We start from the raw sequence: 110,068 nt of genomic DNA, 5'->3' as shown, positions 1-110,068 counted from the left end.
GCTTGCGGCAATGGTTGCATTCTGGGCCACTCGTGCGGCAGCATTCCGAATGTTAACGGAGATGACCTGATGGCCTATGCTTGGCGCTGGCTGCGCTCTTTGCTGTTCGTGGGGCAGATGTATCTGATGATGCTTGTGTTCGGGCTGCTCTATACGGTGCCGGCGCTGTTCTCGCGCGACTGGGCGTTTCGGGCGATCCACGCCTATTGCCGCTGGGTGCGCTGGACGGCGGGCTGGATGGTCGGCCTGCGGTCCGAGGTGCGGGGCGAGGTGCCCGACGACGAGGTGCTGGTGGCGTCAAAGCATCAGTCGTTCTTTGATATCATCATCATCGTTTCGGCCCTGCCGCGGCCCAAGTTCATCATGAAAAAGGAACTGCTGCGCGCGCCGATCCTGGGCTGGTATGCCAAGCGGATCGGTTGTGTTCCGGTCGATCGGGGCAAGCGTGGGCACGCGATCAAGGAAATGGTCAAGGCCGTGCATGCCACCCGGCAGGAACCGGGGCAGCTGATCATCTATCCGCAGGGCACGCGCGTGGCGCCCGGGGTCGAGCGGCCCTACAAGATCGGCACCGGGGTGCTGTATTCGCAGCTGAAAGAGGATTGCGTGCCCGCCGCCACCAATGTGGGGGTGTTCTGGCCGCGCACCGGCATCTATCGCAAGCCGGGCCTGGCGGTGGTCGAGTTCCTGCCGCGCATCGGGTCGGGCCAGCCGGTCGATGCCTTCATGGAAGAGCTGGAACATGTGATCGAAACCGCCTCGGACGCGCTGATGGCCGAGGCGGGGTTCAAGGCGCCCTAGGCGGTGCGGATCTGGTACAGACCCAACCCCGCCAGCAACAGCGTCACGCCGGACACAACGGTGCGCACCATGTTCCAGAACTGCCAGCGCGGCGAATAGTCGGCCCAGATATGCGCCGCGGCCTCGGGTGTATCGGGGATGGTGACCGCCGCAAGGGCCTCGTTCATCGGCACGTTGACCGACATGGTCAGGAACAGCCCGCCCGCCAGATAGATCAGCCCGGCCAGCCCGAAAGCCGCCGCCGCCGCGCGCCGCCCGGCGTTGCGGGCCAGCAGCGCGGTTGCCAGCAACACGAAGGGCGTGCCGAAAAAGGCCGGCGCAAAGACCGCGTTGCGCACCGAGGCGTTCATCGCCTGCATCGCCGAAATGGCGACGCGCGGGTCGGCGGCATCCAGCCCCCACATGGTCGAACAGACCCAGGCGTAGAAGAACCCGAAAATCGCGCCCGAAAACAGCAGCGAGGCAAAGCCCATCAGGGGCAGGGAAAGGGGCATGGTGCAACTCCGTCAAAACAAAAACCGCCCCTGATACGTATCAGGGGCGGTGTTCTGTCGCCATGCCGGCGAATTATGTCAGGCGGCCAGGCCCTTGCTGCCGATCGACAGGAATTTCTGGCGGCGGTCCTTGACCAGCGCCTTGCGATCCATGCCCTTGAGCGCGTCCAGCATCGACTGGATTTCCTTGCCCACGGCCTGGATGGTGGCCTTGCGGTCGCGCTGGGCGCCTCCCAGCGGTTCCTTGATGATCGTGTCGATCACGTTCAGCTTTTTCAGATCCTGCGCGGTCAGGCGCATGGCCTCGGCGGCCTCGCGCATCTTTTCGGCGTCTTTCCACAGGATCGAGGCACAGCCCTCGGGGGTGATGACCGAATAGACCGAATGTTCCAGCATCGCGACGCGGTTGGCGCTGGCAAAGGCCACGGCCCCGCCCGACCCGCCTTCGCCGATGATGACCGACACCAGCGGCACGCCGATTTCCAGGCATTTCTGGGTGCTGCGGGCGATGGCCTCGGACTGGCCGCGTTCCTCGGCGCCCTTTCCGGGATAGGCGCCGGGCGTGTCGACCAGCGTGACCACCGGCAGGTTGAACCGGTCGGCCAGATCCATCAGGCGGACGGCCTTGCGATAGCCCTCGGGGCGGGCCATGCCGAAATTGTGCTCGATCCGGGTGTGGGTGTCATAGCCCTTTTCCTGGCCGATCACGACCACGGGCTGGTCGTTGAACCGCGCCAGGCCGCCCATCACGGCCAGATCCTCGGCAAAGTTGCGGTCGCCGGCCAGCGGGGTGAATTCGGTGAACAGCGCCTCGACATAGTCGCGGCAATGCGGTCGGTCGGGGTGACGCGCCACCTGGCATTTGCGCCAGGGCGTCAGGTTGGCATAGAGATCTTTCAGCAGGGTCTCGGCCTTGCGATCCAGCGCCGAGGCCTCTTGTTTGACATCCATCTCGGAGTTGGTTGCCGCCATGGCGCGCAGCTCTTCGGCCTTGTTTTCGATTTCGGCAAGCGGCTTTTCAAATTCGAGATAATGCATCAGGTTACTCCTGCTCGTGATCGGTGATTATATGACCCGCCGCTTTGGGTTTTGCAACCGATGGCGCGCAGATGCAGCAAAGGTTTGGCCCCTACGAATGAGTTTGGTCGAGATACAGCAAGCGCCCGCATTGCGGGTTGCGGGGGTGGTGCATGCGGGGCCGTTTCACCTGATCGGCAAGGCGTTTGACCGGCTGCACGGCTATCTGGCCGCAGATGCGCCGGGCGACGGTCTGATCGCGGTTTACTGCGCGCGCGATCAATGGGCGCTGGCCGGGGTGGTGCTGCCCGATGGGCGCGCCGCTGCCCGATGGGCTGACAGAGCTGGCGATTCCCGCCGGGCGGGCCGGGGTGATGACCGTGCGCGGCCCCTATGATCAGCTGGAAGGCGCCTGGAAACAGCTGGCGGGTATCTGGCCCGCCACGGCCCAGATGCGGCCACGCGGGGTGATCAGCTATGAGCGATATCACAACACCCCCGACCACAGCCGCCCCGAGGATCTGGTGACGCGCCTGTATCTGCCGGTGGAATGAAAAACGGGGCCGCAAGGGCCCCGTTTGGTGTTGGTTCGTGCCGGTGATCAGCTGTTTGCGATCATTTCCGACTGGCGCACGATGACCTCGGCCTGTTTGATCGAGGCGATGTCGACCAGGCGGCCCTTGTAGACGGTGGCGCCTTCGCCGCGGGCCTTTGCGGCCTCCATGGCTTCCAAGATCTCGCGGGCTTCGGCAACGGCCTCGGCCGAGGGGGTGAAGACCTCGTTGGCCAGGGCCACCTGCTTGGGGTGGATCGCCCATTTGCCGACCATGCCCAGCGTGGCCGAGCGACGCGCCTGGGCGCGATAGCCTTCGTCGTCGCTAAAGTCGCCGAACGGGCCATCGACCGGCAGCACGCCATGGGTGCGGCAGGCGGCGACGATGGCGGCCTGGGCCCAGTGCCACGGGTCCGACCAGTATTTGGCGCCGTCGCGCAGCATGTAATAGTTTTCCTGCGTCCCGCCGATGCCGGTGGTCTGCATCCCCATCGAGGCGGCAAAGTCGGCCGCGCCCAGGCTCATGGCTTGCAGGCGGGGGCTGGAGGCGGCGATTTCCTCGACATGCGCCACACCGGCGGCGGATTCGATGATCACCTCGAACGAGATCGGTTTCTTGCGGCCCTTGGCGCGCTCGATCGCGGTGACCAGCGCGTCAACGGCATAGATGTCGGCCGCGCAACCCACTTTGGGGATCATGATCTGGTCAAGCCGGTCGCCGGCCTGTTCCAGCAGGTCAACCACGTCGCGATACCAATAGGGCGTGTCCAGACCGTTGATCCGCACCGACAGGTACTTGTTGCCCCAATCCACGTCGCCGATGGCCTGAATGATATTCTTGCGGGCCTCGGGCTTGTCGTCGGGGGCGACGCTGTCTTCGAGGTCAAGGTTGATCACGTCGGCGGCGCTGGTGGCCATCTTTTCAAAGATGGCAGGGCGCGAGCCGGGGCCGAACAGTTGGCAACGGTTCGGACGGGCCGGGGCGGCGGGCTGGATGCGAAAGCTCATGGGCGGTCCCTTCGGTAAGGAAGTTACGTTTGTGTTCGGGCTTTCGATAGAATATTGCGTGCGCGCCTTCAAGCCATCTTTTGCAGCCGCAGAATTGCGTACATTTCTGATCCGGGGCGGGGGTGTTGCCTCTGGCTGAGGGCCTGGGGCGCGGATATGGTCGCGGCCGGGGGAACCACCATGGAACTGACGGTCACGACCGAACACTTTCAGCTGGCGCAGGCCTTTACCATCTCGCGCGGGTCCAAGACCCGGGCCGAGGTGCTGACCGTGCATCTGCGCGATGGCGATCACCTTGGCCGGGGCGAATGCGTGCCCTATGCGCGCTATGGCGAAACGCTGGACAGTGTGACGGCGCAGATCCGGGCGCTGTCGATGCCGCTGAACCGGGCGGCGCTGCAATCGGCGCTGCCCGCCGGGGCGGCGCGCAATGCGGTGGATTGCGCCCTGTGGGATCTTGAGGCCAAGCGCGCTGGTGCGCGCGTGTGGGATCTGGCCGGCCTGCCCGCGCCGGTGCCGCAGATCACCGCCTATACCCTGTCGCTGGACTGTGCCGACAATATGCGGGCGGCGGCGGCGGCGAATGCACACAGGCCGGTGCTGAAAATCAAGCTGGGCACGCCCGACGACATGCCACGGCTAGAGGCCGTGCGTGCCGGTGCCCCCGATACGCGCATCATCGTCGATGCCAACGAGGGCTGGGATGCCGGCACCTATGCCGCTCTGGCGCCGCATCTGCTGCGGCTGGGCGTGGTGGCGGTTGAACAGCCGCTGCCCGCAGGCGCCGATGACATGCTGGCCGAGATCGCGCGCCCTGTGCCTGTGGTGGCGGATGAATCCTGTCATGATCGCGCCTCGTTACCCGCGCTGCTGGGCAAGTATGACATGGTGAACATCAAGCTGGACAAGACCGGCGGCCTGACCGAGGCGCTGGCCACGCGCGATCAGGCGCGCGATATGGGGTTTGGCGTCATGGTCGGCTGCATGGTCGGCAGCAGCCTGGCGATGGCGCCCGCGACCCTGATCGCGCAGGGGGCAGACCTGACAGACCTTGACGCGCCGCTGCTTCTGTCCGAAGACCGCGACACACCTTTGTATTATGACGCCGCCGGGGTGCATCCGCCACGCGCGGCGCTTTGGGGCTGACGGGAGATTGACATGAGCCGCATCGTTTACGTGAACGGGGACTACCTGCCTGAGCAAGAGGCCAAGGTTTCGATTTTCGACCGGGGTTTCCTGATGGCGGATGCGGTTTACGAGGTCACCGCCGTGCTGGGCGGCAAGCTGACTGATTTCGACGGCCATGCCGCGCGGCTGGAACGCTCGTTGGGCGAGCTGGGGATGAAAATGCCCATGACCCGCGATGAGCTGTTGGACATTCACCGCGAGCTGGTCTCGCGCAACGACCTGGTCGATGGCGGCATCTATCTGCAAATCACCCGTGGCGCGCCCAATGACCGCGATTTTGCTTTCCCGCCGGCCGACACGCCGCAGACCGTGGTGCTGTTCACCCAGTCCAAGCCCGGCCTGGCCAACAGCCCGGCGGCGAAAAAGGGCATCAAGGTGATCTCTATCGACGATCTGCGCTGGGGCCGCCGCGACATCAAGACGGTGCAGCTGCTGTATCCGTCGATGGGCAAGATGATGGCGCTGGCCGCCGGGGCGGATGACGCCTGGATGGTCGAAGATGGCAAGGTCACCGAGGGCACCAGCAACAACGCCTATATCGTCAAGGACGGCAAGATCATCACCCGCGAGCTGAGCCATGACATTCTGCACGGCATCACCCGTGCCGCTGTGCTGCGCTATGCCAAAGAGGCGCAGATGACCGTCGAAGAGCGCGCCTTTACCGTCGAAGAGGCCCAGGCCGCCGACGAGGCATTCATCACCTCGGCCTCGGCCTTTGTGATGCCGGTGGTGGAAATCGACGGCGCCGCGATCGGCGATGGCACGCCGGGGCGCGTCGCGTCGCGCCTGCGCGAGATCTACCTTGAGGAAAGCATCAAGGCCGCGATCTAAGGCTGTTGGGGAGGGGCCGTTAAGGCGTCGGCCCCCCCGATCCCGCAGTCGCCAGAAGGAAAAATCGACATGCGCGGAACCAGAGAGGCCGACCAGGGAAAAAACTTCTTTGGAAACAACTTCGCCTTACAACGCATTGATCTGGGCGTGTTGCCTCTATCGAGTCAAATTCACGTCCAGATCGCGCTTTTTCACCGAACAGTTTCGATCATTTGTGCCGATTGTCGCCAATGCGCGGGCAATCGCTCACAGAATCGTTAGGGCGCCGTCCACACGGTGATGTGGGGGCTGACCAGGTTGGGGTCGGTGATGCCCTGGATGATCACGATCTCTTGGCCCGCCAGTTTCACCGACAGCGCGTTCTCGCCGGGGATGGCGGTGACCTCGGGGGTAGGCAGTGCCATCGCGCCGAACGTGTCGGGATCAAGCGTCAGCAACAGCTCCTCGCCGGACACATAATCGGTGATGACCACCGGTTCGTCGTCGAACTCATCGACCCAGATATCGAACGTATCCATGCCGTCGTCGCCGGTGACGGTATCGCCGTCATCTACTGACAGGTAATCGGCGCCAAAACCGCCGTTGACGGTGTCAGAAGATTGGGCGCTGCCGGCGGCATCGACCGAAGAGATAAAGTCATCGTCCGAATTGCCGTTCAGCGTGTTGGTGCCGTGGAAATCAAGGATAAGATCAGTGCCGGGCCCGCCGATCACCGTGTCATTGCCGCCCAAGGTCGAGGTTTTCAGATTGACCAGGTCGAGATCCTGAAGCCCTTCGTAATAAGAGCTTTTGCCCGACAGATACGAGATAACGTCGTCGCCGGCGTTGGTGTCAACGCCATCGCCCAGGAACAGCGTGTCGTCGCCCTGACCACCCACGACCTGGTCGTCGCCGTCGTCGCCGCGCATGACGTCGTCGCCGGCCCCGCCATAGCCCCGGTCGTCGCCGAGGCCCAGATCGATAAAATCATCGCCGTTCAGGCCGCGGACAATGTCGTGACCGTCGCCAGCCAGGATGCTGTCGTCGCCCTGAGTGCCGGTCAGGTTGTCGTCGCCGTCGGTGCCGTCGATATCCTTGCCAGAGTCGCTGTCGTCGCCGCCGCCGCCCAGACCACCTACCATCAGGGCTGTGCCCGCTATGCCCAGCAAGAGAATTAGATACACGATTGCAACCCCTTATACATTTCGAAACATCTATGTGTTGTCGCGCATAGATTGTCAATAATTGGGGCGCGCAACCGTTCCAATGCGGAAACAATGCGCCGACCTAAGGCGCTTTGTGGCCGCTTTCGCGAATGACTCAATCTTTGGTAGATTCGACGTTCTCGCGGAACGCCACCTCGAAGGCGGCCTGTTGTTCGGGGGTGGATTCGGTCTGGAACTGCGCTTTCCAGTCGTCATAGGGCATGCCGTAGAACGCCTCGCGGCCCTCGTCCTTGGACATGTCGATGCCGCGTTCGTTGGCGGCCTCTTGATACCAGCGGCTCAGGCAGTTGCGGCAGAATCCGGCCATGTTCATCAGGTCGATGTTTTGCACGTCGGTCCGGTCCTCTTGCAGGTGCTTGCGCAGGCGGCGAAAGGCGGCGGCTTCGAGTTCGATACGGGTCCGGTCGTCCATGGGTGGTCTCCTTTACAGGCCGGTATGGGGCAGCACCTCTGTCAGGATGCGGGCCAGCCGGTCGGCCCAGGCGTTTTGCTGGGCCTCGGTTTTGATCAGGTCATTTCGCAGCTCGATCAACGTGCTGGGGCGGCCCTGGGTTTCGGCGTGGCGGTCGATGCTGTCGCCGGGCAGGTGGCCGCCATAGGGTTCGTTCTCTCCCACGCAAAGATCAGATTCGCAGCGCAGCCGCGAGATCAGCGGGCGCGCCAGCCGTTGATCGGCGGCATGCAGGATGCCCACATGCCAGGGCCGGGGCGGGCGGCCGTTCAGGCGGGGCGTATAGCTGTGGATCGCGACGATGATCACGTCCTTGCGCCGCGCGGCCATGCGCGCGACGGCATCATGATAGGGGCGATAAAAGGCCTGTTTGCGGCGCTCGATCTCGGCCTCGTCGATGCGGGCGTTGCCGGGGATGATCGTGCCGTCATAGAGTTTCATCACCAGCGTCGGGTCATCTTCGCCCCGGTTCGGGTCGATCACCAGGCGCGAGAAATTCGACATCACCACCGGCGCGTTCAACGCCGCGCCCAGGCCCAGAGACACGCCCTTGGCGCCGGGGTCATAGGCGATGTGACGGGCCATGTCTTCGGGGTGAACGCCCAGGCTGCCCCCGGCCACGCATTGCGGCACGGTATTGGCGGCATGATCGCAGGTGATCAGCCAGCGCGCGGGGCGGTCTTCGCCGATGATTTCGAACGGGTGATAAGTCATCACGGTGTCACCTTTCCGGGTCACACCCCGATCTATGCCACCGATGGGCAAAGCGCCAGTTGCTCTTGGCACTGTTAGCGCCTATCAATCAGGAAAAACGGGGCGTAGCCGCATGTTGCGCCACAAAACAGAGAGGTCAGCGGATGAAACCCCACAAGAACGTCAAGATCGTCGCCACCCTGGGGCCCGCGTCCAACGATTACGACATGATCCGCGCCCTGTTTGAGGCCGGCGCCGACGTGTTTCGCCTGAACATGAGCCATGGCTCGCATGACGAGATCCGCGCGCGCCATCAGATCATCCGCCAGATCGAGGCCGACCTGGATCAGCCGATCGCCATTCTGGCCGATCTTCAGGGGCCGAAGCTGCGTTGCGGGGTGTTTTCGGGCGACAGCGAAGAGCTGATCGAGGGGCAGGCGTTCCGCTTTGACCTTGATCCGGCCGATGGTGATGCCAGCCGCGTCTGCCTGCCCCATACCGAGATTTTCGCGGCCCTGCATCCGGGCGCGACGCTGTTGGTCAATGACGGCAAACTGCGCCTGCGGGTCGAGGCCTGCGGCCCCGATTTCGCCGATTGCACCGTGATCAACGGCGGCACGATTTCCAACCGCAAGGGCGTGAACGTGCCCGACGTGGTGCTGCCGCTGGCGGCGCTGTCGGAAAAGGACAAGGCCGATCTGGAGTTTGTCTGCGAGCTGGGCGTCGACTGGGTAGCGCTGTCGTTCGTGCAGCGCGCCGCCGATGTCGAAGAGGCCCGCCACCTGGTCAATGGCCGCGCCGCCGTCTTGTCGAAGATCGAGAAACCCGCCGCCGTGTCGGCCTTTCATGACATCCTGGCGGTGTCGGATGGCATCATGGTGGCGCGCGGCGACCTGGGCGTGGAGCTGCCGGTGCAGAACGTGCCCGCCATTCAGAAACGCCTGGTGCGCAGCTGCCGCGCTGCCGCCAAGCCGGTGATCGTCGCCACGCAGATGCTGGAAAGCATGATCGAAAGCCCGGTGCCCACCCGCGCCGAGGTGTCGGACGTGGCCACCGCGATCTACGAGGGCGCCGATGCGGTGATGCTGTCGGCCGAAAGCGCCGCTGGTGCCTATCCGGTTCAGGCCGTGACCACGATGTGCAATGTGGCGTTGGAAATCGAGGCGGATTCGACCTATCGCGAGGTGATCGAGGCCAGCCGCGGTGCATCCAGCCCCGGTGTCGCGGGCGGTATCGTCGCCGCCGCGCGCGAGATTGCCGAAACCGCTGATATCAAGGCGATCTGCTGTTTCACCCATTCCGGCACCACGGCCCTTTTGACCGCGCGCGAACGCCCGCGCGTGCCGATCATGGCGGTGACGCCCTTTGACCGCATCGCCCGGCGCCTGTGCCTGACCTGGGGCGTGACCTGTGTGGTGTCCGAAGAGGTCGACCGCTTCAAAGAGGCGGTGGTCAACGCGGTGCGCGCGGCGCTGAACGGGGGCTTTGCCACCAAGGACGACCAGATCGTCATCATGGCGGGCGTGCCCTTCAACGTGCCGGGCACCACGAACATCCTGCGTGTCGCCCCCTGTGACGAGCGTCAGATCTATCGCTCGGAACCGGAATAACCTGCAAAAACCGGGCCGAAACCCCTTGTCAGGCGGTTTTTCCGCGCTTATACGGCGCTCTCTATCCGCGTGACCGGCCAAAGTGGCATGCCGAGTCGTGCGTTAACCGTTCATCTACGAGGAGACGGAAATGCCCAAGATGAAGACGAAATCGAGCTGCAAAAAGCGGTTCAAGGTGACGGCCAACGGTCGCATCAAGACGGGTCAGGCCGGCAAACGCCACGGCATGATCAAGCGCACCACCAAATTCATCCGCACTGCACGCGGTACCACCACGCTGTCGGCTCCTGATGAGAAAATCATCAAGTCGATGATGCCGTATTCGCGCTAAGGAGGATTTGAGATGTCCCGAGTTAAAGGCGGTACCGTTACCCACGCTCGTCACAAGAAGGTTCTCAAGGCCGCCAAGGGCTATTACAGCGCCCGCAGCCGCACCTTCAAAACCGCGACCCAGGCCGTCGACAAGGCCAACCAGTACGCGACCCGTGACCGCAAGCAGCGTAAACGCAATTTCCGCGCCCTGTGGATCCAGCGTATCAACGCCGCCGTGCGCGCCCATGACGAAGCGCTGACCTATTCGCGTTTCATCAACGGCCTGTCGCTGGCCGGCATCGAGGTCGACCGCAAGGTTCTGGCCGACCTGGCCGTCAACGAACCCGCCGCTTTCGGCACGATCGTTGAAAAAGCCAAGGCCGCCCTGGCCTGATCAGCGCCCTGATCGAGATTTGAAAGCCGCCCTTTGGGGCGGCTTTTTTGTTGTCAGTTGCGGGCTTTGACAAAGGCCTCGATCTCTTCGCGCTTGGTCAGGGGCGCGAGCGCCGTGCCGGGAAAAAACAGGGTCAGGTTTTTCAGTTTCAGCACCGGCGACAGGTCGACCTCGGGCAGGTCGGGCGCGCGCAGCACGGTCAGGTTGCGCAGCTTGGGCAGGTAGGACAGATCCATCGGCTGTTGCGGCAGCGACAGCTCGCGCAGTTGGGTCATGCCGGCCAGCGCGCTGGTGTCCGAAACCGGGGTCAGCTTGAAATTCAGCTTGGTCAGTTTCGGCAGCCCGGCCAGCGGCGAGATGTCGGTGATGCGGGTTTCGTTCAGCACCAGATCATACAGCGACACGGCATCGGCCAGCGGGGTCAGGTCGCTGACGCTGGTGGCGGTCAGGTCCAGCTCTCGCAGCAGGGGTTTGTGCGCCAGCGCCGCGATATCCGCCACCGGGGCGCGCTTGGCGATCAGCATTTCCAGCGCGGCGGCATCTTCCAGCCCGGCCAGCGAGGTCACGCGCGTGCCATCCATGCGCAGGTGTTTCAGCGTGGTGTTGCCGGCCAGCGGCGACAGGTCGGTCACTGGCGCGTTCGAGATCCACAGGAATTCCAGCTGCGGCATGTTCGCCACCGGCGACAGGTCGGTCACATCGGTGTTGAACAGGATCAGCGTCTTGATCTGGGTCAGCCCCGTCAGCGGCCCGGTATCGGCCAGCGGCATGTCGATCAGTTGCAGCGATTCAAGGTTCACCAGGTTCTTGACCGGCGCATGGTCCAGTGTCTTGATCCCGCCGATCGTCAGCTGGGTCAGCCCGGTCATGCGCGACACCGGCGCCAGGTCGTTGGTCTGGGGGCGGAACAGCGACAGCGAGCGCAGCTTGGGCAGGGTCTCGATCGGTGACAGGTCGGGCACGATCGCATCGCCGATGGTCAGCCGTGCCAGCCCCGGCTGGCTGGCCAGAGGCGCCAGGTCGACCGGTTTGTCAAAGCGCAGGCTGGTCTGGATGTTCAGCGTTTCCAGCGCGGTGAACTGCGGCAGCAGCGACAGGTCATCGACGCCGTCGCCCAGTCGCAGGGTCAGCTCGGTCGCGTCAGGGGCGATGCAGTCTTTGCCGATATCGATACAGTCGGCGGCCGCGATGCCGGCGGCCAGGGTCCAAAGGGTGCAGGCGGTGATGAGATTGCGCAAAACGGGCATGGGGGAACTTTCAAACAGGAATACGCGCCCCGTTTATACGCCTTGCGGGCAACGGATAAAGGCCGTTTCCCCAACGGAGCTTGCATAGGGGGGCCGCATTGAGTAGCACCGCTGCGGACAAGGACTAGGGGCCAGAGCCATGGATGATCTGAAGCAGAAATATCTGGATGCCATCGCGGGCGCTGCGGATGAGGCGGCGCTGGAAACATTGCGCGTGCAGGCCGTCGGCAAAAAGGGCGAGATCAGCCTGAAAATGCGCGAGCTGGGCAAGATGACTCCCGAAGAGCGTCAGGTCATGGGCCCGGCGCTGAACGCGCTGAAAGATCAGATCAACGATGCGCTGGCACTGAAAAAGGCGGCGCTGGGTGACGCGGCGCTGAATGAGCGGCTGAAGACCGAATGGCTGGACATCACCCTGCCGTCGCGCCCCCGCCGTCAGGGCAGCATCCACCCCGTCAGCCAGGTCACCGAAGAGGTCACCGCGATTTTCGCCGACATGGGCTTTGCCGTGGCCGAGGGCCCGCAGGTCGAGGATGACTGGCACAATTTCGACGCGCTCAACATCCCGCCCGAGCACCCCGCCCGGCAAGAGCACGACACGTTCTACATGCACCGCGCCGCAGGCGACAATCGCCCGCCGCATGTGCTGCGCACCCATACCAGCCCCGTGCAGATCCGCGCGATGCAGGATCAGGGCGCGCCCATTCGCGTGATCGCGCCGGGCCGTGTGTATCGCTGTGACTATGACCAGACCCACACGCCGATGTTCCATCAGATCGAGGGCCTGGCGATCGACCGCGACATTTCCATGGCCAACCTGAAATGGGTGCTCGAGGAATTCTTTACCGCGTTTTTCGGCACCAGCGTCAAAACCCGGTTCCGTGCCTCGCATTTCCCGTTCACCGAGCCCTCGGCCGAGGTCGACATCCAGTGCAGTTGGCAGGACGGCACCGTCAAGGTGGGCGAGGGCAACGACTGGCTCGAGGTTCTGGGCAGCGGCATGGTGCATCCGAACGTCCTGCGCTCGGCCGGGGTGGACCCCGACGAATGGCAGGGCTTTGCCTTTGGCATCGGCATCGACCGTCTGGCCATGCTGAAATACGGCATCCCCGACCTGCGCGCGTTTTTCGACAGCGACCTGCGCTGGCTGCGCCACTATGGCTTTGCCGCGCTGGACATGCCGACCCTGCATGGGGGGCTTAGCCGCTGATGCCTGTTCTGTGCGAAACAGAGGATCACGCCCGACCCGAGGGGGGGCGTATCACGCCCGCCCTGGGGGGCGGGTCGGGCGTGATCCGGATCGCAAGCGATCCGGGGAAGGTTGCCGAACCCCAGGTTCCGGTAGCTTTACAGGTGCTAGATGTCTTGGTTTGACACGCCAATTATTTTAGGCTTTTCAGCCGCTCAAGCTTGGGTGTTTGTTGCGCCTTTGCTTGCAGGCTTTGTTGCTGCGATCATAACCCACTGGCTGGGCATAAAGCGTGACAAACGAAACCATCGTATTCAACTTGAATTTGAGGAAAAAGTTGCTGCGCGCCAGGTTCGTCGGGATGTCTTGTTGGGTGCATATCGAAAACTTGACGCTTCTGAGCCGCAGAGACTCAATCACAGAAATGTCTCTTTTGACGAGGCTAAACATTTGTTGCGTCAGCGAGCAGAGGCATTTGCCGATTTGAACTTGTTCGGCAACGAAGAGCTAGCTAGCCAACTCGAAAAATTGTTGGAGCAATCTTCGAATTCATATGACACGAGCATTGTGATGAATTCGCTTCGCGATGCTCTTAGGAAAGAGTTTGGGTTAGAGTTGACTGCGACACGTTATAAATGGCTTGAAATCGACCCCATAAATCCAACCAAGCAGGAGACCGCAAAATGAAATTCACCCTCTCCTGGCTGAAAGACCACCTGGAAACCGAGGCCAGCCTCGACGAGATCCTTTATGCCCTCACCGATCTGGGGCTAGAGGTCGAAGGCGTGGAAAACCCCGGCGAAAAGCTGCGGGATTTCCAGATCGCCAAGGTGATGCATGCCGAACAGCACCCCGATGCCGACAAGCTGCGGGTGTGCAAGGTGCAGACCGCCGAGGGCGAGACCCAGATCGTTTGCGGCGCCCCCAATGCGCGCACCGGCATCACCGTGGTTCTGGCGAAACCGGGCACCTATATTCCCGGCCTCGACATCACCATTTCGGTGGGCAAGATCCGCGGCGTCGAAAGCCATGGCATGATGGCCTCCGAGCGCGAGCTGGAGCTGTCGGACGAACATACCGGTATCATCGAACTGCCCTCGGGCGAGGTTGGTCAAAGCTTTGCCGACTGGCTGGCCGAGAACGACCCCGCCAAGGTTGACCCGGTGATCGAGATCGCCATCACCCCCAACCGCCCCGACGCGCTGGGCGTGCATGGCATCGCCCGCGATCTGGCGGCGCGCGGTCTGGGCACGCTGAAATCGCGCGAGGCCGCGCCGGTGCCGGGCGCCTTCCCGTGCCCGATCGGGGTCACGATTGATGCGGATGTGCAGGAAAAAGCCTGCCCGGTGTTCTTTGGCCGTGTGATCAAGGGCGTGAAGAACGGCCCGTCGCCCGCGTGGTTGCAGGACTGCCTGCGGGCCATCGGGCTGCGTCCGATCTCGGCGCTGGTCGATATTACCAACTTTTTCACCTATGACATGAACCGCCCGCTGCACGTCTTTGACGCCGACAAGGTGTCGGGCGGGCTGCGCGTTCATGCGGCGAAAGGTGGCGAGAAATTCCTGGCGCTGGATGACAAGGAATACGTGCTTGAGGCGGGCATGACCGTGATCTCGTCGAATGGCGTGGTCGAAAGCCTGGCCGGCGTGATGGGCGGGCTGGACACCGGCTGTACCGACGAGACGGTGAACGTGTTCCTCGAAGCCGCCTATTTCGACCCGATCCGCACCGCGATCACCGGCCGCGCGCTGCGCATCAACTCGGACGCGCGTTACCGGTTCGAGCGTGGCATCGACCCGGACTGGACCGCCACCGGTATCGAACACGCGACCCGCATGATCCTGGATATCTGCGGCGGCGAGGCGTCTGATGTGGTGGTTGCAGGCGAGGTGCCCGATTTCAGCCGCGCCTATCGGCTGGACACCGACCGGGTGCAATCGCTGGTGGGGATGGAGATCGCCCCCGAGCAGCAGCGCGCCACGCTGAGCGCGCTGGGCTTTGTGCTGGATGGCGATATGGCCAGCGTGCCGTCCTGGCGCCCCGATGTGCTGGGCGAGGCCGATCTGGTCGAGGAAGTGGCCCGTGTGGCCAGTCTGACCAAGCTGGAAGGCAAGCCCATGGCCCGCGCCACGGCGGGTGTGCCCGGCATGATCCTGACGCCGATGCAAAAGCGCGAACAGATCGCGCGGCGCACCATGGCGGCGCTGGGGTATAATGAATGCGTGACCTATTCGTTCATCGATCAGACCTCGGCGCAGCTGTTTGGCGGCGGGTCGGATGCGACGATGCTGGAAAACCCGATCTCGTCCGAGATGAGCCATATGCGCCCCGATCTGCTGCCCGGTCTGTTGCAGGCCGCGGCGCGCAACCAGGCGCGCGGCTTTGCCGATCTGGCGCTGTTTGAGGTCGGCCCCGCCTTTGCAGGTGGCGAGCCGGGCGAACAGGCGGTTCTGGCCACCGGGCTGCTGGTCGGCCATTCCGGCCCCAAGGACGTGCATGGCGCGCGTCGGGCGGTTGATGTCTTTGACGCCAAGGCCGATGCCGAGGCGGTGCTGTCGGCCATCAACGCGCCCGCCAAGGTGCAGATCCTGCGCGGGGTCGATGACTGGTGGCATCCGGGTCGGTCGGGCAAGATGTGCCTGGGGCCGAAAAAGGTGATGGCCGTCTTTGGCGAGCTGCACCCCAAGGTGCTGGATGCGATGGATGTGAAGGGCCCCGCCGTGGGGTTCACGATCTATCTGGCCGAGCCGCCGCTGCCGCGGAATACCTCGGCCGCGCGTCAGGCCTTTACGCCCAGCACGTTGCAGGCGGTCGAGCGTGACTTTGCCTTTGTCGTCGATGCGGATGTCGAGGCGCTGACGCTGGTGAATGCCGCTGCGGGCGCCGACAAGGCATTGATCGAAGACGTGCGCGTGTTCGATGAATTCATCGGCGGCAGCCTGGGCGAGGGCAAGAAATCGCTGGCGATCACCGTGCGGTTGCAGCCCGTTGATGCGACGCTGACCGAGAAGGATATCGAGGCCGTGGGCGCCAAGATTGTCGAGAAGGTCGGCAAGGCCACGGGCGGCGTTTTGCGCGGCTAAGGCCGGGGGCTGTCTGCCCCCGGACCCCCGAGGATATTTTCACGAAGAAGAAGGCCGGTGCGTTTGTGCCGGCCTTTTCAGTTGCGGGGCGGGATGGCCAGCCCGCGCTGGACGGCGGGGCGCGCGAGGAATCGGTCGAGATAGGCCGGGACATGGTGCAGATCGGCCCAGCCGACCAGATCGCCGGCGTTGTAGTTCTGGACGATCCATTTCACCCAGGGGCCGATGGCGATATCGGCGATCGAATAGTCGTCCATGACCCAGTCGCGGTCGGCGAGGCGGGTGTCGAGCACCTTTAGCAGGCGCGCGGTTTCGGTCAGGTAACGTGCGCGGGCGAGGGGTTCGTTCCAGGTTTTTCCGCCGCCCGTCAGGAAGAACCCGACCTGGCCGAACATCGGGCCGATGCCGCCCATCTGGAACATCAGCCATTGCATCGTCTGATAGCGCCCCTGCGGGCCCGTGGGGATCAGGCGGCCGGTTTTTTCCGCCAGGTAGATCAGGATCGCGCCGCTTTCGAACAGGGCCAGCGGTTCGCCGTCGGGGCCGTTCGGGTCGATGATCGCGGGGATCTTGGCGTTCGGATTGAGTGACATATAGGGCGCCGAGTGCTGCTCGTTTTCCTCAAACCGGATGTGGTGGGCGTCATAGGGCAGGCCCAGCTCCTCGAGCGCGATCGATATCTTGACGCCGTTGGGCGTGGTGCGGCCGTAATACTGGATGGCGCCGGGGGTGCGGGGTGGCCATTGGCGGGTAATCGGGAAATCGTTCAGGGATGTCATGGTGCCGGGTCTGCTACGGGGAAAATTACGTTAGGAAAACCATAGTCTGCGCCGCAGGAAATGATAGAGGCTAGGCCGCAGGCTGACCAATGGCGGCCGCGACGTGGTGTCGCAAATCATAGAGGTGCAGGAATGCTGAAAGAGTTCAAGGATTTCATCGCCCGGGGCAATGTGATGGACATGGCCGTGGGTATCATCGTGGGCGCGGCCTTTACCGCGATCGTCAAGTCGATGGTCGATGACCTGATCAACCCGATTATTGGTTTGATCATTGGCGGGATCGACTTTTCCAACATGTTCGTCGTTCTCAAGGGCGAGGGCGGCTATGCCTCGCTGGCTGAGGCGCGCGAGGCCGGGGCGGCGGTGTTTGCCTATGGCTCGTTCATCATGGCGGGGCTGAATTTCCTGATCATCGCCTTCGTCGTGTTCATGCTGGTGCGCTATGTGAACAAGGTGAAAGAGGCGGCGATCCGCAAGGAAGCTGCTGCCCCCGAGCCCGAGGCGCCCAAGGCCCCGACGCAGGAAGAGCTGCTGGCGGAAATTCGCGATCTGCTGAAGAAGTAAGATCAAGGGCGCGGCGGGAGGAACGCCGCGCCCTTTTTTTCTTAGGCCGCGAGGGCGGTTTCGGCGGGCATGACCTTGATGCCCAGGGCCTCGCCCACGGCGTCATAGGTCAGGTGGCCGGCATGGGTGTTCAGCCCCGCCAGCAGGTGCGGGTCATCGGCGCAGGCCTGGCGCCACCCCTTGTCGGCCAGCGCCAGCATGAAGGGCATGGTGGCGTTGCCCAGGGCGATGGTCGAGGTCCGTGCCACGGCGCCGGGCATGTTGGCCACGCAGTAATGCATGATGCCATCGACCTCATAGATCGGATCCTGGTGGGTGGTTGCACGGGCGGTTTCGACACAGCCGCCCTGGTCGATCGCCACGTCCACGATGGCAGAGCCGGGTTTCATCAGGGCCAAGTGCTCGCGCCGGATCAGTTTGGGCGCGGCGGCGCCGGGGATCAGCACCGCACCGATGATCAGGTCGGCCTCGGGCAGCAGTTCGGCCAGCGCGCCGGCCGAGGAATAGCGGTTGCGGAAGGTGCCGCCGAACACGTCATCGAGATAGCGCAGGCGGGGCAGAGATCTGTCCAGAACGGTGACCTCGGCGCCCATGCCGGCGGCGATACGGGCCGCGTTGGTGCCGACGACGCCGCCGCCTAGCACGACGACCTTGCCCGGGCCGACGCCTGGAACGCCGCCCAGCAGCACGCCGCGCCCGCCATTGGCCTTTTGCAGGGTCCAGGCGCCGACCTGCGGGGCCAGGCGGCCCGCGACCTCGGACATGGGTGCCAGCAGGGGCAGCCCTCCCGCCGGGTCGGTGACGGTTTCATAGGCGATGGCGGTCACGCCGCTTTCCAGCAGGTCGTGGGTCTGATCCGGGTCAGGGGCGAGGTGCAGATAGGTGAACAGCACCTGATCGGCGCGCAGCTTCTTGCGTTCGACGGCCTGGGGTTCCTTGACCTTGACGACCATCTCGGCACGGGCGAACACCTCGTCCGCGGTATCGACGATGGCGGCCCCGGCGGCCACATAGGCGGCATCGTCAAAGCCCGAGCCCAGCCCGGCGCCTTTCTCGATGATCACGTCATGGCCGTGGGCCACGGCCTCGGTCACGGCATAGGGGGTTAGGCCTACGCGAAATTCCTGGGGTTTGATCTCTTTCGGGCATCCGATCAGCATGGGTTCCTCCTGTTCAGCTGATCTGATTGTGCCTGTCGCCGGTTCGAATTGTTTTGATATTTGTTCCGGGTTTGCGCATCATCATGAAGAATTGTTGTGCATGATTGCAAAAAGTTCGGAGATTTTTGCGTGAATGGCGAGCTGGACGATACGGATCTGCGGATTCTCAATGCCTTGCAGCGGGCCGGGCGGATGACCAATGCCGAGCTGTCGGAAAAGGTGCATCTGTCGCCCTCGGCCTGTCACCGGCGGGTGCAGCGGCTGGAGCGCGAGGGGTATATCCGCGACTACGTGGCGCTGTTGAACGCGCGCAAGATGGGCCGGCCGACCACGGTGTTCGTCGAGATCACCCTGTCGGGCCAGTCGGACGAGTTGCTGGACCGGTTTGAACGCGAGGTGGCGATGATTCCGGATGTGCTGGAATGTCACCTGATGGCGGGCAGTTTCGATTACCTGCTCAAGATCGTGGCCCGCGACAGCGAGGATTTCTCGCGCATTCACCGCCGGCACCTGACCCGCCTGCCGGGGGTGGCGCAGATGCATTCGTCTTTTGCTTTGAAAACGGTGTTCAAGACGACCGCGCTGCCGGTTTGACAGACGTGATCCGTCAGGGCGCGGCATTGTGTCGTGCCAACGTGACGTCGTCCCCCTTGCACCGTCGCGCGGTTGTATGATTCTCTGACACAAAAAATATATGTACCCATGCTAAGGCGCGCCCTTGGCATTTGTATTACCGGTCAGAGGAGTAATCCGCCCATGGACCAGCCCGAAGAACACGACAACCTGGAATGGCTCGAAGCCGAGCTTCAGGACACGTTCGACGAGGATATCGAGGTCGATTTCAACGAGCCGATGCTGTCGATGGAGATCCGCAAGATCTACCGTGAACAGCATCCCGACATGCTGGATCGACGGGTCTATTTCCGCAACCTGCTGCGCCTTCAGGGCGAGCTGATCAAGTTGCAGGATTGGGTACAGCATACCGGTGCCAAGGTTCTGATCATCATGGAAGGCCGTGACAGTGCCGGTAAGGGCGGGGTGATCAAACGCATCACCCAGCGGCTGAACCCGCGCGTCGCCCGCGTGGTCGCGCTGCCCGCGCCGTCGCGGCGCGAGCAAAGCCAGTGGTATTTCCAGCGCTACGTGCCGCACCTGCCTGCGGGCGGTGAAATCGTGCTGTTCGACCGGTCGTGGTACAACCGCGCCGGGGTTGAACGGGTGATGGGTTTTGCCACGCCCGACCAGGTGGAACAGTTCTTCGAAGACGTTCCCGAATTTGAACGGATGCTGGTGCGTTCCGGCATCATCTTGATGAAATACTGGTTCTCGATCACCGACGAGGAACAGCAGCTGCGATTCCTCATGCGGGTTCATGACCCGATGAAACAGTGGAAACTGTCGCCCATGGACCTGCAAAGCCGGGTGCGCTGGGAACAGTATACCAAGGCCAAGGAAGAGATGTTCGCCCGCACCAACATCCCCGAGGCGCCGTGGTATATCGTCGAGGGCAACGATAAGAAACGCGAGCGGCTGAACTGTATCGAGCACCTCTTGTCGCGCATTCCCTATCACGAGATCCCGCACGAAAAGGTCGAGTTGCCCGAGCGCGTGTTCAACCCCGATTACGAACGCCGCGTCTTGCCGCCGGAACTTTACGTGCCCAAGGTCTATTAAGGGCGTTCGCCGTCACATCCCGGTTACGCGGCGCTGCTAATCGCACGGCCAGCAAGGAACACCGATGGATGGAGGCCTCCCCATGAAGGATCAGAACACCCAGGATCTTAGCTGGGACGAATTCGACGAGCTGCGCGATCCGCGCCCTGAGACCTGTGATTTCGACCATGTGGTTGACCGCGCCCTGTCGCGTCGCGGCTTTCTGGGCGGTGTGCTGGCCTTTGGTTCTGGCGCGGCGGCGATGGGGGCTGGGCTGATGGGCTCGACCTCGGCGCGGGCGATGGGGCCGGGCGGGCGCTTTGGGTTCAATCCGATTCCGATCGCGACCGATGCCACGATCCACGTGCCCGAGGGCTATGAGTGGGAAGTTCTGGTGCGCTGGGGCGATCCGCTGTTTTCTGATGCTGGCGCGTTCGATCCGGCGACCGGCGGCACCGCTGCCTCGCAGGAACGGGCTTTCGGTGAAAACACCGACGGGATGGAGATGTTCGTGGTCGGTAACCGTCAGGTGATCGCCGTGAACAACGAATATGCCAATCTCAAGATCAACCTGCCCAACAATGACGGCGGCATGCCTGCCAGCGCCGAGGATGTGCTGAAGATCCAGAACACCCAGGGCGTCAGCATCATGGAAGTCACCGAAACCGGTGCCGGTTGGCAGGTGGTGGTCGATTCACCGCTCAACCGCCGCATCACCCACAACACGCCGATGCGCCTGTCTGGTCCGGCGGCGGGGCATGACCTGCTGAAAACCGCCGCCGACGCGACCGGCACCCAGGTTCTGGGCACGCTCAACAACTGTGGCGCGGGCAAAACGCCCTGGGGCACCTACCTGACCTGCGAGGAAAACTTTAACGGCTATTTCGGCTCGACCGATGCGGCGCAGGAACTGCCCGAGGCGTTCAAGCGCTATGGCATCGGGCATGAGGGTCGCTATGCCTATGAACAGCATGACCCGCGGTTCGATCTGTCGCAGAATGTGAACGAGCCCAACCGCCACGGCTATATCGTCGAGATCGACCCGGCCGACCCGGAATCGACCCCGGTGAAACGCACCGCGCTGGGCCGGTTCAAGCATGAGAACGCGGCTTGCGTTTTGGCCTCGGAAGGCCAGGTCGTCGTTTATATGGGCGACGATGAGCGCGGCGAGTTCCTGTATAAGTTCGTCTCGACCGCCCCCTATGCCGAGGGCGGCGATACCTCGGCCCTGCTGGATGAGGGCCAGCTGTATGTCGCCCGGTTCAGCGATGACCAGACCGGCGAATGGATGGCCCTGACCCCCGAGGCCACCGGCATGACCGAGGCCGAGATCGCCATCCTGACCCGCCAGGCCGCCAGCGCGCTGGGCGCCACCACCATGGACCGCCCCGAATGGGTCGCCGTGAACCCCGTCGCGCCCGAGGCCTATTGCGCCCTGACCAACAACAAGAACCGCGGCATCAAGCCCAATGCCGGCGGCGACGACACCTCGGTCAACGGCCCCAACCCGCGCGAGGCCAACAAATACGGCCAGATCGTGCGCTGGCGCCCCGAAGGCGGCGATCATGCGGCCCGCGGTTTCGACTGGGATCTGTACGTGATGGCCGGCAACCCGACCGTGCATGGCGACGCCTATGGCGGCTCGGCCAATGTCACGCCGGGCAACATGTTCAACTCGCCCGACGGGATGATGTTCGACCAAAAGGGCCTGCTGTGGATCCAGACCGACGGCAATGACAGCAACGAGGGCGATTTCGCCGGGCAGGGCAACAACCAGATGCTGGTTGGCGACCCGGTGACGGGCGAGATCGCGCGCTTCCTGACCGGGCCGAACGGGTCCGAGGTCACGGGCATCACCTGGTCCGCCGACCGCCGCACCCTGTTCGTGGGCATCCAGCACCCCGGCGGCACCTTCCCCGACGGCGCGGGCCTGCCGCGTTCGTGCATCGTGGCGGTCAAGCGCAAGGATGACGCCGTTATCGGGTGATCATATGGCTGGCCATTGCGGCCAGCCCATTTCATGCCCCTCAAAACAACAAACCCCCGGCTTTCGCTCGGGGGTCGTCGCACTGGGGCCTGAGCCCCGGTTCGCCTGTCGATCGGATGCTTAGAGCATACCTTCACGCTGGGCTTTTTTGCGTGCCAGCTTACGAGCACGGCGAATCGCTTCGGCCTTCTCGCGCGCTTTTTTCTCAGACGGCTTCTCGAAATGCTGCTTGAGCTTCATTTCACGGAAGACACCCTCACGCTGAAGCTTTTTCTTCAGAGCACGAAGGGCCTGATCGACGTTGTTGTCGCGAACGCTAACCTGCATGTGGTTTTCACCACCTTTCTAGTTTGGAGTTTCGGTCAATTGCAGGAAGTGGCCATATAGCAAAGCGACGCTAGCTTGTCTACAGTCCGGGGAAACCGACAGGAGGGCATCATGACCGATCTGACCGAGGTGCAGAAAACCCTGCTGGATGCGGCCGTGCCGCATGTGGCGTTCGATGGCTGGAGCGCGGCAACGCTAAAGGCCGCGGCCGCCGATACCGGCATCCCCGAGGCACAGGCGCGTGCCGCCTTTCCGCGCGGGGCGGTGGATCTGGCGCTGGCCTATCATCGGCAGGGCGATGCGGTGATGCTGGCCCGGCTGGCCGAGGCCGACCTGTCCGACATGCGCTTTCGCGACCGGATCGCGGCGGCGGTGCGCTATCGGCTTGAGGCGGTCGAGGACCGCGAGCTGGTGCGCCGTGGCACGACGCTGTTCTCCCTGCCGCAAAACGCGGGCGAGGGCGCGCGCGCGATCTGGGGCACGGTCGATGCGATCTGGGACGCGCTGGGCGACAAATCCGAGGATGTGAACTGGTATACCAAACGCGGCACGCTGGCCGGTGTCTATAGTGCGACCGTGCTGTTCTGGCTGGGCGATGACAGCCCCGATCATGCCAACACATGGGCCTTTCTCGACCGGCGCATCGATAACGTGATGCAGTTCGAAAAGCTCAAGGCGAAAACCCGCGACAACCCGCTGTTCAAGCCGCTGGGCGCGATTTTCGGCAAGGTGCGTGCGCCCTCGGCGGCGAAACGCGACGACCTGCCCGGACATTTCTCAAAAGGATAAGACGACCCGATGACATTGCCCGACATGATGCGCGCCGTAGAGATCACCCAGCCCGGCGGCCCCGAAGTATTGCAGCCCACCAGCCGCCCCGTGCCCGTGGCCCGGCCCGGCGAGGTGGTGCTGAAACTGGCCTATGCCGGGGTGAACCGGCCCGATGCGCTGCAACGGGCGGGGTCTTACGCACCGCCGCCCACGGCATCCGACCTGCCGGGGCTGGAAGGCGCGGGCGAGGTTGTCGCGCTGGGCGAGGGCGTTAGCGATCTGGCCATTGGCGATCAGGTCTGCGCGCTTCTGCCCGGTGGCGGCTATGCCGAATACGTGGCGACGCCTGCCGCCCATTGCCTGCCGGTGCCCAAGGGGATGGATCTGAAACAGGCCGCCTGCCTGCCCGAAACCTTTTTCACCGTCTGGTCGAACGTGTTCATGCGCGGCGGATTGCAGGCGGGCGAGCGGTTTTTGGTGCATGGCGGCTCAAGCGGCATCGGCACGACCGCGATCCAGCTGGCCCATGCCTTTGGCGCGCGGGTGTTCACCACGGCGGGGTCGGATGACAAATGCCAGGTCTGCCGCGGCTTGGGGGCCGAGCGCGCGATCAATTACCGCGACGAGGATTTCGTTGAAGTGATGAAAGCCGAGGGCGGCGCGAACCTGATCCTCGACATGGTTGGCGGCAGCTATATCGCCCGCAACATCCGCGCGCTGGCCGATGACGGGCGCATGGTGCATATCGCGTTCCTGTCGGGCCCCAAGGCCGAGATCAATTTCGCCGTCGTCATGGCGCGGCGGCTGACGATCACCGGCTCGACCCTGCGGCCGCAATCGGATCTGGCCAAGGCGCGCATCGCGGATGAGCTGCGCGAAAAGGTCTGGCCGCTGCTCGATGCCGGGCGGATCGCGCCTGTGATGGACAGCGCGTTCGCCCTCGAGGCCGCCGCCGCAGCCCATGCGCGGATGGAGAGCAGTCAGCATATCGGCAAGATCGTTCTGAAAATCTGAGCCACATCATGGCGCCGTTACCTTGGGCCTGCATACTGGCCCAAAGACAGGAGGGTGCCATGAAAGGTCATTTCAGACGGCTTCCGGGTTTTCCCGATACGGTGCTGGCCGTCACCGCCACCGGCAAGATCGATTCAGATGCGTATGAGCAGGAATTGATGCCGATGGTCGAGGAACAGATCGCCAAGACCGGCAAGGTGCGGCTGGTCTATATGCTGGGCGACGGGTTCGAAGGTTTTACCGCAGGCGCGGCCTGGGACGATGCCCGCCTGGGTTTGCTGCATATCCGCGATTTTGAACGCATCGCCATTGTCACCGATGCCGACTGGATCGCGATGGGGGTCAAGCTGTTCGCCCCGCTGATCCCGGCGGATGTGCAGGTTTTTGAAACCGATGACCTGGACGACGTCAAAAGCTGGATCAACGCCTGACGCGACTGCTCAGCGCAGGGTGATGTCGCCGCTGATCTGGTTGGTCTGAATGCCAGCATCATTGTCGGTGGTGGTTGCGTAGCCGCCACCGCCCGTGGCACCTGCGTATTTCCCGCTACCACCGGTCAGTTGCCAAGACCCGGCGGTGCCGCCGCCTTCGGTCAATTGGGTCGATGTCCAGGTCAGGACAGCCATGTCGCCCTGCGTGTCGGTATAGACGCAATGGCCGCCGCCTGTGACATTCGGGACGATGATTTCGACCGACCCGAAACAGGGGCCCGAGGCGCCGTTCAGCGGGTTCGAGGTGTCCTCGGTCGTGACATTGGTGAACTCGCTGTGGATCTGAATGACCATGTGGCCGTCGCCTATACCATGAACCGTCGACATGACCTTGGCCTTGGCCATGCCGGTGTTCGAGTAGGTTTGCTCGGCCTGAGTCGGCAGCGAGAGCGCGCAGAATGCTGCCGCGCCAAGGAATAGTAACTGTTTCATTGAATTGTTCCCCCCAAGGAAAGTCGCGTGTCGCGACGGGGGAACTATAGCACAAGGCGCCGATTCCGGGGAAATTCGCGTCAGTCGACCGGATCCATCAGCGCGCGGGGCAGGGTGCAGTCGCGCACCGTGTCGGCCCCGCAGTCGCGCGGTTGCAGGTCCCGGGTCAGGCAGATGCGCACCTCCTGGATGCGGTTATCGCGGCAGGTGACGGTGATCGCATCGGGCCACAGCTGCGGGTTCTCGGCGATGAACGCCTCTTCGATCACGCGGGCGGGCAGGCGGATCGGGCCTTTGAGGCGGCGGAATACCTCGGGCCGGGTGACGGCGTTATAGGCGGCGCGGGCCTGGTCGTAATAGTCCTGCGCCGGCAGGCCGGAACAGCGACCGTGTTTTTTCCACTGATACCAGGCCAGGCCGGATGTGCCCATGATATCGGCCATGGCGGCGGTCTGGCTGCGCGACGGGTTGCGATGGGTCGAATAGCAGTGGCTGGGCCAGCCCTGTTCATATTGCGGCCAAAGCCCGTGCAGCACCCAGCCGAACCCCGCGCCCGCATCACATTGCGGCGAGTTGCGCGCCTCGCCTTCCAGCGCGCACCAGGTCGGCGACCAGCTGAGCGACAGCAGGTAATAGTCGAAATCGCCCGCCTTGTCCCCCTCGGCCCGGGCCAGCCCGGCCGTCAGCAGCAGCACCAGCACCCAACGCATTTTCTCTTTCCTCTCGTTCCAAGGCCGACTATATACGGGCCAAACCCTCCCCGAAAACGAGGATAAGGTCCAGCCGGACCAGCCGTTTTCCCGGCGCGGGAGAGATATGTTCGAAGGAGTAAGGCCCATGGACAAACCGATCATGGCAAAGGCCACCGCAGTCTGGCTGGTGGATAACACGACCATCAGCTTCAAGCAGATCGCCGATTTCTGCGGCCTGCACGAGCTGGAGGTTCAGGGCATTGCCGATGGCGACGTGGCCGCAGGCGTCAAGGGGTTCGACCCGGTTGCCAACAACCAGCTGACCCAGGAAGAGATCGACAAGGCCGAGGCCGATCCGCTGCACAAGCTGAAGCTGAAGTTCAACGCCGCCGCCGTGGGCGAGGAAAAACGCCGTGGCCCGCGTTACACCCCGCTGTCGAAACGCCAGGACCGCCCCAACTCGATCCTGTGGCTGGTCAAGTTCCACCCCGAGCTGACCGACGGCCAGATCGCCAAGCTGGTGGGCACCACCAAGCCGACGATCCAGTCGATCCGCGAGCGCACCCACTGGAACATTTCCAACATGCAGCCGATCGACCCGGTCGCGCTGGGCCTGTGCAAACAGTCCGAGCTGGACGCCGCCGTGCAAAAGGCCGCCGCCAAGAAGGCCGCCGAAGGCGCCGCCATGACCGACGACGAGCGCCGCAAGCTCTTGTCGACCGAGCAGTCGCTGGAGATGGAAACCGAGCCGCGCATGCCCTCGTCGATCGCCGGGCTGGAGACCTTCTCGCTGTCGGGCAATGACGATGACGAGAAAGAGGCCCCGCTGCCCGACGCTGACAGCTTTTTCAACCTGCCGGGCGGGGATGACGACGAAGACGAATAAGCCCTGCCTCAGGCGCTTGCAGAAAACCCGGCCACTGGCCGGGTTTTTTGTTGTGCAGGGGGTGCGGCCTGCCTGACAATGCCGGGACATCTGACCAAGGGCGCCCGCATGTATGTTCCGGACCATTTCCAAGAGACCGACAAGACCCAGATCGCCGCGATCATGGAACATGCGCCGCTGGCCTGTATCGTGGCGCAGACCGACCAAGGGCTGATCGCCAATCACATCCCCCTGCTGGCCACACCGGATGGCAGTCTGATTGGCCATGTGGCCCTGGCGAATGACATGCACCGCCTGATCACGCCGGACCAAGAGGTGCTGGCGGTCTTTCGCGGCGACGACGCCTATGTTTCACCGAATTTCTATCCGACCAAGGCACAGCACCACCGGCATGTGCCGACATGGAATTACCAGGTGGCGCATGTGTATGGCCGCATCCGCTTTCAGCATGACACACAGGCCAAGCGTGCGGTGGTCGGGTTGCTGACCCGTCTGCACGAGCGGCGCGTGAACGGCGCGGATGCGTGGCGGATGGCCGATGCCCCCGCCGATTACATGGAGCAGATGCTGGGCGGTATCGTGGCCTTCAAGATCGAGGTCGACCGGGTGCTGGCCAAATCGAAACTCAGCCAGAACCGGGAAGCGCAGGATTATGAGGGCGCGATATCCGGCCTGCGCGCGACAGGGGGCGAGGCGCTGGCCGATCAGATGGCGCGGCGGTTGGACAAACCCAAGTGATTTCTGCGCGTTTCGGACTGCGAGGCTAGGCGGTCAGAATTTGCCGTTGTCGTTCTTCCACTCGCTGCGCGGCGCGATGGTTTCGACCGTGTTCCAGTGTTCGACGATCTTGCCCGTGTCGATGCGGAACAGGTTGTAGAAACTGGTGTGCGCGCCATCCTTGTGGCCTTCGGACATGCAGAGCACGAAATTGCCCTCGGCCAGAACCTTGTGCAGCCGTTCGTAGCGGATATGCGGCGTGTCGCCGTTTTGCCGCGCCAGCGCCGCGTGCAGTGGCGCGATGCCATCGGCAAGGTCGGGGTCGTGTTGTATCAGATCGGGGCTGAGGAATTGCTCCAGCCGGTCGAACTGGCGCGCGATCAGGACGTTTTGCACAAAGTCGCGGGCCAGGGCGCGGTTGGCCTCGGTCTGGTCCAGATCACGGATCTGGGTCTGACCGTCCAGCATGCCGCGCCCCGACGGGTTCGGGCCGCGCAGGGGCTGAATGTTGTCCCAATGCTCGACCGCCTGACCGTTTTCGAACCGGAACACCTCGAACGCGGCGCGGAGGCTGGAAAAGTCGTATTCGTTATGGGCAAAGGCATAATCGCCGTCTTCGAACACCCGGATGAATGTCACCTTGGGGTTGGTCTTGGCCAGCCGCGCGAAGAGGGTCGCCAGCCCCTCGCTGCCCTCGTGCGTCTGGGGGTTGTGCTGGATGTATTTGCTTTCGTTGACAACGGCGGCGGCCTTGGCCTCCCCGGTTTCGATCCCCTTGAGCAGGGTTTGGAGAAGCTGGCGTTTCGAAGTCATTCGGGCCGTCCTTGTTGGGGTCAGAACCTCTTGCGCGCCTTCAGCGCCGCGCTGATGGTGCCGTCGTCGAGATAGTCCAGCTCTCCGCCGATCGGCACGCCCTGGGCCAGCGAGGTGATCGACACGCCGCGGTCTTCCAGCTGTTCTGCGATGTAGTGGGCGGTGGTCTGGCCGTCGACGGTGGCGTTCAGCGCCAGGATCACCTCGGTCACGCCCTCGGCGGTGACGCGGTCGATCAGGCGGGGGATGCGTAGGTCTTCGGGGCCGACGGCGTCCAGCGCGCTAAGCGTGCCGCCCAGCACGTGATAGCGGCCCTTGAACACCTGCGCGCGTTCCATCGCCCACAGGTCGGCCACGTCTTCGACCACGCAGATTTCACCGGTGGCGCGGCGGTCGTCGGTGCAGATGTCGCAGATATCCGAGGTGCCGATATTGCCGCAGGTGATGCATTCGCGGGCGGTGGCGGCGACATGGGCCATCGTGTCGGCAAGCGGGGCCATCAACAGCCCGCGCTTTTTGATCATGTGCAGCACCGCGCGGCGTGCCGACCGGGGCCCGAGGCCCGGCAGGCGGGCCATCAGGTCGATCAGCGCCTGAATGTCGCGGGTGCTGTCGTTCATGCCTTAGAACGGCAGTTTCATGTCGGCGGGCAGGCCCATGCTTTCGGTCAGCTTGCGCATCTCATCCTGGCTGCGCTCGGCGGCCTTGGCCTGGGCGTCCTTGATGGCGGCCAGGATCAGGTCCTCGGCCACTTCTTTTTCTGACGGCACAAAGATCGACGGGTCGATTTCCAGGCCGGTCAGCTCGCCCTTGGCGGTGGCGGTGGCCTTGACCAGGCCGGCGCCCGATTCACCCGTGACGATCATGTTGCCCATGTCGTCTTGCAGGGCGACCATCTTTTCCTGCAGTTCCTTGGCGGCTTTCATCATCTTGGCCATGTCGCCAAGACCACCCAGACCTTTCAGCATGTAGACTGTCTCCGGTTATTGGGCCCGCGACGGGCGCGGGGCGGTATACAAAATCATCCCGACACATATCGCAGCCACCACCGCGATAAACAAGGCCGGAGAGCCGATGCAGCCTTCGGCAATCGCGGCATCCCGCGCGCCGCCGGTGACATCCATCACCGTCAGCGACGAGGTCAGCAAGCTCCAGAGCAGGCAGGTGACCAGCGCGGCCCATTGATGGCGAAAGCGGATGGCCAGTGCGCTGGCCGCCAGCAGGATCAGCGCCGCCGGGGTCGAGAACAGCGTGATCGCCTCGGCAAAGGCAGAGACGGGTTCGCCCTCCCAGAATGGGCGCTGCGTGGCACAGGCCTGCGCGAACGCGGGGCCGGGCAGGGTGGCGAACAGCGCGGCGGTCAGTCTTCTTCGAAGGGGTCCCATTCGTCCTCGACTTCGGGCAGGGCCTCGGCCGCGGCGGCCTTGGCCAGAGCCTCGGGGGTGCGGATATCGGTGATACGGGCCTTGGGAAAGGCGGTCAGAACCGCCTGCACCAGCGGGTGTTCGCGCGCCTCGGCCTCTAGCGCCAGTTTCTCGGCGTCGCGCTCCTCGGCGATGGTTTTGCCGCCGCCCGATCCGACCACGGACACCGCCCAGCGGGCGCCGGTCAGGGTTTGCAGTTTCTGGCCCAGCTTGGCGGCCAGGTCGGGCCGCGCATCGGGCGTGGGTTCGAATTCGATCCGGCCGGGCGAATAGCTGACAAGGCGCAGGCAGGTCTCGATCTCGACCAGCAGCTGCATGTCGCGGCTATTTCGCACCAGGGCCACGGCGCTGGCAAAGGTGGCATAGCGCGCCAGAGCGGTTTCGGGCGCATGGGCCAGCGCGGTTACGGTGCCGCCGCCGCCGTTGCCGGTGGGGGCCGCGGGGCCGCGTGCATAGGCGCTGGGGCCATTGCCGCCGCCACTTGGTGCGGGCGCGCCGGGGCCGGGCGAGACCGGGGGCGGCGTGTCTTGCAGCTTGCGCACCAGATCCTCGGGGGTGGGCAGGTTCGACACATGGGTCAGGCGGATGATCGCCATTTCGGCCGCCATCATGGCGTTGGGGGCCTGGGTGACCTCTTCGATTGCCTTCAGCAGCATCTGCCACATGCGCGACATCACGCGGATCGGCAGTTCCTGCGCCATGGCCTGTCCGCGCGCGCGTTCATCGGGCGAAACGGTCGGGTCTTCGGCGGCTTGCGGGGTGATCTGGATGACGCTGACCCAATGGGTGATCTCGGCCAGGTCGCGCAGCACCGCCATCGGGTCGGCCCCGTCGGCATATTGCGCGGCCAGTTCCGACAGCGCGCCGGACGCGTCGCCGCGCATGATCATGTCAAAGAGATCCAGCACCCGGCCCCGATCGGCCAGGCCCAGCATGGCGCGCACCTGCGTCGCGGTGGTTTCACCGGCGCCGTGGCTGATGGCCTGATCAAGCAGGGACATCGCGTCGCGCACTGATCCTTCGGCGGCGCGGGTGATCAGGGCCAGCGCATCCTCGGCGATCTGCGCGCCCTCTTTGGCGGCGATGCCTTGCAGGTGGGCGATCATCACCTCGGGCTCGATCCGGCGCAGGTCGAACCGCTGACAGCGCGACAGAACCGTCACCGGCACCTTGCGGATCTCGGTCGTGGCAAAGATGAATTTGACGTGGGCGGGCGGTTCCTCCAGCGTCTTGAGCAGCGCGTTGAACGCGCTGGTCGACAGCATGTGAACCTCGTCGATGATGTAGATCTTGTAGCGCGCCGATGCCGCCCGGTAATGCACGCTGTCGATAATCTCGCGGATGTCACCCACACCGGTGCGGCTGGCGGCGTCCATCTCCATCACGTCGACATGGCGGCCCTCGGCGATGGCGACGCAATGTTCGCACACACCGCATGGTTCGGTCGTGGGGCCGCCGGTGCCGTCGGGGCCGATACAGTTCATGCCCTTGGAAATGATCCGCGCGGTGGTGGTTTTGCCGGTGCCGCGAATGCCGGTCATGATGAATGCCTGCGCGATCCGGTCGGCGGCAAAGGCGTTCTTGAGGGTACGCACCATCGCCTCTTGGCCGATCAGATCGGCAAAGGTGGCGGGGCGGTATTTGCGGGCAAGAACCTGGTAGCCCTGTTTGGGGGTGTCGCTCATGACGGCCTGTTGGATTCGTGTTCCGAATGACCGTAAAGCCCGCGCCGGGGCACGTCCACCGCCTAAAGGCTCCAGAGGATGGCGCCTGTGGCGAGGGTGGCGACGGTCAGTATGGTGGTCAGCCGGGTATAGGCTGAGGGCGGCACCGGATTGGCATCGTGATCGTTCAGCCGGCGATGCGTCTTGCAGGCGTTGTTGCGCGCGGCCCAGAATATGGCCAGCGCCGCCGCCAGAAAGACCGAGGCCACCAGTTTTGCCGCCCAGACGGGCTCGAAGCTGCCGAACACGGCCCTAAGCCCCAGCGCCACGCCGATCGCGCCCAGGCCGGTGCCGATCCAGCTGGAATAGGTGCGCTCGTTCGCCATCAGGGTGCGGTCTTCGGACCATTCGGTGCGCTGTTGGCTTTTGTCGTTCTCGGTGCTCATGGGGCTGATCTTAGGCCGCGAGGCTGGATTGGCCAGAAAATTCCCCCTACGAAACGCTGGATCAGGGCGCCGCTTTGGCTAGATTGGTCGCAAGTCAGCAGGAGTAACGATCATGCGTTTGAAAGGCATTCGCGGCAGCCGCAATATCGAGGATCGCCGCCGCAGCGGCGGGCGCGCCGTTGGCGGGATTGGTGGGGTTGGCCTGCTGTTGGTGCTGGCGATCGGTTATTTCGCCGGGGTCGATGTGACCCCGCTGCTGGAACAGGCCGCCCAGCCTCAGACCGGCGAAACCCGCGAGCTGACCGCCGAGGAACAACAGGCCGGGGAATTCACCGCCCGCGTTCTGGCCACGACCGAGGCCGTTTGGGATGACGTATTCACCAACCAGCTGGGCCGCACCTATCAGCCGCCGACGCTGGTGCTGTTCGCCAATGTGACCTCTAGCCCCTGTGGCGGGGCGTCGGGGGCGACGGGGCCGTTTTACTGCCCGCTGGATGAAAAGGCCTATCTGGACACGGCGTTCTTTGCCACGCTGCACCGGCAACTGGGCGCGGGGGGCGATTTCGCCGCCGCCTATGTGATTGCCCATGAGGTGGCCCACCATGTGCAGAACGAGCTGGGCATCCTGCCCAAGGTCAACTCCCTGCGCCAGCGCGCCAGCACGACCGAGGCCAACGCGCTGACCGTGAGGCTGGAATTGCAGGCCGATTGCCTGTCGGGCGTCTGGGCCCGCGCGGTCGAGAACACGCTGGAACCGGGCGACCTGGAAGAGGCGCTGAACGCCGCGCGCAAGATCGGCGACGATCACCTGCAACGCCAGGCGGGCCGGGTGCCGCAGCCGCATACCTTTACCCATGGCACGTCGAAACAGCGCGCCGACTGGTTTGCGCGCGGTTATAAGACCGGCGACATCGCGCAATGCGACACGTTCAGCGCGGCGCGGCTCTAGCACTGGTCGACGGCACGTGGTATCAGGAGGCAGGCCGCCGGGCGCGGCCACCTGGTCCGCGGAAAGCTGCATCGGCACGCCCCTATCAACGACCGACATATCTTTCGGTTACTCTGGCCCGGATAGCGGATCCTCGGGCGCGTAAAGGGGAAACCGATGACAAACTCTTTGGATAAATTGCGCCGTCAGGCGAAGGTATTGCAACGCATGGTCGAGGCACATGATGCCGTGGCTATCGCGCGGGTGCGGGGCCATGTATCGCGGCCCGTGGCTGATCTGAAGCACGCGGATTTTCTGCATGTGATGGCGCGCGAAGCCGGGTTCGCGACCTGGCCCGAGTTGAAATTCGCCGCCGAAACCATCGGACTTGACCGCGCGGCGCGGCAACAGCGGCTGAAAGTGGCGCTGTATCACGGGCAAAACCACGTGGTGGAGGCCTTGCTGAAGGAAACCCCCGATCTGGCGGATGGGCTGCTGGGGCTTCAGGTTGCCTTGTATGATCTGGCGGCGGTGCAGCGCGCCTTGGAAGATGACCCCGAGGCCGCCACCCGCAAGCGCGGCCCGCGCACGCCGATGCTGCATCTGGCCTATTCGCGCTATATCCACGCCCGCCCTGAGTTGAAGGCCGACATGCTGACCATTGCCGAGCTGCTATTGGTCCATGGCGCCGATGTGAACGATTCCGCACCCTTGGGGGCAGGGGATGAGCACTCGCTGTCGGCGCTATATGGCGCGATCGGGCATGCAAATAACATGGCGCTGGGGCAATGGCTGTTGGATCACGGCGCCGACCCGAATGATGGCGAGAGCCTCTATCATGCCACCGAGCTGGGCCATCATGATGGGCTGCGGATGTTGCTGGCGGCAGGCGCCGAACCGCGCGGCACCAACGCCTTGCTGCGGGCGATGGATTTTCACGATCATCGGGCGGTGCAGATGCTGCTGGATCATGGCGCAGATGCGGACGAATTTGTGCCTGACAGCGTGGACGGAGAAGAGCCGTGGGTCATTCCGGCGCTGCACCAGGCTGCCCGCCGGATGAGCGACCGGCGTATGATCGACATGTTGCTGGGGGCCGGGGCCGACCCGGCGCGCTTGCATGATGGCGTGTCGGCCTATGGCTATGCGCGGGTGTTCGGCAACACCGATCTGGCCCGCGCGATAGAGGCGCAGGGCACGCCCCCGGCGCTGACCCCCGACGAAGAGCTGTTGGCCGCTGCCGCCGAAGGACGCGAGACCAGCGGGCGCTTTATCGACCCCGCGCGCCTGCCCGACGCCTATCGCAACATCCTGCGCGAGATCCTGCATCTGCCCGGCAAGCTGGACCATATGAAACGGCTGGTGGCGCTGGGTCTGGAATATGACCGGCCCGACGCGCAAGGCGTTACCCCGGTTCAGGCCGCGGGCTGGAGCGGGTTGCCCGAGGTTCTGGGCTGGCTGATCTCGCAGCGCCCCGATCTGGGGCATGTGAACGGCTATGGCGGTACATTGCTGGGCACGATCATCCACGGGTCGGAGAACTGCCCCGAAAGGGCCACGCGCGATCACGTCGCCTGCGCCCGTCTGGCTCTGGAACATGGCGTCGCCCTGCCGCGCAAGGCGGTCACGCTGGCCGGGCAGCCCGACATGGCGGCGTTTCTAACCGACTGGGCCGCAGCCTATCCGGGGCAGGTCGTTGAGGGGGATTAGGGTGAGAGGCTGGACAACGACCCAAGCGGGGCTCGTTACGGCTGCTTCCTTCCGGACCTGACCGGGTTGGCGAGGTGCCTGCCCGCGCCAACCTCTCGAGAGGTGATATAGGGCGCGCGTGGCGGATTCGCAAGCATGGGGTTTGGGCAAGGCAGGGATCTGAGCGCGGCGGCGCATCGGTATGAAAATTGCCGCCGGTCACCGAGTTGGCTGCGCACTGGAAGGATGCAGGACCAAGCCGCCGTAGTTTGGCCTGGGCAGGTGGACCTTAAGACGGGTGGCCTGGGGATTGGGGTGCATCGTCGCATATCTCATACCAACCCGGCTTGTCGGAAACGGATTCGTGAAACTGGTTTCTGAGACCCATTGCGGTGTCGAGCGCATTTGCGGCGATCGGGAAGCTGTTTTCTTGAGACAGGATTTCCCCGAGAGAGGTGCCACAAATTTTGCAAAAGCACCTGCCGTATTTGTAGGGCGGTTCCGGCTGGTACAGCGCAACCTCTTCTTTTCCTTGCACCCAGACGAGATCTTCCTTTTTGACAAAAACGATGGTGCTGGCCCCGGCCTTGCGGCAGCGGGAACAATGACAGGTTCCCATCGTGGTGGGCTCTGACGCCAGTCGAAACTTTACGGCCCCGCAATAACAGCTTCCGTCGATCATGACCGCTCTCCCATCTTGCCACCTATTGGAACATTAAGGGAACATTTGGCGTGGCGCAATGCTCAAGAACGTTCTGCCAGAGGGGGCACAGATTGCCTCGGCCCAAGGTGTTGGCCGGTGATGCGCCGTAGAAACCGGAGCGAAAGGGACGCTTACAGCGCCAGGCGATAGCTGTGAAAGCCCTGCGGTGCCGGGCCGGCGGGGCTGAGGCCGGGGATGGTATCGGCAAAGCGGACCGCGCCGGGGCCGGTTTCGAACAGGACAGACGTGCCGGGCAGCGGGGCGAGGCGCCAGTTGGCCTGAGGCGCGGCGCGCACGGTGCCCTGATCGGCGATATAGCGCACGATGATGTCGCGGTTGGTGACCGTGGTTTCCAGCGCGACGGTGGTGCCATCGGCGCCGGCGAAGTTCCCGCCACCGCCGGCGCGGTAGTTGTTGGTGGCGACCAGGAAGATATCATCGTCTTGCACGGGTTTGCCCAGATGGGTCAGCGCGGTGATGCGCCAGGCCTCGGGGTTGGTCAGCTTGCCGCTGATCCGGTCGAACCGGCTGGGCTGGGCCAGGTCGATTTCATAGCGGATGCCGTTGATCACGTCGAAATTGTAGCTGGGAAAATCGGGATGGATCAGCGGCTGGTCGGGCTGCCCGGGCGTGACCTGGTGAAACAGCCCGGCGCTGCGTTCCAGCCAGCCGCGCAGCTGGGCGCCGGTGATGCGCACGGCGCGCAGCGTGTTGGGAAAGAGATAGAGATCGGCCACGTTGCGAATGGCCAGGTCCCCCGCCGGGATGTCGGTATAGTAATCCGGCCCGCCGCGCCCGCCGGCCTTGAACGGGGCCGCGGCCGAAAGGATCGGGTGCGGGCTGTCGGGCATCATCTGGCGCACATGCCATTGCTGCGCGGCATTGATCAGCGCAAGCGACGGGTCGTCGGCGACCAGGGCGAAATAGCTGTGCAGCGGGGTGGCGGTGCGGCCCACGGGGCGCCGGATATAGGACAGGGTTTCGCTGTGGTCGCGCGCGACGGCGTTCAGCACCTTGGTGTCGCTGTCGACCAGCGCGGTGATGGTGCCGGTATCGTTGCGCTCGTAGATCGGGCGGGCCTCGGCGCTGTGGCCCAGAACGCGCCATTCGCCGGCCTCGCGTTCCAGCAGCAGGTCGATCACACCCAGATGAGAGCCCCAGAACCCGCCCATCGTGGCCGGCTTGCCGTGCAGCGTGCCCGCCTCGGCATCGACCCCGGCCATGCCCTGAAAGCTGGGCGAGGGAAAAACCAGGTGGCTGTGCCCGGTCATCACCGCGTCGATGCCGTCGAGGGCGGCAAGGGGCACGCTGGCGTTTTCCATGCCGTCGCTATGCTGGGCGCCGCCGATGCCCGAATGCGACAGAGCGATGATCAGGTCGGCACCCTGTTCGCGGATCTGCGGAATCCAGGCGCGGGCGGTTTGCAGGATGTCGCGGGTTTCGACCCGACCTTCGAGGTGGCGGCGATCCCAGGTCATGATCTGCGGCGGGGCAAAGCCGATCAGCCCGATGCGGATCGGGTGGCTGTTGCCCTGGCCGTCGGCAATCTGGCGGTCGAGGATCACATAGGGCGGCACCAGGGTCTTGTCGCGTGTCGGGTCGGCCCCGGCATGGCGCAGCACATTGGCCGAAACCACCGGGAAATTCGCCCCGGCCAGCGCCTTGAGCAGGAAATCAAGCCCGTAGTTGAATTCGTGATTGCCCAGGGTTGCGGCATCAAACCCCACGGCGTTCATCGCGGCGATGACGGGGTGAATGTCGCCCTCGCGCAGGCCGCGTTCATAGGCGACGTAATCGCCCATCGGGTTGCCTTGCAGGAAATCGCCGTTGTCGACCAGCAGGCTGTTATGAGATTCGGCGCGGATGCTGTCGATATGGGTGGCGGTGCGGGCCAGCCCGGCCGTGTCGACCGGTTTGTCGGCGTAATAGTCGTAAGGGTAGACATGCACGTGCAGGTCGGTGGTCTCCATGATCCGCAGATGCGCCTGGTTGGCGCTGGCCCGGGCCGAGAATGGATGCAACGCGATCAACGACGTCCCCGCAACTGTGCCGGCAATCATCTGACGGCGATTCATGGTCAGTGCCCGGTGTCGTATCATTTTGCGCCTGTTTGTGTTCTGGTCGCGCAAAGGGTGCCGTGATAGGGCAACGACAGTGTGACAATGACACCTTTTAGACCGGGTTTCCGCCTGAGATACAGCCCAAAGTTGTATTTTTCAAGCTTATGCACGCGACGTCGCAAAGAGGCTTGGGCGGATTGAAACGGAGGGCGCGATGCGGCTGGCAGAAACGGTGACTTTCGGGGGCGCGGGCATTGATCGGGCGGCGGAAATGCGCGGCGATGCCGATGCGCTGGCGGTGGCCTGGCCCGAGGCCCGTGTGGTTCCGCTGTGGCGGGGCAAGCCGCTGATCCGGGGCGAAGATCTGGATGCTTTGGGCCATGTGCCGGGGTCCCATCCGGTGGTCGCCGCTCGGCAGGCGCGGGCGGTGTTGCTGGGGCGTGCCGATGGGGCCGTGTGGTTCGCCGTCGACATGTCCGACTGGCAGCCCGAAGACCTGGCCGAGGGGCATGACAGTTTCGTCGATCTGTCCGAACAGCGGCATCCCGACCTGCCCGATGACACATGTTTCGCCGAGCTGCGCCGGGTGATGGCGCGCCTGTCGCCCCGCGATGCCGAGCTGGCCGCCACGGCCAAGGCCATTTTGGGCTGGCACCGCAGCCACGGGTTTTGTTCCTGCTGCGGCGGGCGCTCGGCCCTGTCGATGGCGGGCTGGCACAGCACCTGCGCCACCTGCGGCGCGCATCACTTTCCGCGCACTGATCCCGTGGTGATCATGCTGATAACGCACGGAAATTCCGTTCTTGTCGGGCGCTCGCCCGGCTGGCCAGAGGGGATGTATTCGCTGTTGGCGGGCTTTGTCGAGCCGGGCGAGACCATCGAGGCCGCGGTGCGGCGCGAGGTGGCCGAGGAAACCGGCGTGCAGGTGGGCGAGGTGCGCTATCTGGCCTCGCAGCCCTGGCCGTTTCCGGCGTCATTGATGCTGGGCTGTTCGGGCGTGGCGCTGGGCCGCGAGATCACGCTTGATCCGCACGAGCTGGATGATGCGCTGTGGATCAGCCGCGAAGAGATGCTGCGGGTCTTTGCAGACGAGCACCCGCTGATCCGCCGCCCGCGCCGGGGTGCGATTGCCGGGTTTTTGCTAGAGAACTGGCTTGCGGATCGGCTGGCATGACGCATAAATCGGGTGGGGCAGGTGAACGGCGGACCAGATGAAATTTTCGTCCAAAGAGGATATCGCGGCACCGATTGAGCAGGTGTTCATGGCGCTGACCGATTTCGAGACCTTCGAACGCGCCGCCATGCGGCGTGGCATCGAGGTGATGCGCAGCGACGGGCCCGGCACAGGCGGTGTTGGCACCGAATGGCAGTGCCGGGTGCCCTATCGCGGCAAGACCCGCAAGCTGTCTACCCGGATCGACCGGTTCGACACGCCCGAGCACCTGGTGCTGGGCTGGGTGATCATGGGGCTGAGCGGGCAGATGGATATCGAACTGGTGCAGCTGTCGCCGCGCCAGACCCGCATGTCGATCGCGCTGGAGATGAAGCCGAACTCGCTGACGGCGCGGCTGTTCATCCAGTCGCTGCGACTGGCCAAGGCGTCACTGAACCGCAAGTTCAAGCGCGGCGTCGCGCGGTTTTCCGAAGATCTCGAGGCGCGGCTGGGCGCGGCCTAGTGGCGGCGCGGATCGGCCGGGTAGACGCCCAGCAGCTTGATATGCGAGGTGAAGTAATCCAGCTCTTCCATCGCCAGCTGCACGTTGCGATCATCGGGGTGACCCTCGATATCGGCATAGAACTGCGTGGCCGAGAATGACCCGTCGACCATATAGCTTTCCAGCTTGGTCATGTTCACCCCATTCGTGGCGAACCCGCCCATCGCCTTGTAAAGCGCGGCGGGGATGTTGCGCACGCGGAACACGAAACTGGTCATCATGCCCGAGCTGCCCCGGCGTTTGAGATCCGGCTCGCGCGCCATCACAAGGAAGCGGGTGGTGTTGTTGTCGTGATCCTCGATATGGCGGGCCAGCACGTCCAGGCCATAGATCTCGCCCGCCAGTTCAGAGGCCAGCGCGCCCAGGCTCTTGTCGCCCAGTTCGGCCACATGCAGGGCCGAGCCCGCCGTGTCGGCGCCGGTGATCGGGTGAATGCCGTGTTCACGCAGAAAGGCGCGGCATTGGCCCAGCAGCACGGTGTGGCTTTGCGCGTTCCTGACATCGCCCAGTTGCGATCCCTTGACCCCCAACAGGTTGATATGCACCCGCACAAAGGCCTCGTCGACGATATGCAGCCCCGAGTCGGGCAGCAGGCGGTGAATGTCGGCAACACGGCCATAGGTGGTGTTCTCGACCGGCAGCATCGCCAGGTCGGCCTCGCCCTTTCGGACGGATTCGATGACGTCTTCGAAGGTGCGGCAGGGCAGGGCCTCCATCGCCGGGAATGCCTCGCGACAGGCCTGATGAGAATAGGCGCCGGGCTCGCCCTGGAATGCAATTCGCCCTGGAATTTGGTCGCTCATGTGCTTTTCTTCACTGTTTCACACCTGTTGGCGGTAACTACACCTTGCATGATGGCGATGGAAGCGGATAGATACCCGGCGAAACGGGAGTGCACGGGAGCGCGTCATGTTCGACACAATGACTCTGACTAAAATCGTGGGCGGATTTTGCGGCGCCCTGCTGATCTTCCTTCTGGGTGGCTGGGCGGCTGAGGCCCTGTATCACACCGGTGGTGGTCACGGCGAAGGCGAAGGCGCCCATGGCGGCTATGTGATCGCAACCGCAGATGACGGTGGCCATGCCGCCGAAGCCGAAGAAGAAGTTTCCTTTGAAGAGCTGCTGGCCGCCGCCGATGTGGCGAAAGGCGAGAAGGCCTTTTCGAAATGCAAGGCCTGCCACAAGGTGGACGGTTCGAACAGCACTGGCCCCTACCTGAACGGTGTGGTTGACCGCGCTGTCGGTTCGGTTGCCGGGTTCGGTTATTCGGGTGCGCTGGTTGCTGTGGCCGATGTCTGGACCGCAGAGAACCTGGACGGTTTCCTGGAAAACCCCAAGGGTTTCGCCCCCGGCACCAAGATGTCGTTCTCGGGCCTGCCCAAGGCAGAAGACCGCGCCAACCTGGTGGCCTATCTGGCATCGCTGGGCGGCTGATCGCCACAACGATCTGACGAATTCGGGGCCGCCTTGTTCAGGGCGGCCCTTTTTCTTGCGCGGGTGGGGCGATCACGGAATCTCAACTTGTCGCCCCCCGATCCCCCCCTTAGCTTTGGCAAAGGCAAACCCGTTTCAGGGGAAGCAGTCAGAGGAGGATAGCGCATGACACGACCCGCCCAGGTGGCCAGCCCGGTCAGACGGATGATGGGGGCCAGCCTTTTGGCAGCAGGTCTGGCGGCGTTGTCCGGCCCGGCATGGGCCGAGGGCGAAGTGATCCGCGCGCATGGCATCTCGACCTTTGGCAACCTGAAATACGGCCCCGATTTTCCGCATCTGGATTACGTCAATCCCGACGCGCCAAAGGGCGGCGAGATTTCGATCTGGGCGTTCGGGTCGTTCGATTCGATGCATCCCTACACGATCAAGGGCCGCGCGGCGGGGCTGTCGACCGTGTTTTTCGAATCTCTGCTGACCGGCACCGCTGACGAGATCGGGTCGGGCTACTGCCTGCTGTGCGAAAGCCTGGAATACCCCGAGGATCGCAGCTGGGTGATCTTTCACCTGCGCCCCGAGGCAAAATTTTCCGACGGCACGCCGCTGACGGCCGAGGATGTCGAGTTTTCCTATCAGACCTTCAAGGAGAAGGGGCTGAGCAGCTTTCGGACCGAACTGGCGAAAAAGGTCGAAAGCGTCGAAGTGATCGACCCGCACACGATCAAGTTCAACTTTGCCGCCGGCATTCCCACCCGCGATCTGCCGATGGATGTGGGCGGCATTCCGGTGTTTTCCAAGGCGCATTACATCGCCAACAACCGCGATTTCGAGGCGAACTCGCTAGAGCCGCTATTGGGGTCTGGCGCTTACGTTCTGGGCCGGATGGATGTGGGCAAGACGGTGGTCTACACCTATGACCCCGATTATTGGGGCGCCGATCTGCCGATCAACCGGGGCCGCAGCAATTTTGCCAGCCTGCGCATCGAATATTACGCCGATTACAACGCGGCCTTCGAGGGGTTCAAAGGCGGCAGCTATACGTTCCGTAACGAGGCCTCGTCGAAAATCTGGGCCACGGGGTACGAGTTTCCTGCCGTGCAAAGCGGGTTCGTCAAGCGGGTTGCGCTGCCTGACGGGTCAAAGGCCACGGGTCAGGCCTTTGCGCTGAACCTGCGACGCGACCAGTTCCAGGATCGCCGCGTGCGCGAGGCGATCGGCCTGATGTTCAATTTCGAATGGTCGAACGAAACGCTGTTTTACGGTATTTATCAGAGGGTTAACTCGTTCTGGGAAAACACCGACATGGCGGCCGAGGGCCTTCCGGGCGCCGACGAGCTGGCGCTGCTAGAGCCGCTGGCCGATCTGCTGCCGCCGGGCGTGCTGGATCAGCCCGCCGCCTTGGCGCCGGTCTCGGGCGAACGTCAGCTTGACCGCAAGAACCTGCGCCGCGCCAGCACCCTGCTGGACGAGGCGGGCTGGGACAATGTCGGCAATGACGGGATGCGCCGCAATGCGGCCGGCGAAACCCTGCGGATCGAGTTTCTGAACGACAGCCAGACCTTTGACCGCGTCATCAACCCCTATGTCGAAAACCTGCGCCGTCTGGGTGTCGATGCCGTGCACGTGCGCGTCGACAATGCCGAGGCCGAGAACCGCGAGCGCCCGCCGGCCTATGATTTCGACGTGGTGACGACCTTTATGCAGACCGGGTACGTTCCCGGCAGCGAGCTGCGCCAGTTCTTCGGGTCGGAAACGGCCGACAGCTCGACCTTTAACAAGATGGGGCTCAAGAACGAGGCGGTTGATCGCCTGATCGACGCGGTGATGGCTGCCGAGTCTGAGGAGCAGATGAAAACCGCCGTGCGCGCGCTGGACCGGGTGCTGCGGGCCGAGATGTTCTGGGTGCCGCAATGGTACAAGGCCACGCATACGGTGGCCTATTACGACATGTATGAACATCCCGATCCGTTGCCGCCATATGATCTGGGTCATCTGGACTTCTGGTGGTATAACGCCGAGAAAGCAGAAAAGCTGAAGGCCGACGGCGCCTTCTGAATAACAGGGCAGAGCAACAGGTATGGGCGCCTATATTCTCAGGCGGATATTGCTGATCATCCCCACGTTGGTGGGGATCATGGTCATCAACTTCTTTCTGACCCAATTCGTGCCGGGTGGTCCGATCGAACAGATCATCGCGCAGGTGCAGGGTGAGGGCGACGTGTTCCAGGGCATCGCCGGGGGCGGTGACGTGGGCGAAAGCATCGGCGGCGGTGATGAACGCTATGCCGGCGCGCGCGGCCTGCCGCCCGAGTTTCTGGACAAGCTTGAAATCGAGATGGGCTTTGCCCGGATCACCTGCGCCGCGGGTTATGTGGGCGAGGCCACGCTGGACGCGCCCGAATGCACCAAAGAGGCCATCGGCGTGGTCGAACGCTTTGGCATCATGATGGGCAACTATCTGCGGTTCGATTTCGGCGAGAGCTATTTCCGGTCGATCTCGGTCATTGACCTGGTGATGGAGAAGATGCCGGTCTCGATCACGCTGGGCCTGTGGTCGACGCTGATCGCCTATCTGATCTCGATCCCGCTGGGCATCCGCAAGGCGGTCAAGGACGGGTCAAGTTTCGACACTTGGACCTCGGGCGCGATCATCGTGGCCTATGCGATACCGGGCTTTCTGTTCGCGGTGCTGTTGCTGGTGCTGTTCGCGGGCGGGTCGTATTTCAAATGGTTCCCGTTGCGAGGGCTGACGTCTGACGGGTTCGACGACCTGTCGACGCTGGGCAAGATCGCCGATTATTTCTGGCACATCGCCCTGCCGGTTCTGGCCAGCACGATCAGCAGCTTTGCCACGCTGACGCTGCTGACCAAGAACTCGTTCCTCGACGAGATCAAGAAACAATACGTCATCACCGCCCGTGCCAAGGGGTTGAGCGAAAGCCGCGTTCTCTACGGCCATGTCTTCCGCAACGCCATGCTGATCGTGATCGCGGGTTTTCCTGGGCTTTTCATCAGCGTGTTCTTCGGCGCCTCGATCATCATCGAGACGATCTTTTCGCTGGATGGCTTGGGCCGTCTGGGGTTCGAGGCCGCCGTGGCGCGCGATTACCCGATCGTGTTCGGCACGCTTTACGTCTTTGGCCTAATCGGCCTGCTGGTCGGCATCCTGTCTGACCTCATGTATGTCTTTGTCGATCCGCGTATCGACTTTGAAAGCCGGGAGACGTGACCATGTTCACCCTCTCGCCGCTCAACCAACGCCGCTGGCGCAACTTCAAGCGCAACCGCCGCGCCCTGTGGTCGCTGATCATTTTCACGGTGCTGTTCGGCCTGTCGCTGTTTGCCGAGGTTCTGGCCAACGACAAGCCGATATTGGTGCGCTATCGCGGCGAGACCTTCGTGCCGATCTATAATTTCTATCCCGAAACCGCGTTCGGCGGCGATCTGCGAACCGAGGCCGTCTATCGCGATATCGAGGTGCAATGCCTGATTGTGACCGGCGGGCTGGAAGAGTGCTGGGATGACCCCGAAGGCCTGATCGAGGATGCCGCCGATGGCGAGATTGCCGGCGAGGCGATTGAAAAGGGCAGCCTGATCTGGCCGCCCATTCCCTATAGCTATTCCACCGTCAACGATATCGGCGGCACCGCGCCTTCGGCGCCCGATGCCGATCACTGGCTGGGCACCGACGATACGGCACGCGATGTTCTGGCGCGGGTGATTTACGGGTTTCGCCTGTCGATCCTGTTCACGCTGATCGTGACCTCGATCGCCTCGGTCATCGGCATTGTCGCCGGGGCGGTGCAGGGCTATTTCGGCGGCTGGGTCGATCTGATCTTTCAGCGCGTGATCGAGATCTGGTCCTCGACCCCGCAGCTTTACATCATCATTATCCTCTTCGCGATCCTGGGGCGCAGTTTCTGGTTGCTGGTGTTCCTGATGGCGCTGTTTGGCTGGCCGTCATTGGTGGGCGTGGTGCGGGCCGAGTTCCTGCGCGCGCGCAATTTCGAATATGTGCGCGCCGCCCGCGCGTTGGGCGTCAGCAATGCCAAGATCATGTTCCGCCACATGCTGCCCAACGCCATGGTGGCGACGCTGACCATGCTGCCCTTTATCATCACCGGCACGATCGGCTCGCTGGCCGCGCTTGATTTCCTGGGCTTTGGCTTGCCGTCGTCGGCCCCCTCGCTGGGCGAGCTGACCTTGCAGGCGAAACAGAACCTTCAGGCGCCCTGGCTGGCCTTTACGGCGTTTTTCACCTTTGCGCTGATGCTGTCGCTGCTGGTGTTCATCTTTGAGGGCGTGCGCGACGCGTTCGATCCCAGAAAGACGTTCCAATGAGCGGCGTGCTGGAGGTCAAGAACCTGTCGGTCAGTTTCCGGCAGGACGGCAAGGATCACCCGGCGGTGCGGGATGTGTCATTCACCGTCACGCGTGGCGAGACAGTGGCGCTGGTGGGCGAATCCGGGTCGGGCAAGTCGGTGACGGCGCTGTCGTCGGTATCCCTGCTGCCCGAAAGCGCGACGATCACCGGGTCGATTACCTATGAGGGCCAACAGATGGTCGGGGCCGACAAGGCCCTGCTGCGCAAGGTGCGCGGCAATGACATCAGTTTCATCTTTCAGGAGCCGATGACCTCGCTCAACCCGCTGCACACGCTGGAAAAACAGCTGCGCGAGAGTATCGAGTTGCATCAGGGGCTGACCGGCGACGCGGTGCGCGCGCGGATCATCGAACTGTTGATCAAGGTCGGCATCCGCGACCCCGAAACCCGGCTGAACGCCTATCCGCACCAGCTGTCGGGCGGGCAGCGCCAGCGCGTGATGATCGCCATGGCGCTGGCCAACGGGCCGGATCTGTTGATCGCGGACGAGCCGACCACCGCGCTGGACGTGACCATTCAGGCGCAGATCCTGGACCTCTTGGCGGATCTGAAGACATCCGAGGATATGAGCCTGCTGTTCATCACCCATGACCTTGGCATCGTGCGCCGCATTGCCGACCGGGTCTGCGTGATGAAGGACGGCGAGATTGTCGAAACCGGCGCCACGGCCGAGATTTTCGCCAACCCACAGCATCCCTATACCCGCAAACTGCTGGGGGCCGAGCCCACCGGCCGCCCCGACCCGGTACCGGCAGAGGCGCCGGTGATCGTCGAAACCAACGCCCTGCGCGTCTGGTTCCCGATCCAGCGCGGGCTGATGCGCCGCACGGTGGGGCACGTCAAGGCGGTGAACGACGCCTCGATCGACGTGCGCGCCGGTGAAACGCTGGGCATCGTGGGGGAGTCGGGGTCGGGTAAGACCACGCTGGCGCTGGCGATCATGCGGCTGATCTCGTCGCAGGGGGGCATTCGCTATCTGGGCGAGGATATCCAAGGGCGCAGCTCGAAACAGCTGCGGCCGCTGCGGCGCGACATGCAGATCGTGTTCCAGGACCCCTACGGATCACTCAGCCCGCGTATGACCATCGAACAGATCGTCGCCGAAGGACTGGGCGTGCATGGGCTGGAACCGGGGCAGGACCGCCGCCAGATGGTGGCCGACATCCTGACCGAGGTCGGCCTGCGCCCCGAGATGATGCACCGCTATCCGCATGAGTTTTCCGGCGGGCAACGCCAGCGCATCGCCATCGCCCGAGCGATGATCCTGCGGCCCAAGCTGCTGGTGCTGGACGAGCCGACCTCGGCGCTGGACATGACCGTGCAGGTGCAGATCGTCGATCTGTTGCGCGATTTGCAGCGGCGCTATGGGCTGGCCTATCTGTTCATCAGCCACGACCTGAAGGTTGTGCGCGCCTTGTCACACAAGGTGATCGTGATGAAGCAGGGCGATATCGTCGAGGCGGGCGACAGTGCCACGATTTTCGACGCGCCGCGTTCCGACTATACCCGCACGCTGATGCAGGCGGCATTCGGGCAAGGGTGATCTGGCGGTGCGCGCCTGGCGGCGCACAAGTTATGCCTCGCGGCTGCGCCGCTCAGGGTGCCTCCGGCGGGGATATTTCAACAAAGAAGAATGCCCTTCTTTTTCGCATAAATATCCCGGGGTTTGGGGCAGAGCCCCAAGGCGCCTAGATGGCCGAGCTGTGGCCGGCCTTGCTGAGGTCGTAGGCGTCAAACCCGCGGGCGATTATCCGCGTTAGGGGGCGGCCCTTTTGCGGGACGAAGAGGCCGTCTTGGCTAAGTTCGACCATGTCGCCGAACGTGTCCTTGATCGGGCGGAACAAGGCGTCGAGCTGAGCATCGGTGATGCCGAAGCTGGATTTCATTTCGGCGGCGTCGATGCGGAAGTCGCACATCAGTGCCTCGATCATGCGCGAGCGCAGCTTGTCGTCGGGGGTAAAGATGTGACCGCGCCCGGTGGCAAAGCGGCCTTCGCGCACGCGGCCGGTATATTCCGAGGTCGAGGACAGGTTCTGCGCAAAGCCTTGCGGGAAGCGCGAGATCGACGAGGCGCCCAGACCGATCAGCACATCGGCGGTATCGTCGGTATAGCCCTGGAAGTTGCGGCGCAGGCGACCGGTGCGTTGGGCGACCTCTAGCCCGTCGCCGGGGCGGGCGAAGTGGTCGATGCCGATCTCGCGGTAGTCGTCCCACAGGAACAGCCGGCGGGCGGTTTCAAAGAGTTGCAGCCGTTCCTCGGGGGTGGGCAGCGCGTCCGAGGGCAGCATCTGCTGGCGCTTGGCCATCCAGGGCACATGGGCGTAGCCGTAAAGCGCGACCCGGTCGGGGGTCAGAGACAGCAGTTTCTGCACGCTTTCGGTGATGCGTTCGCGCGACTGGTGCGGCAGGCCGAACAGGATGTCGGCGTTCAGGCTGATGATGCCACGCTCGCGGATCATGTCGGCGGCCTGGCGGGTCAGGTCGTAGCTTTGGATGCGGCCGATGACTTCCTGGATCTGCGGGTCAAAGTCCTGCACCCCGATCGAGGCGCGGTTCATGCCCGCCGCCGCCAGCACGTCAAGGCGGTCTCCGTCGATCTCGTTGGGGTCGATTTCTACCGAGAATTCGGCATTTTCGCCCAGTTGCACCACATCGAAGATGGAATCGGTCAGGTCGCGCATCATGTCGGGTGTCAGCAGGGTGGGGGTTCCGCCCCCCCAATGCAGCCGCGACAAGGTGACGCTCCGCGGCAGGTGCCGGCGCAGCAGGGCCAACTCGGCCTTAAGCGTTTCGACATAGGCCTGAACGGGCGAATTGGTGCGTGTACCCTGGGTGCGGCAGGCGCAGAACCAGCACAGCCGACGGCAGAAAGGCACATGAATATAAAGGGAAATCTGCGACCCACCGGGGATGGCCTGGATCCAGTCGGTAAAGTGGCCTTCGTTGACCGACGCGGAAAAATGTGGTGCCGTGGGATAACTGGTATACCGTGGCACCCGGGCGTCGAACAGTCCTAGCCGGGTGAGTTGCGATTCGGTGTTCATTCGCCTAGGTGTAGCTATGGCCACGGGCCAAACATTGATCGAAATCAAAAACGAGTCCTCCATGGCTGCTCAAGATCACGCTTTCTCGCATGTCGAGTGCAGTAATTGCCCCATTCGCCACAGGGCTGTCTGCGCGCGCTGTGATGCGGACGAGCTGCAGTCGCTGGAAGGCATGAAATACTACCGCAGCTTCGAGGCCGGTCAGACGGTGATCTGGGCCGGCGACCGGATGGATTTCGTGGCCTCCGTGGTTGAGGGCATCGCGACCCTGACCCAGACGATGGAGGACGGGCGCACCCAGATGGTGGGTCTGTTGCTGCCGTCGGATTTTGCCGGGCGTCCGGGGCGCGACACTGCCGCCTACAATGTCGTTGCGACGACGCGTCTGACGATGTGCTGTTTCCGCAAGAAACCGTTCGAAGAGCTGATGTCGCGCACGCCGCATATCGGCCAGCGTCTGCTTGAGATGACCCTGGACGAGCTGGATGCCGCGCGCGAGTGGATGCTGCTTTTGGGCCGCAAGACGGCGCGCGAAAAGATTGCCAGCCTGCTGGCCATCATTGCCCGCCGCGATGCGACGCTGAAACTGTCGGCCGCATCGGGCAAGATCGTGTTCGATCTGCCGCTGACGCGCGAGGCCATGGCCGATTACCTGGGGCTGACCCTGGAAACGGTCAGCCGCCAGATCAGCGCGCTGAAACGCGACGGCGTGATCGAGCTGGAAGGCAAGCGCCACGTGACGGTGCCCGACATGGAGCGCCTTCTTGATGAGACCGGCGACGACACGGACGGCGGCGTTTTCGTCTAGGCCCTAATGCGCCAGCAGCACCGGAACGGTGGCGCTTTCCAGCATGTTGCGGGTCGCTCCGCCCAGGATCGCCTCGCGGAAGCGCGAGTGACCATAGGCGCCCATCACCACCATATCGGCATTCATGTCGGCCACGTGCCGCAACAGAACATCCGAGATCCGCGGCATGGTCTTGGCCAGCACCGTGATCTCGGTGCGGGCGCCGTGGCGGCCCAGCATCTGTGACAGCAGCCCGCCGGGGTCTGACCGGTCGGGGCCGTGCTGGGGCGGGTCGATCACGGTGATGTCGACCAGATCGGCCGCCGCCAGCAGGGGCAGGGCGGCGCGGATCGCGGTCATGGCCTCGGCGCTTTGGTTCCAGGCCACGGCGATGCGATTGCCGGTGCGCGCCAGATCGACGCCGTGCGGGGCGATCATCACGGGCACCTGGCCGTCGAACAGGGCGGCCTCGACGATGGTTTCATGTTCGATGCCCAGGTTGGGGCCATAGGGTTTGGGCAGAATCACCAGATCCGCGAATCGTGCCCAGCCGGCGATCAGCGGGGACAGGGCGGTGATCTGGGCCACGGCGGTTTCGCTGGCCCAGCGCATGGTCTCGCCCGACATGCGCTTGCGCACGGCCTCTTCGATTCGAGTGGCGTCATGCTGGGCGCGCTGCAGGGTTTCCTGCAGCAACACCGCATTGGCGCCAGCGAAATAGTATCCGGTTTGGGTGCGGTCGAGCCCCAGGCACAGCACGTCGAGATGCGCGTCTTCGCGATTGGCCATCGCGATGGCGGCGTCCAGGGCCGATTGGGTCAGATCCGCATCCGTAACGACCGTGAGAATGGTCTTGTAGGCCATCTTTACCTCCTGTTGCGCAGTTCTTGTGTCGCTTGTGCGACTTTCGTAGCGCTTTCAGCAGCATCGCCCGCCTATCGGCGCGCGCCTTGATATGGATCAAGGTTCGAGACTCCTCTCGCGGCCATACCGCATTCGTGGAAAAGTAGCCCGAGCCGCGACGAATCGCGGTCGGGAATGACGAAGGGACGCACGATGTGGGATTATGCAAAGATGGTCGTGTTCGGCGTGATTGCGGTTCTTGCCGCGATTGCCGCGAACTACGCCCGTGACATTGCCTACCTGGTGAATGCTCTGACCGTTATGCTGGCCGCTGCCGGCATGTTTATCTATACGGTCCGCACTGCTGGGAACGAGAAAACTGTAGATACTTCCGGTTACATGGACGGCGTCGTCCGGGCCGGTGTGATCGCAACCGCCCTTTGGGGCGTGGTCGGCTTTGCCGCAGGGACGTTCATCGCGTTCCAGCTGGCGTTTCCGAGCCTGAACTTTGAATGGGCACAGGGCTATGCCAACTTTGGCCGCCTGCGTCCGCTGCACACCTCGGCCGTGATTTTCGCCTTTGGCGGCAACGCGCTGATCGCCACCTCGTTCTACGTGGTGCAGCGAACCTCGGCCACGCGGCTGTGGGGCGGCAATGCCGGCTGGTTCGTGTTCTGGGGTTATCAGCTGGTCATCGTGCTGGCGGCAACCGGCTATCTGCTGGGCGCGACCCAGTCGAAGGAATATGCTGAGCCGGAATGGTATGTCGACCTGTGGCTGACCGTCGTCTGGGTGGTTTACCTGGCCGTGTTCCTGGGCACGATCATCAAGCGTAAAGAAAAGCACATCTACGTCGCCAACTGGTTCTACCTGGCGTTCATCGTCACGGTTGCCATGCTGCACGTGGTCAACAACCTGTCGGTTCCGGTGTCGATCTTCGGCTCGAAGTCGGTTCAGGTGTTTGCCGGTGTGCAAGACGCCATGACCCAGTGGTGGTACGGCCACAACGCCGTGGGCTTCTTCCTGACCGCCGGCTTCCTGGGCATGATGTACTATTTCGTGCCGAAGCAGGCCGAACGTCCGGTTTATTCGTATAAACTGTCGATCATCCACTTCTGGGCCCTGATCTTCCTGTATATCTGGGCTGGTCCGCACCACCTGCACTATACCGCGCTGCCCGACTGGGCCGGTACGCTGGGCATGGTGTTCTCGGTGATCCTGTGGATGCCCTCGTGGGGCGGCATGATCAACGGCCTGATGACCCTGTCGGGTGCCTGGGACAAGCTGCGCACCGACCCGGTGATCCGTATGATGGTGATCTCGATCGGCTTCTACGGCATGTCGACCTTCGAGGGTCCGATGATGTCGATCCGCGCCGTGAACTCGCTGTCGCACTACACGGACTGGACGATCGGTCACGTGCACTCGGGTGCTCTGGGCTGGAACGGCATGATCACCTTTGGCGCGCTGTACTTCCTGGTGCCCAAGCTGTGGAACCGTGAGCGCCTGTATAGCCTGACCCTGGTCAGCTGGCACTTCTGGCTCGCCACCATCGGCATCATTCTGTACGCCGCCGCCATGTGGGTGACCGGTATCATGGAAGGCCTGATGTGGCGCGAAGTTGACGCGCAGGGCTTCCTGGTGAACTCGTTCGCCGACACCGTTGCCGCGAAACTGCCGATGTATGTGGTGCGTGGTACGGGTGGCCTGCTGTTCATCGCTGGTGCGCTGATCATGTGCTACAACCTGTGGAAAACCGTCGTCTCGGTTCCGGCTGCTGCCGAAGCCCCGGACGCGGTTCCCGCTGAATAAGGGAGGAAGCAGAAATGGCTATTCTCGATAAACATAAGATCCTCGAGACCAACGCGACGCTCCTGCTGATCTTCAGCTTCCTGGTTGTCACCATCGGCGGCATCGTGGAAATCGCACCGCTGTTCTACCTCGAGAACACCATCGAAGAGGTGGACGGCATGCGGCCCTACTCGCCGCTCGAACTGGAAGGCCGGAACATCTACATCCGCGAAGGCTGCTATGTCTGCCACAGCCAGATGATCCGTCCGATGCGCGACGAGGTCGAACGCTATGGCCACTACAGCCTGGCGGCCGAGTCGATGTACGACCACCCGTTCCAGTGGGGCTCCAAGCGGACCGGGCCTGACCTGGCCCGCGTGGGCGGCCGTTACTCGGACGAGTGGCACGTCGACCACCTGGTTGACCCGCAGTCGGTGGTGCCGGAGTCGGTGATGCCCAAATATGGCTTCCTGCTTAATCGTATGATCGATGGCAAATACATCGAAGACACGATGCGCACGAACGCCTTTGTGGGTGTGCCCTACACCGAAGAGATGCTGGAAAACGCACAGGCCGACTATGCGGTTCAAATCGACCCCTGGGGCGATACCGACGGTCTGCTGGAACGTTATCCGGGCGCTCAGGTTCGCAACTTTGACGGCCAGCCGGGTATCTCGGAAATGGACGCTCTGGTTGCCTATCTGCAAATGCTGGGCACGCTGGTCGACTTCTCGACCTTCGAGCCGGACGCGAGCCGCTAGGAGGGCGTGATGGACACTTACTCCCTGCTGCGAGAATTCGCCGACAGCTGGGCGTTGCTGGCCATGACCGTGTTCTTCCTGGGTGTGATTGTCTGGGCGTTTCGCCCAGGCAGCACCCGGGGATACCGCGACACAGCCAACATCCCTTTCCGGCATGAGAACAAACCCGCCTGCGACGACGATACGAACGGCGCGCATATTAAGGAGGCGCGGACATGAGCACCGACAAGAACAAGAACCCGGGTGATCCCGAAACCACGGGCCATTCCTGGGACGGCATCGAAGAGTTCAACAACCCCCTGCCGCGCTGGTGGCTGTGGACCTTCTATCTGACCATCATCTGGGGCATCGGTTACTCGATCGCCTATCCGGCATGGCCGCTTCTGAAAGAGGCTACTCCGGGGCTTCTGGGTTTCTCGACCCGCGCCAACGTGGCGGCCGACATTCAGCGTTTTGACGACATGAATGCCCCGGTCGAAGCCAAGCTGATCGTGGCCGAGCTGACCGAGATTCCGTCGAACCCCGAGCTGATGAACTACTCGGTCAACGCCGGTAAAGCCGTGTTCCAGACCTGGTGCGCCCAGTGCCACGGGTCGGGTGCGGCCGGTGTCCAGGGTGCGGGCTATCCCAACCTGCTGGACGACGACTGGCTGTGGGGCGGCACGATCGAGGATATCCACCTCACCGTGTCGCACGGCATCCGCAACGAGCAGGATCCCGATGCCCGTTACTCGGAAATGCCCAAGTTCGGCGAGATCCTAGAAGCTGAGGAAATCGATCAGGTGGTCCACTATGTCCGCCAGATTTCCAACCAGGAGGCCGACGCCACCCTGGCTGCTGCGGGTGAAACCGTGTTCCTCGACAACTGTGCCTCGTGCCACATGGAAGATGGCACCGGCGACCGTTACCAGGGCGCGCCGAACCTGACCGACGCCGTTTGGCTGTATGGCGGTGAGGTCGACACGCTGACCGAGACGGTGACCAATTCGCGCTACGGCGTGATGCCCAACTGGACGGGTCGTCTGAGCGAAGCCGATATTCGCGCTGTTTCGACCTATGTTCACTCGCTTGGTGGCGGTGAATAAGTCCTGAAAAGCTTCCGGGGGCCGCAAGGCCCCCGGTTGAAAGCACCGGCCCCCATCCTGTTCGCGCGTTTCCTAGGGGGCCGGTGTCCTTTAACGGGTTTTACCCCATTGACGCGCCGCCGCTACCCCTGGCTTTGGCTTTTTTCGCATCCGCGCCGCTGATCCAGAATGCCATCGACATCCAGGTTGCGATGTAGATCATCCCGATTGCCATGACGATCTCGCCCGGAATGGGGCCGATCCGCGCCCGTTCGGCGAATTGCGCCAGGCTTTCGACCTGGGTTGGGTGGACCAGCAGCTTGCCGATATAGGCGGCGGTCTGGATCATCAGAATCCACAGGTAATTGCGCCGCACCCGCCGCGCCATCGCGGTGGTAAAGCTGATATGGTATTGCGGCCGCAGGTAATCGTCGGCCAGAACCTTTTGCCAGTTCTCTTCGGTATGCAGGTCGCCGTCTTGCAGCATCGGCGCGTAGAAATGGGTCTCCATCCACCGCGACCGCGCCCGCCAGACGTTGAAATAGCGATAGCGCCGCGCCTCTTGCATCATGAAGAACAGGATCAGCACGCCCACCAGGATCAAGGGCAGCGGAGAGGCGTCGGGTGAGGCATAGGAAATCGACAGCGCCACGCCCAACGTGACCACGGCCCAGTTCGTGGTGGTATCAAGGCGTGTGCGCCAGATGGTGCTGCGATAGACCTCGCCACGATAAAGGTGCGCCAGCGCGCCGATTTCGGCGGGGGTGAATTCCTCTTCGTGGTCGATGCTGCGTTTTTCATGCGACGTGTCGTGGTCGTGCATAGCCCTTCCCTTGATTTTTTTGGCCTCTTGGCGGGCCTTTTGTCACAGTGTCATCTGTTTTGATCTGGGTCAAAGCCTATGCAAAGCCGTCATGCGACATGACAATCGCCAACAAATATTTTGGATGTATCAAAAGTGTCCGACACACAGACCCCCGAGCCGAAGCTTTACGCCGCCCGCGAACCCGTCTTTCCCCGCCGGGTCAGCGGCAAGTTCCGCACCCTGAAATGGTGGATCATGGCGATCACCCTGGGCATCTACTACCTGACGCCCTGGATTCGCTGGGATCGCGGGCCCAGCCTGCCCGATCAGGCGGTGCTGGTCGACATGGCGAACCGCCGGTTCTTTATGTTCTGGATCGAGATCTGGCCGCATGAATTCTATTTCATCGCGGGTCTGCTGATCATGGCGGGGCTGGGGCTGTTTCTGTTCACCTCGGCGCTGGGCCGAGTCTGGTGCGGCTATGCCTGCCCACAGACGGTCTGGACCGACCTCTTTATCCTGGTCGAACGCTGGGTCGAGGGTGACCGCAACAAGCGCGTCAAGCTGTGGAACGCCAAGTGGGATGCGCGCAAGATCCGTCTGCGCATGACCAAATGGATTCTATGGTTCCTGATCGCCATCGCGACCGGGGGCGCGTGGGTGTTCTACTTTACCGATGCGCCGACACTGTTGGTCGACCTGGTGACCTTCAGCGCGCATCCGATCGCCTATACCACCATTGGCATCATGGCGCTGTTCACCTTCGTGTTCGGCGGTTTCATGCGCGAACAGGTCTGTATCTACATGTGCCCGTGGCCGCGCATCCAGGCCGCGATGATGGACGAAGACACGCTGGTTGTTGGTTATCGCAGCTGGCGCGGCGAGCCGCGCGGCAAGCACCGCAAGGGCGCCAATGCCGATCAGCTGGGCGATTGCATCGACTGTATGGCCTGTGTGAACGTCTGCCCGGTGGGGATCGACATCCGCGAAGGTCAGCAGCTGGCCTGTATCACCTGCGCGCTGTGTATCGACGCCTGCGACGACGTGATGGACAAGATCGGCAAACCGCGTGGTCTGATCGACTATATGGCCTTTACCGACGAACAGCGCGAACGCGAAGGCAACACGCCCAAATCGGTGTGGAAGCACGTCTTCCGCCCGCGCACCATCCTTTACACCGCGCTGTGGTCGCTGGTGGGTGTCATCCTGCTGGTGGCGCTGTTCATCCGCTCGGATATCGACATGACCGTTTCGCCGGTTCGCAACCCGGTCTACGTCACCATGTCCGACGGCACGATCCGCAACGCCTATGACCTGCGCCTGCGCAACAAGCATGGCGAAGAGCGGCCGTTTCATATTACTGTAAAGGGCGATCCGACTCTGCGCGTGCAGCTCGAAGGGTCGATCTACGAAGTGGTCAATGTGCCCGCCGACACGATGAAGATTCAGCGTGTCTATGTCATGGCGCCTCCGGGATCGGATGCGGCCAAGTCCGAGCGCACCGAGTTCCGCTTCTGGATCGAGGACACTTCGAACGGCGACCGCGCGTCGACTGACACGGTGTTCAACGGAACTGGAAAGTGATCATGGCAGGCAAACCGCTAACCGGGCGAACGGTCTTTATCATCACGGCCTCGGCCTTTGGCGTGATCATTGCCGTCAACGTGGTGATGGCCTGGCTGGCGATCGACACGTTCCCCGGGCTTGAGGTCAAGAACACCTATGTCGCCAGCCAAGAATTCGACGCCCGCCGCGAGGCGCAGCAGCGCCTGGGCTGGGATGTCGAAAGCACCTACGAAAACGGCACGCTGGAGCTGGTCTTTACCGGCCCCGGCGGCGCCTCGGTCATCCCCGAGGACATGCAGGTTCTGCTGGGTCGCACCACCGAATCGCGCAGCGATATTCGCCCCGAGTTCACAGGCTATGCTGGTCGCTACACGGCGCCGGTGCAGCTGGACCGGGGCAAGTGGATGATGCAGATCGAGGCGGTGGCCGAGGATGGCACCGAGTTTCGCCGCCGGTTGGAACTGTTTGTCAGGGGTTGATCCATGACCGCCACTTTTAGCCCGCGCCCTTCGGCCTGTCCGGCTTGTGCGGTGACACCCGCCGCCGAAAAGCTGGCCGAGGCCCGCGCCGCGACCGAGGCGCGGCTGATGCTGTCGCTGCCCACGATCCATTGCGCGGGCTGTATCTCGACGGTCGAACGCGGCCTCAATGCCGCGCCCGGCGTGCGCTCGGCGCGGGTGAACCTGACGCTGAAACGCGTGGCGGTCGAGGCAGAGCCCGACATTACCGCCGAGGATCTGGTCAAGGTGGTCGAAGGCCTGGGCTACGAGGCGCACGAGCTTGACCCCGGCGTGATCTCGGCCACGGCCACCGACAAGGCGGGCCGCGATATCCTGATGCGCATGGCGGTGGCGGGCTTTGCCATGATGAACGTCATGCTGTTGTCGGTCGCGGTGTGGTCGGGCGCAACCGACGCGACGCGCGATCTGTTTCACTGGATCTCGGCGGCGATCGCGCTGCCCACCATCGCCTTTTCGGGCCAGCCGTTCTTTCGCAATGCTTGGGCTGCGCTGTCGGCGCGGCATCTGAACATGGATGTGCCGATCTCGCTGGCGATCCTGCTGGCGGGGGGCATGTCGCTTTATGAAACCATGCTGTCGGGCCGCCATGCCTATTTCGACGCGGCGCTGTCGCTGACCTTCTTCCTGCTGGCCGGGCGGTATCTCGATCACCGCACCCGTGCCGTGGCGCGTTCGGCGGCCGAGGAACTGGCCGCGCTTGAGGTGCCGCGCGCGCTGCGGATCGGTGCTGATGGCGAAGAGACCGTGGCCATTTCCGCCATCGCCGTTGGTGATGTCGTGCGGGTGAAACCCGGCGCGCGCGTGCCGGTCGATGGCGTGGTGATCGCGGGTCAGTCCGAGATCGACCGGTCGCTGCTGACCGGCGAAACCCTGCCCGTCTTTGCGGGCGAGGGCCAGGTTCTTAGTGCCGGCGAGGTCAACCTGACCGGCCCGCTTGATGTGCGCGTGACCGCCGCGGGCGAAGACAGCTCGCTGCACCGCATGGCCGATCTGGTTGCGATCGCGGAAAGCTCGAAAAACCGCTATACCTCGCTGGCCGACCGGGCCGCGCAGATCTATGCGCCGGGCGTTCATTTGCTGGCGCTCTTTGCCTTTATCGGCTGGCTGGTGATCAGTGGGGGCGATGTGCGCCTGGCGCTGAACATTGCCGTGGCCGTGCTGATCATCACCTGTCCCTGCGCGTTGGGTCTGGCCGTTCCGGCCGTGACCACGGCGGCCTCGGGGCGGCTGTTCAAGCGCGGGATGCTGATCAAGGATGGCACCGCTCTGGAACGTCTGGCCGAGGTCGATACCGTTGTCTTCGACAAGACCGGCACCCTGACGCTGGGCATGCCGCAGCCGACTAACATGGGCGATCACGCCCGTCGTGACCTGGAAATCGCTCTGGCGCTGGCGGCGGCTTCGGCCCATCCGCTGGCCGCCGCGCTGGCCCGCGAGGCCGGGCGTGCGGGCATCCACCCGGCTAATGTGTCAAGCATCGCCGAAGTGCCGGGCCATGGCATCGAAGGCCGGATCGGCGATCAGCAGGTGCGGTTCGGCCGCGCCGAATGGCTGGGCGCCGCGGCGGGCTCTGAGACCGCCGCCTGGCTGCGCGTGGGCAATGCCGCCCCGGTGGAGTTTACCTTTGCCGACAGCCTGCGCCCCGGCGCCCAAGAGGCCGTGACCGGCCTGCTGCAACAGGGCATCACCGTGCATCTGGTGTCGGGCGACGCGCCTGCGCCGGTGGCCGATCTGGCCGCGCGTCTGGGTATCGAACACTGGCAGGCCGCGACCCTGCCGCAAGACAAGGCGGCCTTTGTGCAGGGGCTGGCCCAGGCCGGGCAGCGCGTGCTGATGGTGGGTGACGGGCTGAATGATACGGCGGCGCTGGCGGCGGCGCATGTGTCGATCTCGCCCTCGTCGGCGCTGGATGCGGCGCGGGTGGCATCGGATATCGTGCTGCTGGGCGCCGATCTGTCGCCGCTGGGCGACTCGTTGATTACCGCCCGCAAGGCGACCCGCCGGATCAAGGAAAACTTTGCCATTTCCCTGGGCTACAACGTCATCGCCGTGCCGATTGCGCTGGCCGGGTTCGCCACGCCGCTGGCTGCGGCCTTGGCGATGTCCTTGTCGTCGATTACGGTGTCGCTGAACGCATTGCGCCTGAGGTAACCCATGGAAACGCTGGTCTATCTGATCCCGATCTCGCTGTTCCTGGGGGGGCTGGGGCTGGTGGCGTTCTTCTGGGCGCTGCGCTCGCGTCAGTTCGAAGACCCCGACGGCGACAGTCAGCGCTTTCTCAGCACTGACTGGGACGATCACCCCAAACCCTGATCAGATTACGATGCCGGCCCGATGGTCGCGCATTCGGTGCCGCGCGCAGACAGGCGGCGGCACGCCAGATCGGCGTCTTCGCGGGTCATGCCGACGAAGTTGGCGTTAAAGCCGCGGCTGGTCTGGTTGACCTTGCGCAGGGCGTCATCCAGCGTTTCGATCTCGACCAGCGCGGTTTGCAGCAGCACGCGTTCGGCCTGATAGCGTGACGGATACAGCCCCACATTGATGCCCCACAGGCGCCCGCCCGAGGTCGAGACCCGGGTGACGATTTCCTGCCCGCTTTCGGGCGCGGGGGCGGCCGCAGGGGCCGGTTCGGGTGCCAGCGAGGCCAGCATCAGGCGTTCCGGCCGGGCGCGCGGGGTGGCATCGGCGGGGATGCGGGCGGCCAGCGCGGTTTCCGTAGACGGCGTGTTCTGGGCCTCGGGCGCGGCTTCGGCCAGTTGCGGCTCGGCGGTTTCGGCCGTCGGCGTTTCCACCGGTGCCTCGATTGCGGCCTGCAGCGCGCTTTCGATGCCGTCCTGCATGGCGATCAGCACCTCTGGGGGCGGGGCCTGCACCGGGCGGGCGCGCGGCACGGGCGAGGTCTTGAGGCTGGCGATCTGGGTCGGTGCGTTGTTGCCGACGCGGCCCAGATAGCTGGGCTTGCCAGGCCGGTTTACCGCGACCCGCGTCGGGGCACGGCGAAAGCCGATATCCAGCAACTCGGCCACCTGGGCGTTGCGCGACGCAGACGAGCGCCCGCCGAAAACGGTGGCGATGATGCGTTCCTGCCCACGCTCGGCCGAGGCCACAAGGTTGAACCCGGCGGCGCGGGTATAGCCCGTCTTGATGCCGTCGGCGCCCTTGTAGCTGCCCAGAAAGCGGCGGTTGGTATTGGCCACCGTCTTGCCGCCGGCATCGGCGGTGCGGCGCGAGAACAGGTTGTAATAGTCGGGATAGTCATAGAACACGTGCCGGCCCAGCGTGGTCATGTCGCGGGCGGTCGACAGGTGACCGGCCTCGGTCAGGCCATTGGCGTTCTTGAAGGTCGTGCGGCTCATGCCCATCGACTTGGCGGTGCGGTTCATGCGGCGCGCGAATGCGGCCTCGGACCCTTCGATCGCCTCGCCGATGGCGGTGGCGGCATCGTTGGCCGATTTCACCGCTGCCGCGCGGATCAGGTAGCGCAGCTTGATCTTTTGCCCGGCCCGCAGGCCCAGTTTCGACGGCGGCTCGGCCGCGGCATTGCGAGAGATCGTGACCTCGGTATCCAGCGAGATCTCGCCATGCTCGATCGCCTCGAAGGCGATGTAGAGCGTCATCATCTTGGTCAGAGAGGCCGGGTGCAGCCGGGTATCGGCATTGCGCGAATGCAGCACCTCGCCCGATCGCGCGTCGATCACCATGGCGGCATAAGGCGCAGCCATGGCCACGGGCGCGGCCAAAAGGAACACAAGCGTCAGAAACGCGCGAAGAATGCCCACGGGGGAGAGGTGCCGGAAAACCTGCACGATACCTGCCTTTACTGCCTCATTCCGCCCGGTTTTCCGGGTCGGATCTTGATTTGTTTTGCCAAGCCTAGCACAGGGTATGCATTCGGAAAACACCCTATTTTCAACGGATTTGCCGTGGGTGCTGGCACGAGGCTAGATGTTGGGGCGTGCGCTCGGGCAGGGGCCAGATCAACCCAGATCGCTTACCAGACGCGGCAATTCGCCCAGATCGGGCAACTCGCGATAGCGCGGATGGGTGCGGGGGGGCTCGGCATGTTCCAGCTCCCATGTCAGGTCATGCGGGACATAGACCCCCCAGGCCCCGGCCTCGATCGCGGGGATGACATCGGATTTCAGCGAATTGCCCACCATCAGCGCCGCCCCGGCCCCGCTGCCATGGCGGGTGAAGATGTCGGTATAGATGTGCGGGGTTTTGTAGCTGACGATCTCGACGCCATCGAACAGATCGCCCAGCCCCGATTGCGCCAGCTTGCGTTCCTGATCCAAGAGGTCGCCCTTGGTGATCAGCAGGATGCGGTGGCTGGCGGCCAGGCCCTCGACCGCTTCGCGGGCATGGGGCAGCAGGTGGATGGGGTGGCGCAGCATGTCCTGACCGGCGGCCAGCAGCTCGGCGATGACCGAGGCGGGCACGCGTTCCTCGGTGACCTCGATCGCGGTTTCGATCATCGACAGCACAAAGCCCTTTATGCCGAACCCATAGTGGCCGACATTGCGGCGCTCGGCCGCCAGCAGGCGGTCATGCAGGTGGTCGCGATCGGTAAAATCGGCCAGCAATTCGGCGAATCGTTCCTGGGTCAGGCGAAAGAACTGTTCGTTCTGCCAAAGGGTATCATCCGCATCAAAGCCGATTGTCGTGATTTGAGCGCCCATTTGGCCTCCTACATGGGGTCACAGTGGCCCTTAAGCCTTTTCAGGCCGGTCGCCGTCCCTATATATGAGGCCCGAACCTATTGTCATTGCAACCACCACGGAGCCGGCGTCGTGCGCATCACTGCCGCCACCATGTCCGATAAAGACGACAGCCCCGAAGGCGAAGCCGGCGTTCTGACCCAGACGCGGCCCAAGACGCAGCGCCCGCCGCTGTACAAGGTGCTGATCCTCAATGACGACTACACGCCGATGGAATTCGTGGTGCATGTGCTGGAACGGTTCTTTGGTCTCAACCACGCCCAGGCGTTCGAGCTGATGCTGACCGTGCACAAGAAAGGCGTCGCGGTCGTGGGGGTCTTTACCTACGAGATCGCCGAGACCAAGGTTGCGCAGGTGATGGATTTCGTCCGCCGCCACCAGCACCCGCTGCAATGCACGCTTGAAAAGGAATAGGGCGCGCCCCTAGCCATCACATGTCCCATTCCCGTTTGACACTGGCGCTGGAAACCGGCGCGGCCGTGCTGCCCGATGATGGTCTGATCGCGGTGATCGGGCCCGATGCGGGGGCCGATCTGTCGGCCCTGCCGCGCGACCGGGTGCAGATCATCCAGGGCTTTCGCCCCGATCACGACGCCTGGGCCGGGCGCGGCTATCAAGTGGTGACCGATCTGGGCGATGACTATGCGGCGGCGGTGGTGTTCGTGCCGCGCGCCAAGGCGCAGGCCCGGCTGTGGCTGGCCCGCGCGCTGGCCGCGACCAAGGGCGGTTTGGTGATCGTCGATGGCCAGAAAACCGACGGTATCGACAGCCTGTTCAAGGACTGCCGCAAGCGCGCCGCCTGTTCACCCGCCCTGTCGAAATCGCATGGCAAGCTGTTCAGCCTGACCGGCGACGCCGCCGATCTGGCCGACTGGGCCGCGCCGGACCACCAGGCGCCCGAGGGGTTCGAAACCCAGCCGGGCGTGTTTTCCGCCGATGCGGTCGACCGGGGCTCGGCCCTGCTGGCGCAGGCCTTGCCGGCCAAGATCAAGGGCCGCGTGGCCGATCTGGGCGCGGGTTGGGGCTATCTGTCGGCGCAGGTGCTGGACCGCGCCGCGATCACCGAGCTGCACCTGATCGAGGCCGATCACGCCGCGCTGGATTGCGCGCGCCGCAACGTGACCGACCCGCGTACGCAGTTTCACTGGGCCGATGTCACCAAGTTCAAACCGGGCGTGAAATTCGATGTCATCCTCTGCAACCCGCCCTTTCACACCAGCCGCGCCGCCGATCCGGCGCTGGGTGTGGCCTTTCTGGCGGCGGGCGCGCGGATGCTGACGCCCGGCGGCGAGATGTGGATCGTCGCCAACCGCCATCTGCCCTACGAGCGCAGCCTGGCCACGCTGTTCCGCGACGTGGCCGAAATGGGCGGCGACACCGGGTTCAAGATCATCCGCGCCGCGCACCCTCTGGGGGTCTCTCGCCCCCGGCGGTGAAACTCTCTAACCTCTGGACAGGGAATCAGGAGATCCTGGCATGAGCTTTTCCATCGCTGGCAAAACCGCCATCGTCACCGGCGCCGCGAATGGCATCGGCCTGGCTATCGCCCGTCATTTCGCCGAGCATGACGCCAATGTCGTGTTCGCCGACATGGATGAAAAATCGCTGATCGAACAGGTGGGCGAGGCCGCCCAAACCGAGGGCAATATCCGCTATTTCGCGGGCGATCTGCGCGAAAAGCTGACCATTGCCAACCTGCTGTCGGCCACGATCGACGCGTTCGAGCGTGTCGATATCCTGGTCAACGCCAGCCGCCAGCTGCTGACCTCGGACCCGCTTAACCCCGATGACGACGCGGTTGAACAGCTGTTGCAGCAAAACCTGATGACCAGCCTGCGCATGTCGCAATGCGTGGCGCGGCGGATGATCAAGCAGGCCGAGGACGAAGAGCGCGAGGATGGCACGATCGGCACGATCATCAACCTGTCGTCGATCGCGGCGCGGCGGACGCATCCGTCGCTGTTGGGCTATTCGGTCAGCTGCGCGGCGCTGGACCAGATGACCCGCTCGCTGGCGGTGGCCATGGCGCCGCATCGCATTCGGGTGAATGCGGTGGCGTTCGGCTCTGTTCTCAGCGACAGCCTGAAAACCAGCCTGCGCGAGCACACCGATTACCGCGCCGATATTCGCGACCACACGCCGCTGGCGCGGATCGCCAAACCGTCAGAGGTGGCCGAGGCGGCGCAGTTCCTGGCCTCGGACGCGGCCAGTTTCATGACCGGGCAGATCTTGACCGTCGATGGCGGCCGCACCCTGCTTGATCCGGTTGCGGCCCCGGCGCACTGATCCTTACGGGTGGGTGCGGGCGCATTGCGCCAGCGCTCGGTCGGCCTCTTCGCTGAGCACCGCATAGCGTTCGCGTAGCGATTTCAGCTTGGCCTTTTCGCTGGCCGTGTCGATGGCGACAGGGCGTTCGACCTCGACCGTATCCGAGCTGTTGCACAGCACCATTCCGACATTGCGGTTCGGATGATGGCCATAGCAGAACTGGAACCGCGGTTCGGTGCGCAGCTCTGTCTCGATGGCATAGCCACGTTTCAGGTTCTGTTCGGTTTCGATGATCAGCGCGCCCACGATGTCGCGGTCATGAACGGCGGCGCGGTCGCATTGCTGACGCGGGGTGGCGCAGGCGGCCAGGGCCAGCACCGGCAAAAGGGCAAGGGCGGTGTATCGCATGACAAGATCCTCGTTACGACCAGACCAATATAGGTGCGACACGGGGCCGAGACAATTCCGCACGTCGTCGCGGGGGCGGCTGGTGCGGTGCGGGCAAAGCTGTTAGTCAATCGCGCGACACGAATGGGAGGCCCGTCATGAGCGATGATTTCGACACCCGCAAAGCCCGCGCTTCGGCCTGGTTCCGAGAGCTGCGCGATCAGATCGTCGCGGCCTTCGAGGGGCTGGAAGACACGCAGGCGACCGGCCCCTTTGCCGGCAACACGCCGGGCCGGTTCGAGGTGACGGAAACCCGGCGCGCCTCGGCCGACGGCTCGGACGCCGGTGGCGGGTTGATGAGCGTGATGCGCGGCGGGCGCGTGTTCGAAAAGATCGGGGTGAATGTGTCCACAGTTTACGGCCAGCTGGGCGAGCGCGCGCAACAGGCCATGGCTGCGCGTGGCATTCCGGGCATGGCCGATGACCCGCGGTTCTGGGCCTCGGGCATCTCGCTGGTGGCGCATATGCAAAACCCGCACACCCCTGCCGTTCACATGAATACCCGCATGTTCTGGACGCCCCATGCCTGGTGGTTTGGCGGCGGGTCCGACCTGAACCCCTGCATCGAATATGCCGAGGACACCGCGCATTTCCATGCCGTTCAGAAAGAACACTGCGACCGCCACGATGCGGGCTATTACCCGCGCTTCAAGGAATGGGCGGACGAATATTTCTATGTGCCGCATCGCAACCGCGCGCGCGGTGTGGGCGGTATTTTCCTAGACGACCACAACACCGGCGACTGGGAGGCCGATTTCGCCTTTATCCAGGACGTGGGCCGCGCCTTTCTGCCCGCCTTTGTGCCGGTGACGGAAAAGCGTCGCGACACGCCCTGGACCGAGGCCGACAAGGACGCGCAGCTGGTGCATCGCGGGCTCTATGCCGAATACAACCTAGTCTATGACCGGGGCACCAAATTCGGCCTGGAAACCGGCCATGACGCCAATGCCGTGCTGATGAGCCTGCCGCCGCTGGCCAAATGGGTGTAACCGGCGCGCGATGCTGATCCTGTTCAACAAGCCCTTCAACGTGCTGTCGCAATTCACCGACAAGGGCAACGAGGGCTCGGATCGGCAGACATTGTCCGATTACATCGACGTGCCGAATGTCTATGCCGCCGGGCGGCTGGATCGCGACAGCGAGGGGTTGCTGCTGCTGACCGATGACGGGCGGCTGCAAAACCGCATTGCCAGCCCCAAGGCCAAGATGCCGAAAACCTATTGGGTGCAGGTCGAGGGCATTCCCGATGAGGCCGCCCTTGCGGCGCTGCGCGATGGCGTCGCGCTGAACGACGGCCAGACCCGCCCGGCCAAGGTGCGCCGCATCGACGAACCCGCAGGCCTCTGGCCCCGCACGCCCCCGGTGCGGTTTCGCAAATCGGTGCCCGATTGCTGGATCGAACTGACCATCACCGAGGGCCGTAACCGCCAGGTGCGCCGCATGACCGCCGCCGTGGGCCACCCCACTCTGCGCCTGATCCGCTATCGCATTGGCGAGTGGTCGATCGACGGGCTGGCCAGCGGAAAATGGCGGCCGGCCTAGGTTTGGTCTCTACTTGGTCAGCAAACATGCTAGGCTGATGCCCTCACACACTCGCAATATCTGAGGGACGACATGGCTGATATCCGAACCACAAAAGGGCGCGGGCGCCGTTACGACAGCGTGCTGGACACGATCGGCGATACGCCGACGATTCGCGTCAACAACCTGGGGCCGGACGGGGTAACGGTTTATGTAAAATTCGAGGCCTTCAATCCCGGCGGCTCGGTCAAGGACCGTCTGGCGGTGAACATCATCGAGGCGGCCGAGCGTGATGGCCGGCTGAAACCGGGCCAGACCGTGGTCGAGGCCACCAGCGGCAACACCGGGATCGGTCTGGCGATGGTCTGCGCGCAAAAGGGCTATCCGCTGGTCGTGACCATGGCCGACAGTTTCTCGATCGAGCGCCGACGCCTGATGCGGATGCTGGGCGCCAAGGTCGTGCTGACCCCGCGCGCGCAAAAGGGCTTTGGCATGTATCAAAAGGCCAAGGAGCTGGCCGAGGCCAATGGCTGGTTCCTGGCGCATCAGTTCGAAACCGACGATAACGCCGATATTCACGCCGCCACCACCGCGCAGGAAATCCTGAGCGATTTCGCGGGCGAGCGGCTGGATTACCTGGTGACGGGCTATGGCACCGGCGGCACCGTGTCGGGCGTCGGACGCGTGCTACGCAAGGAACGGCCCGAGACCAAGATCATCCTCTCGGAACCCGCCAATGCCGCGCTGGTCAACAGCGGCACCGGTCAGGAACGCAATGCCGAGGGCGAACCCGCGGCCAGCCACCCCGCGTTCGAGCCGCACCCCATCCAGGGCTGGACGCCCGATTTCATCCCGCTGGTGCTGCAAGAGGCGATCGACGGGAAATACTACGATCAGCTGATCCCGGTGCCCGGCCCCGTCGGCATCGAATGGGCACGCAAGCTGGCCGCGAAAGAGGGTATCTTTACCGGCATCTCGGGCGGCTCGACCTTTGCCATCGCCATGCAGATCGCCGAAAAGGCCGACCCCGGCAGCGTGATCCTGGTGATGCTGCCCGACACCGGCGAACGCTATCTGTCGACCCCGCTGTTCGAAGGCATTGCCGAGGACATGGACGACGAAGAGGTGGCGATCTCGAAATCGACGCCGGGCTATCAGATGGGGTGATCTCTGGCCGCGTCAGGCCAGATGACGATCATGATGCAGGCGCGCTGGGATGTGCGCCTGCATTCCCCGATTACCCTTGTGCCTGCTTTTTCCGGGCGGCTTGCTGGGCTTCGAATTTTTCCCACACATGCATCCGCCCTTTCTGCCGGGCATCGGCCAGCCACATTTTGCGGCGGGCATCGGCGACCTCTAGATTGCGGTATTTTCCACCTGAAAATTTAGCCCAGTCGATCGCCAGACCAAGTTTGACTATTTCGGCGGACAGATCCCGGCCATCGGGCAGATAGCATTTCGCGACGGTGCGCCCATAGGCATCCTGTTCCGTCACCTCGGCCCGGATGGTCTGCCCCTTGCAAAGCCTCATCATGCCGCGTTTGGCGCGGACGCCATACGGGTGGTTCATCTCGGGCGCGTCGACACCGAACAGGCGGATTTGGGTTTTTCGGATGACCAGTGTGTCGCCGTCCACGACAAAGGCGGGGCCGCTAAGGACGATAGGGGCAGGCGTCGGTTGGGCTGAATGGGTATCAAATGGCTGGGGCTGCTGCTCGCGCGCGGGTGCGGGGCGGGACGGGGGCGTCTTGTCGTCAGGCGTGCGGCCGATCAGATAAAGCACAACCGCCGAAGCGGCGAGGAACAGAAATAAGGCCATCCAAAACCACCCGACACGTGAAGCGTTAAATATCCTGAAGATTTCAACGTATAGTGGCGCGCGGTGCCCGAGTAGGGGCAAGGCTGGAAAAACTCTGTTTCTGGCCGGGGCGTCAGCCCCGGATCGCGTCGATCATGATTTGCACATTGTCGGGGTTGGCGTCGGGGGTGATGCCGTGGCCCAGATTGAAAATGTGCGGGCCCTTGGAAAACGCCTGTTTGATACGCTTGGTCTCGTCGATCAGGGCCTGGCCGCCGGTGACCATGTGACCCGGCGCCAGGTTGCCCTGCACGCAGCCATCGACCTGCACATTCGCCGCCGCCCAGTCGGCCGACACCGAATTGTCCAGCGCGACGCAATCGGCGCCGGTGGCCTTGGCGAAACCGATATAGTTGTCGCCCGCCTCACGCGGGAAGGCGATGACCGGCACGCCGGGGTGGCGGGCGTTCAGCGCGGTGATGATTTCCTTGGCCGGTTGCAGGGCATAGCGCTCAAAGGCCTCGCCTTTCAGCGAGCCGGCCCAGCTGTCGAAAATCTTGACGACCTCGGCCCCGGCCTCGATCTGTTTCGACAGGTATTCGATGGTGCCCTTGGTGATCAGGTCGATCAGCGCGTCGAACACCGGCTGGTTCTCGGTGCGCAGCGCGTGGGCCGGGCCCTGATCCTTGGTGCCGCGCCCGGCGATCATGTAGGTGGCCACCGTCCAGGGCGCGCCGGCAAAGCCGATCAGCGTGGTCTCGGCCGGCAATTCGCGCGACAGGATGCGCACGGTTTCGTAGATCGGGCTTAGCACCTCGTCGATATCGCCCACGCCTTTCAGCGCGTCGAAATCGGCCTGGGTGGTCACGGTCGACAGGCGCGGGCCTTCGCCGGTGACGAACCACAGATCGGCGCCCAGCGCCTGCGGCAGCAGCAGGATATCGGCAAACAGGATCGCCGCGTCGAACCCGTAGCGGCGGATCGGTTGCAGCGTGACCTCGGCGGCCAGTTCGGGGTTATAACACAGCGACAGGAAATCGCCGGCCTGCGCCCGCGTGGCGCGGTATTCGGGCAGGTAGCGGCCCGCCTGACGCATCATCCATACCGGCGGCACATCCTGAACCTCGCCTGCCAGCGCGCGCATCAGTTTCTTGGTCTCGGCCATGTCTTTCCCCGTCTGTTGCTGCTGGGCGTCGTCGCCCGCCTGCGCCAACATGTCAAGAGCGGGGGCATTGCAAGGTCAATCTGACGCGCGTAAGGAACGGGGCATGACGAATACGCTTCCTACACCCGCTTCTCCGCTGAAAATCGGCACGCGCGGCTCGCCGCTGGCGCTGGCACAGGCCTACGAGACCCGCGCCCGCCTGATGGCGGCGTTTGACCTGCCCGAAGAGGCGTTCGAAATCGTGGTCATCAAGACCACGGGCGACAACATGGCGATGATCAACGCCGACCGCCCGCTGAAAGAGATCGGCGGCAAGGGTCTGTTCACCAAGGAAATCGAAGAGGCGATGCTGTCGGGCGACATCGACATCGCCGTGCATTCGATGAAGGACATGCCGGTCGAACAGCCGGGCGGGCTGGTGCTGGATTGCTATCTGCCGCGCGAAGATGTGCGCGATGCGTTCGTATCGCCGCATGTAGGTGCGCTGGCCGATCTGCCGCAGGGCGCGGTTGTGGGCACCTCGTCGCTGCGCCGCCGGGCACAGCTGTTGGCGCGGCGGCCCGATCTGAATGTCGTGGAATTTCGCGGCAACGTGCAGACCCGGCTGAAAAAGCTGGAAGATGGCGTGGCCGTTGCGACCTTCCTGGCGATGGCCGGCCTGACCCGTCTGGGTCGGACAGAGGTGGTGACCGCCGCCATCGAGCCCGAGGACATGCTGCCCGCCGTGGCCCAGGGCGCGATCGGCATCGAACGCCGCGGTGATGACACCCGCGTGGCTGAGATGTTGCAGGCCATTCACCACATCCCCACTGGCCAGCGCCTGGCCGCCGAGCGCGCCTTTCTGGCTGCGCTGGACGGGTCGTGCCAGACGCCGATCGGCGGTTTGGCCGAGCTGGATGGCGACACCTTGCGCCTGCGCGGCGAGATCCTGCGCCCCGACGGCAGCGAGGTTCTGCGCGATGACGTGACCTGTGCGATTGCCGACGGGGCCGAGGCCGGTCGCCAGATGGCGCTGGGCCTGCGCGCGCAGGCGGGCGAGGGGTTCTTTACCCTTTAATTGCCGGTGATCTCGATCAGCTGTTCCACATAGGGGCCGATGTCATTGACGATCAGCGCCACGCCTTCGGCCGTGGGGTGCAGCCCGTCGGGTTGCAGGTAATCGGTGATTGCGCCCTCTTTGGCCGCCTGATCGGCAATGGCCGACATGAAATGCACGTAATGCAGCGTGTCATATTGCGCGGCCAGTTCGGGATAGATCGCGTCGAACTCGCGCTGGTAGTCGGGGCCGTAATTGGCGGGCGCGGCGATGCCGATCAGCAGAATGGGCAGGCGGTGTTCCTGCGCTTTTTGAATGATCGCCTCAAGGTTTGCGCGGGTCACGGCGGGATCAACCCCGCGCAGCATGTCATTGGCGCCAAGCTCGATCATCAGCGCATCGACATCGGGCGTCAGCGTCCAGTCGATGCGTGACAGCCCGCCGGCGCTGGTATCACCCGATACGCCCGCGTTGATCACCCGCACCTCGTGGCCGTGACCCACCAGCCAGCGCGACAGCTGCGGCACGAACCCGTCCTGTTCGATCAGCCCATAGCCCTGAGTCAGGCTGTCACCCAGCGCGGCGATGGTCACGGGCTCTGCCCGCAGGGGCAGCGCGGCCACGAAAGCCAGCCCCAACCCCGCAAACAGGTTGCGCAGCGCGCCCATTGACCCATATCGACGGGTAAGCAGCATTACAGGCCCTCCATGTCCGATCCTATCCTTTCCCTATCAGATGTAACCCTGACGCTGAAAGGCAATGCCGGGCCGGTGGAAATCCTGCATGGCATATCATTGGACGTGGCGCAGGGGCAAAGCGTCGGCCTGATCGGCCCTTCGGGGTCGGGCAAGTCGTCGCTGTTGATGCTGATGGGCGGGTTAGAGCGCGCCACGGGCGGGCAGGTGCGGGCGCTGGGCCATGATCTGGGCGCGCTGGGCGAGGACGCTTTGGCGCGGTTTCGGCGGCGCCATATGGGCGTGGTGTTTCAGTCGTTTCACCTGATCCCGACCATGACCGCGCTGGAAAACGTCGCCACCCCGCTGGAACTGGCCGGGGCCCGCGACGCGTTTGACCGCGCCGCCGAGGAATTGCGCGCCGTGGGGCTGGGCGCGCGGATGGATCACTATCCCAGCCAGATGTCGGGCGGCGAGCAACAGCGCGTTGCCCTGGCCCGTGCCGCCGCGCCGCGCCCCGATATCCTGCTGGCGGACGAACCCACCGGCAATCTCGACGGCGCCAATGGCGAGGCGATTATCGAGATGCTGTTCGGCCTGCGCGACCGCCACGGCGCGACGCTGGTTCTGGTGACCCATGCGCGCGAGCTGGCCGAACGCTGCGACCGCGTGGTGCGCCTGCGCGATGGCCGCATCGACGGGGCCGCCGCATGAGCCTGCCCATCGCCGCCCGCATCGCCCGGCGCGAGCTGCGCGGCGGGTTGCGCGGCTTTCGCGTGTTTCTGGCCTGTCTGGCGCTGGGCGTCGCGGCCATCGCCGCCGTGGGCACCGTGCGCGAGGGGATCGAGGCCGGTCTGCGCGCCAACGGGGCGGTGATCCTGGGGGGCGATGCGCAGATGTCGTTCACCTATCGCCGTGCGTCGGACGCCGAACGCGACTGGATGCAGGCCAATGCCCGCGCCGTGTCCGAGGTGATTGATTTTCGCTCCATGGCCGTTGTGGGCGATCAGCGGGCGCTGACGCAGATCAAGGCGGTCGATGATCTTTATCCGCTCTATGGGCAGGTCGAGCTGTCTCCGCCCATGCCGATCGACCGGGCGCTGGCGGGTGACAGCGTGGTCATGGCGCGGGTGCTGGCCGATCGTCTGGGCGTGGCACCGGGCGATAGGGTGCGTCTGGGCGCCAAGGAGTTCACCCTGTCGGCCATCCTGCTGCGCGCGCCCGATGACGCGGGCGCGGGCTTTGCGCTGGGGCCGCCGAGCATCGTGCGCGGCGCGGCGCTAGAGGGCACGGGCCTGTTGTCTGCGGGCAGCCTGTTTGACAGCGATTACCGCCTGGCCCTGCCCGAGGGAGCCGATCTGGCCGCCCTTCAGGCCAAGGCAGAGCGCCTCTTTCGCGACACCGGGCTGCGCTGGCGCGATGCGCGCAATGCCGCGCCGGGCGTGACCCGCTTTGTCGAACGCATGGGCGCCTTTCTGGTGCTGGTCGGGCTGGCCGGTCTGGCGGTGGGGGGTGTCGGCGTGTCGGCTGCCGTGCGCGCCTATCTCGACAGCAAGACCGAGGTCATCGCCACGCTCAAAACCATCGGGGCCGAGGGTCGGGTGATCTTTGCCGCCTATCTGATGCAGATCGGGGTGCTGGCGGTGCTGGGCATCGCGATCGGGCTGGTTCTTGGCGCGCTGATCCCGCTGGCGCTGGCCCCGGTGATCGAGGCGCAACTGCCACTGCCCGCCGATCTGGGCGTGGCGGCGGGGCCGCTGGCGCAGGCGGCGCTTTATGGCGTGCTGACCGCGCTGATCTTTACCCTTTGGCCCCTGTCGCGCAGCGGCCAGATCCGCGCCGCCGCCCTGTTTCGCGATGAGATTGAGCACAGCTTTGCCCTGCCGGGCTGGCGCGTGGCGCTGGTGACGCTGGGGCTGATCGCGGCGCTGGTGGGCGCGGCGGCCTGGCTGTCGGGCGTGGCCTGGCTGACCTATTGGGCGGCGGGCGGCATTGCCGGGGCGCTGGTGCTGCTGATCATCGTGGCCGGAGCGCTGAAATGGCTGGCGCGCCGGGCCGCCAAGGCACGGGCCCTGCGCGGGCGCACCGCGCTGCGGCTGGCGCTGGGCGCGATTGGCGGGCCGGGGGGCGAGGCGCGCTCGGTCGTGTTGTCGCTGGGGCTGGGCCTGTCGGTGCTGGCCGCCGTCGGCCAGATCGACGCCAACCTGCGCAACGCTATCGCGGGCGAATTGCCCGATGTCGCGCCCAGCTATTTCATCGTCGATATCCAGCCCGACCAGGTGCAGGGCTTTCTGACCCGCGTGAATACCGACCCCGGCGTCAGCCGTGTGCAGACCGCGCCGATGCTGCGCGGCGTGATCACCCGCATCAACGGCCAGCCCGCGCGCGAGGTGGCCGGCGATCATTGGGTGCTGAGTTCTGATCGGGGCGTCACCAGTTCGGACAGGCCACCGCCTGGCACGGTCATCACCGACGGCCAGTGGTGGCCCGCCGATTACGACGGCCCCGCGCAGATCAGTTTCGCGCAGGAAGAGGCGCAAGAGATGGGCCTGAAGCTGGGCGATCTGCTGACGGTCAACATTCTGGGCCGCGATATCAATGCCACGATCACCAGCTTTCGGGTGGTCGATTTCTCGACCGCCGGGATCGGGTTCGTGATGTCGATGAACCCCGCCGCGCTGGCCGGGGCGCCCTATACCTCGATCGCGACGATCTATGCGTCTGATGCCGCCGAGGCGCCCATTCTGCGCGATCTGGCGGCCAGCTATCCCAATATCACCGCGATCCGGGTGCGCGACGCCATCGACCGCGTGGCCGAGGTGCTGCGCGGGTTGGCGGCGGCGATCACCTATGGCGCGCTGGCGACGCTGGTGACGGGCCTGTTCGTGCTGATTGGCGCGGCGGCGGCGGGCGAACGCGCCCGGGTCTATGAGGCGGCGATATTGAAAACCGTGGGCGCGGTGCGCGGGCAGGTGCTGGCCTATTTCACGCTGCGCTCGGCCATTCTGGGCGCGGCGGCGGGCGGGGTTGCCGTTCTGGCGGGCGGCATTGCCGGATGGGCGGTGATGACATTCGTGATGGAAGAGGCGTTTGTGTTTCAACCCGGCTCGGCCCTTGTCATCGTCGCGGGGGGCGTTGCGATGACCGTTCTAGCCGGTCTGGGCTTTGCCCTGCGACCCCTGTCGGCTCGGCCCGCGCGGGTGCTGCGGGCGCGCGAATAGGTCGCGTGATTGCCGGGTGTCAAACCGCGCGCGCCGGTTTAGGTTGGCCGCAGGAGGTATCGCGAATGCTAAGCGTGACCGATCTGGCGAAATCCTATGGGCAGGGTGATGCGCGCGTGGCGTTGTTCGAAGGCGTGTCGTTTGACGTGGCCGCGGGCGAGGCCGTGGCGCTGACCGGTGAATCGGGCAGCGGCAAAAGCACCCTCTTGCATCTGTGCGCCGGGCTGGATCTGCCCGATGCCGGTCAGGTGCGGATCGGCGGGCGCGATCTGGCGGCGCTGTCCGAACGCGGGCGGGCCGGGCTGCGGCGTGGGCAGATCGGGCTGGTGTTTCAGCATTTCAACCTGGTGCCGTCGCTGAACGCGGCCGACAACCTGGCCTTTCAGGCGCGGCTGGCGGGGCGGCATGACCCCGCGCATTGCGCCGATCTGATGGCGCGGCTGGGCCTTTCGGGCCTGGGCGGCCGCTATCCCGAACAGCTGTCGGGCGGGCAGCAACAGCGCGTCGCGATCGGGCGGGCGCTGGCGGCGCGGCCGGGGCTGATCCTGGCGGATGAGCCCACCGGCAACCTTGACGAGGCCACCGGCGACGCGGTGCTGGACCTGCTGCTGGATCTGGTTGCAGACACCGGCGCGGCCCTGCTGATGGTCACTCATTCCGAACGATTGGCAACACGGCTGCCCCGGCGGCTGCACCTGCATTCGGGGCGGTTGGGGTGATGTATCGCGCGGCCCTTTCCGCCCTGTTGTCGCATTGGTGGCGGCACAAGGTGCAGCTGGCCAGCCTGCTGCTGGGGCTGGCATTGGCGACGGCGTTGTGGTCGGGGGTGCAGGCGATCAACGCCCAGGCGCGCGACAGCTATGATCGCGCGGCGCAGATGCTGGGGCAGGGGCGTTACGCGCGGCTGGTCTCGCCTGAGGGGCCGATGGATCAGGCCCGCTTTGCCGCGCTGCGCCGGGCGGGCTGGCCGGTCTCGCCGCTGATCGAGGGGCGGCTGCGGCTGAGCGACGGATCGGTGCGCCTGATCGGGATCGAACCTTTGACCGCGCCGCAGGGCGTGGCGCCCGAGGGGCTGGAGGCCACCGCATCTGATTTCGCCGACTTCCTGCGCCCGCCGGGCCTGTTGCTGGCCGCGCCCGAAACCGTCGAAGCGCTGCGGGACGAGCCGGGCCTGCCGCCCTTGCGCGCCGTCGAGGGCATATTGCCCGGCGTGGTGGTGGCCGATATCGGCATCGCGCAGGGGCTGCTGGGGATGGGCGGGCAGCTCTCGGCGCTGATCGTGACGGGCGATGTGCCGGGCGAAGTGGCGCCGGGGCTGCGGCTGTTGCCGCCGCAATCGGGTGGCGACATGGCGCGGCTGACCGACAGTTTTCACCTGAACCTGACGGCCTTTGGCCTGCTGTCTTTCGCGGTGGGTCTGTTCATCGTCCATGCCGCGATCGGGTTGGGGTTTGAACAGCGTCGGGCGATGTTCCGCACCCTGCGGGCGCTGGGCCTGCCGCTGCGCGACCTGTGCCTGCTGTTGGCCGCCGAGGTGGCGATACTCGCCGTTCTGGCCGGGCTGATCGGGGTGGCGCTGGGCTATGTCGTGGCGGCCGCGCTGTTGCCCGATGTGGCGGCGACGCTGCGCGGGCTTTACGGGGCCGAGGTCTCGGGCAGTCTCAGCCTGTCGCCCGCCTGGTGGCTGGGCGGGATCGCGATTGCGCTGGCCGGGGCGGCGGTGGCAGCGGGGCAAAGCCTGTGGCGGCTGTGGCGCCTGCCAATCCTGGCACCGGCGCAGCCACGCGCCTGGGCGCGGGCCTCGGACAAGGCGCGGCGGGTGCAGCTTGCCGGGGCTGCCCTGCTGTTTCTGGTCGCGCTGGGGCTGGGGATCTGGGGGCAGGGGCTGGTGGCCGGGTTCGCCTTGCTGGGCGCGCTGTTGCTGGGCGCGGCGCTGGCGCTGCCGCCGTTGCTGGCGCTGGTGCTGCGGTTGGCGGCGCGGTCTGCACGGCGGCCCCTGGCGCAATGGTTCTGGGCCGATACGCGGCAGCAGCTGCCGGGGCTGTCGCTGGCGCTGATGGCGCTGTTGCTGGCGCTGGCGGCCAATATCGGCGTGGGCACGATGGTGGCCAGTTTCCGCGCCACCTTCACCGGCTGGCTGGATCAGCGCCTTGTGGCCGAGCTGTACGTGACCGCCGAGACCGAGCCCCAGGCCGCGGAACTGCGCGAATGGCTGGCGCCGCGGTCCGAGGCGGTGCTGCCGGTCTGGTCGGTCGATCGCCCGGTGATGGGCGCGCCAACGCGGATTTACGGCGTGGCCGATCACGCCACCTATCGTGACAACTGGCCGCTGATCGCCGCGCAGCCCGACGTGTGGCAGGCCGTGGCCCAGGGGCGCGGCGCGCTGATCAACGAACAGATGGCCCGGCGCAACGATCTGTGGCCCGGCGATGCCGTTGATATTCCGGGCCGGGCGGGGATGCCGGTTGTGGGGGTGTATTCTGACTATGGCAATCCGCAGGGGCAGGTGATGATCGGGGTCGATCTGCTTGTGGCGCTTTACCCCGACGTGCCGCGCCTGCGCCACGTGGTGCGCGTGGCGCCCACTGATGCGCCCGCGCTGGCGGTGGCGCTGCGCGACGAATTTGGCCTGCCTGACGACAACGTCACCGATCAGGCCTCGGTCAAGGCGTTCTCGCTTAGGGTGTTCGAGCGCACCTTTACCGTCACCGCCGCGCTGAATGTGCTGACGCTGGGCGTGGCCGGGCTGGCGCTGTTGCTGAGCCTGCTGACGCTGGCGCAGATGCGCCTGCCGCAGCTGGCGCCGGTCTGGGCGCTGGGCCTGACGCGGGCCGGGCTGGCGCGGCTGGAATTGGCGCGCGCGCTGATGCTGGCGGCACTGGTGATGGTGCTGGCGGTGCCGGTCGGGCTGGTGCTGGCCTGGGCGCTGCTGTCGGTGGTAAACGTGGCGGCCTTTGGCTGGCAGCTGCCGATGCAGGTGTTTCCAGCCGACTGGCTGCGGCTGGCGGTGCTGGCGCTGCTGGCCGGGGGGCTGGCGGCGCTATGGCCCGCCTGGCGGCTAGCGCGGATGGCGCCGGCCGATCTGGTCAAGGTATTCGCGCATGAACGTTAGGGCGGTGATAGGCGCGCTGGCCCTGATCTGGGCCGGGATTTGCGCACAGGCGCAGGGCTTTGCCGGGATGGGCAGCGCGGCGGATGGCTTTGCCGTGCCCCAGCGCGGCCATGTGTTGACCTTTCCGGCCGATCACGGCGCGCATCCCGATTTTCGCATCGAGTGGTGGTATCTGACCGCCAATCTGCGCGGCGAGGACGGGCGCGATTACGGCGTGCAGTGGACGCTGTTCCGATCCGCCCTGGCGCCGGGGCGGGGTGCGGGCTGGGCCGATCCGCAGATCTGGTTCGCGCATATGGGGCTGACGACGCCCGACCGGCATTTCGCGGCGCAACGGTTTGCGCGGGGTGGGGTCGGGCAGGCCGGGGTGCAGGCCGACCCGTTCGAGGCCTGGATCGACGACTGGCAGATGGCCGGGCCGGGGTTGCATGAGTTGCGGGTGCAGGCGGGCGAGGCGGGCACCGGCTATGACCTGAGCCTGCGCAGCGACGGGCCGTTGGTTCTGCACGGGCAGGGCGGCTATTCGGTGAAATCGCAGGGCGGGCAGGCCAGCTATTATTACTCGCAGCCAGCCTATGCGGTCAGCGGGGTGCTGACCCTGCCCGACGGCCCCGTGGCGGTGACCGGGCAGGGCTGGCTGGATCGCGAATGGTCAAGCCAGCCGCTGGCGGGCGATCAAAGCGGCTGGGACTGGGTGTCGCTGCATCTGGATGACGGCGCGCGGCTGATGGGGTTTCAACTGCGGCAATCGGACGGGGTGTTCACCTCGGGCACCTATATCGCGGCGGATGGAACGGTGATGCCGTTGCGGCCCGGCGCGCTGCAGATGCGGCCCATCGCGCAGCACGGCGTGGCGGGGCGCAAGCTGCCGGTCGAGTGGCAGGTGACACTGCCCGAACAGGGCGTCGATCTGCGGATCAATGCGGTCAACCCCGATGCCTGGCAGGGCCTGACGCCGCCCTATTGGGAAGGGCCGGTGCGGATCTCGGGCAGCCATGGCGGCATGGGTTATCTAGAGATGACGGGCTATTGATCCCCTGCGGCGGGGCGCCCCCTTTGCGCCGGTCAGAGGGCGCGATAGGGTGCGGGCAATCAACCAAGGATGCCCGATGCACGCGCCCATTCCCCTGACCCGCGACCTGGTTCTGATCGGAGGCGGCCATTCCCATGCGCTGGTGCTGCGGCAATGGGCGATGCGGCCCTTGCCCGGCGTGCGGCTGACGGTGATCAACCCCGGCCCCAGCGCGCCCTATTCGGGGATGCTGCCCGGCCTGATCGCGGGGCATTACCGGCGTGAGCAGTTGGAGATCGACCTGGTGCGGCTGGCCCGTGCGGCCGGGGCGCGGGTGGTTCTGGGCTGCGCCACGGGCATCGACCGGCAGGCGCGGCTGGTCGCGGTCAAAGGTCGCGCGCCGGTGTTCTATGACATTGCCTCGATCGATATCGGCATCACCTCTGACCTGCCGTCGTTGCCCGGTTTTACTGAACATGCCGTGCCGGCCAAGCCGCTGGGCGCCTTTGCCGACCGGTGGGAGGCCTTTGCCGCCGCCGCCCGCGACGGTGCGCGGGTGTTGGTGATCGGTGCCGGGGTGGCGGGGGTCGAGCTGGCGATGGCCAGCGCGCACCGGCTGCGCCAGCAGGGTGTCGCGGCCGAGGTTCATCTGCTCGAGGCCTCGGACCGCCCCTTGCGCGACATTGGCGAGGGCGCGCGCCGGGCGCTGTTGTCGCAACTGCGCGAAAACGGGGTCACGCTGCACACCGGTGTCGCGATTGACCGTGTCACGGCCACGGGCGTGATCGCCGGCGGGGCCGAGATGCCCGGTGATCTGGTGATCGGCGTTGCGGGCGCGCGGCCTCAGGGCTGGCTGGCGGATACGGGGCTTGATCTGGTCGACGGGTTCGTCGCCGTGGGGCCCGATCTGGCGTCGGTCAATGACCCGGCGATCTATGCGGTGGGCGATTGCGCCCATCTGACCCATGCGCCGCGCCCCAAGGCGGGGGTCTTTGCCGTGCGCGAGGCGCCGGTTCTGTTCGACAACCTGCGCGCCGATCTGATCGGCGGGCGCCGGCGGCCCTATCACCCGCAGCGTGATTACCTCAAACTGATCTCGACCGGCGGCAAGCGGGCCGTGGCCGACAAGCTGGGCCTGCGGCTCGAGGGCGACCTGCTGTGGCGCTGGAAAGACCGGATCGACCGCAAGTTCATGGCGATGTTCCACGACATGCCTCCGATGCAAGCGCGACCCGCGTTGCCGCCCGTCGCGGCGCAGGGCGTGGCCGAGATGCTGGCCGGGCACCAGCCGCCCTGTGGTGGCTGCGCGGCCAAGCCGGGGCCGGATGTGCTGCGCGGGGGCTTGTGCGATCTGCCCGCGCCGGGGCGGGCCGATGTGCTGGTGGGCGCGGGCGACGATGCGGCGGTGCTGGGTCATGGCGACGGGGCGCAGGTGATCACCGCCGACCATTTCCGCGCCTTTGTCGATGACCCCTATGTGCTGACCCAGATCGCGGCGGTGCATGCGCTGGGCGATATCTGGGCGATGGGTGCCGCGCCTCAGGCGGCGCTGGCGACGCTGATCCTGCCGCGAATGCGCGACCGGATGCAGGCCGAGATGCTGCGCGAGATCATGGCCGCCGCGACGCAGGTGTTTCGCGCGGCGGGGGCCGATCTGGTGGGCGGGCATACATCGGTCGGGGATGAGCTGACCGTGGGCTTTACCGTCACCGGGCTGCATCCGGGGCGGCCCATCGGGCTGGCGGGCGCGCAGGCGGGCGATGCGCTGATTTTGACCAAACCCCTTGGCAGCGGCACGATCTTTGCCGCCGAGATGCAGGGCCGCGCGCACGGTGATGACGTAGCCGCCGCGCTGCGGGTGATGGCGCGGGCGCAGGGCGATGCGGCGGGCATTCTGGCGCCGGTTGCGCGCGCGATGACCGATGTCACCGGATACGGGCTGGCGGGGCATCTGTTGACAGTGCTGCGGGCCTCGGGGCTGGGGGCCGATCTGGCGCTGGGCGCGGTGCCGTTGATGCCCGGCGCGCTGGAACTGGCGCAAGAGGGCGTGCGCTCAACCGCCTATGAGGCCAACGCGGCGCTGGGGCGCGATCTGATCGGGGCAGAGCCGGGCGACCCGCGCACCGCGCTGTTGTTCGATCCGCAGACGGCGGGCGGGTTGCTGGCCGCTGTGCCGGGTGATCAGGCGCAGGGGGTTGTCGAGCGCTTGCAGCAGGGCGGCGATCAGGCGGCGGTGATCGGGCATCTGGCGCCCGGCGCGCCGCAGATCACGCTGCGCTGATCTGGCCGATCATGGCGGCGACGCACCGGGCGGTCTGATCCAGCGTTGCGCCGGCCAGGTCTGGCAGGTCGATGCGCGCGGCGATCCGGTCGGCAAAGGGCCCGCGCTGACGGGCATAGCGCGGGTCGTAATGATGCTGCATCAGGCTGGCGGCCAGCGCGGGCCAATCACGGCTTTGCCCCATCGTCAGCCAGTCTTCGACCCGGTCGCGCGGATGCAGTGGCGCCAGCCGCAGCAGGGTTTCGCGCAGCTGCGCGGGGTCTTGGGTGATCTCGGCATAGCTGCGGCTGATATAGCCGGCGCGCGCGGTCAGCGGGGCGGTCAGCTCGATCCGGGGGGCGGCTTTCATCGCGTCCCACAGCGCGGGCGGCAGGTTGATGCGGCCGATCTTGCTGGATTCGCCCTCGACCAGCACCGGCTGGGCCGGGTCCAGCGCCGCCGCCGCCATGGCCAGCCGGGTTTCAAACATCTTTTGCGCGGGCTGCCCGCCCGGCATCGGCCCAAAGATCGACCCTCGGTGATTGGCCAGGCCCTCCAGGTCGATGACCTGCACGCCCTCGGCGGCGATACGTGGCAAGAGGGCGGTCTTGGCCAGCCCGGTATTGCCCTCAAGCACCACGACAGGCGCGGGCCAGGGCGCGTCATACAGCGCCTTTTGCACCAGACGGCGAAAGGCGCGATAGCCGCCGTCGATGGTTTCCGACTGCCAGCCGATCTGGCGCAAGATGATGCTGAATGACCCCGACCGCTGACCCCCGCGCCAGCAATAGACCAGCGGGCGATAGCCCTTGGGCCGGTCGGCCAGCGTGGTTTCCAGCGCCCGCGCCGCATTTCGCGCCACCAGCGCGGCGCCGATCTTGCGGGCCTCGAACGGGTTGACCTGGGTATAGATCGTGCCGACCCGTGCGCGCTCTTCGTTCGACAGGGCGGGCAGGTTGATGGCGCCGGGGATGTGATCCTCGGCGAATTCGGCAGGGGATCGAACGTCGATCACCTGATCGAAGGGCAGGCCAGCCAGGGCCGAGAGATGGGACAGTGTCACGGGCATGGCCGATCGATACGCGTATTTGCGGCGCGACGCAAAGGTCTGAATGCGCATCGTCGCGTGACAAGCGGGGCCGGATTTGCCACAACCGGCGGACGCGACGGATGGGGATGGGCATGAGCGGCAAGGCGTGGGAATTCTGGATCGACCGGGGCGGCACCTTTACCGATGTGGTGGCCTGTGACCCGCAAGGGGGGCTGAGCACCCGCAAGCTGTTGTCGGAAAACCCCGAACGGTATCGTGATGCCGCCGTTCAGGGTATCCGCGAGGCGCTGGGCCTGACGCCGGATGATACCATTCCCGATGCTGCGATCCGCGCGGTCAAGATGGGCACGACAGTGGCCACCAACGCCCTGCTCGAACGCAAGGGCGAGCCGGTTCTGCTGTTGATCACCCGCGGCTTTGCCGACCTGTTGCGCATCGGGTACCAGACCCGCCCGCGCCTTTTCGACCTGCATATCCAGCGCCCCGATCTGCTGTATCAAGAGGTGGCCGAGCTGCCGGAACGGCTGGATGCCGAGGGCAATGTTCTGACGCCGCTGGACGAAGCCGCGACCCGCGCCGCCTTGCAGGCCGGCCATGACGCCGGGCTGCGGTCGGTGGCGATTGCCGGGCTGCACGCCTATCTGAACCCCGCGCACGAGCTGCGCGCCGCCGAGATCGCGCGCGAGGTGGGGTTCACCCAGATTTCCACCAGCCACCAGACCTCGCGCCTGATCAAGCTGGTGGGCCGGGGCGATACGACCGTGGTTGATGCCTATCTGTCTCCGATCCTGCGGCGCTATGTCGATCAGGTTGCGGGCGCGCTGGATATGGGGCGGGCCTGCGACAGCCTTTTGTTCATGCAATCCAACGGCGGGCTGACCGACGCGCGGCTGTTTCAGGGCAAGGATGCGATCCTCAGCGGCCCCGCTGGCGGCATCGTCGGCATGGTGAAAACCGCCAGCGCGGCAGGGTTCGACCGGCTGATCGGGTTCGACATGGGCGGCACCTCGACCGACGTGTCGCATTACGCCGGCGAATACGAGCGCAGTTTCGAGACCGAGGTCGCGGGCGTGCGGATGCGGGCGCCGATGATGGATATTCACACCGTCGCCGCCGGGGGCGGGTCGATCTGCACTTTCCGCGACGGGCGCTATCAGGTCGGCCCCGAAAGCGCGGGCGCCAATCCCGGCCCGGCCTGCTATCGGCGCGGCGGCCCGCTGACGGTGACCGATTGCAACGTGATGCTGGGCAAGCTCGCGCCCGCGCATTTCCCGCCCGTCTTTGGCCCCGATGGCGATCAGCCGCTGGATGCCGATGTGGTGCGCGAGAAATTCACCGCGCTGGCCGCCGAGATCGCCCAGGCCACCGGCCAGCCGGTTGAAACGCCCGAGGCCGTGGCCGAGGGTTTCCTGCGCATCGCCGTCGACAACATGGCCAATGCGATCAAGAAGATCAGCGTTCAGCGCGGCCATGATGTGACGCAATACACGCTGCAATGTTTTGGCGGCGCGGGCGGGCAGCATGCCTGCCTTGTGGCCGATGCGCTGGGGATGAAACGGGTGTTTTTGCATCCGTTCGCCGGGGTGCTGTCGGCCTTTGGCATGGGGCTGGCCGAGATCCGCGCCATGCAGGAACGTCAGGTCGATCTGCCGCTGGGTGGCGATGTTACGGCCGTTCTGGCGGTGCTGTCCGACGCCGCCATGGCCGAGGTGGCCGGGCAGGGCGTCGCGGCATCCGACATCCGCACCGAGGCGCGCGCGCATCTGCGCTATGACGGCTCGCACCAGACGCTGGAGGTGCCCTTTGGCGACCCCGCGCAGATGCAGGCCGATTTCGAGGATGCGCATCAGGCGCGGTTCGGCTTTACCTCGCCCGAGCGCGCGCTTTACATCGACATGCTGTCGGTCGAGGCGATCGGCACCGCCGCCGATGTGCCCGGTCTGGCAGTTGCAGGTGGCGCGGCCGTGCCCGCCGATCATGTGCCGGTGCATCTGGAAGGCGCGCGCGGCGACGTGCCGCTTTATGCGCGCGAAACCCTGGGCGCGGGTGTCCGTGTCACCGGCCCCGCCATCATCACCGAGCCCACCGGCACCAATATGGTCGAACCGGGCTGGGCCGCGCGGGTCGATGATCTGGGCAACCTGATCCTTGAGCGCGTCACCGACAAGGCCCGCCCCCGCGCCGCCGGCACCGAGGCCGACCCGGTGCTGCTGGAGGTGTTCAACAACCTCTTCATGTCGATTGCCGACCAGATGGGCGCGACGCTGGCCAACACGTCTTGGTCGGTCAACATCAAGGAACGGCTGGATTTTTCCTGCGCGATCTTTGATGTGAATGGTGATCTGGTGGCGAATGCCCCGCATGTGCCCGTGCATCTGGGCAGCATGTCCGACAGCATCAAGACGGTGATGCGCCAGAACCCCGACGTGCGGCCCGGCGACGCGTTCATGCTGAACTCGCCCTATAACGGTGGCACGCATCTGCCCGATGTCACGGTGGTGACACCGGTATTCGTGGGCGACGCGGTGCTGTTCTGGCTGGGCTCGCGCGGGCATCATGCCGACATCGGCGGGCGCACGCCCGGATCGGGCCCGCCCGACAGCACCCATATCGAGCAAGAGGGCGTTCTGATCGACAATATGCGCCTGGTGGCCGAGGGCGCGTTCCAAGAGGACGAGGTGCGCGCGGTTCTGGCCTCGGGCCGGTTCCCGTGCCGGAACATTCCGCAGAACCTGGCCGATCTCAAGGCGCAGGTCGCTGCGAACGAGACCGGGCGGCGCGAGTTGCTGAAGGTGGTCGCCGCCTATGGGCAGGATGTGGTCACCGCCTATATGGGCCATGTTCAGGACAATGCCGAGGAAAGCGTGCGCCGGGTGATCGACCGGCTGTCGGACGGGGCGTTCACCTATCCGATGGATCACGGCGCGCAGATCCGGGTGGCGGTTCGGGTCGATCGCGACGGGCGCTCGGGCGTGATCGATTTCACCGGCACCAGCCTGCAGCATGTGGGCAATTACAACGCGCCCTATTCGATCTGCCGGGCGGTGGTGCTGTACGTGTTCCGCACCATGGTGGGGGCCGATATTCCGCTGAACGAGGGCTGTCTGAAACCGCTGGAGATCATCGCGCCCACCGGCACGATGCTGAACCCGGTCTATCCGGCGGCGGTGATCGCGGGCAATACCGAGGTCAGCCAGGCCGCCTGCAACGCGCTTTATGGCGCGCTGGGGGTGATCGCCTGCAGCCAGGGCACGATGAACAATTTCATCTGGGGCAATGACACCTTCCAGAACTACGAGACCATCGCCGGGGGCACCGGCGCCGGGCCGGGGTTCGATGGCTGTGACGCGGTGCAAAGCCACATGACCAACACCCGGATGACCGACCCCGAGGTGCTGGAGAAACGGTTCCCCGTGCGGCTCGAGGAATTCTCGATCCGCCGCGGGTCGGGCGGCGCGGGCCAGTGGCGCGGCGGCGACGGTGTCGTGCGGCGGCTGCGCTTCCTCGAGGGCGTGACGGTGACGACGCTGAGTTCGCACCGCAAGGTTCCGCCCTTTGGGGTCGAGGGCGGCGAACCCGGCGCGGTGGGGTGCAACAGCGCCTGTCTGCCCGGCGGGCGCTGGGCCGAATTGGGTGGCAATGACGAGATCGACCTGCCCGCCGGTGGTCAGTTCGAGATGCGCACCCCCGGCGGGGGCGGCTGGGGCTAGCTGCGCACGGTATAGGGCGTGTCGAACCAGTGTTCCTGCAGGTTCGCGCCCGGGCCGATCCGGTCGATCACGGCAAAGAGGCCCGGATCTGTCAGCGGCGTCAGCACCCCGTGCCATGTGCCGCGATGCAGGCTGATGCCCTGACGCGGGCGGGTCATAAAGGCCAGCGGCGTGCCGGGTGTGCCGCCCTGATCGGGGGCGACGATCACCAGGAACGGGTTCTCGGTCATCGGAATGAAGGTCTGGCTGCCTTCGGGGTGGCGTTCGACCATGTCCAGCGTCAGGGGCAGCATCCGCCGCTGCGCCAGAAACAGGCTGACGCCGGCGCGGCCCTCGGGGCCAAAATCCAGCGCAGCGCGGTCGTGATACCGCTCGCATAGGCCCTGATTGATCAGCTTGTCGGGATCGCCCGCAGTATCCAGCACGTCGCCGAAAGGAGCAAAGGCGCCCTTGCTGATCGGCTGTATGCGGATGGTTTCGCTCATGCTGGGCGGCCAAAGAGGCGCAGGCGGCTGACGCCTCCGTCGGGGTGGATGTTCAGCCGCACATGGGTGACCGGGCCCAGATCATGGATGCCCTCGCGCAGGTCGTGGATGGCGTCGGGGCCAAGGCGGGTTTCGGGCAGTAGGGTTTTCCAGAACATGGAATCGGTGATGACCGCATCATCCAGATCATCACCAAAACCCGACAGGTCGGCGGCCTGAAGCGAACAGCGATCGGGGTAGTTGCCCTTGAAATGCGCGGTGTCGATGGCAATGCGGTCGATCACGCCGCGGGTGCCCAGGGCCAGCACGATCCAGTCATGGCCCGGCACGCGGCGGCGGCGGGTTTCCCAGCCATCGCCCATATCGGCGCCGCGGCCCGGCGCCAGCAGGCGGTGATAGCTGCCGTAATGGGCATCGGAAAACCCCAGGATGCGGCCGCCGTTCAGGGCCGAGACCAGGTCGATCTCATCCCCGGCGCGGGCCGGGTCAAAAGCCGGGCGGCCATAGGCGCGCAGGCGCGCGACGCCGCCGTCGGGATAGATGTGCAGGCGCAGGTGGGTCCAGGTCTCGGGGCTGTTGCAGGGCAGGAAATGGTGTGCGCCGGGGCCCAGCGGGCTGGTGGGCAGGATCGTGGTCCAGCTGGCGTCTTGCAGGTCGTCGCTGGCCGAGGCGCAGGCCTCGATCCGGGCGGCGGGGGGGTAGTTGCCGGTGAAATGGGCGGTGTCGATGTCAAAGCCCTCGATCCGCCCCGGCGCGGCCAGCTTGATCGTGGCATGGTCATGCCCGCCATCACGGCGGCGACGGGTTTCCCAGCCGTCCATCCATTTGCCGTGGTCGTCATATTTGCCCTCGATGAATACCGGGTCGGTATCGGCCAGCATCCGGGCCAGCGGGGCAAAGAATTCGTCGGTCGCGTCAATGGCGCGGGCACCCAGCCCGGCCGAGGCCAGGTTGATGCCGGTTCGCGCGAACAGCGGCAGGTCGGGGTTCAGGGCTGACAGCGAGGGCATGTGGCGCGTTCCTTAATGGGGCAGGATGTCGTTCAGGCGGTGACGGGCAATGCGCTCGACCTGGGCGCAGGCGGTGGCGAATTCGGTGTCGCGGTCGTTTTCAAGGCGGGCGTGAAAGGCGGCCAGGATGGCGGCCTTGTCGTGGTCGCGCACGGCGATGATGAAGGGAAAGCCGAAGCGCGCGGTGTAGGCGGCGTTCAGGCGGGTAAAGGTGGCGCGTTCGTCATCGGTCAGCGCGTCCAGCCCGGCACCGGCCTGCTCGGATGTGCTTTCGGCGGTCAGGCGTTTGGCGGCGGCCAGTTTGCCGGCTAGGTCGGGGTGGGCGGTCAGCACGGCCAGGCGTTCGGCCTCGGTTGCGCTGCGGAACATCCGCGCCAGCGCCGAATGCAGGCCCACGGCGGTGTCATGGGCGGGGCCCAGTTCCAGGTCAAAGGCGCGTTCGGCGATCCAGGGGGAATGTTCAAAGATGCTGCCGAAGCGGGCAACAAAGGCCTCGCGGCTCATCTGGCTGGGGCGGTCAAACCGCGCGGGCGGATGGGTGGTGGCCCAGTGGCGCGCGATGTCGATGCGGCGCGGGGTCCAGACGTGATCAAACCCCTGAATATAGTCGATGAACCGTTTCAGCCCGGCCAGTTTGCCGGGGCGCCCGATCAGGCGACAATGCAGGCCGATGCTCATCATCTTGGGCGCGCCGCCTTCGCCTTCGGCATAGAGCACGTCGAAGGCATCCTTGAGATACTGAAAGAATTGCTCGCCCGTCACATATCCCGGCGCGGTGGCGAACCGCATGTCGTTGGCTTCCAGCGTGTAGGGGATGATCAGCTGATCGCGGTCGCCGAATTGCATCCAATGCGGCAGGTCGTCGTCATAGGTGTCGCTGATGTAATCGATCCCGCCCGCCTCGGCGACAAGACGCAGGGTGTTCACGCTGCATCGCCCGGTATACCAGCCGCGCGGGCGCTGGCCGGTGACCTCGGTATGCAGGCGGATCGCCTCGGCAATCGCGGCGCGTTCCTCGGCCTCGGGCATGTCCTTGTGGTCGACCCATTTCAGCCCGTGGCTGGCGATTTCCCAATCTGCGGCCTGCATCGCCTCGACCTGCGCCGGGCTGCGCGCCAGCGCGGTGGCGACGCCGTAGATGGTGACCGGGATGCCCGCGCCGGTGAACAGTCGGTGCAGCCGCCAGAACCCGGCCCGCGCGCCATAGTCATAGATTGATTCCATGTTCCAGTGGCGCTGGCCCGGCCAGGGTGCGGCGCCGGGGATGTCGGACAGGAACGCCTCAGAGGCCGCGTCGCCATGGAGGATGCAGTTCTCGCCGCCTTCCTCGTAGTTGAGCACGAATTGCACGGCGATCTTCGCGCCGCCCGGCCATTGGGCATCGGGCGGGGTGGGGCCATGGCCATGCAGATCTCGTGGATATCGGTGCACGCGGAACTCCTTTGTGTGTCAGAACCATTATGACAGGCTGAACGGGGTCTTTTTCAAGAAAATCTTGAAACAGTTCCGCCTTCGCCGCAGGCTGGGCTTGGCGTTAAGATCGGCACTGGCACGTGGCCCAACGCAAAGGATGACCCCATGACGCAATCGGGCGGATACCTGACGACCCATGTTCTGGATACGGCGCGCGGCTTGCCGGCGGCGGGGATGGCGATTGACCTTTATCGCATCGAGCACGACCAGCGCAGCCATCTGCACAGCATGGTCACCAATGCCGACGGGCGCACCGATACCCCGATCCTGCCCGCCGAGGGGTTCGAGATCGGCACGTATGAGCTGGTCTTTCACGCGGGCGCCTATCTGGATGCGATCGGCACTCCGTCTGAAGCGCCGCGGTTTCTGGACATGATCCCGATCCGGTTCGGCATCAGCGACCGCGCCGCGCATTACCATGTGCCGCTGCTGCTGTCGCCGTTCGGCTATTCGACCTATCGCGGCAGCTGAGCCATCTGCGCTGCCAGTTCGGCGCGGCAATGGGCGACCATGACATCGACGAACAGCCGCACCTTGGCATCCTTGAAGCGCCGGGTCGGATAGAGGCAGGCCAGCTGGGTCGGCGTCGGCGGGGTTTGCGTCGCCACCGGCACCAGCGCGCCCGAGGCGATATGCTCGGCCACCTCGAAAAGGGGCTTGAGGATGATGCCTTGCCCGGCCAGCGCCCAGTCGGTCAGCACCTCGCCATCATCCGATTCCATCGGGCCGGTGATCTCGAAATTCTGCGGGCCCTCGGGCGTGACCAGCGGCCAGCGGAATTCCTTGGCGCCGGGAAAGCGCAGGTTCAGGCAGTCATGGCCGCGCAGCAGGTCGGCCCCGGTTTCGGGCATGCCCTTGCGGGCGATGTAATCGGGCGCGGCGCACAGAACGCGCGGGCATTCGGCAATGGCGCGCATCTTGAGATCGCTGTCGGCCAGCGGGCCCAGGTGAAAGGCCACGTCCAGCCCTTCGCCGGTGACGTCGATCACCCGGTCGGACACGCGCAGGCGCACGTTGATTTGCGGATGCAGGGCGCGAAAGGCGGGCACATGCGGGGCGATGAACCGCCGGCCCACGCCCAGAGGCGCGGCGACGAACACGGTGCCGCGCGGGGTTTGTCCGGCATCCATGACCTGAGCCTCGGCCTCGTCGATGCTATCAACGATCTTGCGCGCGCCTTCATAGAACAGCCGGCCGTTCTCGGTGGGTTGCAGGGCGCGGGTGGTGCGGTTGAACAGCCGCACTCCCAGATGCTTTTCCAGCTCGGCAATGCGCGACGACGCCACCGCAGGCGAGGTGCGCTGATCGCGGGCGGCGGCGCTCATGCTGCCCAGATCATAGACACGCAGGAACATCTTGATGTTGTTCAGATAGGCCATGGCTATTTTTCGGCTATGTTTGAAAGTGATCCGTCATTTGATGAATTAACAAAAAGGTGCGGGTCGGTATAGCCTGTTGGCAGGCAACCGGATGGGGTGAAGATGCTGGAACTGGTGTTGATCGAGGAATGGGCGCAGTTCGCCATGCGCTGGTTGCATGTGATTACCGCGATCTGCTGGATCGGCTCGTCTTTCTATTTCATCGCGTTGGATCTGGGGCTGCGGCGCGACCGCGAACTGGCCTCGGGCGCCAATGGCGAGGAATGGCAGGTGCATGGCGGCGGGTTCTATCACATCCAGAAATATCTGGTCGCGCCCGCAAACCTGCCCGAGCATCTGGTCTGGTTCAAATGGGAAAGCTACACCACCTGGCTGTCGGGGTTCGGGATGCTGTTCCTGGTCTATTACCTGGGCGCCGACCTCTATCTGATCGACCCGCAGGTGCTGGATATTCCGGTCTGGGCGGGGATCGTGATCTCGCTGGCGTCGCTGGGGGTGGGCTGGCTGGCCTATGACGCGATCTGTAAGTCGCGGTTCGGCGATGACAACACGCGGCTGATGATATTCCTCTATCTGGTGCTGGTGGTGCTGTCCTGGGTGTTTACGCAGGTGTTTTCCGGCCGCGCAGCGCTGCTGCATCTGGGGGCGCTGACGGCGACGGTGATGTCGGCCAACGTGTTCTTTGTGATCATCCCGAACCAAAAGATCGTGGTGGCGGATCTAAAGGCCGGGCGCACGCCCGATGCCAAATACGGCAAGATCGCCAAGCAGCGGTCGACCCATAACAACTATCTGACGCTGCCGGTGCTGTTCCTGATGCTCAGCAACCACTATCCGTTGGCTTTTGCATCGGAGTATAACTGGATCATCGCCAGCCTGGTGTTCCTGATGGGCGTGACGATCCGGCATTATTTCAACACGTTGCACGCCCGCAAGGGCAGCCTGAAATGGACCTGGGTTGCCACGGTGGCGCTGTTCCTGGCGGTGATGGCCCTGTCGGTTCTGCCGATCTACATGTCCGACGAGGATTACCCCGAGGAAACCGCCCTGACCCCGTTCGAGCAACGCTTTGCCCAGGCCGAGGGGTTCGCGGATGTCTACGACACCGTGCTGGGCCGTTGTTCGATGTGCCATTCGGCCTATCCGGGGTGGGAGGGCATCGCCCAACCGCCCAAGGGTGTGATGCTGGAAACCGAGGCCCAGATCGCGCGGAATGCCCGGCAGATTTTCCTGCAGGCTGGCGCGACCCACGCGATGCCGCCCGCGAACGTGTCTTACATGGAGCCGCAAGAGCGTGCGGCCATCGTGCGCTGGTATCGCGCCGCCTTGGACGGTTAACCCGCCAGCCCCTTGATCATCATCGCCTCGCCATCGGCAACGATGGGCGGCAGACCCTGCGCGCCAATGGCGGCGGCGTAAAGGTTGGCCAGCGCGCCATTGCCGACCACGGCCACCCGCTGGCCCAGCCAATAGGCGCGCGTTGCGGCCAGTTCGGCCCCAATGAGCGCACCCCAGGTGATGATCTCGGGCATGCCGGTCGCGCGGGCCGAGGCCAGCCGTTCGGCCAGTCGCTCGGGCCGGGACATGCCGTCGCTGATGGCCTGGTCCATATCGGTGCTGGGGGTGGGAGGGGTCAGGCCGCCCGCCAGTTGCGGTGTCAGGAAGGCCTGAAAGCTGACGATTTCCTGGGCGCTGATATGGGCCCAGACGGTGGCCGCGCCGGGCAGGCACAGCACGCCGTCGAATTTGGGATTCAGCCCGACAAAGCCCGCGATGGCGGCCTCAGCGCCCCAGCCGTGATGCGCCGGGCTGGCCTGTGACAGGGCAGGCAGGGCGCGCAGGGTCAGGTCTTGATAGTCATGGTCGATCAGCCCGCCCGGTGCGGCCGGGCAGGGCACCTGGCGCGGCGCGATGAAGAGCCCCGTGGCCCGCACCGGCAGATCGCCCATCGCCGCCACGGCCGTGGCCAAACCCTCGGGCGCGCAGTTGTCGCGCCCGGTGATCCGGCCGTTTTCGACCAGCCACAGCTGATGTGGCGTGGCGGCGGCGTTGAGGGCGATCCAGCGGTCGGCGGGCATGGCTTAGTCCTTGGCGGTTTGCGTGGCGCAGTCATGGATGGTTTCGGCCAGCCCGGTCAACAGCGCGTCATAGAGATCGGGGCCGGGCGTCAGCGCCACCCCGGCGGGATCGAGCGGCCCGCCAAGACGGGCGTCGGTGCCCTCGGTCAGGGTGATCAGATAGGCGGGGTCTTCGCCGGCCTCGGGGAACACGCAGGCGCCGGGTGTGGCCAGAACGGTCTGGCGCAGCCCGGACAGATGCCCGGCACCGGGCGCCGAGGCGTCGCTGTCGGCGACGTTGCCCAGGATGGTCAGGCCAAAGGCATGGGCATAGCTGTCATAGGCATTGTGCGCCATGATCAGCGGCGCGCCCTGGGCGGGTTCCAGCAGGATACGGGTGGCGACGGTGGTCTCGATCACCCGGCGCTGCGCCTCGGCCAGATTGGCCTGATAGATCTCGGCATTGGCGGGGTCGATGCGCACCAGCTCGGTCGCGATCAGGGTTGTCCATTCCAGCGCAATCGCGGGGTCAAGCCATTGGTGCAGCTCGTCGCCGTGATGGTCGTGGCCGGCATGGTCGTCATGGTCCGCATGGTCGTCATGATCCGCGTGGTCATCGTGATCGGTATGTTCGTCATGTTCGTCGTGGCCCTCATCGCCTTGCAGGGTCAGCCGGCGGGTGTCGGCCCCGGCGCCGTCCAGCGCGCGATCCAGCCACGGGGTCAGCTCGGGCCCGACCCAGACCACCAGATCGGCCTCGGCCAGGGTGCGCGCCTGCGAGGGGCGCAGCTGAAAGTGATGCGGATCGGCGCCCTGGCCCAACAGCAGCACCGGTTCGCCCACGTCCTGCATCAGCATCGCGGTCAGCGAATGCACCGGCGGTATGTCGGTGACGATGGTCAGATCTCGGGCGGCGGCGGGCAGGGCGGCCAAAAGGGCGGCAAGGCTGGTAACGATACGCATGGTGTTTTCCTGTTGCAGGTTCGGGGGCTTTATTGATATGTAATATGATAACAAGTCAAGGGGCCAGAATGACAAATCAACCCATCGCATTCGCCGAGCATGACCATAGTGCCTGTTGCGGCGACATGATGCGCCGGGCCGAGGCCCTGGCGCAGGACAAGGGTCTGCGCCTGACGCCGGTGCGCAAGCGGACGCTTGAGATTTTGCTGGAAAGCCATCATGCGCTGGGCGCTTATGACGTGCTGAACCGGCTGGCTGCGGACGGGTTCGGAAACCAGCCGCCCGTGGCCTATCGGGCGCTGGATTTCCTGGTGGAAAACGGGCTGGCGCATCGTATCCAGCGGCTGAACGCCTTTGCCGCCTGTATGCATCCGGGCCAGCCGCACCGCCCGGTGTTTTTCATCTGCACCGGCTGCGACACCGTGGCCGAGGCGCCGGGCACCGGCGTCGGCGCGGCAATTGCCACCGCGGCCGAGACCGTGGGCTTTGCCGTCGAACGCATGAATATCGAGGCCGTGGGCCTGTGCCCTGCCTGCCGCGAGGCCGCATGAGCCTGATTCAAGCCGAAAATCTGGATGTGCGCTATGGCGGGGTCACGGCGCTGAGCAAGGTCGATTTCCGTATCGAGCCGGGCGAGATCGTCACCGTTGTCGGGCCGAACGGGTCGGGCAAGTCGACCCTGATGCGCGCGCTGCTGGGTGTCGTGGCGCCCTCGGGCGGGCAGGTGACGCGCAAGCCGGGGTTGGTGGTGGGCTATATGCCGCAACGGCTGGCGCTGGACGGGCGGATGCCGATGACGGTGCGGCGGTTCCTGTCGCTGCCGGTGCGCCGTGGGGCGGGTGAGTGCGATGCGGCGCTGGCGCGGGTCGGCGTGTCGGGCATTGCGGGCCAGCAGATGGATACCCTGTCGGGCGGCCAATTCCAGCGCGTGCTGCTGGCGCGGGCGCTGTTGATGCGGCCCGATATCCTGATCATGGACGAACCGACGCAGGGCCTAGATCAGCCCGGAACCGCGGCCTTTTACAAGCTGATCGAGGATCTGCGCGCCGAGACCGGCTGTGCGGTGTTGATGGTCAGCCACGATCTGCATGTGGTCATGAGCGCCTCGGACCGGGTGCTGTGCCTGAACGGGCATGTCTGCTGCCAGGGCACGCCGCATGTGGTCACCAACGCACCCGAATACCGGGCGCTGTTCGGGCTGGGCACGGGCGGGGCGCTGGCGCTGTATCAGCACGCGCATGACCACGACCATGAAAACTGTGACCACGATCACGACCATTCGCACGACCACAAGGACCACGCCCATGCTGGATGATTTCCTGATCCGCGCGGTGATGGCCGGGCTTGCGGTGGCGCTGGTGTCGGGGCCGTTGGGCTGTTTCGTGGTCTGGCGGCGGATGGCCTATTTCGGCGAGGCCACCAGCCATGCCGCCATTCTGGGCGTGGCGCTGGCGCTGGCGTTTTCGGCCAATATCTTTGTCGGCACGCTGGCGGTGGCGCTGGTGATGGCACTGGCGGTCAGCGCGCTGACCGGGCGCGGGCTGGCGATGGATACGACGCTGGGCGTGCTGGCCCATGCGGCGCTGGCCTTTGGTTTGGTGGGGGTCAGTTTCCTGTCGGGCGTTCGGGTTGACCTGAACGCCTATCTCTTTGGCGACATCCTGGCCGTCAGCAAGACCGACCTGGCCTATATCTGGGGCGGGGCGCTGGTGGTGCTGGGGCTGATCACGGCGCGTTGGCAGGCGCTGATCACCGCCACGTTGAACGAGGAACTGGCTCAGGCCTCGGGGCTGAACCCCGCGCGCGAGCGGCTGGTGCTGGTGCTGGCGCTGGCGCTGGTGGTGGCGGTGGCGATCAAGGTCGTGGGCGCGCTGTTGATCGTGGCGATGCTGATCATACCGGCGGCGGCGGCGCGCGGGCTGTCGCGCACGCCCGAGGCCATGGCCGTGCTGGCGGCGCTGATCGGCGCTGTGGCGGCGCTGGGCGGGCTGGCCATGTCGCTGATGGCCGACACGCCCGCCGGGCCCAGTATCGTGGCCGTCGCGGCGGTGCTGTTTGCCGTGATCGTAGCGTTTTCGGCGGGCGGGCGCGCAAAAGGTCGTGTTTGACACAAGTCAAACCCAGCCATGCGCAATTGCTATATCAGGGATGCGCAAATCCATGAGAGGCCGACCCGATGCGTCTGACAACCCGAACCAACATCGCCATGCGCGCGCTGATGTATTGCGCGGCCAATCCGGGCCGCGTCGTTCGCAAGTCGGACATCGCGGGGGCGTGCAATACCTCGGAAAACCACATGGCGCAGGTGATCAACGCGCTGAGCCATTTCGGGCTGTTGAAAACCGCGCGGGGCCGGCATGGCGGCGTGATGCTGAACCTGCCGCCCGAGGAAATTCTGGTGGGCCAGGTATTCCGCAAGCTTGAGGCCGGGGTGCCGTTCATCGAATGCTTTGCCGGGGAAAAGAACAACTGCCCGCTGGCCGAGTTCTGCAAACTGCGCGATGTGCTGTGCGGTGCGCTGGCCGAGTTCTACAAGGCGCTCGACAAGGTGTCGCTGGCCGATCTGGTCAAGGGAAACACCGAGCTTGAGGAAACACTGGCCCTGCCGACTGCGGGGATTGCCTAGCGGCGCGGGCTTGCTAGGCTGGGCGCCTTAACAAAGGCGGCCCATGTTCGATCCGATCTCTCAACCCGATGAATTCCTGCGCGTGCTGTTCGATACGGCGGTGCGCGAGGCCGACCCGATGCGCTGTGTGCCGGCGGCCCTGCCGCCGCGGCCCGCGGGGCGGGTGCTGGTTGTCGGGGCGGGCAAGGCCTCGGCCCGGATGGCCGAGGCGGTCGAGGCCGACTGGGGTCCGCTCGACGGGCTGGTGATCACCCGCTATGGCCATGGGCGCCCCTTGCAGGGCATCGAGGTCGCCGAGGCCGCGCATCCGGTGCCAGACGAGGCCGGGGCGCGGGCGACGCGGCGGATGCTGGATCTGCTGGCCGGGCTGGGGCCGGATGATTTTGTGCTGGCGTTGATTTCGGGCGGGGGGTCGGCCCTGCTGACCGCGCCGGCAGAGGGGATTTCCTTGGCCGAGAAACAGGCGCTGACCGCCGATCTGTTGGTCAGCGGCGCGCCGATCGGCGACATCAACGGCATTCGCAAGGAACTGTCGGCGGTCAAGGGCGGGCGGCTGGCGGCGGCGGCCTATCCGGCGCGGATGCTGGCGCTGATGGTTTCCGACGTTCCGGGCGATGATCCGGCCGATATCGCCAGCGGCCCCACGGTGGGGCATCGCGGCGATGCGGCGCGGGCGCTGGCGGTGCTGGATCGCTGGGGCGTGACGCCGCCGCCCGCGATCCGGGCCTTTCTGGAACAGGGCGGCGACCCGGTGCAGCCCGACGATCCGCGCCTGTCACGGGTCGAGAACCGGGTGATCGCCGCACCGGCACAATCATTGGTGGCGGCCGAGGACCAGGCCCGCGAGCTGGGCTGTGTCACGCGCATTCTGGGCGATGACCTGGAGGGCGAGGCGCGCGAGCTGGCCGCGACCCATGCCGCACTGGCGCTGGAGATCGCGGCCACGATGGTGCCGGGCGACGCGCCGGTTCTGTTGCTGTCGGGCGGCGAATGCACAGTGACGCGCAGCGGCGATGGGGTGGGCGGGCCGAATGCCGAATATGCGCTGGCCATGGCCCTGATGCTGAACGGCGCGCCGGGGATCTGGGCGCTGGCCTGCGACACGGACGGCGTCGATGGCTCGGCCGAGGTCGCGGGCGCGGTGGTTGGGCCCGACACGATGCGCCGGGCGGCCGAGATGGGGCTGGACCCGGTTGCGGCGCTGGCCCGCAACGACAGCCACGGGTTTTTCGCCGCGCTGGGCGATCAGGTTGTGCCGGGGCCGACGCTGACCAATGTGAATGATTTCCGCGCGCTGCTGATCCTGCCCGCCTAATTGGCGGGCACCGGGCGGATCGAGGCGACCAGCTCGGCCACCTTTACCCCGAATTTGCGCATTTCGGACCGGTTGGTGATGCTGCCATCGGGGTTGAGGAACAGCCAGTCGGTGACATCCAGCACATGCCCGCCGGCGTCGGGTTCCAGCCGCAGCCGATAGCGCAGTTTCAGCGCCGCGCCCGCGGTTTCGCCTGTGGCGGTGCCGATGACATCGGGGGCGGTGCCGGTCAGGCGGCCGTCAGAGTGGCGGGTCAGCTGCCAGGTGCGGGTCTGGCGGGCTCCGCTGGCAAAGGTGAATTCCTCGTGCAATGTGCCGCTGTCGCCCTGCCAGTCGCCTTGCATGCGGGCGGTGAACCGGGCGGCGACCTTGCCGGTGGGGCCAAAGATCACGCCTTCGGACAGCATCGGCCCGGACAGGTGGCGGGTGACATCGAAACGCGGCGTGGTGTCGGCATATTGGCCCACATCACGCCCGGCAAAGCCCAACCCGCGCAGGGCCAGCAGGGTCACGATCACGGTGGCTATGATAAGGGCAAGGGCTGTCATCACTTTCATGGCCCGGCGTCAGGCGTGGGCCAGTTCGACCTGCACCACATCGGTGTGGTCGGTTTCGAACGCGGCGGCGCAAAGCCCCAGATAGAAGCGCCAGTTGCGCAGGAACGGGTCGGAATAGCCCAGGGCGCGGATGCGACGCGTTTCGGCGACAAGCGATTGATCCCAGTGCCGCAGGGTGCGCGCGTAGTGGCGGCCAAAGGCAAAGCTGTCGCGCACCTCCAGCCCGACCTTTCGTGCCTGATCGGCGATCAGCCCGTCGCTTAGCAGCATCCCGCCCGGAAAGGTGTATTGGCGAATGTAATCGCTGCCGTGACGGTAGGTTTCGAAATAGGGGTCGGGCACGGTAATCGCCTGGATCATCGCCCGCCCGCCCTGGGCCAGACGGTCGCGGATGGTGCGGAAATAGGCGGGCAGATAGGCCATGCCGACGGCTTCGATCATCTCGATCGAGACGATGTTGTCGAAAGTGCCGGTGGTGGCGCGGTAATCCTGCATGCGGATGTCGGCGCGGCCATCGAGGCGTGCATCGGCATAGCCCTTTTGATTGGCCGAGATCGTCAGCCCGGTGACAAACCGCCCCTGATCGGCAGCGCGCTCGGCGAACCCGCCCCAGCCGCAGCCGATTTCCAGAATGCGCTCGCCCGGGGCGAGATGGTCAAGAATGCGGTCATATTTGCGGTGCTGGGCGCGCATCAAGTCGTTGTCGCCCGTGTCGAACAGGGCCGAGGAATAGGTCATCGAGGGGTCAAGCCAGAGCTGGTAGAACTCGTTCCCGACATCGTAATGGGCGCGGATGTTGCGCGCGGCGCCGCGGCGCGAATTGGCCCGCAGCACGCAATCGACCACGCGGTATTTGAGCGTGTTCCACCAGCTGGCATAGGCGTAATCGCGGAAATTGCCCATGTTCAGAATGGCGATCTGCACAAGGTTGTCGATTGAATCGGTGTCCCACAGCCCGGCCACATAGGTTTCGCCCAGCCCGATATCGCCGCGCGCGGCCAGGGCGGTAACGACGGACCAGTCATGCAGGTGCATCTCGGCCTCGGGGTGTCCTTTGCCGAAATGGTGCACCTCGCCTTCGGGGGTGATCAGGCGCAAACTGCCCTGCTCGATCCCCGCGCAGGTCGCCAGGAAATCGCGTTTCACGCGCTCGCTAAGATAGGCCATCACGATACCTCCTCGGATGGTGGGGCCGGTCTTGTGCGATAGGTCGCTCCTTTTATTCTAAGCCTAAAGGCCTGCCAGTAAATAAGGAAAATCGTGCGCGCCGCGCCTGCGGGGCGGCGGGCGAGGGCAGAGAGGATGCTGCGATTGGTCAGCGGGCGGCGCGGGCCCGACAGGGTGGCGATCACGCCGTGGGGGCCGTTCTTATGCGCGATACGGATGCGGATATGGTCAGGCGTCAGCCCGAAATTGAACGCATATGTGCCCGAGACCTGCTGAAACGGCGAGACGTGAAAGACCTTTTCGGCCTCGACCCGGTCGTCATAGGTGAGAGGGGCAAAGTCGGGTTTGTGGCACAGGTAACTGTGCCGGTCGCCAAAGGTGTTGTTGACCTCGGCGATCACCGCGATCAGGGCGTCGTCACGCATGGCCAGCCAGAAACTGACCGGGTTGAAGATATAGCCCAAGATGCTGGGTTGGGTCAGCAGGCGCAGGTCATAGTCGCTGCTTAGCCCGGCGCGCGACAGAACCTCGTGCGCCCATGCCGCGCCGCGCCCCTTGTCGCGCGGGCCGCCGTGGTGGCGGTCATGCACGGCGGTCAGGTTGAAACGGTTGCGCGAAAACAGCGCGGGGCCGGTCGGGGCATCGGGGTCGATCAGCACGTAATCGACGCCATAGCGAAAGCTGTTGGCGATGGCGCCAAGGCGCGAGTGCACGGTGTGGCCGGCGATATGTTCGGGCCGGGTCATGCGAACAGCCTATCCATTTTACGCGCCACGCGCACGGCGCTGGCGAAACCGTCTTCGTGAAAGCCGTGGCGGGTATAGGCGCCGGCGAACCAGGTGTTGTTGTCGCCCTGGATCTCGTGCAGGCGGGTCTGGGCCTGCAACGCGGCGTGATCAAAGACCGGGTGGCGAAAGGTTTTGCGGTCATAGATCATCTCGTCGGGGATGGGGTCGGCGGCATTCAGCGTGACGAAAAGCGGGTCATCCTCGGGGATATTCTGCAGCCGGTTCATCCAGTAGGTGACGCCGATCCCGGCATTGGGGCGATCGTGATGCGCCTTATAGACCCAGGACGACCAGCAGGCGCGCCGGCGCGGCATCTGCCGGATGTCGCGGTGCAGGGTCATGTGGTTGTCTTGATAGCGCATGGCCGACAGGGCTGTGGTTTCCTGTCGGGTGGGGCGGTCAAGCAGGGCCAGGGCCTGGTCGCTGTGGCAGGCCATGATGACATGGTCATGGGTCTGGGCCGGCTGACCGGTGGCATGGACCGTGCATTCGATACCGTCGCGCGTGACGGCCCGCACGGGGGTGCCCTTGTGCAGGGTGACGCCGCGCAGACGCAGCTGGGTTTCCAGTCGGCGCATATATTCGACGCTGCCGCCCGAAACCGTCCACCACTGGTGCTGACCCTTGTGCGACAACAGCGCGTGGTTGCGAAAGAACTGCACCAGGCTGCGGGCGGGGAAGGCGCCGATCTGGTCAGCGGGGGTCGACCAGATGGCGCCGCAGATGGGTCGCAGGTAGTAATCCTCGAACCATCGCCCCAGCCGCAGCTCGCGCAAGAGCTCGGCTATGGTCAGGCTGTCGTCGCGGGCGGCGGCCTCGGCAGAGGCGTTGAACCGCAGGATATCGCGCACCAGCCGCGCAAAGGCCGGGCGCAGCAGGTTGCGGCGCTGGCCGATCAGCGCGCCCAGATCGCGCAGCCCATATTCGATCGCCCCGTCATTGATCGAGGCGCCAAAGGACATGTCGCTGCGTTCGACCGGCACGTCGAGATCGCGGAACATTCGCGTCAGGTGCGGGTAGTTGGCATAGTTGAAAACGATGAACCCGGTATCGACCGGCTGATCGCCGCGCAGCCCGGCGGTGATGGTGCGGGCGTGGCCGCCCAGACGCGGCGCGGCCTCATAGAGGGTGACGCTGTGCTGCGGAGCAAGCAGATAGGCCGCTGCCATGCCCGAAATGCCGCCGCCGATGATGGCGATGCGTTGGGGCTTCATCGGGCGGGCATCGAACGACATGCGAAATCCTTTTGCGTTTTATAGGCTTACGCGGGCGGAGGCGCGGCGGATCAAATTTTGATCCGGATTTCTTTTGCGCCCGTATCCCCGTTATGCTGGAGTTGAGCGACACCATCGAACGGGCCCCTGACGGGGCGGACACATCCGCAGGGGTGGTGGCCGGCATGGCCCTCAAGCGCAGGACTCTGAGCGTGGACAAGACGACCGATCAGACGACGCCCACCCGGCAGACCGAATGGATGCTGGCCGTGCGCGACCGGCGCGACAAGCAGGCCTTTGCGCAGCTGTTTGATTTCTACGCGCCGCGGATCAAGGCGATGGCCTTGCGCACCGGGATGAGCGGGGCCGAGGCCGAAGATATCGTGCAAGAGGTCTTGCTGACCGCTTGGCGCAAGGCAGCGCAGTTCGATCCGGCCCGCGCGCAGGTATCCAGCTGGATCTACCAGATCGCCCGTAACCGGCAGGTAGACCTGGTGCGCAAGGAACGCCGCCCCGTGCCCGAGGCCCTGACCCTGCCGGAAGAGGACGAGGGTGATGCCGGGCAGATGCTGGCGCTGACGCAAGAGGCCGACAAGCTGCGCCAAGCCCTAAGCGCGCTGGCGCCCGATCAGCGCGAGATGGTCGAAAAGGCCTATCTGGGTGAGCTGAGCCATACCGAGATTCAGGCCCAGACCGGCCTGCCGCTGGGAACGATAAAATCACGCATCCGCCTGGGGTTAGAGCGGCTGCGGCACGAGTTGAAAGAACTGAGATGAACACGATCCGTCATCATATCTCGCAGCCATTGCTGGCGGCCTATGCATCGGGGGCGCTGCCGCATCCCTTTGCGCTGGTGGTCGCGGCGCATGTGTCGATGTGCGACGACTGCCGCGCCCGGCTAGAGGCCGAACAGGCCGCCGGTGGCGTAGTGCTTGAGGCGCTTGAATGTGCCGATCTGTCGGGCGGGCTGAAGGCGTCGGTGCTGACCCTGTTGGACGACGATCCGGCCCCGGCCCGGGCTGAGCCGCGCGCCATCGGCCCCTATCCGGCGCCGGTGATCGAGGCGCTGGGCGGCCAGCCGCCGCGCTGGCGCGCGCTGGGGCTGGGCACCCGTCAGCGCATCATCCATGCCAGCGATGCGGGCACGGTGCGGCTGCTGCACATTCCCGCAGGGCAGGCGGTGCCCGATCATGGCCATAACGGGCTAGAGATGACCCTGGTGCTGCAAGGCAGCTTTAGCGATGATTGCGGCACGTTCGGCGTGGGCGATGTCGAGATCGCCGACCAGGATCTGGAACACACCCCCGTCGCGGGCAAGGGCATGCCCTGCATCTGCCTTGCCGCCACCGACGCGCCGCTGAAGTTCAACAGCCTGCTGCCGCGGATGTTGCAGCCGATCCTGCGAATCTGACCGGGCCTTGTCGCGCGGCCTGGCGGCTGATTTCCCCTGAAAACACGGAAAAAAGCGCTTGAGATCACGGCGGTTTGATGGTTGGGCGGGGCTGTTTCGTGACCCGCATTAAGACGGCTGTGCCGAATTCGCACCTGCAAAAGGAGTGGGTGGCGGTAAATGGCGCCTGAATGGGAAAAAGTTCCGGTAAACCGGATTTGCTGGCCGAAATCCTTCTTATTGGTTTCGAAATATAGCGTAAAACCGGGAAAATCGACTATATTCTGCACATGCATCAATGAGGCGTGTGATGAAACATTTTCCGATTTTCCTGTCGGTCAGCGACAAGCGTATCGTGGTTGTTGGTGGCGGTGACGCCGCCGTGGCCAAGCTGCGCCTGCTGCTCAAGACCGAGGCGCGGATCTTTGTCTACGCCGAAACCCCCGCCGCCGAGATCGCAGGCTGGGCCGATGCCGGCCGCCTGACCCTGCTGCGCCGCGAGATTGCAGCCGGCGACGTGGTGGGCGCGGCGCTGCTTTATGCCGCGCAAGAGGATGCGCTGCTGGATGCCCATGTGGCCTGGCTGGGCCGCGAGGCGGGCGTGCTGGTGAATATCGTCGACAATCTGGATGACAGCGCCTTTATCACCCCCGCGATCGTCGATCGTGACCCGGTGACCGTCGCCATCGGCACCGAGGGCGCGGCCCCCGTGCTGGCCCGCGCGATCAAGGCCGACCTCGAAGAGCGCCTGTCGCCGCGTCTGGGCCTGCTGGCGCGGATCGGCAAAGGCTTTCGCCCGCTGGCCGAACGTCTGCCCGCCGGGCGCAAGCGCCGTGAATTCTGGGCCGACTACTATTTCAACGCCGGGCCGCGCGCCGCTGAAGAGCTGGGCGAAGAGGCTTTGCCCGAGGCGCTGAGCGATCTGCTGGCCAAGCATCGCGCGGCGGGGCAGGGCGTGGGCCATGTCGATCTGGTGGGCGCCGGGCCGGGCGACCCGGAACTGCTGACGCTGAAGGCGCGCAAGGCGCTGGACCGCGCCGATGTGGTGATCCACGACCGTCTGGCCGCCCCCGAGATCCTGGAACTGGCCCGCCGCGAGGCGCTGATCATCGACGCCGGCAAGACCGGGTTCGGCCCCTCGACCCCGCAAGAGGACATCAACGCCCTGATGATCGAACATGCCCGCAACGGCGCGCATGTGGTGCGGCTGAAAGCCGGCGATCCGGGTGTGTTCGGTCGCCTGGACGAGGAACTGGACGCGCTGACCGAGGCCGGGATCAGCTGGCGCATCGTGCCGGGCATCACCGCCGCCTCGGCCGCCGTGGCGCAGATTGGCCAGTCGCTGACCAAGCGCGGCCGCAACGGCGCGGTGCGCCTGCTGACCGGCCATGACATCAAGGGCTTTGCCGAACAGGATTGGCGCAGCCTGGCCCGCGAGGGCGAAGTGGCCGCGATTTACATGGGCAAGCGCAGCGCGCGGTTTTTGCAGGGTCGCCTGATGATGCATGGCGCCGATCCGCTGACCCAGATCACCGTGGTTGAAAATGCCTCGCGCGCCGACAGCCGGGTCATCGCCACCACGCTAAGCGATCTGCCCGCCGATATCGACGGGGTTGATGGCCCCGCCGTGATCCTGCTGGGCCTGGCGCCGCGCGCCGCCCTGCAAGCCGCAAATGAACTCGTACAATCCAGGGAGCTGGCGCTATGAGCCGTCGTTTCACCCCCAAAGTCGTGACCGCCAATGACCTGATCGAGGGCGATGCCGTTTGGCTGAGTGCCGATGATCGCTGGGTGCGCCAGATGTGCGAGGCCGAGCTGATCGAGGATGCCGAGCGCGCCGAGGCGCGGCTAAAGCTGGCCGAGGGGCAGGGCGATATCGTCGTCGGCGCCTATCTGGCCGATGCCCAGGCCGGCGAAAACGGCCCCGAGCCGACCCATTTTCGCGAAACGTTCCGCACGCGCGGCCCGTCGAACTATGCCCACGGCAAACAGGTGGAGGCAGCATAATGTATAAATATAACGACTTCGACGAAGCCTTTGTGCGCGAGCGCGTGGCCCAGTTTTCCGGCCAGGTGGCGCGCCGCATCGACGGTTCGCTGTCCGAGGATGAATTCCGCCCGTTGCGCCTGATGAATGGCCTGTATCTGCAGCTGCACGCCTATATGCTGCGCGTGGCGGTGCCCTATGGCACGCTGAACAGCCGCCAGATGCGCCAGTTCGCCCATATCGCCGATACCTATGACAAGGGCTATGGCCATTTCACCACGCGCCAGAACATCCAGTTCAACTGGCCCAAGCTGCGCGACGTGCCGGCCATTCTGTCGGATCTGGCCGATGTCGAGATGCACGCCATCCAGACCAGCGGCAACACCATCCGCAACGTGACCTCGGACCATTTCGCCGGTGCCGCCGCCGACGAGATCGAAGACCCGCGCCCCTATGCCGAGCTGATCCGCCAGTGGTCGACCGACCACCCGGAATTCCAGTTCCTGCCGCGCAAGTTCAAGGTCGCAATCACCGGCGCGCCCAATGACCGTGCCGTGGTCAAGGCCCATGACATCGGTCTGCGCATCGTGCGTAATGACGCCGGTCAGGTCGGGTTCGAGGTGATCGTGGGTGGCGGTCTGGGCCGCACGCCGATGGTCGGCAAGGTCATCCGCGACTTCCTGCCCAAGGAAGACCTGCTGCCCTATCTCGAGGCGATCGTCAGCGTCTATAACCTGCTGGGCCGTCGCGACAACAAATACAAGGCGCGCATCAAGATCACCGTGCATGAGAACGGGATCGAGACCGTGCGCGATCTGGTCGAGGCCGAGTTCATTCAGCGCCGCGAGCTGTTCAACGGCGCCGATCAGGCCCTGCTGGCCGAGATCGAGCCGGCCTTTGCCCAGCCCGATTACATCACCGCCGACTCGCAGGGCTTTGACGATTTCTACAAGGCCGACCCGGTGTTCCGCTCGTGGGTCGATACCAACCTGACCGAGCACCGCCAGCCGGGCTATGCGATCGTGACGATCTCGCTCAAGGCGCATGGCGCGACGCCGGGGGATGCCACCAGCGAACAGATGCGCGTGATGGCCGATCTGGCGCAGGAATTCGGCCATGACGAACTGCGCGTCAGCCATGAGCAGAACATCGTGCTGCCGCATGTGCACAAGGCGCATCTGCCCGCCATTCACGCCCGTCTGGCCGCCGTCGGCTTGGCCACGGCTAATGTGGGGCTGGTGTCCGACATCATCGCCTGCCCCGGTATGGATTACTGCGCGCTGGCCACGGCGCGGTCGATTCCGATTGCCCAGCAGATCGCCGAACGTTTCGACGAGCTGAAGCTGGAACACGAGGTCGGGCCGCTGAAGCTGAAGATCTCGGGCTGCATCAACGCCTGCGGGCATCACCATGTCGGCCATATCGGCATTCTGGGCCTGGATCGCGCCGGGGTGGAAAACTATCAGATCACCCTGGGCGGTGACGCGACCGAGAACGCGGCCATCGGCGAACGCGCCGGGCCGGGCTTTTCGGCCGATGCGATCGTGCCTGCGATCGAACGCCTAGTGCTGGCCTATCTCGAGCTGCGCGAGGGGCCGCAAGAAACCTTTATTGACGCCTATCGTCGCCTGGGCGCCGAGCCGTTCAAGGCCGCGCTTTACCCCGACGAGGCCGGAGGCCGGAAACATGCTGCCTGATCTGACCACGGCCACCGTCGATGACCGGGTGGCCTATCTGAACCAGCGCTACAAGCACCACGCCGCGCAGGCGGTGCTGGAACGCGCGCTGAGCGACGAGGCCGTCGGCCGCATCGCCCTGGTGTCGTCCTTCGGGGCGGAATCGGTGGTGCTGTTGCACATGATCTCGCTTTATGACCGCGCGACGCCGGTGCTGTTCATCGACACGCAGATGCTGTTCGAGGAAACCATGGCCTATCAGGCCGATGTGGCGCAGCAGCTGGGCCTGACCGACGTGCGCACCATCCGCGCCCGCCCCGAGGCCGTGGCCGCCCATGATCCCGAGGGCCTGCTGCACAAGACCGACACCGATGCCTGCTGCAACCTGCGCAAGACCGAGCCGCTGGAACGCGCCTTGTCGAATTTCGACGCCTGGATCACCGGCCGCAAGCGGTTCCAGGGCCAGACCCGCGCGGCGCTGGATTTCTTTGAAAACGAGGGCGATTTCCGCATCAAGGTCAATCCGCTGGCCCATTGGACGCCCGAAGACGTGCAGGATTACATGATCAACAACCGCCTGCCGCGGCACCCGTTGATCGCCAAGGGCTATCCGTCGATCGGCTGCGCCCCCTGCACCAGCCCGGTCAAGCCTGGCGAAGACCCGCGCGCGGGCCGCTGGCGCAACCAGGAAAAAGAGGAATGCGGCATCCATTTCATCAACGGCAAGGTCGTGCGCGGCCCGCTGCCCGTCGAGGTAGAGATTGAAGAGGAGAAACCGATGAACGTGATTGTCACCGATCAGGGTTTCGTGAATGACGACTGGGCGCATGGCTTTATCGCCGCGGCCGATCTGGAAACCTCGGCGGCGGATGCGCCGGCCGTCGCGATCGACCTGGCCTCGGATGCCGACCCGACCATCCTGGCCGGGCGCCTCGATGGCGTCGATCTGATCCGCGTCGATTTCCCCAGCTTCTCGGACGGGCGCGGGTTCACCCTGGCGCGGCGTCTGCGGCTGATGGGGTTCAACGGGCGTCTGCGCGCCCGTGGCCATGTGATCGCCGATCAATACACGATGGTGCGACGCTCGGGCTTTGACGAGGTCGAGATCGCCCCCGAACTGGCCAAGCGCCAGCCGTGGGAGCAATGGCAGGCCCGCGCAGCCTGGCAGTCGCATGATTATCAGAACCGCCTGCGCGGCGCCGTCTAAGGCGCCCGGGCCCGTTTGACAGGAATATGGCTATGAATGACACCACCGCCGTGGCCGCCGAAAAGGCGCGCCCCGTTCCCACCCTTCCCGACGCGCAAACCGTGACGTCTGTTCAGCACTGGACGGACCGTCTGTTTTCCTTTCGGGTGACGCGGCCGCAGTCGCTGCGGTTCCGCTCGGGCGAGTTCGTGATGATCGGCCTGATGGGCGACCCCGATCCCAAGACCGGCAAGCAAAAGCCCATTCTGCGCGCCTATTCCATCGCCTCGCCCAGCTGGGACGAAGAGCTGGAATTCTACTCGATCAAGGTGCCCGACGGCCCGCTGACCAGCCGCCTGCAACATATCGAGGTGGGCGACCAGATCATCCTGCGGCCCAAGCCCGTGGGCACGCTGGTGCTGGATGCGCTCTTGCCCGGCAAGCGGCTGTGGATGTTCGCCACCGGCACCGGCATCGCGCCCTTTGCCTCGCTGCTGCGCGACCCCGACACCTATGAGCGCTACGACGAGGTCGTGGTCATGCATACCTGCCGCGAGGTCGGTGAGCTGGAATACGGCCGGCAGCTGGTCGAGGGCCTGGCCGAGGACCCGCTGATCGGAGAGCTGGTGGGCGACAAGGTGCGCTATTACCCGACCACCACCCGCGAACAGAGCCCGCGCATGGGCCGGATCACCGACAACCTGACCTCGGGCAAGGTGTTCGCCGACCTGGGCCTGCCCCCGATGGACCCCGAGCACGACCGCGGTATGGTCTGCGGATCGCTGGCCTTCAACAAGGACATCATGGCGATTCTGGAAGGCTTCGGCCTGCGCGAAGGCGCCAACTCGGAACCCGCCGAGTTCGTCGTTGAAAAGGCGTTCGTGGGGTAGGGCCGCCGCCTCATCCGAGATGCAAGGCCGGGCAGAGATGCCCGGCTTTTTCGTATCTCTTGTCTGGCCATGCCCGCGATGCTACATGCGCCTTATGCCCCTATAGCTCAGCTGGTAGAGCATCTGATTTGTAATCAGAGGGTCGGGAGTTCGAGTCTCTCTGGGGGCACCATTCTCAGCACCTGATAAAATGCGTGCCCGTCAGCGGCGCGCGCTGGGCAAGCCAGGCATGGCTGTCTCGGGCCACCCGCAGGCCAATTCGATCTCTGCAAGGTCAGGGCGTGGGGATCTACATCATTCTGCCCTGTCGTGTTTTGGCCCTCAGATGCATTCAAAAAACGCGTCGATCGCGGCCCGTGATCCAGATCAGCACCTTGCCGCGCACGGATTCAGCCTGGGCCACACAGGTGCGCGCCGCGCCGGGCAGGTCGCCCAGGCTCATGGTCCATTTCGGCGGATCACGGCGGCCGTCAGCACATCCGTGGGCAGGCAAAGAGCCCGGCCATTTCGCGCAGGCGGCGCACGGTGCGGGTGTGGGTGGCCTGCCATTCCGCAAAGGCCGCATAGGCGTGGCGATTGATGCGGGTGCGTTCGGATGGGGGCAGGCGGGCATAGGCCTGTTGGTCGATCTCGGGAATGAAATGCAGCTTAACACGCAGAAAGTTGGCCGCGCAGCGGGTCGAGTCATCTGGTGACAGGATGGCGAGGCGGGCCATCTCGTTGCATTCATAGTGTTGCATCACGGTGGTCAGAAAGGCCTGATCGGGCTCTTGCGCCTGAGCCATGCCGGTGGCCACGGTCAAGGCGCAAGCCACGGCGCATTGCTGAATATCCATTGTCCCCTCCCCTGGCCGAACCCGGAGAGACGCGCGCGGTGATCTGTCGAACCGACAGCCGCACAGTTGAAAGGCATATCAAACGCCGCACTAAGCCGGCCAGATAAAACAGTTGAAGTTATCGTATCAGTGTCCTCCCAATGGGCGAGTCGGGTCAAGGGTGGCCCGGATGAGGGACAATGATGTTTCAGACTATCGCGCCGATCTTTGTGCTGGTGGCGGTCGGGTTCGCGGCGGTGCGAACGGGCTATGTGGGGGCCGATACGATCAGGCCGCTGGGCGCGTTCGTCGTGCGTGTCGCGCTGCCGGCGCTGATCATCCGGTCGATCGGAGGGTTGCCGTTCGGCCAGGCGGTGCAGCCGGGTTTCGTGCTGGCCTATGCGGGCGCATCGCTGGCGGTGATGCTGTTGGCGCTGATCGTGACGCGGCGGGTGTTGCGGGGCGGAATGTCCGAGGCGGCGATGGCCGGGCTGGGCGCGGCCACATCGAACACGGGCTTCATGGGCTATCCGATCGGGTCGATGGTGCTGGGCCCGGCGCTGGGTGCGCAGCTGATGGCGCAATGCATGATCGTCGAGATCATGCTGATCATTCCGCTGGCGATGGTGATTTCAGACGTGGCGCGCGGCGGGCGCGGGCGTGTGGTGGGGCAGGTGCTGGCCAGCCTTTTGCGCAACCCGATCCTTGCGGCCCTGGCGGTGGCTCTGCTGATCTCGGGCTCGGGGGCGACTGTGCCGCCGATGCTGGACCGGGTGCTTGGCCTGCTGGCCGGGGTGTCGGCGCCGCTGGCGTTGTTCGTGATCGGCGGCACGCTAGCGGCGCTGCCGTTTCAGGGGCTGGCTGACCGGTTGGGGGTGATCCTGCTGGGCAAGCTGGTGCTGCATCCGCTGTTGGCGATGGGCGCGCTGGCGCTGGTGCCGGGGTTGGACCCGCAGATGCGGGCGGGGGGCGTGCTGTTCGCGGCGATGCCGATGTTCACGATCTACCCGATCTTTGGTCAGCGCGCCGGGGTCGAGATGATGACCGCCTCGGCGCTGGTAGCGGCGACGGCGCTGTCTTTCGTGACGCTTTCGGTGTGGATGGCGCTGATTTTCCCCTGACGCGCGCGGGGCTGTTGACCTAGGCCCAAGGATGCGCCTTGCTGCGCGCAAACACCAACGGGCACGCTGCCCGGATCGACAGGAGGCAGGGTTGAAGATCACCACTGTAAAGACACAGCCGATCGACGGGCAGAAACCGGGCACGTCGGGCCTGCGCAAGAAAACCCGGCAGTTCATGCAGCCGCATTACCTCGAGAATTTCATCCAGAGCATCTGGAACGGGATCGGTGGTGTGCATGACAAGGTCTTGGTTCTGGGGGGCGACGGGCGCTATTTCAATGATCGCGCGGCGCAGGTGGTTTTGCGGATGGCGGCGGCCAGCGGTGCGGCCCGCGTGATCGTGGGGCAGGGCGCGCTGTTGTCGACCCCGGCCGCGTCGAACCTGATCCGCCAGCGCCGGGCCGATGGCGGCATCATCCTGTCGGCCAGCCACAACCCCGGCGGGCCGGACGAGGACTTTGGCGTCAAATACAATATCTCGAACGGCGGGCCGGCGCCCGAGGATGTGACCAACCGCATCTTTGCCGCGACGCAAGAGATCAGTGAATACCACATCGTCGAGGCGCAGGATGTCGACCTGTCGCGCCCCGGCAAAACCGCCCTGGCCGGGATGGTGGTCGAGGTGGTCGACCCCGTGGTCGACTATAAGGAACTGATGCAGGGCCTCTTTGACTTTGATGCCATCCGGGCGCTGTTCGCCTCGGGGTTCCAGATGCGGTTCGACGCGATGCATGCGGTGACCGGGCCCTATGCGCGCGCGATCATCGAGGGCGAGCTGGGCGCGCCGGCGGGCAGCGTGATCAACGCCACGCCCAGCCCCGATTTCGGCGGCGGTCATCCCGACCCCAACCCGATCTGGGCCAAGCCGCTGATGGATCTGATGATGGGCGCCGAGGCGCCCGATTTCGGTGCGGCCTCCGATGGCGATGGCGACCGCAACATGATCGTGGGGCGGGGCTGTTACGTCACGCCCTCTGACAGTCTGGCCGTGCTGGCGGCCAATGCCCATATGGCGCCGGGCTATCGGCACGGGCTGAAAGGTATTGCCCGGTCGATGCCGACCTCGGGCGCCGCTGATCGCGTGGCCGAGGCGCTGGGCATCCCCTGTTTTGAAACCCCCACGGGGTGGAAGTTCTTTGGCACGCTTCTGGATGCCGGGCGGGCGACGATCTGTGGCGAGGAAAGCGCTGGCACCGGCAGCGACCACGTGCGCGAGAAAGACGGGCTGTGGGCGGTGCTGCTGTGGCTGAACATTCTGGCCGCCCGCCGGGTCAGCGTGGCCAGTCTGATAGCCGAGCACTGGGCCCGCTTTGGCCGCAACTATTATAGCCGCCATGATTACGAAGGTATCGACAGCACTGCGGCGACCAGGTTGATGGATGACCTGCGGGCGCGTCTGCCCGATCTGCCGGGGCAGGTGGTGGCCGGCATGACGGTGAGCGGCGCGGATGAATTTGCCTATGACGACCCGGTCGATGGCTCGCACACGGGCGGGCAGGGCATTCGCATCGGGTTCGATGGCGGCGGGCGCGCTGTGTTCCGCCTGTCGGGCACCGGCACCCAGGGCGCCACGCTGCGGGTCTATCTGGAACGCTATGAAAGCGATGCGGCGCGGTTGGGTATGGAATCGCAAGAGGCCTTGGCCGGAATCATCGCCGCAGCGGGTGAACTGGCCGGGATTCGAGCCCGAACCGGCCGCGAGTCGCCGGATGTAATTACCTGAATCGGGGGGCGAGTCGGGTTTTCCGGGGGCATGCCGGGGTGTTGATGCGGGGCAAGGCCGTTACCGCCCGCGCCGCGATGCAGCGAAACGCCTGAAAATAAGGGGTCCGCAGATATTTTCGCATTTTTCTGCGGAATTCCTTCAAAAAGCTCTTGCGGCCTGTCGGCTCAATCCGTAAATACCCCTTCACCGGCGGCGCTGAGGCGCGGTTGGGACGCCAGCCTGGCGGTTCGGGAACGGATCTTAGGGCTAGCGGGACGGAAAAT

General features: G+C 65.0%; 111 protein-coding genes, 1 tRNA gene, 1 other RNA gene and 1 pseudogene (1 of these 114 cut by a window edge). 71 read left to right on the top strand and 43 right to left on the bottom strand.

What is annotated here, in order from left to right:
- Both OE856_RS12645 and OE856_RS12640 read left to right on the top strand, forming a co-directional pair.
- Positions 1–70, top strand: the end of a protein-coding gene (locus OE856_RS12645; RefSeq protein ID WP_263716494.1) for a cell division protein FtsX. The gene continues 836 nt to the left of window position 1, outside the view; 70 of the gene's 906 nt are visible here — the last part of the coding sequence; its start codon lies beyond the left edge, outside the window; the stop codon is at positions 68–70.
- Positions 70–801, top strand: coding sequence for a lysophospholipid acyltransferase family protein (locus OE856_RS12640; protein WP_263716493.1), 732 nt, complete (start codon positions 70–72; stop codon positions 799–801). Before OE856_RS12645 ends, OE856_RS12640 begins: the two co-directional genes overlap by 1 nt.
- On the opposite strand, the gene OE856_RS12635 is transcribed toward OE856_RS12640, so the two are convergent.
- On the bottom strand, positions 798–1,295 hold the full coding sequence (locus tag OE856_RS12635) for a DUF1772 domain-containing protein (protein WP_263716492.1): 498 nt from the start codon (positions 1,293–1,295) through the stop codon (positions 798–800). The two genes, OE856_RS12640 and OE856_RS12635, sit on opposite strands and share 4 nt — an antisense overlap.
- 78 nt (positions 1,296–1,373) lie before the next feature.
- A complete protein-coding gene (locus tag OE856_RS12630) occupies positions 1,374–2,333 on the bottom strand; it encodes an acetyl-CoA carboxylase carboxyltransferase subunit alpha (protein ID WP_263716491.1) in 960 nt (319 codons plus the stop codon).
- A gap of 97 nt (positions 2,334–2,430) precedes the next feature.
- Here OE856_RS12630 and OE856_RS12625 point away from each other — a divergent pair, with 97 nt between their 5' ends.
- Both OE856_RS12625 and OE856_RS12620 read left to right on the top strand, forming a co-directional pair.
- A complete protein-coding gene (locus OE856_RS12625) occupies positions 2,431–2,709 on the top strand; it encodes a hypothetical protein (protein WP_263716490.1) in 279 nt (92 codons plus the stop codon).
- Entirely contained in the window at positions 2,687–2,866 is a 180-nt protein-coding gene (locus OE856_RS12620; protein ID WP_263716489.1) for a GyrI-like domain-containing protein, read from the top strand. The genes OE856_RS12625 and OE856_RS12620 overlap by 23 nt, the downstream gene beginning before the upstream one ends.
- Positions 2,867–2,913: 47 nt before the next feature.
- On the opposite strand, the gene OE856_RS12615 is transcribed toward OE856_RS12620, so the two are convergent.
- The gene (locus tag OE856_RS12615; RefSeq protein ID WP_263716488.1) at positions 2,914–3,873 is read right to left on the bottom strand and encodes an L-malyl-CoA/beta-methylmalyl-CoA lyase; all 960 of its coding nucleotides are present in this window, start codon (positions 3,871–3,873) and stop codon (positions 2,914–2,916) included.
- Positions 3,874–4,053: 180 nt separating this feature from the next.
- Here OE856_RS12615 and dgcA point away from each other — a divergent pair, with 180 nt between their 5' ends.
- Both dgcA and OE856_RS12605 read left to right on the top strand, forming a co-directional pair.
- Positions 4,054–5,019, top strand: coding sequence for an N-acetyl-D-Glu racemase DgcA (gene dgcA, locus OE856_RS12610; RefSeq protein ID WP_263716487.1), 966 nt, complete (start codon positions 4,054–4,056; stop codon positions 5,017–5,019).
- Positions 5,020–5,031: 12 nt separating this feature from the next.
- A complete protein-coding gene (locus OE856_RS12605) occupies positions 5,032–5,892 on the top strand; it encodes a D-amino-acid transaminase (RefSeq protein WP_263716486.1) in 861 nt (286 codons plus the stop codon).
- 257 nt (positions 5,893–6,149) lie between these two features.
- Here OE856_RS12605 and OE856_RS12600 read toward each other — a convergent pair whose 3' ends face one another.
- The 3 genes from OE856_RS12600 to OE856_RS12590 all read right to left on the bottom strand — a co-directional run bounded on the left by OE856_RS12600 (position 6,150) and on the right by OE856_RS12590 (position 8,262).
- Positions 6,150–7,055 (bottom strand): calcium-binding protein, encoded by a 906-nt coding sequence (locus OE856_RS12600; protein WP_263716485.1) that lies wholly within the window; start codon positions 7,053–7,055, stop codon positions 6,150–6,152.
- Between the two features lie 136 nt (positions 7,056–7,191).
- The gene (locus OE856_RS12595; RefSeq protein WP_263716484.1) at positions 7,192–7,509 is read right to left on the bottom strand and encodes a DUF1244 domain-containing protein; all 318 of its coding nucleotides are present in this window, start codon (positions 7,507–7,509) and stop codon (positions 7,192–7,194) included.
- A gap of 12 nt (positions 7,510–7,521) precedes the next feature.
- The gene (locus OE856_RS12590) at positions 7,522–8,262 is read right to left on the bottom strand and encodes an N-formylglutamate amidohydrolase (RefSeq protein ID WP_263716483.1); all 741 of its coding nucleotides are present in this window, start codon (positions 8,260–8,262) and stop codon (positions 7,522–7,524) included.
- A 143-nt stretch (positions 8,263–8,405) separates the two neighbouring features.
- Here OE856_RS12590 and pyk point away from each other — a divergent pair, with 143 nt between their 5' ends.
- The 3 genes from pyk to rplT all read left to right on the top strand — a co-directional run bounded on the left by pyk (position 8,406) and on the right by rplT (position 10,557).
- Positions 8,406–9,851, top strand: a complete 1,446-nt coding sequence (gene pyk, locus OE856_RS12585) for a pyruvate kinase (protein ID WP_263716482.1) — start codon at positions 8,406–8,408, stop codon at positions 9,849–9,851.
- A gap of 130 nt (positions 9,852–9,981) precedes the next feature.
- Positions 9,982–10,182 carry a 50S ribosomal protein L35 gene (gene rpmI, locus OE856_RS12580; protein ID WP_263716481.1) on the top strand — a complete coding sequence of 67 codons (201 nt, stop codon included), beginning with the start codon at positions 9,982–9,984 and terminating at the stop codon, positions 10,180–10,182.
- A gap of 12 nt (positions 10,183–10,194) precedes the next feature.
- Positions 10,195–10,557, top strand: coding sequence for a 50S ribosomal protein L20 (gene rplT, locus OE856_RS12575; protein WP_263716480.1), 363 nt, complete (start codon positions 10,195–10,197; stop codon positions 10,555–10,557).
- A gap of 53 nt (positions 10,558–10,610) precedes the next feature.
- Here the strand turns inward: rplT and OE856_RS12570 are convergent, their stop codons facing one another.
- Complete coding sequence (locus OE856_RS12570; RefSeq protein ID WP_263716479.1) at positions 10,611–11,804, bottom strand: leucine-rich repeat domain-containing protein; 1,194 nt, start codon at positions 11,802–11,804, stop codon at positions 10,611–10,613.
- Between the two features lie 139 nt (positions 11,805–11,943).
- On the opposite strand from OE856_RS12570, the gene pheS reads away from it, so the two are divergent.
- The 3 genes from pheS (at position 11,944) to pheT (ending at position 16,076) form a co-directional block, all read left to right on the top strand.
- Positions 11,944–13,014 carry a phenylalanine--tRNA ligase subunit alpha gene (gene pheS / locus OE856_RS12565; RefSeq protein WP_263716478.1) on the top strand — a complete coding sequence of 357 codons (1,071 nt, stop codon included), beginning with the start codon at positions 11,944–11,946 and terminating at the stop codon, positions 13,012–13,014.
- Positions 13,015–13,164: 150 nt separating this feature from the next.
- A complete protein-coding gene (locus tag OE856_RS12560) occupies positions 13,165–13,680 on the top strand; it encodes a hypothetical protein (protein WP_263716477.1) in 516 nt (171 codons plus the stop codon).
- Positions 13,677–16,076: a phenylalanine--tRNA ligase subunit beta gene (gene pheT, locus OE856_RS12555; RefSeq protein ID WP_263716476.1), complete on the top strand. Its 2,400-nt coding sequence runs from the start codon at positions 13,677–13,679 to the stop codon at positions 16,074–16,076. The genes OE856_RS12560 and pheT overlap by 4 nt, the downstream gene beginning before the upstream one ends.
- Before the next feature lie 77 nt (positions 16,077–16,153).
- Here pheT and OE856_RS12550 read toward each other — a convergent pair whose 3' ends face one another.
- Positions 16,154–16,855 (bottom strand): glutathione S-transferase family protein, encoded by a 702-nt coding sequence (locus OE856_RS12550; protein ID WP_263716474.1) that lies wholly within the window; start codon positions 16,853–16,855, stop codon positions 16,154–16,156.
- A gap of 132 nt (positions 16,856–16,987) precedes the next feature.
- Between OE856_RS12550 and mscL the strand changes: the two genes are divergently transcribed.
- A complete protein-coding gene (mscL, locus tag OE856_RS12545; protein WP_263716473.1) occupies positions 16,988–17,419 on the top strand; it encodes a large conductance mechanosensitive channel protein MscL in 432 nt (143 codons plus the stop codon).
- 41 nt (positions 17,420–17,460) lie between these two features.
- Here the strand turns inward: mscL and ald are convergent, their stop codons facing one another.
- Positions 17,461–18,579 (bottom strand): alanine dehydrogenase, encoded by a 1,119-nt coding sequence (ald, locus tag OE856_RS12540; RefSeq protein WP_263716472.1) that lies wholly within the window; start codon positions 18,577–18,579, stop codon positions 17,461–17,463.
- A gap of 129 nt (positions 18,580–18,708) precedes the next feature.
- Here ald and OE856_RS12535 point away from each other — a divergent pair, with 129 nt between their 5' ends.
- The 3 genes from OE856_RS12535 (at position 18,709) to OE856_RS12525 (ending at position 22,219) form a co-directional block, all read left to right on the top strand.
- Positions 18,709–19,173: an Lrp/AsnC family transcriptional regulator gene (locus tag OE856_RS12535; RefSeq protein WP_263716471.1), complete on the top strand. Its 465-nt coding sequence runs from the start codon at positions 18,709–18,711 to the stop codon at positions 19,171–19,173.
- A 162-nt stretch (positions 19,174–19,335) separates the two neighbouring features.
- A complete protein-coding gene (gene ppk2 / locus OE856_RS12530; RefSeq protein WP_263716470.1) occupies positions 19,336–20,253 on the top strand; it encodes a polyphosphate kinase 2 in 918 nt (305 codons plus the stop codon).
- 82 nt (positions 20,254–20,335) lie between these two features.
- On the top strand, positions 20,336–22,219 hold the full coding sequence (locus OE856_RS12525) for a PhoX family protein (RefSeq protein ID WP_263716469.1): 1,884 nt from the start codon (positions 20,336–20,338) through the stop codon (positions 22,217–22,219).
- A 120-nt stretch (positions 22,220–22,339) separates the two neighbouring features.
- On the opposite strand, the gene rpsU is transcribed toward OE856_RS12525, so the two are convergent.
- Positions 22,340–22,546, bottom strand: a complete 207-nt coding sequence (gene rpsU, locus OE856_RS12520) for a 30S ribosomal protein S21 (protein ID WP_008207378.1) — start codon at positions 22,544–22,546, stop codon at positions 22,340–22,342.
- Between the two features lie 111 nt (positions 22,547–22,657).
- On the opposite strand from rpsU, the gene OE856_RS12515 reads away from it, so the two are divergent.
- From OE856_RS12515 to OE856_RS12505, 3 genes are read left to right on the top strand one after another with little or no spacing between them, the layout of a single operon-like run.
- Positions 22,658–23,335: a COQ9 family protein gene (locus OE856_RS12515; protein ID WP_263716466.1), complete on the top strand. Its 678-nt coding sequence runs from the start codon at positions 22,658–22,660 to the stop codon at positions 23,333–23,335.
- A gap of 15 nt (positions 23,336–23,350) precedes the next feature.
- Positions 23,351–24,331, top strand: a complete 981-nt coding sequence (locus OE856_RS12510; protein WP_263716513.1) for an NAD(P)H-quinone oxidoreductase — start codon at positions 23,351–23,353, stop codon at positions 24,329–24,331.
- 59 nt (positions 24,332–24,390) lie between these two features.
- Complete coding sequence (locus OE856_RS12505) at positions 24,391–24,762, top strand: STAS/SEC14 domain-containing protein (protein WP_263716465.1); 372 nt, start codon at positions 24,391–24,393, stop codon at positions 24,760–24,762.
- A gap of 9 nt (positions 24,763–24,771) precedes the next feature.
- On the opposite strand, the gene OE856_RS12500 is transcribed toward OE856_RS12505, so the two are convergent.
- On the bottom strand, positions 24,772–25,254 hold the full coding sequence (locus OE856_RS12500; protein WP_263716464.1) for a hypothetical protein: 483 nt from the start codon (positions 25,252–25,254) through the stop codon (positions 24,772–24,774).
- 80 nt (positions 25,255–25,334) lie between these two features.
- Complete coding sequence (locus tag OE856_RS12495; RefSeq protein ID WP_263716463.1) at positions 25,335–25,964, bottom strand: ribonuclease T2; 630 nt, start codon at positions 25,962–25,964, stop codon at positions 25,335–25,337.
- Between the two features lie 127 nt (positions 25,965–26,091).
- Here OE856_RS12495 and OE856_RS12490 point away from each other — a divergent pair, with 127 nt between their 5' ends.
- Both OE856_RS12490 and OE856_RS12485 read left to right on the top strand, forming a co-directional pair.
- Positions 26,092–26,832, top strand: a complete 741-nt coding sequence (locus tag OE856_RS12490) for a DUF1013 domain-containing protein (protein ID WP_263716462.1) — start codon at positions 26,092–26,094, stop codon at positions 26,830–26,832.
- A gap of 108 nt (positions 26,833–26,940) precedes the next feature.
- The gene (locus OE856_RS12485; RefSeq protein ID WP_263716461.1) at positions 26,941–27,570 is read left to right on the top strand and encodes an FMN-binding negative transcriptional regulator; all 630 of its coding nucleotides are present in this window, start codon (positions 26,941–26,943) and stop codon (positions 27,568–27,570) included.
- A 33-nt stretch (positions 27,571–27,603) separates the two neighbouring features.
- On the opposite strand, the gene OE856_RS12480 is transcribed toward OE856_RS12485, so the two are convergent.
- The 6 genes from OE856_RS12480 to OE856_RS12455 are packed head-to-tail and all read right to left on the bottom strand — an operon-like array spanning position 27,604 to position 31,896.
- A complete protein-coding gene (locus OE856_RS12480) occupies positions 27,604–28,362 on the bottom strand; it encodes a nuclear transport factor 2 family protein (protein WP_263716460.1) in 759 nt (252 codons plus the stop codon).
- Positions 28,363–28,382: 20 nt separating this feature from the next.
- Positions 28,383–28,982, bottom strand: coding sequence for a recombination mediator RecR (gene recR, locus OE856_RS12475; protein WP_263716459.1), 600 nt, complete (start codon positions 28,980–28,982; stop codon positions 28,383–28,385).
- 3 nt (positions 28,983–28,985) lie between these two features.
- Positions 28,986–29,330: a YbaB/EbfC family nucleoid-associated protein gene (locus tag OE856_RS12470; RefSeq protein WP_263716458.1), complete on the bottom strand. Its 345-nt coding sequence runs from the start codon at positions 29,328–29,330 to the stop codon at positions 28,986–28,988.
- A 15-nt stretch (positions 29,331–29,345) separates the two neighbouring features.
- Entirely contained in the window at positions 29,346–29,747 is a 402-nt protein-coding gene (locus OE856_RS12465; RefSeq protein WP_263716456.1) for a hypothetical protein, read from the bottom strand.
- On the bottom strand, positions 29,723–31,486 hold the full coding sequence (locus tag OE856_RS12460) for a DNA polymerase III subunit gamma/tau (RefSeq protein ID WP_263716512.1): 1,764 nt from the start codon (positions 31,484–31,486) through the stop codon (positions 29,723–29,725). The genes OE856_RS12465 and OE856_RS12460 overlap by 25 nt, the downstream gene beginning before the upstream one ends.
- Before the next feature lie 47 nt (positions 31,487–31,533).
- Entirely contained in the window at positions 31,534–31,896 is a 363-nt protein-coding gene (locus OE856_RS12455) for a DUF202 domain-containing protein (RefSeq protein WP_263716455.1), read from the bottom strand.
- Between the two features lie 112 nt (positions 31,897–32,008).
- Between OE856_RS12455 and OE856_RS12450 the strand changes: the two genes are divergently transcribed.
- Both OE856_RS12450 and OE856_RS12445 read left to right on the top strand, forming a co-directional pair.
- Positions 32,009–32,845 carry a neutral zinc metallopeptidase gene (locus OE856_RS12450; RefSeq protein ID WP_263716454.1) on the top strand — a complete coding sequence of 279 codons (837 nt, stop codon included), beginning with the start codon at positions 32,009–32,011 and terminating at the stop codon, positions 32,843–32,845.
- 156 nt (positions 32,846–33,001) lie between these two features.
- A complete protein-coding gene (locus tag OE856_RS12445) occupies positions 33,002–34,534 on the top strand; it encodes an ankyrin repeat domain-containing protein (protein ID WP_263716453.1) in 1,533 nt (510 codons plus the stop codon).
- Here OE856_RS12445 and ffs read toward each other — a convergent pair.
- The 3 genes from ffs to OE856_RS12430 all read right to left on the bottom strand — a co-directional run bounded on the left by ffs (position 34,534) and on the right by OE856_RS12430 (position 37,291).
- An RNA gene (gene ffs, locus OE856_RS12440) (signal recognition particle sRNA small type) lies at positions 34,534–34,632 on the bottom strand. The genes OE856_RS12445 and ffs overlap by 1 nt on opposite strands.
- A 170-nt stretch (positions 34,633–34,802) precedes the next feature.
- On the bottom strand, positions 34,803–35,195 hold the full coding sequence (locus OE856_RS12435) for a GFA family protein (RefSeq protein ID WP_263716452.1): 393 nt from the start codon (positions 35,193–35,195) through the stop codon (positions 34,803–34,805).
- Positions 35,196–35,347: 152 nt separating this feature from the next.
- On the bottom strand, positions 35,348–37,291 hold the full coding sequence (locus OE856_RS12430) for a bifunctional 2',3'-cyclic-nucleotide 2'-phosphodiesterase/3'-nucleotidase (protein WP_263716451.1): 1,944 nt from the start codon (positions 37,289–37,291) through the stop codon (positions 35,348–35,350).
- A 199-nt stretch (positions 37,292–37,490) separates the two neighbouring features.
- Here OE856_RS12430 and nudC point away from each other — a divergent pair, with 199 nt between their 5' ends.
- Positions 37,491–38,450, top strand: a complete 960-nt coding sequence (gene nudC / locus OE856_RS12425) for an NAD(+) diphosphatase (RefSeq protein ID WP_263716450.1) — start codon at positions 37,491–37,493, stop codon at positions 38,448–38,450.
- 37 nt (positions 38,451–38,487) lie between these two features.
- Positions 38,488–38,952, top strand: coding sequence for an SRPBCC family protein (locus OE856_RS12420; protein WP_263716449.1), 465 nt, complete (start codon positions 38,488–38,490; stop codon positions 38,950–38,952).
- On the opposite strand, the gene OE856_RS12415 is transcribed toward OE856_RS12420, so the two are convergent.
- Entirely contained in the window at positions 38,949–39,782 is an 834-nt protein-coding gene (locus OE856_RS12415; RefSeq protein WP_263716511.1) for a prephenate dehydratase, read from the bottom strand. The genes OE856_RS12420 and OE856_RS12415 overlap by 4 nt on opposite strands.
- Before the next feature lie 118 nt (positions 39,783–39,900).
- Here OE856_RS12415 and OE856_RS12410 point away from each other — a divergent pair, with 118 nt between their 5' ends.
- The 5 genes from OE856_RS12410 to OE856_RS12390 all read left to right on the top strand — a co-directional run bounded on the left by OE856_RS12410 (position 39,901) and on the right by OE856_RS12390 (position 46,349).
- On the top strand, positions 39,901–40,425 hold the full coding sequence (locus tag OE856_RS12410; protein WP_263716447.1) for a c-type cytochrome: 525 nt from the start codon (positions 39,901–39,903) through the stop codon (positions 40,423–40,425).
- Positions 40,426–40,590: 165 nt separating this feature from the next.
- Positions 40,591–42,477, top strand: a complete 1,887-nt coding sequence (locus OE856_RS12405; protein ID WP_263716446.1) for an extracellular solute-binding protein — start codon at positions 40,591–40,593, stop codon at positions 42,475–42,477.
- Positions 42,478–42,499: 22 nt separating this feature from the next.
- The gene (locus OE856_RS12400; protein ID WP_263716445.1) at positions 42,500–43,651 is read left to right on the top strand and encodes a microcin C ABC transporter permease YejB; all 1,152 of its coding nucleotides are present in this window, start codon (positions 42,500–42,502) and stop codon (positions 43,649–43,651) included.
- Positions 43,652–43,653: 2 nt separating this feature from the next.
- Positions 43,654–44,763, top strand: a complete 1,110-nt coding sequence (locus tag OE856_RS12395) for an ABC transporter permease (protein WP_263716444.1) — start codon at positions 43,654–43,656, stop codon at positions 44,761–44,763.
- Positions 44,760–46,349, top strand: coding sequence for an ABC transporter ATP-binding protein (locus OE856_RS12390; RefSeq protein ID WP_263716443.1), 1,590 nt, complete (start codon positions 44,760–44,762; stop codon positions 46,347–46,349). The genes OE856_RS12395 and OE856_RS12390 overlap by 4 nt, the downstream gene beginning before the upstream one ends.
- A gap of 145 nt (positions 46,350–46,494) precedes the next feature.
- Here the strand turns inward: OE856_RS12390 and hemN are convergent, their stop codons facing one another.
- Complete coding sequence (hemN, locus tag OE856_RS12385; RefSeq protein ID WP_263716442.1) at positions 46,495–47,850, bottom strand: oxygen-independent coproporphyrinogen III oxidase; 1,356 nt, start codon at positions 47,848–47,850, stop codon at positions 46,495–46,497.
- Between the two features lie 61 nt (positions 47,851–47,911).
- On the opposite strand from hemN, the gene fnrL reads away from it, so the two are divergent.
- Positions 47,912–48,658 carry a transcriptional regulator FnrL gene (fnrL, locus tag OE856_RS12380; RefSeq protein WP_263716441.1) on the top strand — a complete coding sequence of 249 codons (747 nt, stop codon included), beginning with the start codon at positions 47,912–47,914 and terminating at the stop codon, positions 48,656–48,658.
- A gap of 3 nt (positions 48,659–48,661) precedes the next feature.
- Here the strand turns inward: fnrL and OE856_RS12375 are convergent, their stop codons facing one another.
- A complete protein-coding gene (locus OE856_RS12375) occupies positions 48,662–49,501 on the bottom strand; it encodes a universal stress protein (protein ID WP_263716440.1) in 840 nt (279 codons plus the stop codon).
- A 192-nt stretch (positions 49,502–49,693) separates the two neighbouring features.
- Between OE856_RS12375 and ccoN the strand changes: the two genes are divergently transcribed.
- From ccoN to ccoP, 4 genes are read left to right on the top strand one after another with little or no spacing between them, the layout of a single operon-like run.
- Positions 49,694–51,292: a cytochrome-c oxidase, cbb3-type subunit I gene (gene ccoN, locus OE856_RS12370; protein ID WP_263716439.1), complete on the top strand. Its 1,599-nt coding sequence runs from the start codon at positions 49,694–49,696 to the stop codon at positions 51,290–51,292.
- A gap of 14 nt (positions 51,293–51,306) precedes the next feature.
- Complete coding sequence (ccoO, locus tag OE856_RS12365) at positions 51,307–52,032, top strand: cytochrome-c oxidase, cbb3-type subunit II (protein ID WP_263716438.1); 726 nt, start codon at positions 51,307–51,309, stop codon at positions 52,030–52,032.
- A gap of 9 nt (positions 52,033–52,041) precedes the next feature.
- Positions 52,042–52,251 carry a cbb3-type cytochrome c oxidase subunit 3 gene (locus OE856_RS12360; protein WP_263716437.1) on the top strand — a complete coding sequence of 70 codons (210 nt, stop codon included), beginning with the start codon at positions 52,042–52,044 and terminating at the stop codon, positions 52,249–52,251.
- Entirely contained in the window at positions 52,248–53,117 is an 870-nt protein-coding gene (gene ccoP / locus OE856_RS12355; RefSeq protein ID WP_263716436.1) for a cytochrome-c oxidase, cbb3-type subunit III, read from the top strand. Before OE856_RS12360 ends, ccoP begins: the two co-directional genes overlap by 4 nt.
- Positions 53,118–53,217: 100 nt before the next feature.
- Here ccoP and OE856_RS12350 read toward each other — a convergent pair whose 3' ends face one another.
- Positions 53,218–53,919 carry a DUF2270 domain-containing protein gene (locus tag OE856_RS12350; RefSeq protein ID WP_263716435.1) on the bottom strand — a complete coding sequence of 234 codons (702 nt, stop codon included), beginning with the start codon at positions 53,917–53,919 and terminating at the stop codon, positions 53,218–53,220.
- A 135-nt stretch (positions 53,920–54,054) separates the two neighbouring features.
- Here OE856_RS12350 and ccoG point away from each other — a divergent pair, with 135 nt between their 5' ends.
- Genes ccoG through ccoS form a run of 4 tightly spaced genes read left to right on the top strand, consistent with a single transcriptional unit; the run spans position 54,055 to position 58,301 of the window.
- Positions 54,055–55,485: a cytochrome c oxidase accessory protein CcoG gene (gene ccoG, locus OE856_RS12345; protein ID WP_263716434.1), complete on the top strand. Its 1,431-nt coding sequence runs from the start codon at positions 54,055–54,057 to the stop codon at positions 55,483–55,485.
- Positions 55,486–55,487: 2 nt separating this feature from the next.
- A complete protein-coding gene (locus OE856_RS12340) occupies positions 55,488–55,946 on the top strand; it encodes a FixH family protein (protein WP_263716433.1) in 459 nt (152 codons plus the stop codon).
- A 3-nt stretch (positions 55,947–55,949) separates the two neighbouring features.
- A complete protein-coding gene (locus tag OE856_RS12335; protein ID WP_263716432.1) occupies positions 55,950–58,139 on the top strand; it encodes a heavy metal translocating P-type ATPase in 2,190 nt (729 codons plus the stop codon).
- Positions 58,140–58,142: 3 nt separating this feature from the next.
- Positions 58,143–58,301 (top strand): cbb3-type cytochrome oxidase assembly protein CcoS, encoded by a 159-nt coding sequence (gene ccoS, locus OE856_RS12330; RefSeq protein ID WP_263716431.1) that lies wholly within the window; start codon positions 58,143–58,145, stop codon positions 58,299–58,301.
- 5 nt (positions 58,302–58,306) lie between these two features.
- On the opposite strand, the gene OE856_RS12325 is transcribed toward ccoS, so the two are convergent.
- Both OE856_RS12325 and OE856_RS12320 read right to left on the bottom strand, forming a co-directional pair.
- Complete coding sequence (locus tag OE856_RS12325; protein ID WP_263716510.1) at positions 58,307–59,710, bottom strand: serine hydrolase; 1,404 nt, start codon at positions 59,708–59,710, stop codon at positions 58,307–58,309.
- Positions 59,711–59,965: 255 nt separating this feature from the next.
- Positions 59,966–60,667 carry an HAD family hydrolase gene (locus OE856_RS12320; RefSeq protein ID WP_263716430.1) on the bottom strand — a complete coding sequence of 234 codons (702 nt, stop codon included), beginning with the start codon at positions 60,665–60,667 and terminating at the stop codon, positions 59,966–59,968.
- Positions 60,668–60,799: 132 nt separating this feature from the next.
- Between OE856_RS12320 and clpS the strand changes: the two genes are divergently transcribed.
- From clpS to OE856_RS12305, 3 genes are read left to right on the top strand one after another with little or no spacing between them, the layout of a single operon-like run.
- Positions 60,800–61,120, top strand: coding sequence for an ATP-dependent Clp protease adapter ClpS (gene clpS / locus OE856_RS12315; protein ID WP_263716509.1), 321 nt, complete (start codon positions 60,800–60,802; stop codon positions 61,118–61,120).
- Positions 61,121–61,140: 20 nt separating this feature from the next.
- Complete coding sequence (locus tag OE856_RS12310) at positions 61,141–62,142, top strand: class I SAM-dependent methyltransferase (RefSeq protein ID WP_263716429.1); 1,002 nt, start codon at positions 61,141–61,143, stop codon at positions 62,140–62,142.
- Between the two features lie 40 nt (positions 62,143–62,182).
- A complete protein-coding gene (locus tag OE856_RS12305) occupies positions 62,183–62,992 on the top strand; it encodes an SDR family NAD(P)-dependent oxidoreductase (RefSeq protein ID WP_263716428.1) in 810 nt (269 codons plus the stop codon).
- 3 nt (positions 62,993–62,995) lie between these two features.
- Here the strand turns inward: OE856_RS12305 and OE856_RS12300 are convergent, their stop codons facing one another.
- Positions 62,996–63,382 (bottom strand): hypothetical protein, encoded by a 387-nt coding sequence (locus OE856_RS12300; protein ID WP_263716427.1) that lies wholly within the window; start codon positions 63,380–63,382, stop codon positions 62,996–62,998.
- A 137-nt stretch (positions 63,383–63,519) separates the two neighbouring features.
- Between OE856_RS12300 and hemF the strand changes: the two genes are divergently transcribed.
- The 3 genes from hemF (at position 63,520) to OE856_RS12285 (ending at position 66,109) form a co-directional block, all read left to right on the top strand.
- Positions 63,520–64,410 carry an oxygen-dependent coproporphyrinogen oxidase gene (hemF, locus tag OE856_RS12295; RefSeq protein WP_263716426.1) on the top strand — a complete coding sequence of 297 codons (891 nt, stop codon included), beginning with the start codon at positions 63,520–63,522 and terminating at the stop codon, positions 64,408–64,410.
- Between the two features lie 10 nt (positions 64,411–64,420).
- Entirely contained in the window at positions 64,421–64,963 is a 543-nt protein-coding gene (locus OE856_RS12290) for an rRNA large subunit pseudouridine synthase E (RefSeq protein WP_263716425.1), read from the top strand.
- Between the two features lie 72 nt (positions 64,964–65,035).
- Positions 65,036–66,109 carry a PLP-dependent cysteine synthase family protein gene (locus OE856_RS12285; protein WP_263716424.1) on the top strand — a complete coding sequence of 358 codons (1,074 nt, stop codon included), beginning with the start codon at positions 65,036–65,038 and terminating at the stop codon, positions 66,107–66,109.
- Positions 66,110–66,179: 70 nt separating this feature from the next.
- On the opposite strand, the gene OE856_RS12280 is transcribed toward OE856_RS12285, so the two are convergent.
- Complete coding sequence (locus OE856_RS12280; RefSeq protein ID WP_263716423.1) at positions 66,180–66,842, bottom strand: thermonuclease family protein; 663 nt, start codon at positions 66,840–66,842, stop codon at positions 66,180–66,182.
- 31 nt (positions 66,843–66,873) lie between these two features.
- Positions 66,874–67,905 carry a uroporphyrinogen decarboxylase gene (hemE, locus tag OE856_RS12275; RefSeq protein ID WP_263716422.1) on the bottom strand — a complete coding sequence of 344 codons (1,032 nt, stop codon included), beginning with the start codon at positions 67,903–67,905 and terminating at the stop codon, positions 66,874–66,876.
- Positions 67,906–68,008: 103 nt separating this feature from the next.
- On the opposite strand from hemE, the gene hemC reads away from it, so the two are divergent.
- On the top strand, positions 68,009–68,962 hold the full coding sequence (hemC, locus tag OE856_RS12270; RefSeq protein WP_263716421.1) for a hydroxymethylbilane synthase: 954 nt from the start codon (positions 68,009–68,011) through the stop codon (positions 68,960–68,962).
- On the opposite strand, the gene OE856_RS12265 is transcribed toward hemC, so the two are convergent.
- Positions 68,959–69,636: an arylesterase gene (locus OE856_RS12265; RefSeq protein WP_263716420.1), complete on the bottom strand. Its 678-nt coding sequence runs from the start codon at positions 69,634–69,636 to the stop codon at positions 68,959–68,961. The two genes, hemC and OE856_RS12265, sit on opposite strands and share 4 nt — an antisense overlap.
- A 12-nt stretch (positions 69,637–69,648) precedes the next feature.
- On the opposite strand from OE856_RS12265, the gene OE856_RS12260 reads away from it, so the two are divergent.
- From OE856_RS12260 to selD, 6 genes are all read left to right on the top strand, one after another.
- Positions 69,649–70,329, top strand: a complete 681-nt coding sequence (locus tag OE856_RS12260; protein ID WP_263716419.1) for an ABC transporter ATP-binding protein — start codon at positions 69,649–69,651, stop codon at positions 70,327–70,329.
- Positions 70,326–72,836, top strand: coding sequence for an ABC transporter permease (locus tag OE856_RS12255; RefSeq protein WP_263716418.1), 2,511 nt, complete (start codon positions 70,326–70,328; stop codon positions 72,834–72,836). The genes OE856_RS12260 and OE856_RS12255 overlap by 4 nt, the downstream gene beginning before the upstream one ends.
- Positions 72,837–72,901: 65 nt before the next feature.
- Positions 72,902–73,555, top strand: a complete 654-nt coding sequence (locus OE856_RS12250) for an ABC transporter ATP-binding protein (RefSeq protein WP_263716417.1) — start codon at positions 72,902–72,904, stop codon at positions 73,553–73,555.
- Positions 73,555–75,948, top strand: a complete 2,394-nt coding sequence (locus OE856_RS12245) for an FtsX-like permease family protein (protein ID WP_263716416.1) — start codon at positions 73,555–73,557, stop codon at positions 75,946–75,948. Before OE856_RS12250 ends, OE856_RS12245 begins: the two co-directional genes overlap by 1 nt.
- Positions 75,938–76,981: a lipocalin-like domain-containing protein gene (locus OE856_RS12240; RefSeq protein ID WP_263716415.1), complete on the top strand. Its 1,044-nt coding sequence runs from the start codon at positions 75,938–75,940 to the stop codon at positions 76,979–76,981. The genes OE856_RS12245 and OE856_RS12240 overlap by 11 nt, the downstream gene beginning before the upstream one ends.
- 76 nt (positions 76,982–77,057) lie before the next feature.
- Positions 77,058–79,241, top strand: a complete 2,184-nt coding sequence (selD, locus tag OE856_RS12235; protein WP_263716414.1) for a selenide, water dikinase SelD — start codon at positions 77,058–77,060, stop codon at positions 79,239–79,241.
- On the opposite strand, the gene mnmH is transcribed toward selD, so the two are convergent.
- Complete coding sequence (gene mnmH, locus OE856_RS12230; protein WP_412174887.1) at positions 79,228–80,289, bottom strand: tRNA 2-selenouridine(34) synthase MnmH; 1,062 nt, start codon at positions 80,287–80,289, stop codon at positions 79,228–79,230. The two genes, selD and mnmH, sit on opposite strands and share 14 nt — an antisense overlap.
- Before the next feature lie 113 nt (positions 80,290–80,402).
- Between mnmH and OE856_RS12225 the strand changes: the two genes are divergently transcribed.
- Positions 80,403–83,981, top strand: a complete 3,579-nt coding sequence (locus OE856_RS12225) for a hydantoinase B/oxoprolinase family protein (RefSeq protein ID WP_263716412.1) — start codon at positions 80,403–80,405, stop codon at positions 83,979–83,981.
- On the opposite strand, the gene OE856_RS12220 is transcribed toward OE856_RS12225, so the two are convergent.
- The 3 genes from OE856_RS12220 to puuE are packed head-to-tail and all read right to left on the bottom strand — an operon-like array spanning position 83,978 to position 86,907.
- Complete coding sequence (locus OE856_RS12220) at positions 83,978–84,466, bottom strand: ureidoglycolate lyase (RefSeq protein WP_263716411.1); 489 nt, start codon at positions 84,464–84,466, stop codon at positions 83,978–83,980. The two genes, OE856_RS12225 and OE856_RS12220, sit on opposite strands and share 4 nt — an antisense overlap.
- A complete protein-coding gene (alc, locus tag OE856_RS12215; protein ID WP_263716410.1) occupies positions 84,463–85,476 on the bottom strand; it encodes an allantoicase in 1,014 nt (337 codons plus the stop codon). The genes OE856_RS12220 and alc overlap by 4 nt, the downstream gene beginning before the upstream one ends.
- Before the next feature lie 12 nt (positions 85,477–85,488).
- A complete protein-coding gene (puuE, locus tag OE856_RS12210; RefSeq protein ID WP_263716409.1) occupies positions 85,489–86,907 on the bottom strand; it encodes an allantoinase PuuE in 1,419 nt (472 codons plus the stop codon).
- 147 nt (positions 86,908–87,054) lie between these two features.
- Between puuE and uraH the strand changes: the two genes are divergently transcribed.
- Entirely contained in the window at positions 87,055–87,420 is a 366-nt protein-coding gene (uraH, locus tag OE856_RS12205) for a hydroxyisourate hydrolase (protein WP_263716408.1), read from the top strand.
- Here uraH and OE856_RS12200 read toward each other — a convergent pair.
- Positions 87,405–88,328: a LysR family transcriptional regulator gene (locus OE856_RS12200; RefSeq protein WP_263716407.1), complete on the bottom strand. Its 924-nt coding sequence runs from the start codon at positions 88,326–88,328 to the stop codon at positions 87,405–87,407. The two genes, uraH and OE856_RS12200, sit on opposite strands and share 16 nt — an antisense overlap.
- Before the next feature lie 102 nt (positions 88,329–88,430).
- Between OE856_RS12200 and OE856_RS12195 the strand changes: the two genes are divergently transcribed.
- Entirely contained in the window at positions 88,431–89,666 is a 1,236-nt protein-coding gene (locus OE856_RS12195; protein WP_263716406.1) for a urate hydroxylase PuuD, read from the top strand.
- Here the strand turns inward: OE856_RS12195 and OE856_RS12190 are convergent.
- Both OE856_RS12190 and OE856_RS12185 read right to left on the bottom strand, forming a co-directional pair.
- Positions 89,663–90,406, bottom strand: a complete 744-nt coding sequence (locus OE856_RS12190) for a 2-dehydro-3-deoxygalactonokinase (protein ID WP_263716405.1) — start codon at positions 90,404–90,406, stop codon at positions 89,663–89,665. The two genes, OE856_RS12195 and OE856_RS12190, sit on opposite strands and share 4 nt — an antisense overlap.
- A 3-nt stretch (positions 90,407–90,409) precedes the next feature.
- Positions 90,410–91,348 carry a zinc ABC transporter substrate-binding protein gene (locus OE856_RS12185; protein WP_263716404.1) on the bottom strand — a complete coding sequence of 313 codons (939 nt, stop codon included), beginning with the start codon at positions 91,346–91,348 and terminating at the stop codon, positions 90,410–90,412.
- 68 nt (positions 91,349–91,416) lie between these two features.
- Between OE856_RS12185 and OE856_RS12180 the strand changes: the two genes are divergently transcribed.
- The 5 genes from OE856_RS12180 (at position 91,417) to OE856_RS12160 (ending at position 95,289) form a co-directional block, all read left to right on the top strand.
- The gene (locus tag OE856_RS12180) at positions 91,417–91,899 is read left to right on the top strand and encodes a Fur family transcriptional regulator (protein WP_412174886.1); all 483 of its coding nucleotides are present in this window, start codon (positions 91,417–91,419) and stop codon (positions 91,897–91,899) included.
- Positions 91,896–92,663, top strand: a complete 768-nt coding sequence (locus tag OE856_RS12175) for a metal ABC transporter ATP-binding protein (RefSeq protein WP_263716403.1) — start codon at positions 91,896–91,898, stop codon at positions 92,661–92,663. Before OE856_RS12180 ends, OE856_RS12175 begins: the two co-directional genes overlap by 4 nt.
- Entirely contained in the window at positions 92,653–93,456 is an 804-nt protein-coding gene (locus OE856_RS12170) for an iron chelate uptake ABC transporter family permease subunit (protein ID WP_263716506.1), read from the top strand. Before OE856_RS12175 ends, OE856_RS12170 begins: the two co-directional genes overlap by 11 nt.
- Before the next feature lie 68 nt (positions 93,457–93,524).
- Complete coding sequence (locus OE856_RS12165; RefSeq protein WP_263716402.1) at positions 93,525–93,974, top strand: RrF2 family transcriptional regulator; 450 nt, start codon at positions 93,525–93,527, stop codon at positions 93,972–93,974.
- Between the two features lie 43 nt (positions 93,975–94,017).
- The gene (locus OE856_RS12160) at positions 94,018–95,289 is read left to right on the top strand and encodes a glycerate kinase (protein ID WP_263716401.1); all 1,272 of its coding nucleotides are present in this window, start codon (positions 94,018–94,020) and stop codon (positions 95,287–95,289) included.
- On the opposite strand, the gene OE856_RS12155 is transcribed toward OE856_RS12160, so the two are convergent.
- From OE856_RS12155 to OE856_RS12140, 4 genes are read right to left on the bottom strand one after another with little or no spacing between them, the layout of a single operon-like run.
- Positions 95,286–95,846: a DUF3833 domain-containing protein gene (locus OE856_RS12155; protein ID WP_263716400.1), complete on the bottom strand. Its 561-nt coding sequence runs from the start codon at positions 95,844–95,846 to the stop codon at positions 95,286–95,288. The genes OE856_RS12160 and OE856_RS12155 overlap by 4 nt on opposite strands.
- Positions 95,847–95,855: 9 nt before the next feature.
- Positions 95,856–97,013, bottom strand: coding sequence for an SAM-dependent methyltransferase (locus OE856_RS12150; RefSeq protein ID WP_263716399.1), 1,158 nt, complete (start codon positions 97,011–97,013; stop codon positions 95,856–95,858).
- A complete protein-coding gene (locus OE856_RS12145; RefSeq protein ID WP_263716398.1) occupies positions 97,013–97,759 on the bottom strand; it encodes a DUF1365 domain-containing protein in 747 nt (248 codons plus the stop codon). Before OE856_RS12145 ends, OE856_RS12150 begins: the two co-directional genes overlap by 1 nt.
- The gene (locus OE856_RS12140; RefSeq protein ID WP_263716397.1) at positions 97,756–99,036 is read right to left on the bottom strand and encodes an NAD(P)/FAD-dependent oxidoreductase; all 1,281 of its coding nucleotides are present in this window, start codon (positions 99,034–99,036) and stop codon (positions 97,756–97,758) included. Before OE856_RS12140 ends, OE856_RS12145 begins: the two co-directional genes overlap by 4 nt.
- A 239-nt stretch (positions 99,037–99,275) precedes the next feature.
- Here OE856_RS12140 and OE856_RS12135 point away from each other — a divergent pair, with 239 nt between their 5' ends.
- The 9 genes and pseudogenes from OE856_RS12135 (at position 99,276) to OE856_RS12095 (ending at position 106,315) form a co-directional block, all read left to right on the top strand.
- Entirely contained in the window at positions 99,276–99,791 is a 516-nt protein-coding gene (locus tag OE856_RS12135) for a sigma-70 family RNA polymerase sigma factor (RefSeq protein ID WP_263716505.1), read from the top strand.
- Positions 99,788–100,426 (top strand): ChrR family anti-sigma-E factor, encoded by a 639-nt coding sequence (locus OE856_RS12130; protein ID WP_263716396.1) that lies wholly within the window; start codon positions 99,788–99,790, stop codon positions 100,424–100,426. The genes OE856_RS12135 and OE856_RS12130 overlap by 4 nt, the downstream gene beginning before the upstream one ends.
- A gap of 289 nt (positions 100,427–100,715) precedes the next feature.
- Complete coding sequence (gene cysG, locus OE856_RS12125) at positions 100,716–102,113, top strand: siroheme synthase CysG (protein WP_263716395.1); 1,398 nt, start codon at positions 100,716–100,718, stop codon at positions 102,111–102,113.
- A complete protein-coding gene (locus tag OE856_RS12120; protein WP_263716394.1) occupies positions 102,110–102,412 on the top strand; it encodes a DUF2849 domain-containing protein in 303 nt (100 codons plus the stop codon). Before cysG ends, OE856_RS12120 begins: the two co-directional genes overlap by 4 nt.
- The gene (locus tag OE856_RS12115; RefSeq protein WP_263716393.1) at positions 102,412–104,088 is read left to right on the top strand and encodes a nitrite/sulfite reductase; all 1,677 of its coding nucleotides are present in this window, start codon (positions 102,412–102,414) and stop codon (positions 104,086–104,088) included. Before OE856_RS12120 ends, OE856_RS12115 begins: the two co-directional genes overlap by 1 nt.
- Positions 104,078–104,812 (top strand): annotated as a pseudogene (locus OE856_RS12110) (phosphoadenylyl-sulfate reductase); the annotation flags it as partial. The gene OE856_RS12115 and the pseudogene OE856_RS12110, both read left to right, overlap by 11 nt.
- A gap of 33 nt (positions 104,813–104,845) precedes the next feature.
- Positions 104,846–105,274 (top strand): DUF934 domain-containing protein, encoded by a 429-nt coding sequence (locus OE856_RS12105; RefSeq protein ID WP_263716504.1) that lies wholly within the window; start codon positions 104,846–104,848, stop codon positions 105,272–105,274.
- Between the two features lie 32 nt (positions 105,275–105,306).
- A complete protein-coding gene (locus OE856_RS12100) occupies positions 105,307–106,143 on the top strand; it encodes a ferredoxin--NADP reductase (RefSeq protein WP_263716392.1) in 837 nt (278 codons plus the stop codon).
- Positions 106,144–106,239: 96 nt separating this feature from the next.
- Positions 106,240–106,315, top strand: a tRNA-Thr gene (locus OE856_RS12095).
- 298 nt (positions 106,316–106,613) lie between these two features.
- Here the strand turns inward: OE856_RS12095 and OE856_RS12090 are convergent.
- A complete protein-coding gene (locus OE856_RS12090) occupies positions 106,614–106,979 on the bottom strand; it encodes a hypothetical protein (RefSeq protein ID WP_263716391.1) in 366 nt (121 codons plus the stop codon).
- Between the two features lie 179 nt (positions 106,980–107,158).
- Between OE856_RS12090 and OE856_RS12085 the strand changes: the two genes are divergently transcribed.
- Positions 107,159–108,079, top strand: coding sequence for an AEC family transporter (locus OE856_RS12085; RefSeq protein ID WP_263716390.1), 921 nt, complete (start codon positions 107,159–107,161; stop codon positions 108,077–108,079).
- Positions 108,080–108,170: 91 nt separating this feature from the next.
- Positions 108,171–109,802 carry an alpha-D-glucose phosphate-specific phosphoglucomutase gene (locus OE856_RS12080; RefSeq protein WP_263716389.1) on the top strand — a complete coding sequence of 544 codons (1,632 nt, stop codon included), beginning with the start codon at positions 108,171–108,173 and terminating at the stop codon, positions 109,800–109,802.
- Positions 109,803–110,068: the final 266 nt, after the last annotated feature.

It is taken from the genome of Actibacterium sp. XHP0104 (assembly GCF_025751515.1).
Lineage (GTDB): Bacteria > Pseudomonadota > Alphaproteobacteria > Rhodobacterales > Rhodobacteraceae > Actibacterium_D.
This window is presented reverse-complemented; position numbering and strand designations above follow the sequence as displayed.

Excerpts from the sequence above, each read along its gene's own strand:
- OE856_RS12640 (WP_263716493.1), top strand. The coding sequence starts at position 70 with ATGGCCTATGCTTGGCGCTGGCTGCGCTCTTTGCTGTTCGTGGGGCAG.
- OE856_RS12635 (WP_263716492.1), bottom strand. The coding sequence starts at position 1,295 with ATGCCCCTTTCCCTGCCCCTGATGGGCTTTGCCTCGCTGCTGTTTTCG.
- OE856_RS12630 (WP_263716491.1), bottom strand. The coding sequence starts at position 2,333 with ATGCATTATCTCGAATTTGAAAAGCCGCTTGCCGAAATCGAAAACAAG.
- OE856_RS12625 (WP_263716490.1), top strand. The coding sequence starts at position 2,431 with ATGAGTTTGGTCGAGATACAGCAAGCGCCCGCATTGCGGGTTGCGGGG.
- OE856_RS12620 (WP_263716489.1), top strand. The coding sequence starts at position 2,687 with ATGACCGTGCGCGGCCCCTATGATCAGCTGGAAGGCGCCTGGAAACAG.
- OE856_RS12615 (WP_263716488.1), bottom strand. The coding sequence starts at position 3,873 with ATGAGCTTTCGCATCCAGCCCGCCGCCCCGGCCCGTCCGAACCGTTGC.
- dgcA (WP_263716487.1), top strand. The coding sequence starts at position 4,054 with ATGGAACTGACGGTCACGACCGAACACTTTCAGCTGGCGCAGGCCTTT.
- OE856_RS12605 (WP_263716486.1), top strand. The coding sequence starts at position 5,032 with ATGAGCCGCATCGTTTACGTGAACGGGGACTACCTGCCTGAGCAAGAG.
- OE856_RS12595 (WP_263716484.1), bottom strand. The coding sequence starts at position 7,509 with ATGGACGACCGGACCCGTATCGAACTCGAAGCCGCCGCCTTTCGCCGC.
- OE856_RS12590 (WP_263716483.1), bottom strand. The coding sequence starts at position 8,262 with ATGACTTATCACCCGTTCGAAATCATCGGCGAAGACCGCCCCGCGCGC.
- pyk (WP_263716482.1), top strand. The coding sequence starts at position 8,406 with ATGAAACCCCACAAGAACGTCAAGATCGTCGCCACCCTGGGGCCCGCG.
- rpmI (WP_263716481.1), top strand. The coding sequence starts at position 9,982 with ATGCCCAAGATGAAGACGAAATCGAGCTGCAAAAAGCGGTTCAAGGTG.
- rplT (WP_263716480.1), top strand. The coding sequence starts at position 10,195 with ATGTCCCGAGTTAAAGGCGGTACCGTTACCCACGCTCGTCACAAGAAG.
- OE856_RS12570 (WP_263716479.1), bottom strand. The coding sequence starts at position 11,804 with ATGCCCGTTTTGCGCAATCTCATCACCGCCTGCACCCTTTGGACCCTG.
- pheS (WP_263716478.1), top strand. The coding sequence starts at position 11,944 with ATGGATGATCTGAAGCAGAAATATCTGGATGCCATCGCGGGCGCTGCG.
- OE856_RS12560 (WP_263716477.1), top strand. The coding sequence starts at position 13,165 with ATGTCTTGGTTTGACACGCCAATTATTTTAGGCTTTTCAGCCGCTCAA.
- pheT (WP_263716476.1), top strand. The coding sequence starts at position 13,677 with ATGAAATTCACCCTCTCCTGGCTGAAAGACCACCTGGAAACCGAGGCC.
- OE856_RS12550 (WP_263716474.1), bottom strand. The coding sequence starts at position 16,855 with ATGACATCCCTGAACGATTTCCCGATTACCCGCCAATGGCCACCCCGC.
- mscL (WP_263716473.1), top strand. The coding sequence starts at position 16,988 with ATGCTGAAAGAGTTCAAGGATTTCATCGCCCGGGGCAATGTGATGGAC.
- ald (WP_263716472.1), bottom strand. The coding sequence starts at position 18,579 with ATGCTGATCGGATGCCCGAAAGAGATCAAACCCCAGGAATTTCGCGTA.
- ppk2 (WP_263716470.1), top strand. The coding sequence starts at position 19,336 with ATGGACCAGCCCGAAGAACACGACAACCTGGAATGGCTCGAAGCCGAG.
- OE856_RS12525 (WP_263716469.1), top strand. The coding sequence starts at position 20,336 with ATGAAGGATCAGAACACCCAGGATCTTAGCTGGGACGAATTCGACGAG.
- rpsU (WP_008207378.1), bottom strand. The coding sequence starts at position 22,546 with ATGCAGGTTAGCGTTCGCGACAACAACGTCGATCAGGCCCTTCGTGCT.
- OE856_RS12515 (WP_263716466.1), top strand. The coding sequence starts at position 22,658 with ATGACCGATCTGACCGAGGTGCAGAAAACCCTGCTGGATGCGGCCGTG.
- OE856_RS12505 (WP_263716465.1), top strand. The coding sequence starts at position 24,391 with ATGAAAGGTCATTTCAGACGGCTTCCGGGTTTTCCCGATACGGTGCTG.
- OE856_RS12500 (WP_263716464.1), bottom strand. The coding sequence starts at position 25,254 with ATGAAACAGTTACTATTCCTTGGCGCGGCAGCATTCTGCGCGCTCTCG.
- OE856_RS12495 (WP_263716463.1), bottom strand. The coding sequence starts at position 25,964 with ATGCGTTGGGTGCTGGTGCTGCTGCTGACGGCCGGGCTGGCCCGGGCC.
- OE856_RS12490 (WP_263716462.1), top strand. The coding sequence starts at position 26,092 with ATGGACAAACCGATCATGGCAAAGGCCACCGCAGTCTGGCTGGTGGAT.
- OE856_RS12485 (WP_263716461.1), top strand. The coding sequence starts at position 26,941 with ATGTATGTTCCGGACCATTTCCAAGAGACCGACAAGACCCAGATCGCC.
- OE856_RS12480 (WP_263716460.1), bottom strand. The coding sequence starts at position 28,362 with ATGACTTCGAAACGCCAGCTTCTCCAAACCCTGCTCAAGGGGATCGAA.
- recR (WP_263716459.1), bottom strand. The coding sequence starts at position 28,982 with ATGAACGACAGCACCCGCGACATTCAGGCGCTGATCGACCTGATGGCC.
- OE856_RS12470 (WP_263716458.1), bottom strand. The coding sequence starts at position 29,330 with ATGCTGAAAGGTCTGGGTGGTCTTGGCGACATGGCCAAGATGATGAAA.
- OE856_RS12465 (WP_263716456.1), bottom strand. The coding sequence starts at position 29,747 with ATGGGACCCCTTCGAAGAAGACTGACCGCCGCGCTGTTCGCCACCCTG.
- OE856_RS12455 (WP_263716455.1), bottom strand. The coding sequence starts at position 31,896 with ATGAGCACCGAGAACGACAAAAGCCAACAGCGCACCGAATGGTCCGAA.
- OE856_RS12450 (WP_263716454.1), top strand. The coding sequence starts at position 32,009 with ATGCGTTTGAAAGGCATTCGCGGCAGCCGCAATATCGAGGATCGCCGC.
- OE856_RS12445 (WP_263716453.1), top strand. The coding sequence starts at position 33,002 with ATGACAAACTCTTTGGATAAATTGCGCCGTCAGGCGAAGGTATTGCAA.
- OE856_RS12435 (WP_263716452.1), bottom strand. The coding sequence starts at position 35,195 with ATGATCGACGGAAGCTGTTATTGCGGGGCCGTAAAGTTTCGACTGGCG.
- OE856_RS12430 (WP_263716451.1), bottom strand. The coding sequence starts at position 37,291 with ATGAATCGCCGTCAGATGATTGCCGGCACAGTTGCGGGGACGTCGTTG.
- nudC (WP_263716450.1), top strand. The coding sequence starts at position 37,491 with ATGCGGCTGGCAGAAACGGTGACTTTCGGGGGCGCGGGCATTGATCGG.
- OE856_RS12420 (WP_263716449.1), top strand. The coding sequence starts at position 38,488 with ATGAAATTTTCGTCCAAAGAGGATATCGCGGCACCGATTGAGCAGGTG.
- OE856_RS12410 (WP_263716447.1), top strand. The coding sequence starts at position 39,901 with ATGTTCGACACAATGACTCTGACTAAAATCGTGGGCGGATTTTGCGGC.
- OE856_RS12405 (WP_263716446.1), top strand. The coding sequence starts at position 40,591 with ATGACACGACCCGCCCAGGTGGCCAGCCCGGTCAGACGGATGATGGGG.
- OE856_RS12400 (WP_263716445.1), top strand. The coding sequence starts at position 42,500 with ATGGGCGCCTATATTCTCAGGCGGATATTGCTGATCATCCCCACGTTG.
- OE856_RS12395 (WP_263716444.1), top strand. The coding sequence starts at position 43,654 with ATGTTCACCCTCTCGCCGCTCAACCAACGCCGCTGGCGCAACTTCAAG.
- OE856_RS12390 (WP_263716443.1), top strand. The coding sequence starts at position 44,760 with ATGAGCGGCGTGCTGGAGGTCAAGAACCTGTCGGTCAGTTTCCGGCAG.
- hemN (WP_263716442.1), bottom strand. The coding sequence starts at position 47,850 with ATGAACACCGAATCGCAACTCACCCGGCTAGGACTGTTCGACGCCCGG.
- fnrL (WP_263716441.1), top strand. The coding sequence starts at position 47,912 with ATGGCTGCTCAAGATCACGCTTTCTCGCATGTCGAGTGCAGTAATTGC.
- OE856_RS12375 (WP_263716440.1), bottom strand. The coding sequence starts at position 49,501 with ATGGCCTACAAGACCATTCTCACGGTCGTTACGGATGCGGATCTGACC.
- ccoN (WP_263716439.1), top strand. The coding sequence starts at position 49,694 with ATGTGGGATTATGCAAAGATGGTCGTGTTCGGCGTGATTGCGGTTCTT.
- ccoO (WP_263716438.1), top strand. The coding sequence starts at position 51,307 with ATGGCTATTCTCGATAAACATAAGATCCTCGAGACCAACGCGACGCTC.
- OE856_RS12360 (WP_263716437.1), top strand. The coding sequence starts at position 52,042 with ATGGACACTTACTCCCTGCTGCGAGAATTCGCCGACAGCTGGGCGTTG.
- ccoP (WP_263716436.1), top strand. The coding sequence starts at position 52,248 with ATGAGCACCGACAAGAACAAGAACCCGGGTGATCCCGAAACCACGGGC.
- OE856_RS12350 (WP_263716435.1), bottom strand. The coding sequence starts at position 53,919 with ATGCACGACCACGACACGTCGCATGAAAAACGCAGCATCGACCACGAA.
- OE856_RS12340 (WP_263716433.1), top strand. The coding sequence starts at position 55,488 with ATGGCAGGCAAACCGCTAACCGGGCGAACGGTCTTTATCATCACGGCC.
- OE856_RS12335 (WP_263716432.1), top strand. The coding sequence starts at position 55,950 with ATGACCGCCACTTTTAGCCCGCGCCCTTCGGCCTGTCCGGCTTGTGCG.
- ccoS (WP_263716431.1), top strand. The coding sequence starts at position 58,143 with ATGGAAACGCTGGTCTATCTGATCCCGATCTCGCTGTTCCTGGGGGGG.
- OE856_RS12325 (WP_263716510.1), bottom strand. The coding sequence starts at position 59,710 with ATGGCTGCGCCTTATGCCGCCATGGTGATCGACGCGCGATCGGGCGAG.
- OE856_RS12320 (WP_263716430.1), bottom strand. The coding sequence starts at position 60,667 with ATGGGCGCTCAAATCACGACAATCGGCTTTGATGCGGATGATACCCTT.
- clpS (WP_263716509.1), top strand. The coding sequence starts at position 60,800 with ATGTCCGATAAAGACGACAGCCCCGAAGGCGAAGCCGGCGTTCTGACC.
- OE856_RS12310 (WP_263716429.1), top strand. The coding sequence starts at position 61,141 with ATGTCCCATTCCCGTTTGACACTGGCGCTGGAAACCGGCGCGGCCGTG.
- OE856_RS12305 (WP_263716428.1), top strand. The coding sequence starts at position 62,183 with ATGAGCTTTTCCATCGCTGGCAAAACCGCCATCGTCACCGGCGCCGCG.
- OE856_RS12300 (WP_263716427.1), bottom strand. The coding sequence starts at position 63,382 with ATGCGATACACCGCCCTTGCCCTTTTGCCGGTGCTGGCCCTGGCCGCC.
- hemF (WP_263716426.1), top strand. The coding sequence starts at position 63,520 with ATGAGCGATGATTTCGACACCCGCAAAGCCCGCGCTTCGGCCTGGTTC.
- OE856_RS12290 (WP_263716425.1), top strand. The coding sequence starts at position 64,421 with ATGCTGATCCTGTTCAACAAGCCCTTCAACGTGCTGTCGCAATTCACC.
- OE856_RS12285 (WP_263716424.1), top strand. The coding sequence starts at position 65,036 with ATGGCTGATATCCGAACCACAAAAGGGCGCGGGCGCCGTTACGACAGC.
- hemE (WP_263716422.1), bottom strand. The coding sequence starts at position 67,905 with ATGGCCGAGACCAAGAAACTGATGCGCGCGCTGGCAGGCGAGGTTCAG.
- hemC (WP_263716421.1), top strand. The coding sequence starts at position 68,009 with ATGACGAATACGCTTCCTACACCCGCTTCTCCGCTGAAAATCGGCACG.
- OE856_RS12265 (WP_263716420.1), bottom strand. The coding sequence starts at position 69,636 with ATGCTGCTTACCCGTCGATATGGGTCAATGGGCGCGCTGCGCAACCTG.
- OE856_RS12260 (WP_263716419.1), top strand. The coding sequence starts at position 69,649 with ATGTCCGATCCTATCCTTTCCCTATCAGATGTAACCCTGACGCTGAAA.
- OE856_RS12255 (WP_263716418.1), top strand. The coding sequence starts at position 70,326 with ATGAGCCTGCCCATCGCCGCCCGCATCGCCCGGCGCGAGCTGCGCGGC.
- OE856_RS12250 (WP_263716417.1), top strand. The coding sequence starts at position 72,902 with ATGCTAAGCGTGACCGATCTGGCGAAATCCTATGGGCAGGGTGATGCG.
- OE856_RS12245 (WP_263716416.1), top strand. The coding sequence starts at position 73,555 with ATGTATCGCGCGGCCCTTTCCGCCCTGTTGTCGCATTGGTGGCGGCAC.
- OE856_RS12240 (WP_263716415.1), top strand. The coding sequence starts at position 75,938 with ATGAACGTTAGGGCGGTGATAGGCGCGCTGGCCCTGATCTGGGCCGGG.
- selD (WP_263716414.1), top strand. The coding sequence starts at position 77,058 with ATGCACGCGCCCATTCCCCTGACCCGCGACCTGGTTCTGATCGGAGGC.
- mnmH (WP_412174887.1), bottom strand. The coding sequence starts at position 80,289 with ATGCCCGTGACACTGTCCCATCTCTCGGCCCTGGCTGGCCTGCCCTTC.
- OE856_RS12225 (WP_263716412.1), top strand. The coding sequence starts at position 80,403 with ATGAGCGGCAAGGCGTGGGAATTCTGGATCGACCGGGGCGGCACCTTT.
- OE856_RS12220 (WP_263716411.1), bottom strand. The coding sequence starts at position 84,466 with ATGAGCGAAACCATCCGCATACAGCCGATCAGCAAGGGCGCCTTTGCT.
- alc (WP_263716410.1), bottom strand. The coding sequence starts at position 85,476 with ATGCCCTCGCTGTCAGCCCTGAACCCCGACCTGCCGCTGTTCGCGCGA.
- uraH (WP_263716408.1), top strand. The coding sequence starts at position 87,055 with ATGACGCAATCGGGCGGATACCTGACGACCCATGTTCTGGATACGGCG.
- OE856_RS12200 (WP_263716407.1), bottom strand. The coding sequence starts at position 88,328 with ATGGCCTATCTGAACAACATCAAGATGTTCCTGCGTGTCTATGATCTG.
- OE856_RS12195 (WP_263716406.1), top strand. The coding sequence starts at position 88,431 with ATGCTGGAACTGGTGTTGATCGAGGAATGGGCGCAGTTCGCCATGCGC.
- OE856_RS12190 (WP_263716405.1), bottom strand. The coding sequence starts at position 90,406 with ATGCCCGCCGACCGCTGGATCGCCCTCAACGCCGCCGCCACGCCACAT.
- OE856_RS12185 (WP_263716404.1), bottom strand. The coding sequence starts at position 91,348 with ATGCGTATCGTTACCAGCCTTGCCGCCCTTTTGGCCGCCCTGCCCGCC.
- OE856_RS12180 (WP_412174886.1), top strand. The coding sequence starts at position 91,417 with ATGACAAATCAACCCATCGCATTCGCCGAGCATGACCATAGTGCCTGT.
- OE856_RS12175 (WP_263716403.1), top strand. The coding sequence starts at position 91,896 with ATGAGCCTGATTCAAGCCGAAAATCTGGATGTGCGCTATGGCGGGGTC.
- OE856_RS12170 (WP_263716506.1), top strand. The coding sequence starts at position 92,653 with ATGCTGGATGATTTCCTGATCCGCGCGGTGATGGCCGGGCTTGCGGTG.
- OE856_RS12165 (WP_263716402.1), top strand. The coding sequence starts at position 93,525 with ATGCGTCTGACAACCCGAACCAACATCGCCATGCGCGCGCTGATGTAT.
- OE856_RS12160 (WP_263716401.1), top strand. The coding sequence starts at position 94,018 with ATGTTCGATCCGATCTCTCAACCCGATGAATTCCTGCGCGTGCTGTTC.
- OE856_RS12155 (WP_263716400.1), bottom strand. The coding sequence starts at position 95,846 with ATGAAAGTGATGACAGCCCTTGCCCTTATCATAGCCACCGTGATCGTG.
- OE856_RS12150 (WP_263716399.1), bottom strand. The coding sequence starts at position 97,013 with ATGGCCTATCTTAGCGAGCGCGTGAAACGCGATTTCCTGGCGACCTGC.
- OE856_RS12145 (WP_263716398.1), bottom strand. The coding sequence starts at position 97,759 with ATGACCCGGCCCGAACATATCGCCGGCCACACCGTGCACTCGCGCCTT.
- OE856_RS12140 (WP_263716397.1), bottom strand. The coding sequence starts at position 99,036 with ATGTCGTTCGATGCCCGCCCGATGAAGCCCCAACGCATCGCCATCATC.
- OE856_RS12135 (WP_263716505.1), top strand. The coding sequence starts at position 99,276 with ATGCTGGCCGTGCGCGACCGGCGCGACAAGCAGGCCTTTGCGCAGCTG.
- OE856_RS12130 (WP_263716396.1), top strand. The coding sequence starts at position 99,788 with ATGAACACGATCCGTCATCATATCTCGCAGCCATTGCTGGCGGCCTAT.
- cysG (WP_263716395.1), top strand. The coding sequence starts at position 100,716 with ATGAAACATTTTCCGATTTTCCTGTCGGTCAGCGACAAGCGTATCGTG.
- OE856_RS12120 (WP_263716394.1), top strand. The coding sequence starts at position 102,110 with ATGAGCCGTCGTTTCACCCCCAAAGTCGTGACCGCCAATGACCTGATC.
- OE856_RS12115 (WP_263716393.1), top strand. The coding sequence starts at position 102,412 with ATGTATAAATATAACGACTTCGACGAAGCCTTTGTGCGCGAGCGCGTG.
- OE856_RS12105 (WP_263716504.1), top strand. The coding sequence starts at position 104,846 with ATGAACGTGATTGTCACCGATCAGGGTTTCGTGAATGACGACTGGGCG.
- OE856_RS12100 (WP_263716392.1), top strand. The coding sequence starts at position 105,307 with ATGAATGACACCACCGCCGTGGCCGCCGAAAAGGCGCGCCCCGTTCCC.
- OE856_RS12090 (WP_263716391.1), bottom strand. The coding sequence starts at position 106,979 with ATGGATATTCAGCAATGCGCCGTGGCTTGCGCCTTGACCGTGGCCACC.
- OE856_RS12085 (WP_263716390.1), top strand. The coding sequence starts at position 107,159 with ATGATGTTTCAGACTATCGCGCCGATCTTTGTGCTGGTGGCGGTCGGG.